We start from the raw sequence: 115,343 nt of genomic DNA on the forward strand, positions 1-115,343 counted from the left end.
TGTTTCCTTATTATATACCAAGCTTTCACCCTCATTCTATATGATATCAAGAAGACTTCACCCAATTTTCGCAAACGGCTGCAAACAGGACTTGCAGGATAATAATCAATATGTATGCTCTGAGCAGTTTCCTGTTTAGGATATTGTAACCGTTATCTTTAATCTATCATTGATTTTCCCTAAATAAATACCCTCATTATTAGAGTAAATTTCCGCGGTATTTTAGTGATAATCATAAAAGAACACCAATTTACCGTTTATTTTACCTTCAGCAGCAAAGGCAGCTGATTTTTCCCCTCCAGGCTGTGTTATAATAAAGAAGCAATCAAGATGAGAACGCTCTCTTCTATCTTTATTTGGAGTTGAACAAGCCTTGAATCAGTTATTTGAAAAAATCAATCCCGTTTTAGAGTGGATCATGAAGCTGGCAATTACAAATCTGGTGTGGGTTGTTTTTAATTTGCCGGTCGCCTATCTGACACTCTCTCTATTTTTTATAAGAGAAGAGCCTCAATTCATTATGACAATGGCAACCCTCGCAATCCTCGCTCCCTTCATCTCCTTTCCTGCCACTACGGCTATGTTCGGGGTTGTCCGGAAGTGGATCATGAAGGAAGATGTCCCTTTGTTCCGCCATTATTGGGCCGCCTATAAGGAAAATTACAAGCGCAGCATGGCTGGCGGGCTTGTCTTTACCTTGGCTGGAGTGATTTTGACTGCGGACTATTATTATCTTAAAAGCACTTTGCCTCTTGCAGGCTATCTATTTTTATTTCTTTTAGTCTGGCTTTTCCTGATCATGCTGTACTTTTTTGCAGATACGGTACATACCGAAACAAAGCTGTTCCAGAGTATGAAAAATAGCTTGATATTAACAATTGCCAATCCCTTTTTCTCTTTTGGCATCGCTTTAATCAGCATAATCATCCTGTATTTCAGCTTTACTTCTGCCACTTTTTTACTGCCCTTTTTCAGTGGTTCCTCAATTGCCGCTCTTTCCTTCTTTGGATACTATAAAGTGTTCAGTAAAGTGGTTGAGCTTCAAAACTCGCAAACTGATCAATAGCGAAAAAGCCCCTTCTCTTATGAAGGGGCTTTTGATTCCAGCAAAATAGTGCTTAAACTTCCAGCCAGTTGTTAGCAATAACTTTTTTGTACCAGTAGTAGCTGTCTTTTTTCGTACGTACCAGTGTCCGATAATCGACATGGATAATCCCAAACCGCTTGCTGTATCCTTCCGCCCACTCAAAGTTGTCCATCAGTGACCAGAGGAAATATCCTTTAATGTTGACACCTGATTCGATCGCCCTGCTTAATGCCGCCAAATGGTGCTGAAGATAGCTGATCCGCCGGTCATCCTTCACCCGTCCATCTGCAGGCTCGTCATTGTAGCAGGCACCATTTTCGGTAATATAAATCGGGATGTCACCATACCTCCCGGCAATATAGGTTAAGACCTTATAAAATCCATCGGGATAGACGGGCCAGCCTATATCTGTGCGTTCTACTCCCGTTTCAATATGCTCTGTATCAAATAAACCACTATCCTCTTTATAGCGTGCAAGATTGCCGGTATAATAGTTAATCCCAAGGAAATCGACAGGCTGCCGGATAGCCTCCAGATCTCCCTCTTCAAGCTGCAGTCCCACACCTTTCTTGTTAAACCAATCCAGCATGAACTGCGGATATTCACCTTTAAAGACAGGATCCATAAACCATTCAATCTGCTGGCCTACTTCCCTCCGGCATGCATCGATGTCCTGCTGTCTGCTGCTGAACGGCTCAAGCCAGGTGGTGTTGGGCGCAAATCCAATTTGCCCTTGCACCTCCAGTTCCCGGAACTTTTGGACGGCTTTCCCGTGTGCCACCAATAAATGATGGGAAATAGTGGTTGCAAGCTGCAAATCCTGATTGCCCGGGGCATGGACTCCCATATGGTTGGACAGAAATGACACACACCATGGCTCGTTAAGAGTAAGCCAATGCTTGATTTTCCCATTAAACTCATTAAACATCGTTTCTGCATAGGTAACGAATGCACCAATTGTGTCCCGATTTGCCCATCCACCTTTATCCTGTAGTGCCTGATGAAGGTCCCAATGGTAGAGCGTACACATAGGCTCAATGCCGTTTTCAAGCAATTTATCGACAAAACGGTGGTAAAAAGCCAATCCCGGCTGGTTGATTTCTCCTGTTCCCTCTGGATAGATCCGCGGCCATGAAACAGAAAAGCGGTACATCGTAATTCCCAATTCTTTCATAAGTTCAATATCTTCTTCATAGCGGTGATAGCTGTCACACGCTATGTCACCGTTATCCCCGTCCTTCACTTTTCCAGGTGTATGCGAAAAGGTATCCCATATTGAAGGGCCGCGCCCATCTTCAAAAGCAGCTCCTTCAACCTGATAGGCAGCAGTCGCACTGCCCCACTTTATTCCATTAGGAAATTGTATAATTGCCATTTCTATCCCTCCGTTTATCCCAGCTAGCACTGGTCCAAGAATACCTATTTTGCAACGAGTCCTCTGCATCTACTGGGGTTTCGGTCGCATTCAAGAATAGGTTCTTGGGTTCGCATATATCCAAGTGATAACCTATAAACCCCACAGCCAGCTTTCATTAGAATGAGATGATGGCCTGCATCACCTCATTCTAGTCACAATTGCAGTCTCATATTTTTTATAAAAGGATGCTGAATGTCTGTGAGCCTCTTTCGGTCGTTACCTTTACTCCAAGCGGAGATAATTCGCTTGTTCCATTATCTACTCCGGAAATTTCGGATATCCCTCGCAGTACCAATGTCCAAGGCTTTTCAGCTGAAGACTGGGCTGACACTTGAATCTTGCCGTCCGTTCGTACAGCTGTGGCTTGTAGCTCAACCTCGGAATTTATATTTCGGATTTTCACCGTAGCCGTTTTTCCTTCCTCAAGCCCGAATAAATGGAGCTCCACACCGTCTCCATAATTATAGTCCGGCTTTGTTTCAACTTCGCCCAGGGCCAGGAGCGTATTTGGCCTTACATAGAGAGGCAGGCTTAAATAATCATGATGTTCCTCTCTCCAGGTGCCGCCTTCTACCTGGTCATTAGACAATAAATGTGTCCATTTGCCCTGCGGCAGGTAAAAGGAGCTCTTTCCTTCCTCATTAAAGATCGGGGCCACAAGCAAGGAGTCTCCTAGCATATACTGTCTGTCCAGCGTTTCTGCAGCTGGGTCATCGGGAAACTCCAGGACCATCGCTCTCATCATCGGCAGCCCTTCTGCAGCCGATTGGTTGGCACTTTCAAATAGATATGGCATCAGCCTGCATTTCAGTCTGGTAAAAAATCTGGTCACATCTACTGCTTCTTCGTCATATGCCCACGGCACCCGGTAGGATTTGCTGCCGTGCAGCCTGCTATGGCTGGATAAAAGTCCGAAGGCGACCCAGCGTTTGAACAGATCGGCAGGTGCCGTGCTTTCAAACCCTCCGATATCGTGGCTCCAGAAACCAAATCCGCTCAAGCCCAGAGATAAACCTCCCCGTATGCTTTCTGCCATGGATTCATAGGTCGCATCACAGTCGCCGCCCCAATGGACTGGGAACTGTTGTCCTCCAGCCGTTGCAGATCGGGCAAACAAGGTTGCTTCCCCTTCCCCCAGCTTTTCTTTTAAGACATCATATACAAGCTTGTTATAAAGGAAAGTGTAATAGTTATGCATTTTATAAGGATCCGATCCGTCATGATAGACCACATCAGTCGGGATCCTTTCGCCAAAGTCAGTCTTGAAGGCATCGACTCCCATATCGACGAGCCGCTCCAAATGCCCTGCATACCATTCGCACGCGGCAGGGTTTGTAAAATCGACTACTCCCATTCCCGGCTGCCATTTATCCCATTGCCAGACATCCCCATTGGCTTTTTTTAGCAGATAACCCTTTTCGGCCGCCTCGTCAAATAATCCTGACTCCTGGGCAATATACGGATTGATCCACACGCAAATTTTCAGTCCGTTTTCCTTCAGCCTTTGCAGCATGCCTGCAGGGTCCGGGAACATTTTTTGATCCCATTCAAAGTCTGTCCATTTTAGGGCGTCCATCCAAAAACAGTCATAATGGAAGACTGATAAAGGAATATCCCGCTCCCGCATCCCTTCCACAAAGCCAGATACCGTCTGTTCATCATAATTGGTTGTAAAGGATGTGGACAGCCATAGCCCGAAAGACCAGGCGGGCGGCAGGGCAGGCTTTCCAGTAAGATCTGTATAGGTGCCCACCACTTCTTTTAAGGACGCCCCGCCAATGATTACGTATTCCAGAGATTCTCCCTTTACACTGAACTGTACCTTTGATACCTTTTCAGATGCCACCTCAAAGGATACATTCTCCGGATGATTGACAAAAACTCCATACCCCTTGTTCGATAAATAAAAGGGGATATTTTTATAAGCCTGCTCAGAACTGGTTCCGCCATCCCGATTCCATATGTCGACAGTCTGCCCGTTTTTTATAAAGGAGGTAAAACGCTCGCCAAGACCATAAACGTACTCGCCCACTCCTAGATTAAGCTCCTCCCGCATATATGTATTTTTATCTGCATCGGTTATGTGGGAGATTGCTTTGGTGTTGCTGCCCGTTATTTTCTTTCCATCATAGAAATATTCAATTCCCCAAGGGCCCTTTTTACTGATCTTGGCGGAGGTCTTTCCGCTAGTAAAGATAATCTCCTCGTCCGTTTCCGTTACATCTGCTGAAATTTTTTCTTCATTTAACTGAAATTCAGGTCCTCGTTTCTTTGTCCCTTTATGATGATAAGCTTTGACTCTGATGGCATCTTCACGAGGAGAAGTAAATTCAATCGTCAGCAATGCCGTATCCAGCTGGAAGGCCCTGTCGGAAAGATCCTTTGGAGCCACCAAGATCTTCAACCCTTCACCTGTTTTATATGCTCTAAAAAATTGGACACATGAAATAAAGTCAAACCCTTCTCGAACCAGCCAGTTTCCATCTGTAAATTTCATTCTTAGTCCACCTCTCCTTTTTTAAATCCTGATAAAAGAGACCCGAAAACACTGGGTCTCTTTATGGAAATTTCTATTTTTCCCAAAGCTTGACTCTCTCCTGAATTAGCTTCGTGCGTTCTTTCTCTGCTTTTTCAACACCTGCTTTATCGAGCTCTTTCAAGAAGGTATCATAGATTTTGTCAAACTCACCCGGGTCCGCCAATATCGCATCCGGAATTCTCTTTTTAACGATATCCATAGCCTTTTGCTCAATCAGTGCAAGCTCCGAATCATTCGGAACCTGGATATTAAAAGCAACTCCCCACGGTTTTACAGGGAATTCATCCTTCGTTGGATAAAGATCCTTCCACATCTCGACACCGTAATTCTTCAAGACTTCTTTCTCTACATCCGTATATGCTTCCTTAATTTGATCTTCGGACGCGATGGTGTATGTTTGGCCCGTTGCATCCTTGACACCATCTCCATACGATGGGGCAAATCCTTTCAATACACCAATTCCTGTTTTCTTCACATAATTTGCATCTGTGTTCCGAACCTTCATTTCTTCCTCTGGAATGACGCGTTTGCCATCAACAAGGTCGTAATGCTCGCCCTCAATTCCCCAGTTTTGGAGGATTTGTCCCTCCTCGGATGCCAGGTAGTCAAGGAATTTAATTGCCGCGACCGGGTCTTCAGCATCCTTTGTAATTCCGATTCCCCATCCGGCGAGGTAGCCTGCATCCTGGAAGTTAGCATGCTTCATTCCCTTTTCAAGAGTTGCAGGATACAAGCCATACATTCTTTCATGCATGCCCTGCTCCTTCATGGAACGCTGTGCCTCGGCAAATTGCCACTCATCATCAATAATTCCAAGTACCCGGCCAGAGGAAAGCTTTGCAAGATATTGATCGTACTTTTGGACAAAGCTCTCTGGGTCGAGCAAGCCGATATCATTCATATGATTCAGCCAGCGGAAATACTCTTTTTCTTCCGGACGCTTATAATGCATGATGGCTTCATGGGTTTCAGGGTCAACATAATATTCCCCGTCATCAGAAGCACCTGTTGACCAGAAGGCTGGATTGGTTGTCGAAATCATGATCCGCCAGTCATCCGCCAGCAGAGATAATCCAAGGGTCGGCTGACCATTAATGGTTGGATTCTTTTCTTTATATTCCTTTATCGCATTTTCAAAATCCTTGAGTGTTTCGATTTTTGGGTAGCCAAGGGCCTTTACGACATCATTCTGAAGCCCTACTCCGTGGCTTGGAGTCAAATACTGGGTATCAACGGGACTTGTAGGCAAAATATAAATCGACTCGTCGTCCTTGCTCCATTTCAGGCGGCTCATATATTCGCCATAAATTTTCTTAAGGTTTGGTGCATGTTCTTCAATCAAATCGGTGAGGTCAATGAGTGCCCCTGCTTCGACCAGGGTCCCTGCCCCACCCTTTGGCCAAATTAAATCCGGATACTCGCCGCTTGCCACCATTAAAGCAATTTTTTGAGTTCCGCCGTTCACATCGAACTCAGGATTCACCGTAACCCCGGTCTTTTCCTTTACCACTTTTCCCACAGGGCTGTTCATATCATCCCATTGCGGATGCGGGTCGGCACTGAACAAGGTGAGCTCAGTGAGTCCCTCTTTATTTTTCTTTCCTCCCTCTTCATTGGAAGTTTTGCTGCTGCAGCCCGCGAGGACCAGCATAAGGCTTAAGACCATCAAAAAAGTGACTTTCCCAATGCGTTTTTTCATACTTACCCCCTGATTAAAGTTCTTTTTAATCTATAAAACATGCCTCAGGCAAATTGCCGTCAGCTTTTTACAGCTCCAATGGTCATCCCTTGAACAAAATACTTTTGGACAAAAGGGTAGACAGCCAGGATAGGGACTACCGTCACTACGGTAATCGCCATCTTGATAGATTCTGGTGACACAAATTGCGAAGCCTGATCCTGGGTCATTCCCCTCATGTCATTTGCATTGACACTTCCCATTGACGTGTTTTGAAGAATCTTCATCAGCTCGTACTGCAAAGTGGTTAGTGCAGGATTCTGGCTATTGTATAAATACGTATCAAACCAGGAATTCCAATGGCCGACTGCCACAAACAAGGCAACTGTCGCAAGGACCGGCTTACAAAGGGGCAGGATGATTCTCCAGAAGATGGTAAAATCATTTGCTCCATCGATTTTCGCTGATTCCTGCAGGGAATAAGGCAGCCCGTCCATGAACGACCGGACAATGATGATATTAAAGGCATTCACCATCCCAGGAATCAAGTAAACCCAAAACGTGTTAATCATGCCCAAGTCTCTAATTAGCATATAGCCAGGAATCAGTCCTCCAGAGAAATACATGGTCAGGACGATAATCGTGGATATTGCCTTTCTTCCCTGAAAGTCCGCCCGGCTCAAGGTGAACGCAACCATTGCTGAGGAAAGTACCCCAAGGATGGTTCCAATAACGGTCCGCGATGCCGAGTTCACGAAACCTGTAATCAAATCATCGTACTTAAAAATTTCAAGATAGTTTTCGAACGTAAATTGCCTTGGCCAAATATAAATTCCGCCCCGCACTGTATCCAGGGACTGGTTCAGCGAAATGGCCAGCACATTTAAAAATGGATAGAGAGTAACAATCATAATAATTGTCAGAAAAAGGTAGTTTCCGATATCAAACATCGTGTCATATTGCTTTTGTCTGCTAAACGTTTTGAACAATCCTGCTCCCCCCTTTACATAACACTTTGATTTCCAAACCGTTTGAAAATGCCGTTTGCCAGAAATAATAGAATGATGCTGACAACCGAGTTAAAGATGCCAATGGCTGTTCCGTAAGAGAACCGGCCAAGGCCAATCCCATAATTTAATGCATACAGATCAAGGACCTCCGAATAATCTACTACGAGTGAGTTTCCAAGCAAGAACTGCTTTTCGAACCCTATGCTTGTCAGATGACCAATGGAGAGGATCAGCAGAACCAGTATGGTTGGACGGATTCCCGGCAATGTAACATGCCAGATCCTCCTCCATCTTCCTGCACCATCAACCTTCGCAGCTTCATAGAGCTGCGGGTCAATTCCCGCTATGGCTGCCAGAAAGATAATGGCGTTCCAGCCCATTTCCTTCCATAGGTCAGACACGACAACGATTGACCAAAAATATTCTCCCTTTGCCATAAACTGAACAGGCTTGTCGACAATCCCCAAGCCGATTAGCAGCTCATTGATGATTCCGCCGTCAATGGACAGCATTTTCGTAACGATTCCAGCAACCACCACCCAGGATACAAAGTGGGGAAGATATGTAATCGTTTGCACCGTTCTTTTAAAAATAGACAGCCGAACCTCATTTAATAAGACCGCAAACAAAATCGGAAAAACAAATCCAATCGCCAGGCTCATCAGGCTCATCGCTAGAGTATTGCGAAGCACTAAATAGAAACGTTCGTCCGAGAATAGTTGGATAAAGTGCTGGAATCCAACCCATTCCTGCTCCCAAAATGGAATGCCCGGCTTATAACTCTGAAACGCCATGCTCCAGCCCCATAAGGGCAAATAATTAAAAATAATAACCAAAAGAACAAAAGGAATCGACATCATGTATAAATACTTTTGCTGCTTAAAAACCTTCCAAAACCCAGCCTTTTTCCTCTTCGGCTCTACGGCCAATGAATCTGAAAGCTCTCCTTCTAAGCCTGACTGGCCCGACATCCTGGTAACCGTTTTCATTTGGACCTCCTCCTTACTTCGTAATTTGATAATAACGAAATTATCAGTTTAATAACACCTGAATAATTAACACAAAAATCATATAAAAATTTCACTACTAATCTTCTAAACCAAAAGCCGTAAGGAAACACGTGCTTTTACCATAAAAGCTGACGGTGTTTATCTTATTTCTAATAGGAGTTCCTCAATTAAATGTAGAATAAGTATAGCAACGTAAATTGGAGGGTTATTGTTTTGAAGATTTTAATTGTGGAAGATGAATATATTCTCAGTGACTTAATACGAATGTTTTTAGAGCGGGAAACGTATCATGTGGATGTCGCCGATACGGGAAATGGAGGTGTTGAAAAAGCGTTAAGCAACAACTATGATTTGATTATTTTAGATGTGTTCCTTCCTGGCATGGATGGTTACAGGGTACTCGAGGAAATTAGAAAAGCAAAAAATACTCCAGTCATCATGCTGTCGGCACAATGCAGCCCGGAAGACATAGAGCGGGGCATAAAACTGGGGGCAAATGAGTATCTTCCCAAACCCTTCAGTCCTAAGTCCCTGGTTCTGAAAGTCAAAGAATATTGTTCTATATCATAGATCAACCCTTTCCACCTAAGGACAGAATAATCAACTAAAAAATAGTTTACGGGGATTCCCCTAACTTGTGCAACAAAACGCCTATCGTTTATGCAGGAAGTCCCTGTTCGGCCGTAAAGTAAGAAAGCTGCCTTTGATGGCAGCCTGATTTTTGTTCTAATCATTAAAAGAACTGAAAATTATTTTTCCCCCGTTCTTTCGCTTTGTACATGGCGGTATCGGCATATTTCAACAGGGTTCTTATCTGCTTGCTGTCATCAGGATAAATAGTGATGCCTATGCTCGCGGACAGCGTTAGTTTGTGTTTGAAGATTGTCCAGTTGGACATTGCATGCAGTATTTCATTTGCTTTTTGTTCCATCTCAATCACATCAGCCATTTCTGGAAAAAGGAGAATAAATTCATCTCCTCCTAATCTCACTCCAATGTCTTTCTCGGTGAGGCATTTGTTAATACGGTTCGCCACTTCTTTTAGAACAATATCACCCATCTCGTGGCCATATTTATCATTTACTCCCTTAAACCCGTCTAAATCAAGAAACATGATCGTCCCTTTGCTTGAGTTGTCGGGAGTAAGCACCTCCTCAAAAAGGCTGTATAAGTAATGACGGTTGTATAATCCTGTTAGGGAGTCTAGGTTTACTTGCTTTTCAAGTTCTAACACATAGGTAAAAAATTTTGATAAGCGGGACAATGTTTTAATATTATCCTGATGGAAATTTGATGTTCGGGAATCAACAGCGCACAGTGTGCCGAAGAACACGCCACTGCTGTAGAAAATAGGCACGCCCAAATAAGAACCAATGTTAGCTTCATATGTAATGGGTAAATCACAAGTAATTGGATTCTTTCTTGCATCTTCAATAAGAAGTGGTTCACGACCACTTAAAAAAAGATGTTGTCAGTAGGAGTTTTCAGCAGAATAAATGGCGCCTTCCTTAATTCTAACTCCTGTATCATTATCCAGTACCTTTTCAATGGAGTAAGCATCATTTATTTTTTTGGCTAAGTAAACGGTCTTGCCGGGAAGAGCGATATTAACAATTTCCAGCAAATCTTGAGCTGCTTCCGCGAAATTTCTAAAAAAAACATTTCCCATTATATTCACCTCGCTAATTTTCAAATCATAAGTATCCCCCTTCAACTTAAGTGCCTCTCTCATATTGAGCACACAATCCGATCCCAGGGAGAGTTCGTTTAATGAGTAAATATATCAAAATAGCGCACATTTAAGGAAAGAAGTCCTGTCCTTCCGTAACTACTTTCAATTGTATCATTTCTAATTCCGTAATCTAGTGCCTGGCACGCGAACAGCTATATTATTCTTATAAAAGAATCTTTTGAGGGAATCGTCCTGCTATTGTTTTTTCCTATCTCCTAAAAATGCTTGTATTTATTTGTGTTAATGGCACTTTCCCTATTCTTGGTGGTTCAACTTCTTCCATTCCACCCATTTTCCTAAAATAGTGCATACAGGCCCTTTACATAATAAAAAACCTGCATAGTAGTTACTATACAGGCCTTGATTCGTTCTAATTGTTAGTATCAGCCCTTTACCAGGCAGATTTTCTATTAAAATTTAGACTGGTAGTTTTCTATTTCCCAAGAGTGAACAGCCGTTCTATAACTATCCCATTCTGCTTTCTTCATGGAAACATATTCATTATAAACATGGTCACCCAATGCCTTGTAAGCAAATTCACTCAATTCTAATTCCCTGATTGCCTCTTTTAAGCTGCCTGGCAGGTTTTCAATTCCAAGTTCAGCTCTTCTTTCATCAGTCATATGGAAGATATCTTCATTAATTGGAGCTGGTGCTTCAAGTCCTTTTTCAATTCCGTCCAAGCCGGCTTCAGCAATTACGGCAAATGTTAAGTAAGGGTTGGATGATGGATCCGGACAACGTAATTCTACACGTGTTGCAAGACCTTTTTTAGCCGGTATGCGAATAAGGGCCGAACGGTTTGAAGCAGACCACGCAAGATAGCATGGCGCCTCGTAGCCAGGAACTAAACGTTTGTAGGAGTTTACCAGCGGGTTTGTTACAGCCGCAAAACTCTGCACGTTTTTCAGTACACCTGCAATAAATTGATACGCCTTTTCAGATAACTGCAGCTCGTCTGAAGGATCAAAGAATGCATTTTCACTTCCTTCAAAAAAGGACATATTCACGTGCATGCCCGAACCATTGATTCCAAATACAGGCTTTGGCATAAATGTAGCATGCAATCCAAATTTTTGCGCAACAGTCTTCACGACCCATTTATATGTGGTGGACAGGTCCGCTGCTGTCAGTGCATCTGCATACTTAAAGTTAATTTCATGCTGTCCTTCCGCTACTTCATGATGTGATGCTTCAATCGTAAAGCCCATTGCTTTTAAGGCACGGTAGATTTCGAGGCGGACGCGTTCCCCAAGATCATGTGGGGATGGCTCAAAATAACCTGCCCGGTCACTGATTTCCTGAGTAGCATATCCTTTCTCATCCGTTTTAAACAGGAAGAACTCCAGCTCAGGTCCTACTGATATCGTAAAACCTTTATCCGCTGCACGGTCCATTGTTTTCTTTAGTACATTCCGTGTATCTCCTTCAAAAAGAGTTCCGTCAGGATTTTTTACTGAGCAAAGGAATCTTGCCTCCGCATACCCTTCTTCTTGTGTCCAAGGTAAAACTGCAAATGTGGAGAGATCCGGCTGGAGATAGAGGTCGGACTTGTTAATAGGCGAAAACCCTTTAATGGAAGAACCATCAAACATCATTTTCCCTTCGACTACATCCTCTAATTGTTCAGTCGTAACTGTAACATGCTTTAAAATTCCTTCAAGATCTACAAATTGCAAATGTAATAGCTCAACACTTTTTGCTTTGATGGTCTCCTTGATTTGTTCCAGAGTAATGGTTTCAGTGCCATTTAAAATAAGAGTTTCGGTCATGTTATATTACCCCTCACGTGTATGTAAGTTTTTATTACATTAGATAATTTGATTATAGTCCGCTCGACATAGTTTGACAACTATTTTTTTGAATATTTATTCTAGTTAAATTATTTGTATGCGCTTTCTTTTATCTCGATCTACTCTGACTAATTCAAAGTGATGGTTTATTACACAACACTGCTAATCCAGGTCAAAAAAATAGATTGATATTTTTAGGGTTGTTCTCTCTCTTAAGAATAAAAAGTAACTGATATCTCACATTAACTGGAAATATTAACTAAATTATAAAATCCAATTATATGGAGCTACCCCCTACTAATCCTATTAAAAAGATTCATTTACCAAAGGATTCTAAGAAAGAAATGTTCGTTTGGAAGATAGAAGAAATCTGATGAAGAACAAAACGATACTAGAGCGAGAGAGAAAAGGTCTTCATGAACCCAATGAAGACCAAAACTACACTAAAGTAAGAGGAAAAAGGTCTTCATTAGCCCGATGAAGACCAAAACGAAACTAGAGCAAGAGAGAAAAGGTCTTCATTAGCCCCGATGAAGACCAAAACTACACTAGAGAAAGTGAGAAAAGGTCTTCATGAACCCGATGAAGACCAAAACTACACTAAAGCAAGAGGAAAAAGGTCTTCATGAACCCGATGAAGACCAAAACGAAACTAGAGCAAGAGGAAAAAGGTCTTCATTAGCTCGATGAAGACCAAAACGAAACTAGAGCAAGAGAGAAAAGGTCTTCATTAGCCCGATGAAGACCAAAACAAAACTAGAGTAAGAGAGAAAAGGTCTTCATGAACCCGATAGAGGAGTATTTAAGGATAGCGACTAAGGTGCGTCTTTATCCTGCTTTTCAAATAGAGTTATTACAGGAATGCGACGGGGAGAGATTTTAGGGTCACGCTGGAAGGATGTAGATCTTGATAAGGGAGTTTTACTTATCAGGCAAACGCTCAGCAAAGACGGAAAAAGTTTTCTAAGTGGTGCTAAAACCGAGTCGAGTGTACGTAGCACAAAGCTTTCTAATGAAACGATTCTGGTCCTTAAAAAACAAAAAACCCAAGTTATAAAAGAGAAGTTGAGTTATGGTCCTGAATATGTAGATCATGATCTTGTAATATGTACCTCAAAAGGAACACCTGTTAATCCTGAGAACCTGAAGCGTACTTTTCAAAGGTTAACCAAAGAAGCGGGCGTTCAACCGACCAGGTTCCATGATTTACGTCATACACACACCACTATGCTCTAGCAAGTGGCATACAAGCGAAAGTGATCTCTGAACACCCAAGACATAGTAATATCAAAACAACGTTAGATATTTACTCGCACGTTCTCCCTAATATGCAAGAAGAGGCTGCTCATCAAATTGACGCTCTTTTAACAAAATCAAACTAAAAGAGGCTATGGCACCAAAATGGCACCAACAATGTTTTTAGGGACAATTTGGTTGCCTTGTCAAAAAATAAAAAAAGCCCGAAAACCTTATCATGTAAGGTTTCCAAGGCTTTTTTAAATGATGATTCCGACTGGGCTCGAACCAGCGACCTCTACCCTGTCAAGGTAGCGCTCTCCCAGCTGAGCTACGGAATCGTTATAACTGGGATGTCCTTTCTGTTGAGGACATATATAAATATATAATGTTTTGTTTTAAATGTCAACACTTTATCAAATCTTTTTTTAATATCCTTTCATTTACCTAGTTTCTAAAAATTACTACATCAAAAAGCCGAACATTCGTTCCAATTTTATTGAATAAAGAACACACGTTTGGATATAATATAAATAATAAGCGAACATAACAAAGGAGTGAAACCCATGCATGGAGTGTTAATGAGAGCCATGGAGAAGAAAGAGCCTGTCCTGCTGATCTATCTTGACGCCAAAAATCAAATCACCCAGCGAAAAGTCCATCCATTTGAATTGCATGGCCGAAAGCTAAAGGCTTACTGCACTCTTCGCAGACAAACTCGCCTCTTTAATCTGGATAATATTCTGTCCGTATTCCCGGATAAGCTTTCGATGCGCAAATCAGGGTAAAAAAAGAAGCCCTTTTCAGGACTTCCCTTTTATACCCTAGTTTGCAGGCTGGGCTTTGGATGTTCCTTTTCCTCTTCCTGCAAGCTGGAGAACGATTAACAATATGAAAATAACTAAGCCAACAATATCAGTTACACCTTCTGGATAGATTAGCAGCAGACCACCAACTATTCCGAGGATTCTTTCATACCAGGCCAGCTTCCTTAACCAGTAGCCAATAATGCCTGCCCCAATTGCCATCATGCCGGAAATAGCTGTAAAGATGACCCAGATCAGATAGTACCAAGTTGTATCAATCATCAGCAATTCAGGTGAAAGTACAAACATGTAAGGGATGATAAAGGCTGCGATTGCAAGCTTAGCTGCATTTACCCCTGTTCCTATTGGTTCTCCGCCAGATACACCCGCCGCTGCGAATGCTGCCAGGGCCACTGGAGGTGTGATGTCCGCAATAATTCCGAAATAGAACACGAACAAATGCGCAGGCAGATCAGGAACTCCCAGCAGGATGATAGCAGGAGCAGCAATCGTTGATGTAATAACATAGTTTGCTGTTGTCGGTGAGCCCATTCCCAGAATTAATGCTGCGACCATTGTTAGCATCAATGTAGGAATGAGATAGCCTCCGGAAAGATCCAAAAGACCATTTGCCAGTTTCAGGCCAAGACCGGTTTTCGTTACAACACCGACAATGATACCGGCTGCTGCCGTTGCGGCTGCAACACCCAGTGCTGTCCGGGCACCATCTACCAGCGCGTCCACCATATCCCTGAACCCAATTCTAGTTTCTTTCTTAAGAGCACTTACAACTACAGTTGCCAGGATGGACCATAACGCCGCACGCATAACACTCATCCCGGTGGTCATGAGAATAATAACAATCAGGATAGGTAAAAGGAGATAGATTTTGCTTAGGACTTCTCTTCTATCCGGCATCTCTTCGTCTTTTAACCCTCGCAAACCAACCCTTTTCGCTTCAAAATGGGTCATGATCCAAATCCCTGCAAAATAAAGCAAGGCAGGAATGGCGGCCGCTTTGGCAATATCCCAATAAGTGATACCGCCTCCAATGAATTCGACCATCAGGAAAGCTGCAGCCCCCATAATCGGCGGCATTAGCTGTCCGCCGGTAGAAGCGGCTGCTTCGACTGCTCCGGCAAACTCTTTGCGGTATCCAAGCTTCTTCATCATTGGGATCGTGAACGACCCGGATGTTACAACGTTGGCAACCGAGCTACCGCTGATTGTTCCTTGGAGCGCACTGGAAAAAATCGCAACTTTCGCCGGACCGCCTGTACGCTTCCCGGCAATCGAAACAGCGAGGTCATTGAAGTATTGCCCTACCCCCGTCTTGACAAGGAAAGCTCCAAAAAGCAGGAACAAGAAGATAAAGGTGGAGGAAACACCCAGCGGCGTTCCTAGAATCCCCTCTGTTGTAAAGAACATTGTCTGAACAAGTGTCTCTAAATCAAGTCCTCTATGCGCGAGGAAACCTGGCATATATGGGCCATATAGAGCATAAATCATAAAAATCGTTGCAATGATCGTAATTGGCAATCCTACTGTCCTTCTCGTTGCCTCAAGAACGAGCAGGATTGCTGCAAGGCCGATATAAAAATCTATGCTTGTTAAGCGGCCGACCCTGTTTACAAGCTCGTCAACCAGCAACGGCCAGTAAGCTCCCACAGCTACTGCAATTAAAGCAAGCAGAATATCATACCATGCCACTTTATTGCGACGTAAATTCTTTTTCCTTGCAGGGAACAACAGAAAGATCAGAGCAAGCGCAAACCCAAGGTGGATTGAACGCTGAAGCTGTGCTGTGAGCACTCCAAATATTGCCGTATAAAGCTGGAACAAGGAGAAGGCAAGAAGTCCAAAGAAAACAATCCAGCCCATTATCCCTTTCAGTTTTCTCGTTGCGGCCTCGGGATCAAATTTTTCCAGCAATTCCTGCTGCTGTTCCTGAGATAATACACCATCATTTTGCGTCAAGAATGTTCACTCCTCTCAATTCCTGAATCATATTTATTTTCCTCACTTGGACTCTGACCCGGGTACCTGGCTCAATCGCATGTGCAAGCGGGAATGAAGTATTTTTATAAATGAGGGTGTGATTTGCCCTTACCTTCCCCACTCTCAGATCAAAGTATGGGAAATCCCGCCTCATATTTTTAATATAATATTTTCCGTTTTCATTCACAAAAGATTCCCCCTCGGCAGCCTCGGAGGGCATGCCTATGGCAAAATCCTCATACTCCAATTCGTATTGCCTAATCCCCTGCTGCTTCGTTACCTCATAGCTCTCAATAACATCCGACAGATGGATGGAATGCAGATATTTAATCTTAAATCTGTCCCCCGGTGCCACCGGAAGATAACAGAGTACTTCATTTTGTTCCGTTTGAAGGAAAACAAGACTTTGCTTGTAGGGAATAAACATAGAAATGATTGCAATAAAAACGATGAGGAGTAAAGAAATGCAGACTTTCTTTCTTTTATTTGCCAAAATGCCTTAAGCCTCGCTCTTTCCGACTTCCATGAGAAGAAGGCTTTTTACATAATAAAAATGGAATAGTATTCTTTTCCTTCACCAAAAGTCTTGTCTTAAGATGAATTGACCGGGCACAGTCTCTCAAAAGAGGACTATGTCCGGTCAGGGAAAAACTTTTTATTGTGCTGCTTTAATTCCTTTTTCATCAAAATACTTCTGTGCACCAGGGTGAACATCGATTCCCACACCATTCAAGGCGTTTTCTGGCTTAATCTGTTCAGCCTTTGCGTGTGTTACCTGGTCAAGGTTTTCAAAAATGGCTTTTGTCACATCATATACGACATCTTCAGAAAGATCCGATTTTACGACAAGCATTGCCTGTACAGCTACAGTTGGAACAGCAGATCCCAATTTATATGTTCCGGATGGCACTTCATCCTTCGTGTAGTATGGATACTTTTCAATCAAAGCGTCTGCTTTGTCTGCATCGACAGGGACAATCACTACTTTTTCTGTTGCAGAGAGTTCTTCTACAGCAGCTGTAGGTGTTCCAGCTGTTACAAATGCTGCATCAATGTTGCCATCTTTAATTCCATTTACAGACTCATCGAAGCTTAAGTCCTGCTTCTGGATATCTTCCAGTTTCATGCCATAGACTTCAAGGATCTGTTCTGCATTGGCAGCAGTACCGGATCCGGGAGCACCAATGGAAACTTTCTTTCCTTTTAAATCTTCAACTGTTTTAATTCCTGACTTTTCAGTAGTAACAATTTGGATTGTTTCAGGATAAAGTGTTCCGATCGCCTGGATATTATCAATTGCATTCCCTTCAAACATTAGCTTTCCTTCTGTGGCATATGAAGCAATATCTGTTTGAGTAAAGGCAATTTCACCCTTGTTGTCTTTAATGCTTTGCATGTTTTCTGCAGAAGCACCTGTTGTTTCGGCGTTTGTATCAATTCCAGTAGCATCGGATACAATGTTTGCAAAAGATCCGCCCAGCGGGAAGTATGTACCGCCAGTACCGCCTGTCAGGATACTCATAAACTTGGGTTTTTCACCTGATGATTTTTCGTTGTCGTTTTCAGAGCTGCCCTCTTCATTGCCTCCGCCGCATGCAGCCAGGAGCATCGAGAGTACTAACATCAAGATTGTTGTCATTAGAAACTTTCTTTTTTTCATGCATAATTCCCCCTTTTAAAGATTCTCAGACTCCATTTTATTCTAACTACCAGTCCATAATCTTGTCAATTAAACTGTTCAATAACAGCCCTCCCTTTCTGCCTTTGTAAAATAGCAGGAAAAGCATTTTACCAATGCTTATGCTAAAATCAACTTAATTAGAGAAGATTTTTAAAAATTCAGCAGGGCGGAGGTTACATTATGAGCTTTCCCAGGGGGACACTTAACGAACTAAAATTACACAGCAACGCACTAGAAGAGGAGATGACACTCCTTGTTTACCAGCCGGCAGCGTTTTCTCCTTTAAATAAGTACACGATAATGATTGCTCAGGACGGAAGAGATTATTTTCAGTTGGGGAGAATTGGCCGAGTGGCTGACGAGCTTCTGGCCGCAAAGAAAATTGAAAATTTGATGATCATTGGGATACCCTATCATTCTGTTGAAGATCGTTGGAAGAAATATCACCCTGACGGAGAGCAGAACGAAGCATATATTCGGTTTCTTGCCCACGAGCTGGTACCGTTTATTGACAGGAACTTTCCAACTTTGCAGGTGGGCATGGGTCGTGCATTGATCGGGGACTCTCTTGGGGCAACTGTTTCTCTCAGAACAGCCTTGAGATATCCACATACATTCAGCAAAGTGATCCTTCAATCTCCATATGTAAATGAAAAGGTCCTTCAGGAAACCCTGGATTTTCCTGAAGGACCGCAATTGGATATTTACCATACAGTCGGAAGCAAAGAAACCGAGGTGAAAACGACAAAAGAAGGCATTCAGGACTTTTTAACTCCAAACCGGGAGCTTTCAAGAATCCTTGAAACCAAAACTCTATCCTATCATTACGGGGAATTTGAAGGTGGCCATTTTTGGACGCACTGGCAGCCAGATATAAAGGAAGCATTGCAGAAGATATTATAAAACCTTTTCCCGCGAGGACATAAGGTTTATCATATTATATATTTCGAAAATTTGTTATAATGGTATGCACTCCTATAAATGGCCAATTTATGGATAGGATAAAAAAGAAATTGGAGGTAGTGATATGAAATTTGGCGTTGTGATTTTCCCCTCGAAAAAGATTCAGGATTTTGCTAATTCGTTCAGGAAACGGTATGACTCGAACTATGCTCTGATTCCTCCCCATATAACCCTGAGATCCGCTTTTACTGCAACGGAAGAAGAGATTAGAGACATTGCCCAAAAGATCGGTGAGATTGCAAGGAGTTTTGAACCTGTCACAATAAACATCACCAAATTCAGTTCATTTACTCCCGTGAACAATGTCATCTACTTGAAAGTGGAACCTTCAGAAAAGCTAGAAAAGCTTCATACCGAGTTAAAACTTAATTTTGAAAGTGATCAGGAATATAACTTTGTCCCTCATATCACAATTGGCCAAAAGCTTTCGGATGATGAGCATTCTGATGTATTTGGATCACTGCGCATGGACAAAGTCAGCTTTACAGAGTCTGTGGACCGTATTCATTTGCTTTATCAGCTTGAAAACGGATCCTGGACAGTTTATGAAACATTTCGACTTGGAAAGGAATAAACTATCGTGGAAGTAAGAAAAGTCAGCAATGAAAAAGAATTATCCGATGCCTTCTCGGTTCGGAAAACAGTATTCATCGGCGAACAAAATGTTCCCGAAGAAGAAGAAATAGATCAATTTGAAGATGAGGCAGCCCATTTTGTTTTGTATCAGGATGAAGTACCGGCTGGCGCCGGGCGCTTCAGAGTCCTGGATGGAGTTGGCAAGGTGGAACGAATTTGCGTGTTGAAATCCCAGCGCGGAACAGGAGCTGGAAACGCCATTATGTCCAAAATCGAGGATTACGCCAAATCCCAAGGGATATCCGCTCTTAAGCTGAACGCACAGGTACATGCCATTCCTTTTTACAGCAAGCTTGGCTACACCGTCACTTCCGAGGAGTTCCTGGATGCGGGCATTCCACATAAAACAATGAAAAAGAACATTTAAAAAATAAAAGGGCCATCACGGCCCTTTTTACATGTCATGACTAGATGGTTTCGGAAAAGAACCAGCCTTTTCCTGTTACTTCGGAATACACTCTTTCAACCGACTCATCGTTCATTTTTACTTTTGAATTTCGGTAATGTTGAGGATCCTGCTTTCTTTTAGGAACCTCATATTCTTGCTCACGGGTGCTTTCAACGGCTTTGATCCTGGGAATTCTTGCTACATGGGTGAGGGGAACTGAATTCGAATCAACCATTGTTTCCCGTTCAGCATATTGCATATATTGGTAGTTTGTCACCGGAAGAATATACCCCATCTCTTCTCCCTCCTGTCTTACAAGTCTTTTTATGTAAATTCCAATTTATAGTTTATATATTATATTCTTCTGGTTTATACCCGTTTTTAAGGGGGTATAAACCACTATTTTACCTTTAGAAAAAACAGCCAATCTGATATGATAGAACCTGTCTAATTTTTGGCCGAAAAAGAGGGTATCAGTTATGAAGATTGCTAGATACAAAAATAAAATGATTCATCTTGACAATGTACGACGCGAGGATTTTCAAAAACTTTACGATGACAGCAAAAAAGGGAGTCTTATATGTCCCGGATGCGGCGAGCCGCTGCGAATGCACCTTGGCATTCGGTCACATCCCTATTTCTACCACCATCTGTCTAAGGGGTCCAACTGTAATGATACCACCAATTCCGAGCCACCCAGATATGAGCCCAGCGACAGCAATGAATATATAGAAACGAACGGATTCCGGCTGCCCAAATCCCGTGCTGTACTGGCAGAGGAACCCCAGACTTCCTACAAGGCATCCCAGCCTCTTAAAATTACGAGACCTTTCAGCAGGGGAAATGCTTCTCCTAATTCGGTGCAAAGTGACTATCTCCGAAAGCTTGAGGCAATTGGCATCCGCTTTGACGGCAACCAGGAAAAGGCGGTCGTCAATACCGACGGCCCGCTGCTGATCCTTGCTGGAGCCGGGAGCGGCAAAACAAGGGTTCTTACAGCCAGGACCGCCTATATGCTTCAAGAACAGAAAGCCAATCCTCAGTCGCTGATGCTTGTAACCTTTACAGCAAAAGCGGCCTCTGAAATGAAAAGAAGACTGATCAGTTATCCCGGTATGGACCAGGAGCGAATTCATCAGATTGTCTCAGGAACCTTCCACAGCATCTTTTATAAAATCCTGCTCTATCACTCGAAGGAAAAGTGGTCCAGCAGCAACTTACTAAAAAAAGAATGGCAGAAGGAACAAATCGTTAAAGAAGCTGGCAGAGCTCTCGGGTTGGACGAAAAAGAATTCGCATATGATCTTGCGCTCCAGCAAATTGGTTTATGGAAAAACACTATGGTTCTCCCTAGGCAAGTGAAACCAGATAGTCCCTGGGAAGAGAAAACTTCTCTCTTATATGAACGCTATGAATCTTCGAAAGAAAAGAACGGCTACTTTGATTTTGATGATATGCTGATTGGCTGCCACCGTCTGTTTTCAGACCGTCCGCAGTTGTTGGAACAGTATCAGGCCAGGTTCGAGCATTTCCTTATCGATGAATTTCAGGATATCAACAAAGTACAGTACGAATTAATCAAAATGCTATCGGCCAGAACGAAAAATGTTTGTGCGGTCGGAGATGATGACCAGTCGATCTATGCATTCCGTGGGAGTGATCCTTCCTATCTGCTGGAATTTGAAAAGGATTTTCCGGGTGCCGAGATTGTCCTGCTGAACCAAAATTACCGGTCTCCGCATGAAATCGTTGAAACGGCCAATACAATCATATCCGCTAATCAGCAAAGACATAAAAAAGAAATGAAGGCCCAGTACGCCCGCGAAGTTCAGCCAGTCCTCTTCTACCCATACGACGAAGAAGAGGAAGCTACCATGATTCTGACGGATATCCAGGAACGCATTGAAATGGGAGCAAGCCCTGAGGATTTTGCCATCCTGTTTCGGACAAACACCGCCAGCCGGGCCGTGTTTGAACGTCTCGCTGCTTCAAGCCTCCCCTTCAGGATGGACCAAAATATGGAATCCTTTTATGAGCGGTTTATGATAAAGGGGATGCTTGCCTTCTTCCGATTGAGCCTTAATGAAGATCACACGGATGCTATTCGCAACATCCTCCCTTCTCTTTTTCTTAAGCAATCCATATTCCGGGATCTGCAGGCGGAAAGCATCCTGAAGGACTGTTCCATGCTCGAAGCCCTGGCTCACGTCAGAACAGGTTTCGCTTTCCAGGAGCAAAAGTTGAAAAAACTGGCTGATGTGGTAAGATCCCTTTCCCGCCTTTCTCCATTGGCTGCAATTGAGTGTGTCGAGAAAGACCTGGGCTATCAGGATTTTATAAAGAAACGAGGGAGTGAAGGGAATAAGTGGGACAAAGGCTCCGATGATATCCGCGACTTAAAGGTGGCAGCAAAAAACTTTGAGAATATCGCTGACTTCGTTGAGCATGCCGACCATATGATCGGGATGAACAGGGAGGTAAAACAGGCCGGAAAGAATCTAGTAAAAGCCATCACCTTAAGCACGATCCATCGATCGAAAGGACTTGAGTACAATACGGTCTATGTGCTCGGTGCAGTGGATGGAAGTCTCCCGCATGACTTCGCTTTGGATTCATACCGGAATGGAGACCCGCAGCCATTAGAAGAAGAACGGCGTCTCCTCTATGTAGCAGTAACTCGGGCAATGGAAAAGCTCTATATCTCCGTGCCTCATTACCGGAGGGGACGTAAAGCAAACCCTTCCCGTTTTTTAAATGGTTTGAACAAAAATCTTTAGCCATCCCTATGAAGGGATTGCCAGGAAGAGCTTCATTTGGAAGAGCCACAATCGAACATGTTTAAGGCGTGAATTCAGCTGGAATTCACGCCTTTTTTAGTGATTCGGTTTTGCATTCCATTTCTCAGGCAATAAGAGTGGGATCTCTTAATATAACTCACTCGTGAAGGTCACATATTGTCTGTATAAAATTCTCCTTCACCATTGCCTTGGAAACGTATAAACTGTTTAATCCCACTTTAATCGTCAAAAGCAGGGCTTTTTTGGCACACCTCTGGTAACTTAAGGAGGGCCTGCTCTGACGAGAAAGGCCCTTGCCTTTCTTCTTTCCTACTTTTTATTAATCATTTTGGAAATTTGATTGAAGTCGAGCTGCTTTCCGTCCTTGACTATGGATTCAACAATCTTGTCTTCCATTTCTTTTGGGACATTTTTATTGGCGATTTGCGATACTCTCCGGATGACGCCGCGTACGGTCTTCTCATCTTTAAAGTTTGCATTTTGCAGGGAATTTGCCAGATCAAAAATATCTTTCATGTTCACGCCTGTTTTCTTTTCAATATTTTTAAAGAAATGATTATCCATTTTAAAACATCACGCCCCTTCTTAAACTACTCTATAGTATGAATGGGGCAAAAAATGGTGAAAGAAAACCTGGGGAGCTGGCAGGCTCTTCCGGCTTTTCATGAATTCCATTAGGCTTCTTTTCCGGCCAGTTTGCTTCGTATGCCGTTAAAGAGGGCTACCGCATTATCCTCCCATCGTCCTTCGAATCATCCAGCCTATCCTTCTATCCTTTTTTCGGTTCAAGAATCAACTTGCCTGATGTCTTTCTTCCCTGCAGCAATGAATGCACCTCACCTGCTTCTTCGAGGGGAAATACTCCGCCTATCGTAAGCCTCAGTCTCCCGTCTGCAGCGTATTGAAATAGTTCACTTACACTTGGAAGGAGCAGCTCAGGCCTTCTCATAACCTGTGGCAAAAAAAAGCCAATGACCGCCTGGTTTCTCGCCATTAACGAAGATGGATAAAACCTGCTCTGCTCTCCACTGGCAACTCCAAAGATAACAAGTCTGCCAAAATCCGCCAGGCACTTCAATGTTTTATTGAAAACATCCCCTCCTGCCATTTCCAGTGCCACATCCACACCCTTTCCTTGTGTTGCTTCAAGTACCTCTTGGTCCCAGTGAGGTTCTCGGTAATTGACGAGCACATCAGCCCCCATTTCTTTTGCCAGCGCCAGCTTTTCAGGGGTGCTTGCAGTGGCAACCACCTTGCCGGCTCCAAAAATTTTCGCCAATTGGACAGCAAGTGTGCCAACACCTCCCGCTGCAGCGTGAACAAGAACACTTTCGCCTTTTTCTAGCCGGCCCATCGTTTTTAATACATGATAAGCACTAAGCCCCTGTAAAGGCAGGGCGGCAGCTGTCACGAAATCCAGCTGATCAGGAAGCGGAATCAAGCTTCGCTCATCTGCAAGGACATATTCTGCATAACCGCCTGATTCAATCAATGTAACAACCCTCGTCCCAGGAGCTACACTTGTAACTTTATCCCCCACTTCGATGACGATGCCCGCAACCTCTGCCCCAGGAATGAATGGGAGCGGTGTCGGGACTACATATTGCCCTTCCCGCCGGGCTGTATCCGCATAATTCACACCAACGGCAAATACTTCTATGACTACCTGGCGACCGGAAACAATGGGACGTCGTGCCTGAATGACCTCCAAAACCTCGGGGCCGCCGAACTTTTTGAATTGTATCGCTTTCATTTTTGCTCTCTCCCTGTTTTTGCCTTGAAACCAGGCTTTATTTCTTTAAATACAGCTGCACCTTCTTGTAAATAAATCATTGTCCATTAATTAGCTCCTGTTCCACATTCCTTCTTACCTCTCAAAAGCCATGCCGGGGAGAGAGGGGTCATCTTGCTGCAAGCTAGGATGCTTCTTCCTATAAATGATCGAGAGAAGACGAAGACCAGAGCATGAATAACTCCAAGCTGAGGCAGAATAGGTTCTGCACTGAATAAAACTTCCTAGAAGGATGGAGGTCGACCAAGCAAGGCAGGATTTTACCTTCCTCCATCAGCAAACAACCGCTAACTGTGAGAAACATGGTGCTGACGTGCTAATTCCCCTCTCCAGAGCGCAAGGATTCATATTGCCCTCACAAGCCCAGGCTTTTACAAGTTCCGGCTTGGACAATCCAGTCACGACCGTATCATTCTGCAAATCTCATATTCTTCCTCATTTATTCCTACCGGTTTCAAAAAGGCATGTAACGCACCAGCCTTCTAGCTGATAGCAATATGCGCTGCATAGCTCATCAGATTCCGCACAGTATAATTAAACCTCGCGAACCGGAAGTCTTTTGTTTGGCCCATTTTATAACGATAGTAGATCTGCTGGAGGATGACTGCCAGTTTAAAATAAGCAAATGTTAAATAAAAATTCATCCCTGAAACGTCACGGCCGCTTCTCCTTGCATACTCTTCTATAAATTCCTGCCTTGACATAAACCCCGGCTGAACCGTAACCGAAGTTTTTCCAAAACCTTTCTTTAACAAGTCCGGATCATCTTCCTGGAGCCAGTATCCAAGTGCTACCCCAAGATCTGCAAGCGGATCTCCGACAGTGCTCATTTCCCAGTCGAATAAACCGTTCATTTTTGTAAAGTCTTCGTTGAACATGGCATTATTGAGTTTATAATCATAGTGAATGACAGATGTTTCATGCTTTTTAGGGATATGTTTTACAAGCCAGGAGATCAAGAAATCTGCTTCCTTTAAATCGTCCGTCTTTGCTTGTTCATAGCGCCTAATCCAGCCATGGATTTGTCTCTCCATGAATCCCTCAGGCTTTGAGAGTTCTCCAAGTTTTGTCTTCCGATAATCAATGGAATGCAATTCAACCAGTTTATCAATCATAATGCTGGATATTCTTTTTCCAAGCTCTTCAGCAGGCTGGATCCATTCGGGGTATGAAGTGTCGAGCACTGTTCCATGCTTGCGTTCCATCAGCTGGAAAGGACTGCCGATCACGGAGAGATCATCTGTAAATAAGATGGGTTTGGGAACAGGTGAAAAAAGAGGCTGAATTTCCGATATAATTCTTTGCTCTCTTTCCATATCATGTGCTTTTGGAGCAACAGGGCCAAGCGGAGGCCGGCGAAGAACGGCTTCCCATTCTGCTATTCTTAATTGGTAGGTGAGGTTGGAGTGTCCTGCCGAAAACTGTCTGATTTCCAGGCGGTCATAAGGCAGACCATCAATATTTTTCCTTAAAAACCATTCGAGAGAAACAATATCCAATTCTTCTCCCTGCCTGACCGGGATTGTATCGAGATCAATTTGTTTATGCATGTGCATTCCCCTTTCCTGTTTCATATTAATTTTCATAAGAACCTATGCACCAAAAAAACTCCTGCAGCACCCCTAAGTGTATATAATAGTATAACTATTCTGTCTTTTTGAATCAAAATAGAAGGCCTTGAAAACTTTTTGCGATTTACAGGCCTATTTCCGTACATACATTTTAATACCGTAGATTTTTTATTCATGAAATCTTTAATTTACTCTAAAAAGAGATGGTTATACCATCAGTATTTAATGTGAGCCAGGATGCTATCGAGTGCTTCTAACAAAACTCATCGTTCATTTTTCTAAATGATAAAATAAAGAGCATGATTGATATGAGCCCTGCAACAGTTTCTCCAAGCCTTACTGTTCGTTCTCCCCTCATCTTACTAACTAGTTAGTATGTGGAGCCCTCAAGATGGCGGAAGAACTCCCTTCCGCCACCCTAGTTAATCCAATGCAATGCCATTCAGAATCATATCGACGAATATTCCCGAAACTTCATGAGCCGACATGCTTCCTGTCGGTTTGAACCATTGATAGCTCCAGTTGGTGATTCCCAGAATTCCAAGAGCAACAATACTTGCATTCAAATCGCTCTTAAATTCCCCGCCGGATATTCCCTCCCTGATCAGCTGCTCTATATTCAATCTGAATTGATCCCGTTTAGGAATGATGGCAGCAAGGTGATCTTCACTCAGGTTTTCAATTTCGCGAAAAAATACCTTAGCGCTTGCTCCCTGCTCCCCGATATGGCCGATCAGCATAAAAACAATTTCGGTAAGCTTTGTTTTACAGTCCTTCTCCTGATTGTCAAGGATCTTTTGCTGGTTCTCCACAAGATCATTAATATACTTATGATGGATATCCATCAGCAATTCTTCTTTGCTGGAAAAGTAATAGTAGAATGTCCCCTTCGTCACCCCCAGGGAATCCACTATATCCTGAACCGATGTTTCACTGAATCCATGCTTTTCGAATAAGCGAATGCTTTGCTCCGTTATTTTACCCTTCACTACAAGCAGCCCCACAATCTTCTGTTTCTTTCAAAGAATTATAACACAAGAGGTTCCGCGGATTCCTGTATTCTTTTTATTAAGGCTCTGTTAGAAAGTCATTAGTATTTTTCAGAACCCCGTGGATTGAAACATTTTTGCACGGAACTATCGTGTTAATGAGATTCTTTGACCACGGACAGCCAAGAGCTGAAATCAAGCAACAGGCAAGTTTTTTTCAGAGCCTTAACAAAGGTGTATCGTGTGCCTGGTTATTATAGCAGGCTCCTGGCTTCATCCCTTAGTGCCCTGCGAAGGATCTTTCCTACTGCCGTCTTTGGAAGTTCTCCGCGAAACTCTACTACAGTGGGGACTTTATAGGCTGCCATGTGATCCCGGCAGTATTGTCCGACTTCTTCTTCAGAAGCGGTTTTCCCTTCCTTTAAGACAATCACTGCCTTGACTGTTTCACCGCGGTAGGGGTCAGGAACCCCAATAACAACCGCTTCCTGAACGGCAGGATGTTCATAAATGACTTCTTCAACCTCTCGGGGGTATATATTATAGCCGCTTGCAATAATCAAATCCTTCTTCCTGTCAACAATACAAAGGTACCCATCTTCGTCCATCCTGCCAATGTCCCCAGTATATAGCCATCCATTACGCAGTGTATGGGCTGTTTCTTCTGGCATGTTCCAATAACCTTTCATCACCTGAGGCCCTTTAATAATGACTTCTCCAAGCTGACCGGCAGGAACTTCCCTGGACCCTTCACCCAAATCAACGATTTTATATTCAGTGGAAGGGAGCCCAATGCCAACACTTCCCGCCTTGCGTTCAGCAAATGGAGGGTTGCAGTGGGTTATTGGGGAAGTTTCGGACAAGCCGTACCCCTCAAGGATTTTGGAACCTGTTTTCCTTTCAAATTCCTTAAGCAGTTCCACTGGCATGGGAGCACTGCCGCTGTTGCATACCCTTATGCTGTTGATTCCATATAGTTCCGCATGTGGATGATTGGTAATGCCGACATACATGGTTGGAACGCCTGGGAAAATAGTTGGCTCCTCTTGCTTGATTGTAGTCAGTACTTCCTCGAGCTCAAACCGGGGAAGCATGATCGATTCCGATGCGGTATAAATAGATAAATTCATGCATGAAGTCATTCCAAACACGTGGAAAAGCGGTATGACCGTTAAGTACTTTTCCTGCCCAATAGCGATGTCTTCTTTAAAGAACTCATAAGACTGCAGGATATTTCCATAGATATTTCTATGGGTGAGCATGGCCCCTTTGGGGCGCCCAGTCGTTCCCCCAGTATATTGGAGGACAGCGACATCATGCTCCGGTTCCATTCTGACAGGTTGAAAGGGGGAAGCCAGCTTTTTCAAGAAACCTTCGAATGTAAAGTCCGCAGCAATCTCCTGGCCGGATGGCTGAAGGCTGACAGCAATGACTGTTTTCACCCCAGTGTTTGGCTGGATGTTTTTCACCTTCGGATAAAGGGCATCAAGCACGACAATCGTTACAGTGCCAGAGTCATTAAGAATGTATTCCAGTTCACGTTCAACCAGCATGGGATTAATTTGTGTCACAATACCCCCAGCTGAGAGAATACCGTAGTAGGAAATGACAAACTGAGGACAATTAGGGAGCATAATAGCCACTCTGTCTCCCTTTTTAATACCATTTTTCTGAAGCGCGCCAGCAAATGCGTCTGCCGCCCCAAGTAATTCCTTATAGGTCATTTTTCTTCCATAAAAGGACAGTGCATATTGGTCTGGATACTGTGCTGCTGTTTCTCGAAGCATATCAGGAAGGGATTTCTCGGGGATTTTAACTTCTTTATTAATGGAATCAGGGTAATGGGAAAGCCAGGCTTTTTTCTCGCTCAATGAACATACCTCCCTAGGTTCAATTTCCTATGTACATGCCTCTTCACAACAATGTACCCTAAAGTACAGCAAACTGACCGGTCAGTATCAGGCCATAATAATAGTATACTGGTTTTCCCCGAATGTACAAGCACTGTTCTAAAAATTGAAAAAACTCATACACAAAAAAATGCCGTCCCTGTGTGGAACGGCATTTCCTTTTAATTTCTGCGTTAATTAGTTGTAGAAGCTAGCGCCTACAATAATTAATAAAATGAACAATACAACGATTAGTACGAAGGTAGAACCACCGTAACCTCCGCCACCGTAGCCGTATCCGCCGCCGCCGAAGCAGCCGCCGCCAAATCCGTAGCCCATTTACTGTCACCTCACTTTTAGTTGACTCAAAATCAATATATGTAAGATGGCAGTTATGTGTATGGGCGAGCTCCTACCTGGGATTAATTTATATCGATTGCCCCTAATAAATTTAGTTTATGGACAAACAGTGCCTCACCCTTTGGGTTTGAAGAGGAGTGCTCCAATGAATCCAAAGATAACAGCTGCGGATATACCCGAGCTTGTTATTTCGAACATGCCGGTCAATACCCCGACAAGTCCATGTTGTTCTGCCTCCTGCAAGGCACCGTGAACAAGGGAATTCCCAAAACTGGTGATTGGTATCGTGGCTCCTGCACCTGCAAAGTCCATCAATGGTTCATAAAGGCCAAGTCCATCCAGTACAGCTCCTGCGACTACTAGGGTACTCATGGTATGGCCGGGTGTCATTTTTACTACATCAAACATGAGCTGGCCGATCACACATATCAAGCCGCCGACAACAAAGGCCCAAAAAAACATCGGGAGCAAATCGACCCCTCCTTTTTAAATTTATTTGACAGTGCTTCCTCCAGGAAGATTGCACTCATGGGTGGACCTCTATCGACACCGCATGCGCTATGCACGGAATTGTTTCCTTTTGCTGAAAACTCAAAGGCGACAATAAAGCCCCAGTCGCAACCATCAATATTCTTTGATACGTTCCCTTCCTCATCTCATTTAACAAATGGCCGTAAAGAACAGAGGCTGAACAGCCTGCACCGCTTCCTCCCGCTTGAACGGGCTGGTCCTCATGATAAATCATTAATCCGCAGTCCTGGAACTTTTCCCTATCGATATGAATGTTTTCCTTTTGCAGCAATTCATAGGTCGTTTCCTGTCCAATACGGGCCAGATCTCCAGTCACGATTAAATCATAATAGGAAGGATCAAGCTCCATATCCTTAAAATGGGCTTTAATCGTATCTGCTGCTGCCGGAGCCATGGCGCCCCCCATATTGAAGGGATCTGAAAGCCCCATATCAATCACCCTTCCAATGGTGGCAGAGGTTGTTACGAGCTTACCTTGTTTGTCAGGATTGTTGGTGACTACCGCTGCTCCTGCCCCGGTAACCGTCCATTGTGCAGTAGGCGGTTTTTGACCCCCATATTCGGTTGGATAGCGAAATTGCTTTTCAACTGCAGAATTATGGCTTGAGGCCCCTGTCACCACTTTCCTGGCGCCGTGATAATTAATGATAAAAGAGGCAAGTGCCAATCCTTCCATGGACGTGGAACAGGCTCCAAAGAGACCAAAGTAAGGGATGCCCAGAGTTCTGGCAGCGAAACTTGAAGGTGTAATTTGATTAATTAAGTCACCAGCAAGCATAAAATGGATTTCCTCTTTGGTGAGGTTCGCTTTTTCAATTGCTGTCGTAATCGCCTCTTCCAGCAAGAGGGTATGAGCTTTTTCATAGGATTCTTTTCCCATCCACAGGTCGTCATGGAGTATATCAAAATCGTCAGACAGCCTCCCTTTCGCTTCAAATGGCCCCCCTGTGGCTGCCGAGGACTCAATCACCGGCCGTTCAGTGAATACCCATGATTGTTTTCCTTTTAGCATAATAAACCTCCCTCACTGTATTCCTTGCTGATCTGGATTCCCGCAATCATTCCTACAGGACCCCCCACATCGTAAGCAATGTTTTGATAAGAGCAACGACGAAAGCAGAAAACACTCCAAATAAAATGACCGATCCAGCCAGCTTGAACATATTGCCTCCAACCCCCAGGACAAAGCCCTCTGTCCGGTGTTCTATGGCTGCAGAGATGACGGAATTACCGAACCCGGTCACTGGCACGGCACTTCCTGCTCCAGCAAATTGGCCGATGTGATCATAAACCCCAAAGCCAGTCAGCAGCATGGAGATAAAAATCATCGTGGCGACTGTAGGATTGCCTGCTGTCTGCTCGGTAAAATGGAAGAAATAGATATAAAAATAGGTAATAGCCTGTCCAATTACACAAATGATTCCCCCAACAAGAAAAGCCTTTAAACAATTTTTTAACACTGGCCTTTTTGTTTCATGTTTTTGTTCAAGCTTTTTATATTGTTCCTGCGCTGGTGTCATTTTTTTATTCCCCATCTGACTTCTCCTTTCTATGTGAGTTCTTTTTTAAGCTTTATAATTTTCTGCAGCTGCTTTTCTGCCCGTTTCTTTGAATAGGTGTTCTCCTTTACTTTTTCCTTTAATTCAATTGCTTCAATAAATATCTTGAAATCACTTGAGACAATAAAAGTTTCTTTTGGGTAATTCTTTTCTAGCTTTTGATTGATTTCCTTTTCAATTTTCTTCATTTGGAAGCGTTGCATATGCTTCACCTTATAAGCTACCAGGATTTCCTTTTCTCCTTTAATTACGGCCACATCAAATATGGCTGGCATGGCCTGAATATCTTTTTTAACCTTCTCAGCTGTCTTCAGACCGTTCCCTTTATTGCCTTCAACAGCTGCTGGCTCCGGATTGACTGACTGAACTAAGGAAACCCTGCTTTCTTCAGAGGTTTTTCCAAAGTTGCAGCCAGATATTGTCAGCCCTGTCACCATTAGTAAAAAGACGCCAGCGAGGATTTTAAATGGTTTCATCATACATACCCTTCCTATGTAATCATTTTAAATTGCGGTCGACTATATTTTCGGCGTAAGTACTGTAAATTATGTTTTAAATTGGATAAAGTCTAAAGTTCCAATTTTTTCATATTAAGTGCCTGCTGAAATTTAAAAAGCCGCTGCGCTTATACTCCAAATAAAAAGACTGCCTCCCTAAAGGAGATCAGCCCATGTTTTACACTCTCAGTGCAAATAATAGTAACGCAACAGTCAGTGCCAGCAGGAAAAAACCTGCGGAACCGAAAAAAAGCACGGTCACCTCTTCCGAAAAAGCGGAAGCTGGCAAACCGCAGATCGAAGGATCTTTTGCGACCCCTCCGGCCATTGTTCCCATCATTCCGCCAATTCCTCCGTTGAACACACCAGCAATCAGGGTTTGGCCATTTACCATTCTGCCAAACAGCCAGCCTGTGCCAATCCCGAGGCTTAGGTTGATAATGCTCATGGCCGGGAAGTTATCCGGGAATATAAAAAAGAACGTAAGTGCGAGTGCAAAGCTGATCATGGCTGTTGAAGTCAGGACCGCATTAAAACCGAAACGATCGTCAAATAAAGTGCGGGCTTTAAATAAACATCGATAACACCAGAATCCCAGCAAAAAATTTATTGCAAGAATTAAAAATAAGAAGATAACCATTATCTATATTGCCCCCTGCCCCTGGTCAGGTTGTGGATTTTGCAAACACCATCAAAATGATAAAAATGATGAAGATAAACAATTGCAGAACAATAATAAAAACCATCGATTCTGATGCTGCCGCCCCTACCATTGGAGCCATGATTCCCATCATCAATCCATTGATATAACCTGTAAGCAAGGTCTGGTAATCAAATAAAGCACCGAAAATGCTGCCAGCAAGGATTCCGGTTAAAACTGACAGTACGGTAACTTCCATAAAATGAAGCGGATAAAGAGTAATCAGAATAACACCTGTAAGAATGGCCAGCCCCCCGCCGACAACCATTGCGATGTTCATCCCGAGATGAAACCCTATGAGCTTGCGCCGCCTGTGAAGATAAAAAAACACAATGATGGCAAGGACAAGGTTTGTATATAAAAGAGAATTCAGCCAAAGAGACAATATAATCCCCCTCTCCATTCCACCTTATGAAGAGATGAATACAGAGATTCTTGAAAAGTTTACCTAAAACAGTTCATTTTCTGCGCCCAAATCATATACTAGTTGGGAATTTTGCCTATGGGAAAGGAGGCCCGCTTTAAGTGAAAACTGGGATGCGGTTGGAAGAATATACGAAAGCCCTCCTTGAAAAAAGGAAAGCAGAAGTTATAGCTGAACAGCAGACCGACGCACTGGATGCAGAATTGACATCGCCGCCAGGTGCCACTTCCACAGAGGAAATTCGGCTTTTTAATGAATATATGGAGCAGGCAAATTTATTTAAAATCGCAGATGCTCTGCCTGAGAAAAAAAAATCCTTGATACTGAAACGTTTTTTCAAGATGAAAAGGAAACAGCAGGTAGTCATCCAAGCAAGGATTGGAGAAGAAAACCAACAAAAAAACGGGAAGGTCAGTACAGTTGGCCGCGATTTTGTCATGCTCACAAATTTAAAAGACAGGTATTGGCTGCCCTATACATCAATCACATCCGCAAATATCCCGTCTGGAATCCCAGTTTTTTCAAACAGCCACCAATATTATCTGTATGACAATGACTTACGAAAAAAATTATTAAGGAATTTTGGGGAAACAGTTTCCAGGAGGGACGTTCTGATTCAGCAATTTTACGAGGAATCTCTTTTAACAAACCTAAGAGCATGGAAAGATACCTGGGTAAAAGTTCAGACCGGAAAAGAAACATTTGTCGGAAAGATAAAGGATACAATCGACCAGCATTTAATCCTTCATCGTTTTAATACTCATCACAAAGTTCTTCTAAAAGATGTTCAGGTTATAACTGCGCTGCGCCTGGTATCTTTACTTGCCATGTTTATGGATGGGTCATTCAGGAAGCAATTTAATCAGAAAAAAACAAAGGAATAATGGGGGGTAAAACATGAAGAGCATAAGAGACAGCCGCAAACGAAGAGAACATAACAAGGAGCGGGAAGACATTGAAATAGAGGACCTGTTGGTCAGACGTTTTCAACGCCTTCAAGGAGAAAACATTTTAATCATTACTGAAACTGCCCAATTAAACTTATTGGGCCAGACCTTCCGGCCAATCTTTTGTGGTCCGATTGTGGATGTTGCCGCGGGTCATATCACGTTATATCCTGCAACGATTAAAATACTGAATGCACCCTTCTTCCAATTTCCAACGCCGTTATCCATCCCACTTGAAAAAATCGCCCAATTCACCACGAACTTTGATTGCAATATGAGATTCCCGCTGGTATAGACAGCAAAAGGAGGGTTTTATATGGCTACTACAAACTCAAACTCACAGTCAGTTGATATAAACAGGCTACACGATACGGCATTGGTTAATCATTTCACTGAAAACATAGGCCGAAGAGCATTTGTCCTTACCCCGTCCTATCCTTTTATGTTTATTGGAGAAATCATTGATGTGATGGAAGATATGGTGGAATTATGTGTGGAAACGACTCACTTCAGCCAATTGGAGAATCGAAACTGGTTTCTTCATATCCATAATATTGAGGTGTTTTATATCGAGACGCCTGATGGACCTTGCATCCCTGAGTTGAGAGATGACTTATAGAATGGAGAGGTCGTCATGATTAGACGCTTTCATGTTGTCGCCATCCCCATTCGGATTGTCGTTAATAATTTTGGCGACCATAATCCGGATGGACGAATGTATGTATTGAAGGAAAATGAAGAGAAAGTAAGAAAACTTGTTCGGGAAAATCCCTTTACCCCCGTGGAGCTAGTTCAGCCGCTTACGATTCGTGCCAATGAAGGGGATGTAGTAGAGATTCTGTTTGAGAATCAGCTGCCATTTGCCACAGGAATGCATTTTCAGGAGTCGGATTATGACCCAAGGACTTCGGATGGCTCAAATGCCGGGTTTAACCCCAGTTCCCTGGCGGAATGCGGAGAAACGGTTCTTTACACTATTCATGCGACTACAGAGGGAATTCATTTCTTTACTGACATGGGAAATGTCTCAAGCACAGAAGAAGGCTCCAGCATCCAGGGGCTGTTTGGCGCTCTGATTGTTGAGCGACGAGGGTCGTGGTGGACCGACCCAGTAACTGGTGGGCCAATTGAAAGCGGGGCTTTTGCTGATATCCATAATCCATTTCTGCCCTCATTCAGGGAGTATGCCTGGTTTTTTAATGATGAAATGGAGGTCAATGATTTAACAGGCAACCGCCCGCTCAATCCAATAACCAATCAGGAAGCGGAATCTTTTCATGGAGTCAATTATCGCTATGAGCCTTTAGGAAATCGAAAAAGATTAATTGAGGAAGGTGTAGTCAGCCCTGAGCTGGACGGGGAAGAAGTCCACCATGATTCATGGGTATTCGGGGATCCGGCAACTCCGATTCTTAGAGGCTATCGCGGTGACCCTGCCGTAATTCGGCTCATTCATGGTGCTTCCAAGGAAACACATGTATTCCACTATCATGTCCACCAGTGGCTGAGAGATCCAAGCAATGAACGTTCTGAAGTAATTGATGCCCAGTCGATCAGCCCGCAAAGCCATTACGACGTTTGGCCGTTATACGGGCTTGGAAGTCTGCAGGGGGCTATTGGGGATGTGATCATCCACTGTCATTTATATCCCCATTTTGCAGCTGGTATGTGGGGAATAAACCGGATCTTTGATACTCTCCAGGATGGGAGCCAATGCTATCCAAACGGGATTCCCATTGCCCCGCTTCAGCCTTTGCCTGATCGACCATGCCCGCCCAAACCAACTGTGGAAAGGCCCGGCTTCCCTAACTTTATTCCAGGAAAGGTCGGCTGCAAAGCACCAAGGCCGCCTCTCGGAATCGTCGGCGGCAGGGAAATGACGGAGCTGGAAAGAAATGCTGCGGTGCCAAATGCACGTCCAGGGGCTGTATTTGTTGACTCCTGCATTGGCAATCCAGTTGTGGTTGAATTTAATGTCTCCCTGATTGAACTCCCAATTATCTATAACCGGCAAGGGTGGAATGATCCAAAGGGAAGAATTTATGTACTCGACGAAGAAATCGATAATGTCCTCTCAGGGAAAATAGAACCTGAACCTCTTACACTCCACATCCCTGCAAGTTCCTGCATTCGGATGAATTTTACCAACAGACTGCCGCATGTTCTTGATGGTGACGCCTTTCAGCTTGTTACAAGAACCTATGAAAATGGATTTCATGTCCACTTTGTTAAATTCGATGTTCTTGTAGCTGACGCAGCGAATGTAGGCTGGAATTATGACAGCTCTGTGCTGCCCGGTGAGACCATCCGTTATGAGTGGTATGCAGATACCGAATTAAAAGCCTTTTTCTATCATGACCATTTATTTGCCGTTTCCCACCAGCAGCATGGCGTATTCGGCTCAGCCGTTATCCAGCCGCGGTTTTCCCGCTTTTTTGACTCAAGGACCGGAGAGGAAGTTTTCCACGGAACCCAGGTAACTGTGCAGCACCTATTAATTCCGGATTATCGTGACTTTTCTTTATTTATTCACGATTTTGCCCTGCTTTTCGATAAAGATGGCTGCCCAATTCAGCCCCCGCCTTTCCCTGGCTCTGAGGAGGATCCTGGTGTTTTTGGAGTCAATTATAAAAATGAACCGTTGCAATTCCGGCTTGGAGAGGACTGTGACCCAGCCTACTCCTTTAGTTCTTATGTCAGTGGCGATCCGGTGACTCCGATGCTGATGGCTTACGAAGGAGATCCAATCCGAATCCGCCTGATTCAGGGAGCCCATGAAGAATCCCATAGCTTTAACCTGCATGGGTTAAGATGGCAGCTAGAACGGCCTGATAATGACTCTATCTTGACCTCACAGCACCATATCGGCATTGCGGAGTCCTTTACACTGGAAATGGTTATCCCAAGAGCCGGAGATTATTTGTGGGCCTTCGAGGATGAAGAGGATGTGTGGCTTGGTACGTGGGGACTGATCAGGGCCTTTGATCAGGAGGTTGAGGATTTGATTCCGCTGTCGGACCGGCCGCTTCCTCCGCCAAGGACTCTGCCGCTTCCGGAAGTGACAGGCAAGCCTCCTGAACTTGCCGATCCGCAATGCAGCCTGCCGCCTCTGGCACCGCTAAACGCACCAATACGGAGATACCGGGTTGTCGCTGTTCAGACTCCCATTGTTTACAACAAGTATGGAGACCATGATCCGTTTGGAATTGTGTTTGCACTGGAGGAAGATGTTGAAGACATCCTGTGCGGAAGAAAAAATCCAGAACCTTTGGTATTGAGGGGAAACCAAGGTGATCTTGTTGAAGTCACTCTGACCAGCATGCTGGAATTTGAAAAGTTTCCATTCCAGGATGGCATTCATCCTTATCCGCCGGTGAAAGAGCAGGCTTTCTATCCACCTTCTTTAAGGATATCGCTGCATCCAAGTTTACTTGACTATGACGTAACGACTTCCAGCGGGAATACAGTAGGCTTCAATCCGGACCAGACAGTCGGGCCCGGAGAAAGCATTACCTACCGCTGGTATGTGTTCGCCAATGTCGGGACCTGTGCAATGTGGGATGTGGCAGATTTGAGGAATCATCGCTCCTTTGGGGCATTTGGAGCATTCATTGCAGAACCCCGATTCACTTCAAACTACCTGGACCCAGAAACGCTTCAGCCAATCAGGACAGGGACGAGTGCCATCATTGAACATCCGCTTTTCGGGCGGTTCAGGGAATTTGTTCTTATCATGCACGATGGTGTCCGGTTAGTCGATAAAAACGGAAAAGTGATTATTGACCCGCTGGCAGGTGTCATTCCGCAAGCAGAACCTGATGAAGAAGTGGATACGTATGATTTTGGTTCCCGCGGGTTCAATTACCGGTCGGAAAGGCTGATTAACCGGTACAGGGAGCATCCCGTATTGGCCGACCTATTCAGCTCAAAGGTTTTCGGTGACCCGGCAACACCAGTATTTGAGGCATATCCAGGTGACCCGGTATTCATACGGCTGGCAATGCCTTCTGAACGGCGAAGGTCCCATACCTTCCATCTTCATGGCCATAACTGGAAGTTTGATCCCAGGGATATCGATTCTAGAGTCATATCTTTTATTGGCCATATGGTACCCGGGGACGCTCAGGACTTGCCGCTGATTGGCGGGGCCGGCGGAACGTTCAACTTTCCTGGGGACTACCTTTACAGGTCTGGAAATATCCGCTGGGATATTGAACAGGGTATGTGGGGAATCTTCCGGGTTCATGATTGCATTCAGCACCATTTGCCTAGATTGGAAGATTCATAATCCAGGAGGAAAGGATGGACCAAGTGAGCAATAAACATCATGATGATGACTGTCGCTGTCCGGAGTTTGTTCCCGCCGGAGCCCCCGACGATTTTTGTATACCGGAGGAATGCTGTCCTCCAAAACTGGAAACGCCAAAATTCCCATCCCCTGCTACTTGCCTGCCGGAAGATGAACAGCGGAAGCTTGAAGCCAGGATTGATGAGGCAAATGAATTGCTGCTTGATCTTGGACTGTCAGGGGATCTGGTATTTGAATCTAGAAGACGGGCATTTGAAGGTCTGATTGGCCAGTACGTAAATGTCCAAATTGACTGTTCGGAGGAGGAGCCAAAAGAAAAAGACAAAATTACGGCCGGCAGAGTCGAGCTGGCAGGACAGAACTTCGTTATGCTAAAAGCAAAAGAGAGAGAAATCGTCATTCCCTTTGAGAGAATCTGCCAGATTAAGCCAAGAGATGGATTTATCGAACCTTCACCTCATGAACCGAGGTTAATCGATATTGATCCATGTCTCAGGAGAGCGATCGCCTTTGATTTTGGAAATACCGTATCCTGCTCCCCTGAATTAATCAATATCTTTTTCCGTTTAAGCCTCCAGGTATTTTTACTGACTAAAGTAGATAAGAAAATCCGTATCCTGATGATGGATAATAAACAGGTGAACGGGAAGCTTGTGGAGGTTTCCGGAGATACAATACAGATTTCCTCCAAGAAGAGAAAAATACGGGAACTACCATTAAATAAAATCTGCCTGCTTCTATTCTAATTACAAATAAGCGGACTACCTAAAAATACTGTTCAACCTTGCAATATAAGATTGAACAGTATTTTTTTAGCTGTGAAGTAAAAATTCACCTATCGTTTATCCTTATTCCAGCTCGATGCTTCCAATTGACTCAAATGGCAGGATCCGAATCTTCCCTTTACCGCCAGAATTGGCTTTATCTTTGTTCTTGAACACTTCAACCTCGACAAAGTCTGTACCAACTGAACAAATATTGGCTAAAACTTTTTCTGCTGCTTCTCCGCATTCCACATCCATTTTTACTAAACAGCCTATTAACTGGCGGAACCTAAACGCCATGCCATGTTCAAGGCCGCCTAAGCGCAGGCGGAAGCGTTCGTCACACAGGCATCGGTGGTGATCAATAAAGCACTTGTCGTCACAAAAGCACCTTTCGTCAACGATAATTCTCCGGTCAAAAATGACAGGGTGCTTGCAAAGATCCTGACAGCGCCGGCAATTGCAATGAGATTGAATATCTTGATGGTGGCCACAGTCATGATGGTGGTCACAGTCATGATGATGAAGGCTGGCACAACTATCGCAAAGATGACCGAATCCATGATGAGGTCTTCTACATTTATTACAATGCTGGGCAAAGTGTTGATGGTGAATGGTATCGAATTTGTTGTGATGATGTGTTCCGCATTTATCACAATGGCCGTTAAGTCCGTGATGGTGTACTCCGCATTGATGACAGTGGCCATCATTCGCTAAATGACGTGAGTAAGGCTCAGCATCAAAATCTTCATCGTCCAGGTCCACTTCCTCCTTAACAGCAAAACGGATAAAATCTTTTTCTTTCATTGTATTAGTCTTCTTTCCAAGCTTTCTTTTTTTCTTGTTAGACTGACCCAATGTATTTTCCTCCTAGTAAGTTCTATATTTAGCAGGTCATATTAAGTTTTAGAAACAACCAGTTTAACAGCAGCAACTTCTGGCCTGGCACAAGCATATTTGATTAACAATCCTTTTGCGCCTGGATGAACTGCATTCGCTGGACTGGAAATGATACATTTCATTGCATTTCTGATGCCCCTTTAAACAGCAATGATCCAGACCATAGTGACTTTTCCAATGGTCTTCGTGGAGCTTAGTGGCCGAAAGAAATGATGATGTTTGTGACCACATTGGCTGTGGCAGCCCTCAAAGCAGCACTGCAAGGAATGATGGGAATGGCTAGCACCACCTTCCAGGATTTTCTTCCTGTTATTTTATGCAAACAAAATGGAACCCATATAAGCAGCTGTCCTATAAAAGAGGATAAAAACCTAAAAAATTGCAATAAAGTGGAACCCTCTGCGATCAATGCAAAAAAGGAGGATAATTGTGAATACAAGGTTAACGTTATTAAAAGCGGGGATCTTTGTTCTGGTGATTTTATGCGGTCTCATCATGGTTACTCTGCAATGGGGTAAAAACAATGATCTCCCCGTCCTGGATAAGGCAGAACCCTTTACGCTGCAGTCTATAACGGAGGATGAATATAGTTCTGATAACGGCAAGATAAAATTGATGGCCTTCTTCTATACCAATTGCCCGGATATTTGTCCACTTACAATGAGTGATTTTAAGAAGCTTCAAGATGAGCTGAAGCTTAAGGAGGTATTCGGAACAAAAGCGGAGCTCGTTGCTATCACCCTTGATCCCGAGGAAGATGACCTTCGAACGATCTCGGAATACGCGCAGAAGTTTGAAGCAGATCCTGGAGGGTGGATTTTCCTGAGGGGAACCCCCGAACAAACCAAAGAGGTCGCCGACTCCTACCACATGAAATTTCAAAAGGTCAGCGGTGATTATATCGCACATAACACGACCATGTTTCTAATTGACAGCAAGAATCAGATCAGAGGTCTCTACGATATGGCCAACACAAAAAAGGCCGTCGAGAAAGAGGAAATTATGGAGGCCATACACTCGCTGATCAACGAATAATTCCTTGCCTTCACTTCTAGGAATTACCATCCCCGGCAAAGAAAAGGAAACTGCCTCATCGAGACAGTTTCCTTCTGGTTGTTCCCAGCTTTCTTCTGGCTGAGCCGCAGCCGCAGCCCTTTCTTTTCGTCTTATCTTCCGTTTGTTCCTGATTCTCCTTTGATGGTTTTTCCCGATTGCTTCTCATAATGAATTGGCTCCTTTTTAACGATCTATAACACCATATGCATGAAATATTCCAGCGTTTGTGCCTTAGCCCATCAATTTGCTTATTACCGTTTCGATGCAGGCTGCAATGGCTGCAATCGACAAAATGAAGGCCAACGGAATCCCGACTATAGGAAAATATACATATAAACCGAATAACAGTGCACTCGACCAGATGCCGGTGCACCAGTAACAATTTAAGAGTTCCCCGATCCACTTTCTAATTCCCTTTTCCTTTGGCACTAGATAAAATTCTCCCTCTTCTGTCACCTCATCAAAAAAAGGAGAACGAATCCATTCCGTAATTTTGTCAAATACAATAAGCCTGGTTAATCGGAAAGAAGCTAAACTTACTATCAATAAATGCTCTAGGCCGATACTAATATCCATCCAACATCTCCCCTTCCCTTCCTAATATATGGCCGGAAGGTAAAATTGCTACTGCATATCCCCTGACCGGCAATAGGCACAGACCCCCTTTAAATGCATACATATAAATAGAAAAAACAATTTTTAGGAGGTATCTAAAAAAATGTCTACAGCACGGGTAAAACAACAGCCGTTACTCTACATCGCCCAGCCCAAAACCGCAAAGCCGATCCTCAATGCCCAAACCACCTATACGATTCCGAGAAACGCCAGGAACGAGGAAAAGGAACCAGCTGAGGCCAAAAACACGATGCTCAATCAACTCCCTTCTGAACTAAAGGAGCTAATCGAACTAAACCAGGCCAAAACCGCTGACCAACCGGTCCCAGAGGCGGTTACAGTTGAGGCAGAGAGGGAAGAAGATAAAACTGATGAAGAGACAATAACACTCGAAATAACGGAGACCGCGATACAGCCGGTTCCCGAAACAGATGCTCCTGCAGCAGCTGAGATCGAGCCTGAAAGCATTCCTCTCGCTGCCAGCGCATCACAGGCTGAGACAGTAAAGGAAGTTCCTGCTTCTCCTGCAACAGAAAAGACCAATCCGCCAATCCAAAGACGTGAGCGTGGACTCCGAAGAGTTAAACCATTTAGATCCATGACGGTAAGCGAAAAAATAGGATATCTGGTCAATTTCCCAAAACAGCTGCCACCAGTTACCTGTTCATTTACTACCAGTGACTATGTATATACAGGTATTTTTATGAACCAGGTGGACGACGAAGTGGAAATAAAGCTGCCAAACGGGGAATTAACCTCTATAAAGACCGACTCAATCAGGAATATTAAAATGCAAGTCCATTAAAAATACTTCACGAATTCAAAGAAGAGAGCATCCGGAAATATTCCGGATGCTCTCTTCTTTGTTGATGGGGGCCTACTTGAATGAATCAAATATCCAGACTTCCAGGTGTAAGTCTCGGCTGTCCCGATACACGCTTAACTCCAGTATCCCATGCAAATTATGCTCACCACATAAGAAAACTGCCAACAAATCCTCCTATCCGGGATTTGTTGGCAGCGGGGTCCGCCCTATTAGTTAGAGCTACTTTTTGATTATCTGCAGAGGTCGAGATCAACATCTTCGATACATTGAATGGCGCAGAAGCAATGAAGGTCTACTGTTACACAGTCGCTAGAAGCCGCGAAGCCTTCAACCTCACAAACTTTCTCCATGTCGATGCAGCATGCAGCATCTCCAACCAGATTAGCAGGTACCATTTTGCCTTCTTCATTACATTTTAGCGGGATCAGTACACGCAATGTCGCACAGCAGTTATCAAATACATCTTCTACCCTGAAGTAGATTGACACGCAATGCTTATGACCCTTAAAGAATGCATGGAATGGAGATCCGTCCGCATTTTTTAACGTAATGACACGAGTATCCGCTTGTTTCTTATGGTGGTGATGATGATGAGGGCTTATAGCACCAAGCGGCTCCATAAAGCAGTTGGAAGAGCAATCACATTTTTTGGCTTCCTCTACAACAGCTTCCTGGATATCCAAAATGGCTCTTACGACTTCACACACGCAGCCGCCGGTTGAGTTTCCGTTAGCGCAACTCATTTTTTTTCCTCCTTTTGTTTCTTTGTTATTTACATTAATAAGATATTGAAAAAAGGCCATTTGGGTGCGGGACAATAGCCCGTTTTCCCCGAAATTAGGCGCTAAATAGGCACTTTATCATTTATAACCGTACAAACCGGCTGTTCGATACAGGGACACTACATTTATATTTTGAAATAGTCAAAAGGTTCTGCCTTGACTGGCATAAATGTTCTAAAGCCTTTGTAAAGCCAGTAATATAGCTGATAATACCTTTAAACCAAACCTCCTTTATAAACCCTGGCAGAGCCCTTCAGCGGTTTAATTAGGTATCCACATTCATGTTGGGAGAAGTTCCTTATTGAATCCAGCTACTGCTGTTGCTTAACACCAGTGCCCGCTGTGAAAATAAAGAATAGTAAACTCAGGTCAAAACCATGCTTCTGGATCCTTAGTTTAATGAGGGGGATGTAGATACCTTAACGCGTATCCCCCCCTCGTGACCCAGAGGTTTCATTTAGGGATTCAAAGAAAGGCTGAGGAGAATTAATCAAACTCGAAAGCATGGAGATTTACAGAGAGTATATATTTGTCCGAAGTTAAATTGGGTGCAGCGAAATTAAAGGATACTAATTAGAGGAAACATACATACCGAAATTGCAGTTATTTTGGTATTGATAATCTTATTTATAAAAAAAATGGTGTCCCCACTCCGAGTGGGACACCATTCTGCACTTATATGCTATTTATTTTCTTAAAGAATTTACAGCAGTCAAGAAGGCCTTTCGAAATTCTTGCTGTTCTTTCATAGCAGCCTTTAACGTTAAAAGAAGTGATTTATTTAAGGAGTTAGTTTCTTCACTTTTTTCAGACCTATCCAAAGAATTGAGGAGAAAGGTGTATACAAGAAGCAAAGTTGAATAATTATCAACATAGGTTATATTAACCGCCTGCCCTTTCCCGCCCTCAGCATGTGAATGAGCGGTCGGCAGGGACCCATCAGTCAGCTTTTGAATGATTTCCTTAGGAACACCCAGCTCCGTAAGTTTATCCAACATTTCGGCTGTCAGGTCATTATTGCTCATCAATCTTTCTCCTTTCCTTAGACATTATTAGAACAGTGATGCCTCATCTTCGTCTTCTAGATCGCCTTTGCCGCTTTCTTTGTTGATGGAACCACCTGTAGATGTGTTAGCAATATTGATATTGAATGGAACTGTAAGGTTGTTGCCACCTAATGCGATCGCTAGCAGTTCAGCCTCAACATCTTCGCTTTTGGATTTTTGGATTGTGATTTGATCATTGCCCATTCCATCTCCGGCTTTTTTCACCTTTTTATCACGGTCGTCATTCTTCTTTTTGTTGAAATGACCTCTTCCACCCCATTTTGAACTCAACATTTATATTCACCTCCTTTCAATGTATGATGAATAAAAATTCTTAGAATTCAATTCAGTCTAATGTTTTTTTAACAAATTCGATAAATTAAATTCAAGAATCGACTGCCCATTCAGCATCATTTTAAACATTCCGTTTTCGTTGGAAGTTTCAATCTTTGGAATTAATTGCTGTACATGACTTCGTATCTCGTCTCCACTTAGCACAGGCGCTTTATTTACTTTTATCGATGCCTTATCAAGAACTGAACTAGCCTCTCCAAAAAGTCCGTTTACCTTATCGCCAACTTTGTTAAGTAAAGCATTGAGCTCTTCTTGGGTCATTTCTTTCCCATTAAAAGTAAAGGAAGTGCCTTCATTGAGTTTCTTTTCTTGTTGACTCATTTGCTTCACCCCCCTTCTCTTTGCTATATCATATAAAAAAGGAGCCTTATCTGTTTGGGCACTTGTACTGATACAAATGCACATTTTCAAAAAATCACCCATTTAGCATCAGGAATGATTTGTTTTAACTTAAGCCGTACCTGGTACTGGAACAGCAAATGTAAATTTTCCCCCTAAACAGAATAATCATTTCCTTAAGCAAGCTGATGTAAATGACATATGTCGTTGATTATTTTTGGGGCATCCTGGAGTTAAATACCCGAATCACAAACGAAAGGGGATAAAATATTATGAATAACTACGTAGTACAAAAAACAACCCCCGTTCTGGACGGAACGTTAAGGTTGTATGGGTAACAATCATTTAATTTATAGTTGACCCTGATTGCTGAGACTCCCAACTGCACTAGATGTATCCCTCCAAAAAAGGAGATTGCTAAGGTTTGTGGTGCTTGTCTAAAAAAATTCAACTTAAAAACTGTAGGTGTGCAGTTGACAGGGAAAATCTAAATTTAACCGGGAAAGCGCACCCTGCAAGCCTATCATAGGGCTAATTTTCCGAATCCCTTGCCGAATACAGGGAACGCATCGTGCTTTTATATGAGCATTCGATGCGTTCTTCCCTAAATCAGCTTTTTTCTTATTCTTTACTTACAGCTGAATCAAAAAAAATCCTGCTTAATATATAGTTAACTCTACATATATCCAGAAGGAAGCCTTATTAAAATAAATCAAATTCTGCTTCATCTTTATCAAATAGGTTTCCGGGACCACTTTCTTTATTAATGTCCCCGCCTGTTCCTTGGTTTGCAATTGGAACATTGATCGGAACATTAATATTTGTATTACCTATAGCTACCGAGATTCCTAACACAGCTACAGCCGTGGTGTCTCGGCCCACAGCTTTCTGGATTGTATTTTGCTGATTTTTAATTCCGTCTCCAGCCTGTTGCACGAAAGATCTTTTTTCTTCTTTCTTTTTTTTCTTGGTGGCGTAACCTCTACTATTCCATTTAGAACTTAACATTACATTCACTCCTTTCAATGTTCGAATGAATTTGTTCCTTGCAATATCATATAGAAATACGGTCATACTTGTATGGGCACTTGTACCAATATAAAGGCACATTTTCACGTGAAAAGCCCTCTTGCTGCTGCAAGAGGGCTTTTCCTGACTAACCTTTATAGAATATGATATCCTGAATCGACATGAATGTTCTCACCGGTGATTCCGCGTGACAGGTTGCTGAACAGGAACAGAGCGGTATCTCCAACTTCTTCAGGAGTTGTGGTCCTGCGAAGAGGGGCTTTTTCTTCAATTTCTTTTAAGATGGAATTGAAGTCGCTGATCCCTTTGGCTGACAGGGTGCGGATTGGACCTGCAGAGATAGAGTTTACACGAATGTTATCTTTACCCAAATCCGATGCAAGGTATCGTACGCTGGCATCAAGTGAAGCCTTGGCAACACCCATGACATTGTAATTCTGGATGGCACGCTCCCCGCCAAGGTATGTCAGGGTCACGATGCTTCCGCCCTCAGGCATAAGATTCCTTGCTTCTTTGGCAACCGCCGTTAAAGAGTATGAGCTGATGTTATGGGCAAGCATGAAGCCGTCACGCGTGACATTCAGGTACTCCCCCTGAAGCTCCTCCTTATTGGCGAAGGCGATACAATGGGCCACACCTTGAATTGTTCCTACTGCTTCCTTAATGTCACGGAAACATTTAGCGATATCTTCATCACTAGTTACATCACAAGGCAACACAAGGTATTTTTCATCCAGTGATTCAGCCAGATCCCGGACACTTTTTTCCAATCTTTCGCCAGCATATGTAAAAATTAAATTTGCGCCTGCTTCGTGAAGCGATTTCGCAATTCCCCAAGCAATGCTCCGCTTATTCGCCACTCCCATGACAACAAATGATTTTCCATTTAAAGAAAGAGTCATTAGTTTACCCCCTGTTAATACAAGTTATTAGTACCTAGTGCTAATATTACTATAGATTGGCATCTTTGAAAAGGGCTGGCTCTATGATAAGCTCAGCCCCCTTCCTAGATTCCCCTATTGGGGCAAGTTTTTTATAAAACGATTAATTTCTGTACATAAAGCCAAAGCTTTAATCCCATCTTCACCTGTAATAGAAGGTTCCGTATCATTCTTTACACAATCCATAAAGTCTATTAGTTCTAACTTAAGCGGTTCGACTTGCGGGATTTGAATGCACTCCGTCACCTTTTGATTCATATGGCCAAACTCTTCCTTCATATAATAGTGCACCGGCCTTATGATTTCAATTTTCTTCTTTAATAAATCTGCTTTATAGAGGGCTTTTTCTGTTATTACACGTACCGTTCTGACTCTTTCTTCTGATTTAAAGCTTGCTGTTACTTGCCCGATGGTTCCGTTTTGAAATCTTAAAAGGACCATCGTATGTTTTTGTGTGCCATCCACTTCTTTTCCTATTGCATATAAGTCACGAATATTTTCATTGAGTAATTCACTAAGAATATACAAATCGTGAATCATTAAATCCTGGACTACGTCTACTTTTGCCACTCTTGTGTCAAATGGATTCATACGCTGCGCTTCGACAGCAATCACCTTCTCATTGCCGAGGGTCTTCTTCAGGATTGAAATAATCGGATTATATAGTTCAATGTGGCCAACCTGAATTTTTACACCTGTTTCATCAGCCTTCTCAATTAGTAATTTTGCTTCTGAAATCGTACTTGCAATAGGTTTTTCCATTAGCATATGCACTTTATGGCGAATACAGGCCAGCCCAACCTCGTAATGAAATTCAGTTGGCACTACAACACTTACAAGATCCACTTCCTCAAGCAACTCGTCCAAGGATGAAAAGGCCTTTATTTGATATTTATCTGCAATCTCCTGTGCTCGTTTTTCATTTTTATCATATATTCCAACAAGCTGACAATGGTCTGCTAAAGAAATATAGGTCCGTACATGGTTCTCCCCCATACTCCCTGTCCCAATAACTCCTGCTTTCACTTGTATTCTCCTTCCCAAAAGAATTGCTACTGTATTGTATTCCTAAGGCATGCAGGGGGTTGGACTTATTTGGAATTATAAAAAAATTGGCATATTTACTAGTTACCTATTGAACATAAGCCAATTTATTAGAGGGAAGGTATAAAATTGTTTAATCTATTATTCATTTCAAATGATACATCCAATACCCTGGATAAAAATTTTTATTTTCTGGAGAAACAGTGTTCAACATTGACAAACTTATCCGTTTATCGAAGTTCCGGCCGGTTAAGCCACATCTCAAAAAAACTCGAACAGCCTCCAGATTTTATTTTATTGGCAAATGATCTGGGGAAAGAAATGTTCCCTATCATTCATGGAATCTCCTCAATAGATATCCCGGTCGGATTATTTGTTAATGATGTACATCGGTTTACAAAAACTCGCAGGCATTTTATTAGAAAAAATGCCATCCAATATCTCTTCTCTGCAACACGAGATAAATTTATTGAGAGTTATCCAGAATTGAAGGATAACTTAATCTGGTTTCCACATTTTATTAACCCTCATGTGTATAAAGACTATGGACTTAAAAAGGATATTGATTTATTGATGATGGGCGCCGTTAATGATACCTATCCATTAAGAAAAAAAATACTGGAATTTTATCAACATCGGCCAAATTTTCTTTACCATTCACATCCTGGATATGAGCTTGAAAACCCGGCTGCCAGGGACGTGTTTTACATCGGAGAAAAATATGCAAGAGAACTTAATAGAGCGAAAATTTTTTTTACATGCCCCTCCGTTTATTACTATCCCGTAATGAAGTATTTTGAAGCACTGGCTTGCAGGACCCTTTTGCTGGCTCCAGCCTTTAAAGAACTTGAAGACCTCGGTTTTATTCCTGGGAAGCATTTCGTTGCGATCGATGAATATAATTTCATGGAGAAAGCACTGTATTATTTAGAAAACGAGAAAGAAAGAAAAAAAATAACTGATGCAGGATTTGAATTTATCCACCGGACACATACGCTTCCTATACGGACCCGGCAGCTTATAAGCCACATCAAGACCATTATTAAAAATGAAGGGGTGTTATAGATGGCAGATTCCAAACTTCCTAAAAGCTTAAAAACAGGCAAAAATGTCGTAATTGAAGAAGGGGTCATTATCGGGGAAAATGTTGAGCTTGGTCATAATTCAGTCATTCTAAAGGGGACTCAGATAGGGGATTCAGTAGTAATTGGGGCCAACTGTGTCTTGGGCATTGAACCTGGCAGCAATAAACGGATGAGGAAGATTAATCAAGCCAGCCGGCCATTAATCATAAAAAAGTATACACGCATTGGCAACACAGTATCCATTTATTCTGGCACAACGATTTCGGAGAATGTTTTTATCGGCGATCATGCAAGCATTAGGGAAAATGTCTCCGTTGGGGGAGGGACTGTCATTGGAAGAGCGGCGATTGTTGAACTAAATAGCACGATTGGCAAGGATTGTACGATCCAGACACTTGCCTATGTCACGGGAGATACAACGATTGAGGATAATGTGTTCATTGGCCCCTGTGTATCCATGTCCAATGATAAATACATGGGTGCTCAGGAATATCAGCTTAAGGGTCCGCATATAAAAAAGGGGGCAAAAATTGGGAACAATGCTTCCCTGTTGCCAGGTGTAACAATAGGTGAACAAACCATTGTCGGAGCAGGATCCGTCGTGACAAAAAACGTGGGCAATAATGAAGTGGTAGCAGGAGTCCCGGCAAAAAGGATCAAGAACCCATGAGATTAAAAAGGTTATTAGTCTAATAGAAGGAGAGATTAGATGGATCGTAAACAATCAAAGGATATCAAGGTGGTTCTGCATAACAGGTTCGAAGGGATTGGCAAAATGGCAGGGGATGAATTTTATATCCCTTATAGTTTAGTTGAAAAAGCCTATATCACTGAAAAAGAATGGCTAATGAAAGAAAACACCCTTAAGGTGCATGTAACTAAAGCTAAAGTCTCCGAGATTACCAATTACGATTATAAGGGGAATTACCTCCATTACAATAAAAACAGTGTCGAGAATTGGAATGTTGAATTTGACAATAGAGGAATTCCCCAAACAAAATATACTTTTGGAACCTTCTATAATCCTTCCACCATTTCACAATATGGCTTACAGCACTACAGCCTGTTTTTAATCAATCATGATGTGCAAAGTAAGGAAAAATTTTTAAAAGTAGCGAAATGGCTGGTTGACAATCAAGATCGCAATGGAGGATGGTCCTACCAATTTGACCTTCACTTTTTTCCTGGCAGGCTCGAAAAAATAAAAGCTCCCTGGTATTCTGCCATCGGAATGGGCATGGCCATGTCCGTGCTAGCCCGGGCCCGTTACCTTACTAAGGATCATAAATTTACTAATTGTGCACTAAAAGGCATTTCTATCTTTAAAACGCCCGTTAACAAAAACGGGATTCTCACCAAATTCGAAAATAAGTACGATTATTATGAAGAATGTCCGACGGAACCATCCAGCTATATTCTAAATGGGTTTATGTTTTCGTTAATTGGATTGTACGATCTCTTCAAGGCAACTAATGACAATGAGACCTATAAGTTATATAAATCAGGCATTATTTCCTTAAAAAGAATGCTCCCGCTCTATGATCTGGGGAACCGGACGGCCTATGATTTAACCCATTATACTACAGATGGCGGGTACCCAAATGTAGCAAAATGGGGATATCATGTTACCCATATTCATTTGCTTGCGGCCATTAACTCGGTTGAAAAGGATAAAAAAATGGGTGAGACACTCGTTCGGTGGAAAGGGTATTTAGCAGGAAAAAGTAAACCAGCCTTTTAGTTTAGAGGTGATTTTATTAGATCACCTCTATTGTTAACCATCTGCTGATCATTATTTTAATTAATTGGTTTCAGTCAAGATTTTCATGATTTGCTTCGATGTCGAACCGTCTCCGAATAATTCGGGCCTATCACTTGGAAGTTTACTATTTTTTTCGGCCTCCATGATGCGATCAGCATCTGCACCGGTTATCTGATTCCACCCTGCTGCCACGGTCTCGACCCATTCGGTTTCTTCTCTTAAGGTTATACAGGGAACTCCTAACATATACGCCTCTTTCTGGACCCCGCCTGAGTCAGTTAATATCACTTTTGCCTGGCTCTCAACCGTAATCATGTCGAAATAATTCAGAGGTTCTACCAGTTTAATATTCTCTGAAAGGAGAAGATCATTTAACTTCCACTGCTGAATTTTATGCTTCGTCCTTGGATGCATCGGAAAGACGACAGGGTGCTTCATCTGATGAAAAGCTTCAAGCAGAGCTCTTAGTTTTTCAGGGTCATCCGTGTTTTCTGCCCGATGGACGGTCGCCAGATAGTAGTTTTTAGAAGCAAGGTTTAAATCGGGTATGATTGTAGAGTACTGCAGAGCATACGGTTTGTAGAATTGAATAGCATCATACATAATATCACCAGTTTCAAAAACTCCTTTTTCTATCCCCTCCCGCTTTAAGTTTTCCAATGCTGTTCGAGAAGGACAAAACAGCCATTCTGATAAATGGTCGGTTAAAATCCGATTAATTTCCTCAGGCATTTTTTTGTTAAAGCTGCGAAGACCGGCTTCTACATGTGCCACGGGAATATGAAGCTTGGCAGCTGCCAGAGCGCCAGCAAGGGTAGAATTCGTATCTCCGTAAACTAATACAATATCCGGTTTTTCCACTAACATTACCCTTTCCAGCTCTGTCAGCATCTTGGCAGTCTGGATGCCATGTGTGTCTGACCCCACCCCTAAATAGTAATCCGGCTTCGGAAGCTTAAGCTGTTCGAAAAAAACTTTAGACATATTGTCATCATAATGCTGTCCAGTATGGACCATCACTTCTTTTACAGCTGGCAGAGATTCAAAGGCTTTAGAAAGCATGCATGCCTTTATAAATTGAGGCCTTGCACCTATTACAGTTAAAACTTTCATTATCTTAACTCCATTTCTATTATGTTTTCATACAACTGCGCATCCTTATTGCTTTTTTCCTAAAGACAAGATTCAAGAACCCATTACAATTGAGCTAAATTTGTTTTTCTTGCTGTCAAAGGGATATTTTCCCCCCTCAAAAAATATGAATGAATGAAGACTGTTTTAAATAGGAAAGGACTATTTCTTATTAACCAACAGTTCCTTACAAGAGAGGTGGAACACAATGTCAAAAAAAATTTGTATGCTGGTAGCAGACCATCCGTTCATGGATTCGCGCATTTATAAAAAAGAGGCGAAAAGCCTGCAGAAGATGGGCTATAAAGTAACTCTGATTGTGCCCAGGAAGAAAGGGTATTTATTTGACATAGATGGCAAGCCCTTCACCAGCCAGTTTTTAAACAAAACCTTTAAACATGAAGGCATAAAAATTGTGACCTATAATTGGGAAGACAGCAGAACCCCGTTAAGCAAGGTAACAGGAAGTGTTAAAGCCTGGGAAAAAGAAGGCTTTGATAACCCGCTGACACAGCTTGCAATCCAGGAAGATGCGGATATTTATCATGTTCACGAGTATCTCTCTCTTTTCGCCGGAATTGGCGTCAAGCGCATGATGAAAAAGGTAAAGGGCAAAGATGTAAAGCTAGTTTACGATAGCCACGAGCTGACACCCGACCCAATAGACACAAGGTACTCAGAGACAGCAAGAAAAAACCTTCTTGAGAAACTTTTTATCATGCTTAAGGAAGTGGACTGTATTATTACAATATCCGATTCCATCAAATCCTGGTATTTAACCCAAGATCCAGGGCTCTTGGTCGAGGTTATCTATAATTCTCCTCCACTCACGTCCGATTACAGCTCAAAGGAGTATAACACTGATTCCCTCATTGCCTGTTACGAAGGGAATATTGACAATAAACGAGGCAGCCAGGAAAAAATCTTTGAAATTTCCGAAATCTGCTCCAAACAAATTGGTTTTCAGTTCAAGGTGATCGGCGGAATCCGTTTTGGAGAATCGATTGAAATACCGGACCATCTAAGCAGCGTCATTACCATGACCGGCTGGGTAGATTACTATTCGATTTCAAAGCATATGGCCGATGTCGATATTGGGTGGATCGATTATGCTGATATAGGTCAGTCTTTAAATCGCACGTATGCATTACCAAATAAGTTTTTTAGCTTCTTAAATAATGGCGTACCTGTTGTAGTTAACAAATGCCATGAAATGGAAAGCTTTATCAGAAACCATCAATGCGGGCTGGTTGTAGATCATCCTGAAGCGACTGCCCAGGATTATGCCGAGGCTTTTCTGTATCTGCATAAAAATAAAGAGAAGCTTAAAGAAATGAGCAGAAACGCCCGAAAAGCCATGGAGGAGACCTATTCATGGGAAAAGATGGAGAAAAGATTGTATCGCCTGTACGATGGACTGATGAAGAATGATCTGGAATATTTGAAATAGCCTCCTATTGATCTGCTCCTTGAAGGAAGATGATATTACACTATTTTTGCTGGTTTTCAACCCATTTAATCGTTGCTTTTATTCCCTCATCGAATTCTGTTTTTTTATATTGCCCGACTAACCCTCTGAGTTTCTTGTCGGACCCTCTATGGCTGATTACATCAGCCTTTCTGCTTGCCTTTTTCAAAATTGTTCCCTTATATCCCATCAGTTTGGCTATCGTCTCGATGATGGTCTCAATCGACAATTGCTGATCAGTCGTAATATTTATACATTCACCAGCAGGAACCAGAGGAAAAATCTCGGTAACTAGTCCAACGGTATCTTTTACGTAAATCATGTCTCGTTTTTGTTTCCCGGACCCGTGGATTTCCGGCGCCTCCCCGCTAAGGATTTTTTTTATTGTAACGGGAATGACACCAGCTAATGGCCCTTCAAAATTCTGTCTAGGACCATAGTTATTAAACGGCCTTACAATAAAAGCATCCAAGTCGAACATTTTCACATAGGATTGAAGCATTAAATCAGCTGAGGCTTTTCCTGCAGCGTATGTGGTTGTAGGTACAAGAGGATGTTCTTCGTCCATTGGTTCATAAACTGCTGAACCATATGCTTCGGACGACGAAAAGTGGCATAGCGTCTGAAAAGCTCGCTTACGCTGAAGCTCTAACAGATTTTTTAAAACTAATACATTCGTTATAAAAGCATTTGAAGGATTAATAAAAGAGTAATTTAAAGCTTTGGTTGCACAGTTGAAAACGATGTTAATGTTATAGGTGTCAATGATATACTCAACAGCTTCAAAATTTTCGGCATCGTCAACATGAAAAACGGCGCCCTTTAACATAGCATCATTTAGATTGTCTTTATTCCCGATAAACAGATTATCAAGGATAACAACCTTGCCGGCACCCTGTTCAATTAATCTGTCTGCCAGATGGCTGCCGATAAATCCCGCTCCTCCAACGATCAATATATTGCTATTGCGAATTTCAGGTCGCATCAAAATCACTCAAATCCTTTCTGTCATAATTCAAAAATTCAAATGGGATTGGCCGCCATCAACATTAATGGTCGAGCCGACAATCCACGATGACTTTTCCGAAGCCAGAAAAACAGCCACATTTGCAATCTCTTCCGGACTTCCCAGGCGTCCTGCCGGTATCCTGCTTTTGCTGTAGTTTTTTATAAAATCAGGGTCCTTTTGCAGCCGTTCCAACCAGATTTTATTTGGATGAAACACAGCCCCAGGCGCAATTCCATTAACACGAATATTGTCTTTTATTATTTCTGTGCTGAACGATTTGGTAAAACTGATCAAGGCAGCTTTTGAAGCGTTGTAAGTGGGATGCCCCCCTGCTTCTCTGCCATAAATAGAGGCAATATTAATAATGGAGCCGGCTCCATTTAATTTCATGTAGTAGGCGGCCAGCTGGCTTAAATGGACAGCAGAAATGAAATTTAATTGCATGGCTGCTTCAAACTCCTGCAAGGAAGTATTCATTACCGTATCACCATGGCTGGCACCTGCATTGTTAATGAGGATATCAATTCCGTTGTAACGGTTTATGAAGCTTGCTATTAAATCTTCTCTTTCGGACTCACTGGTAAGGTCAGTTTGAAATATGTCTGCTCCTAATTCTTTTTTGGCTTTTAAAAGTTCGTCCATATTTCGAGCAGCAATACCAACTATTGATTGTTCTTTTATAAAGGCTGAAGCAATCGCTTTGCCTATCCCCCTTGATCCTCCCGTCACCAAAACCCTTTTGCCTCTTAGGTTCAAGTCCAAATACCATCCCTCCCTCAGTTTTAGTTTCCCATCGTTATAACCATATGAGCAGCATTCAGACGTTGCTACATATTAGAAGAGAAATAACAAAAAAGCGGAGGGAATATATGTAAAATACCGAAGTTGTTAACCTCTTTATTTGAATTACTTTCAAGGAACAGATTTTTCTATCCCCTCATAAAGTAGTAGGAATGAACAACATCAGGATTGAATCTATGATGCCCGATGCAGCCTAATTGGAGCGAAATGAATTGGACACAAAGGATGCATATAATATGCGGTCCCTCTCCCCTGGCAGGAAAATTTCCAAATAAGAAGCCAAAAGGCTTTTACATGAAGGGTAAGTCACTAGGACATGGAGAAAGGTTTCGAGGAGGGAAAATGAAAAAGAAAGTATGTTTTTTAGTTGCTGAGCACCCTTTTTTAGATGCAAGGATCTTTAAAAAGGAAGCCAAAACACTTTTAAACAACGGATATGAAGTAACGATGATTGTGCCCAGGATTAATGGAAATTTATTCGATATCGATGGGACACCATTTACCAATGAGTTTCCGTCAAAGACCTTCATCCATGAAGGAGTTAACATTATTACCTATGACAGGGTTTATTTGGAGGATAAGATTAAGTATCTTTACTATAATATTCAATCATATTGCCCTGACCGTTTTTCAGATTCTTTGACCCAGCTCGGCATTGCCCTTGAAGCAGACATCTACCATGCACATGAATATTTTTCCCTGTATTCAGGGTTCGGCATTAAACGGGCCCTGAGATCAAAAGGAAAAAAGGCAAAGTTAATTTATGACAGTCATGAATTAGTCCCTGACCCTTTGGAGCATAACAGCACAAAATCAAGGAACTACATGGAAAAAATGCTTCACTTAATGCTTAAGGAAGTAGATTTTATCATTACTGTTTCAGACTCGATAAAGTCATGGTATCTTACCCTCAATCCTTCTGTCCCTGTAGAAGTTATTTATAACTCCCCTCCCCTATCCAATGATATCCTCCTAAATGACGTTTATAAAAACCAATTCTTGGCTGTACATGAAGGGTTTATTGGCGGGACAAGGGGCAATTGGGATAAACTGCTGAAAATCACTGAAATTTGCAGCAAGACAATGGACTTTAAATTTAAAGTTATTGGAGGAAAAAGAATAACGGATCAAAACCAGTTAACCCTCCCTGACCATCTATCAAAACGGATTGAAATAATCGGCTGGATGGATTATAGCTCTATCTCCAACGAAATAAAAAATGCGGATGTTGGCTGGATTGATTTAAATGTCACTCGTTCCCTGAATAACAAATATGCAATGCCCAATAAGTTTTTCAGTTATTTGAACAACGGAGTGCCTGTTTTAGTTAATAAATGTACAGATATGGAACAATTTATTAACACTCATCAATGCGGTCATGTCATTGATAAGCTGGAGGCATCTGCGGAGGATTATGCAGAGGCCATCAACTGCCTCTTCCTAAATAGAAACAAACTGAAGGAAATGAGCATTAACGCCAGAAGAATAATGAAGGAAAACTACAGCTGGGACCACATGCAAAAGCGCCTCTGTTCTGTCTATGAGAATCTGAAGGCTGAAGAGTAAGTTCCCTTTATTAAAATAAGAAAGGACTGCAGGAAATTGAATGTATTGCATATTCCTTATGGATCACCAATGATTGATTTGTGCAATGCCCTCCGCTTAGAGGGGATCCATGCAACCTCTTGTCATTTTTACAGTAACAGGTATAATTTCAAGCCTGACCTGAACCTTCATTTAGATTCATTTGCCAGCAATCTGCGTGAAGAGAAGATAAAGGAATTTATCAATCAAGCATTGGATAAGTATGATATCTTTCACTTTCATTTTGGGGCAACTTTCTTGCCTGATAAAAGCGACCTCGAAATTCTAAAAAGGGCCGGAAAGAAAATGGTTGTACATCATCATGGATCGGATGTCCGCATGCTTTCCAAGGCGGCACAGCTCAACCCTTATGTCCGTGTAAAACCAGGATGGCCTGAAGAAAAAATCTTAACGGACCTTTCCGTTTTGTCCAGCTATATTGATCATGCTTTTGTTCAGGATTTTGAGCTGGAAGGCTATATTAAAGACTTTTATAAAGAAGTTCATGTTGTACCTCACGCAATTAACCCCGATCAATTTCAGCCCAGCTATCCCGAAGCAAAAAGTTCTCCTCTAATCGTACATGCACCTACCCTGCGTGACTTAAAAGGAACGGAATTCATCCTGGATGCTGTTAAGGAATTAGAACAATCTGGCCTTTCATTTGATTTCAAACTAATAGAAGGCCTGACGTATCAGGAAACACAAAACCTGTTATCCAAAGCGGACATCGTGATTGATCAGCTTAGAATTGGGGCAAGCGGTTATATAAGTACAGAGGCAATGGCATATGGAAAACCGGTCATTTGTTACATTCGCCCTGATTTGGTTGACAAATACCCTTCAGGATTCCCTATTGTCAATGCCAATCCAGATACAATAACGGCAGTTCTAAGAAACCTTATAAGCCAGCCTGACAGTTGGAAGGAACTCGGCAAACATGGCCGCTCTTATGTTGAACGCAATCATAGTACGGCTAAAGTAGGAGCGTCCTATATCGAAGTGTATAAAAAGTTGTAAAGAACTTTAATCGAGGCACTCCCTAAAAAAAATAAAAGGGATATATTCGTCCAAGCAACCTCAATAAACCAACATATTTTAACAAGAGTATTAAAAGGTTAAAAGAAAAGAGGTTTTGCTAATGACAAATATGAATCAGCCATTGGAGAATGTAGCAGTGGTTGGTCTTGGGAAGATCGGACTGCCTTTAGCCGCCACTTTTGCAAATAATGGCTATAACGTTTTCGGTGCAGATGTCAATGAAAAGGTAGTCTCTTCTGTCAATCAAGGGAAGTCACATGTCAAAAATGAGCCTGGTTTGGAGGAATTAGTAGAGAGTGCATACAGGATACGCACCTTAACTGCGACCCAGAACACAGCAGAAGCAGTCAGGAAATCCAACATTGTTATCGTCATTGTTCCCGTTCTCGTCGATGACCAGAATCACGTGGATTACACCTATATTGATTCCGCTGTTGAGAGCATTGCAAAAGGGATCACAAAAGGAACCCTGGTTGTTTTTGAAACCACTATTCCTACTGGGGACACAAGAAACCGCTTTGGGAAGCGGATTGAAGAAGTCTCAGGATTATCAATGGGGGAAGACTTTTATCTTGCATACAGCCCGGAAAGGGTTTATTCCAACCGGATTATTGAAGATTTGAAAAAATATCCAAAGGTTGTGGGCGGTTTAGATAAAAAAAGCCTTGAACTTGCTTCTTCATTTTACAGAAAAGCTTTGAAATGTGAGTTAATCGAGGTCAGTTCTCTTGAAACAGCTGAATTTTCCAAGGTTGCGGAATGTGTTTACCGGGATGTAAATATCGCATTGGCCAACGAATTGGCCAAGTTCGCCGACCAAAAAGGTGTCAAAATGTCTGAAGTAATTCAAGCGAGCAATAGCCAGCCCTATTCAAACATTCACTATCCCGGAATTGGAGTTGGAGGACATTGCATTCCGATCTACCCATATTTTTTCATTAACCGGGGGTTAACAAACGGTGTGACGGAGCTGTCAAGAACCATCAATGACACGATGTCTGATTATGCTATTGCCAAGATTGAAAAAGAAATGGGCTCTCTTCAAGGGAAAAATGTTCTTATTTTAGGCTTGGCATTCAGGGAAAATGTGAAAGAAACAACAAAGTCTTCCACACTTCTATTGATAAAGCAGCTTAAAGAAAAACAAACAAAGATTTACGTAAATGATCCATTATATACAGACAGCGAAATTGCAGGCTTCGGTGTTACTCCTCTTTCCTTGGAGGATGAAACGGCCGCTGAGATGGATGTTGTCATCCTTCAAGCGTTTCATAAGCAATACGAAACACTTGCTTTTAGTAAATTTGCTAGCTGCAAGGTCCTCCTCGATGGCCGTAATGCTTTAAATTCAGCTGATATCAGCCAGGCAGGAATTAAATATATTGGTATTGGAAATTAAATGACAAACCTCAGAAAGGATGAATAATAGTGCTATGATTCCGATGGTAGATTTAAAAGAAGAGCTGGAATTTTTAAGAGAACCTATCTTAAAGGCAATCACAGAGGTATTGGACAGCGGTGAATATATTTTAGGGCCAAAAGGAAGACTTCTTGAAAAACAAGTAGCTGAATATGTAGGGGCTTCCTATGGAATTGGGGTTGCAAACGGAACAGATGCCCTGTACCTTGCCCTTAAAGCACTGAACATAGGACCCGGTGATGAGGTCATTACTACACCTTTCACTTTTTTTGCTACAGCAGAGGCCATAGCTGAAGCAGGTGCGACCCCCGTCTTTGCCGATATTGAAGGAGACACGTACAATATAAATCCGCTGGAAATCAGAAAAAAAATCACGCCTAAAACGAAAGCGATTATTGTTGTTCACTTATATGGCCGAGCAGCCAAAATGGATGAAATCATGGAAATAGCCAATCAGTTTAACCTAAAAGTAATCGAAGATGCCTGCCAGGCCATTGGAACGGAATATAACGGAAAAAGAGCAGGAGCAATAGGGGATATCGGCTGTTTTTCCTTTTTCCCATCCAAGAATTTAGGGGCATATGGAGACGCAGGGATGATCGTAACAAGTGATACGGACCTTTATGAAAAAATCATTGCACTTAGAAACCATGGAAGCCAAGTTCGATATGTACACTCGACCATAGGAGTAAACAGCAGGCTTGACGAATTTCAGGCTGCCATTCTGCTAATTAAACTAAAATATTTGGATATTTTTCTGCACAAAAGAAAAGAAATAGCAAAGAGATATACGATGGAACTAAGTACTCTTGCAGATAAAACTCCTCCTGTCCTGGAGACGAGGGAGCACACCTTCCATCAATATTGCATCGAATTGGAGAATCGCGATCAGGCCGCAGCTTACTTGAGTCAAAACGGAATCGCATCCGCCATCTATTATCCCATTCCGCTTCATCTTCAGGAGGCATTTAAGGATTTAAACTACCAGGAAGGGGATTTTCCCGTGTCAGAGAAGGCTGCCAAGAGAGTGCTGGCACTTCCTATTTATCCAGCTATGACCTTTGATATACAGAATAAGATTATCTCTGCACTAAAAGACTATTTAAATACAAATTAAAAAAATAGACTGGTTGTTTGCGGATTTCCTGCCAAAATAAGCCATTCGCCGGGGTATTTTAGAAAACAAGCCATATAATACAGCATGGTAGAAATACCAAATACTATTCTAGAAAGGATGATTCTTTTGTCAATCAATTCAGGATTAGGGAGTCTCATGGGTATCGGTCCTGCGATTACGGGTGGAGTTTTCTCACTATTAAATTCTGCTATGGACGATCTACTAGCTATCAATACTCAGCAACATTGTCATAACCATAACCATCACCATAACCATCAGCATAAGCCGCATAAACCACACAAACATCCGCGTAGACGTCATAGGAGAAACCCAAGCTCTCCAGCAAATCCACCAACAATTCCGGCTCCAATTATTCCAGCTACAATCAGAGGTCTCTTATCAGATCTTCTAAATGAGCAAATACAAATCACAACACCATTTACGACACTCACTGGTACTGTCATCTCTGTTGAAATGGATTATGTTGCCATGGTAGAGCCTGGGGGAGAACTATACTTTGTAAGGCTGGATAAAATCAACACTGTTACCAGGGTTACAAGGGGGGTTTAATCAATGTTACCATTTTTAGTACAAGAATTGGCAAGACGTATCGGAGAACGCGTTGAGATTGCCCTGGATGAAACCTACATTGAAGGTGTTCTTTCGGCAGTTTCAGGAGACTTGATCACGGTGGTTTCAACTTCCGGCTATGCAGCTGGCCCTGTAACCAATATTGCAGTTGATGCTATTAACTATATCAGCTTTCCCCAAGACTAATCGTTAATCAAGAAACTTTAAGAAATCGTTCCAATTGGAACGGTTTCTTTTTGTGATGCTTGATGGATGCTCCCTTACGTTGTAAACGGTAAAATCATTGTATACTAACCGTCCTCTTTTTAATAAATTATTCAATACAGACACATCCTCGTACATCCTGCCATCTTCAAATTCTATCACTGGGAACCCATTAGTTTTTAAAGCCGTGGACCGATAGATTCGCGGCCCTAAAGGAAATTGATAAGAGGTTAGTTCCCTCTTGCTGCTTACAGGGTGGCCCTTGCGGATACCCTTATACTGCAGGCTGCCTGGTCCTCTCTGTTTCCATGTCCTCAGGTTTCCATAAAGGACAATGACATCTTCAGAAAGATTTAAAAGATGTTTCCGAATTATTGACAAGGCATCCGGATCAAGCCAGTCATCCGCGTCCAATTCTAGAACAAAATCGGTTTGAATATGAGGCAGCAGCTCATTCAATGCCCTGGCTTTCCCTCCGTTTTCTTTCCTGAAAATTTCCACTCCTGAATGAGCACTCCATTTTTCTAGTTCCTTGTATGAATGGTTGGTTGAACCATCATCGATAATAAGGACTTGATCAGCCTGAAAGATCTGCAGCAAACAAGAGCTGATGGCTGTTCCTACATATTGTTCCATATTAAAATGAGCAAGAATTACCGAGATGGACGGTGTCTTTTCAACGAATGGGAATTTCTTCTGGTATTTCTCGATAAACTCTATTATTGGAAGGGCACTTCCGGTTCCCTGTATTTTTTTTGAAGAAACAAAGTCTCCTTTATGGATCACCATCCCGGTGTGTTGAATTGAAGCAACCCATGCGGGCATTAGGGCCTCGCTGAATGGGAATGAATAACTTGACAGGAACTTGTGTTTTTTAATATAAGAAGTTCTTATTAAAAAAGGATGGAGGAGGGTTTTATCTTTGATCGAATGGGAGAAGGTTATTATATTTTGGTTCTCTTCCAAACCAAGCTTAAGCCTGGAAATCTTTGAATTAATGCACATTCCATCTTGTAGTATCAGAATGTATTCGCTGGAAATGGTATGTATGAAGGAATCCAGCCTCTTGCCCAGATTATTTTCGGTTACTTTTATATATTTTATTTGGTATGAAGGGTGAAATCCTCCAAAGGCGGCATCCTCCTTCTCCCCCAAAACTGTTATACCTTCCAAACGATGACTAATGAATTGCAGGGAAGCAATGGTTTGATTTAAACAAGAAGAATGCGGATAACAAATAAGAATAACATGGATATTCTTCATTGGTCTCCTCCCGTGTACACCATTTTAGGTATATGTATATGCCGCCCAATCTATAATATCTCCTGCGTCGTCCCGCCAGTTTGCTACCCCACCATAATAAAAGGACCCGCCATATCAATGGCGAGGCCCCAATAGCAATATATCATTTAAATCAATACCATCTGCCTGATTCCAGCTCGGTCCGAAGTTCATCTACATATTCATTGGACCCAGTTACAATCAGCCTGTCATGAAGCCGCAGCTCTGTATCTCCATGAGGGACGATGGAGTCTTTTCCTCTGAGGATCCGAACAAAAATGACATCTCCCGTAAATGGGAATCTTCTAAGTGTCATGCCGTCAAAATGGTCATTCAGCATCCTGATTTCATGCAGGGAAGATTCCTGGTTGGTCAGGATGTTGATGATACCAGGAGATTCAATCAAAGCACGCAGCAGGGTGGTTGTTGACATCAGGACGGAGAATACTTCAATTCCCTGTTCCCTCAGTGGAGGTTCAAGCTCAGGATTTTCTATCCTGGCAATGACACGTTCGGCCCCTTTTTCTTTAGCTGCCATTGCAATATCAGCATTCGTATTCTCATCGCCGGTAGAAATGACAATGATGTCTGCTGTGAAAATAGCAACTTCTTCAAGTGATACAATGGAATAGTCTTCTACCTCTACAATGTCAAAGACCGAACTGGCAATTTGCTTATCTGCTTTATCCTGTTTCGTGTGATACAGAACTGGTTCATAGTGGGAAGAATTCAGTTCCCTCGTTACTGGCAGTGTCATTTGATTAGCGCCAATCAACGCGACCTTTAGCTTCTTATCCTCTGCCGCACTGCGAGGGAACATTTTCTTGAACACAATTGGTGTCAGAACACACGATATGACAGCAACCAGAATAAGTGTACCGCTCATTTCCGGGGTAATGACACCCATCCGTTCCCCAATTGTAGCAGCAGCAATCACCAGCGACAAGGTGGAAGTAAGCAAAAAGCCGGATGCAATGACCGTATTTTTGTCATACCACTTCTTTAACAGGAAAATTGGAATTAATTTTGACAGCAGGAGTGCAATCAGCAGCAGCGGGATGAGCAGCAGCATCTTTTTCTCACTCAGTAATGACCATAAATCCAATTCCACACCAATCATGACGAAAAAGATCGGGATGACAAAACCATATCCAAACGAATCAAGCTTATGGATCATTTCCTGGTCAGGTGACAGCAAGGAAACTAGTACCCCTGCAAGAAAAGCTCCAAGGATGTTCTCGGCCCCTACAGTTTCAGAGATGGCGACCAATACAATTAAGAGTGTAAATACAGCCCTTGTGCCGATCTGCGTTGTTCCTGATGCCAGAACGGAGACAAAATTTCTGCCTTGGAACCGCTTGGCAATAAAATACAGCCCAACTCCTGCAGCAAACAAAATGAGGAGAAGCCAGGTATTCCCGCCTTCTTTATCATATAAAGAAACAAACACGGCCAGGAGAATCATAGTGACAAGATCTGCAATGACTGCAATAAGAAGGATGATCTGGCCAATGTTGGTTTTCATTAGATGGGCTTCTTTTAAGGTCGGTACGACAACACCCAATGAGATAGTCGAAATAATTAAAGTCATCAAAAAAGCATTGTCAATAAAGCCGGCAAGTACGAATAAATAGGATAACCCCAGGGAAGCAATAAATATCCCGGCAAATATGATCGTTGAAATCATAAAGGTATTGGGTTCAGCCTTGCCGTTGGGCAATTTCTTCCCTTTCTGATTTTTCATGGAAAAGGCACTAAAATCAATTTCCAGACCACTTAAGAACATTAGAAACAAGAATCCCAGAGTTGACAGGATCTCCAGCCATGCATCTTCATGTACGAGGTCTAATCCGCTTTTCCCTATGATCAACCCCATGATAATTTCTGCTACTACTACAGGAACGAAGCGCAGTTTGAAACGATGGAGCAGAATTGGTGTTAAAAACGCGACAATAATTACAATTAAAAGTGACATAATGGAACCATGCTGTTCCATCCCATCCCCCCTTTACTCAATAAGATAACTCATAAATGCAGTCGCAATTCCAAAATAAATCAGGATTGAAATAATATCATTTATTGTTGTAATAAACGGCCCCGAAGCCACAGCCGGGTCAATATTTAAACGGTGCATGATGAGAGGCACGAGCGATCCCGCCAATGTTGCCACTATCAGCGTTATAAAAATGGAAATGCCAACAAGACAACCAAGAAAGAGGTCCCCTTTCCAAAAGTAAACAACTAGTGTAATTAGGACTCCACAGGTTAGACCGGTTATGAAGCCGGTGCCTGCTTCCCTGAGAATAATCTTCCACTTATTTTCTTTTTCCAAATCACCTGTCGCAATCCCTCGGACAGCCACAGCTAATGCCTGTGTGCCTGTGTTCCCTGCCATCCCGGCAATCAAGGGAATAAATACAGCAAGGATGGCCACTTTATTCAGTGTTTCCTCGAAACGCCCTATCAGGCTTGCGGTAAACATCCCAAGGAAAAGAAGAATGACCAGCCATGGCAATCGCTTCTTTGCTGCTGTGAATGGGTTCCTGTCGATTGAATCCAGATCAGCGATACCTGCAAGCTTTGAATAATCATCCGAAGCTTCTTCTTCCATGACATCCATAATGTCATCGACCGTAATGATTCCTAACAGATGGTCCTGAAAATCCACAACTGGAAGGGCAAGAAAGTTGTAGTCTCTCATCATCCTTGCTACTTCTTCCTGATCTTCTCCGACTGATACGGAAACAACACGATCATACATGATTTCTGAGATCATGGCGTCGTCCTCACTGACAATCAAATCACGGAGGGAGAGTACCCCCACCAGGTGCCGATCCTCATCAATCACGTAAACATAATAGATGGTTTCAGCCCGAGGTGCTTCATTTTTGAGGATATGCATGGCAGAACGGACTGTCTGATTAGCGACAATCGCTATATACTCAGTAGTCATAATGCTCCCAGCTGTATATTCCTCATAGTGGAGCAATTCCTTGATTTCGTCTGCTGCTTCTTTGTCCATAATCGTTAAATAACTGACAACCTGGTCCTTTTCGAGCTCGTTCAAAACATCTACGGCATCATCTGCGTACATATTTGAGAGCATATCGGCAGCATAAGATGGGGACATCTCCGCAAGAACTTCGCGATATTCATGTTCTTCCCCATCCAGATTTTCAAACAAACCAGCCATTTCTTCAGGAGACAGATAATGATAAATATTCAATCGGTCTTCTTCATCAAGCTCTTTGAAGAATTCAGCCTGATTGTATGGATGCATATCAAGGAACTCGTTGCGGAACTGAACAATGTTCCCTGTTCTTAGAGCCTCTGTTAAAAGTTCTATATTAATATATTGCCTGGGCGTTGTCTCTTGATTTGCTTCAGCCATTTCCACCATTCCCCCTTTCAATGAGCGGCCATTATGAGTGAAGATTGGAGCTTCTTTTATTTTTCCACAATGACTCTTTTTATTATCCTTTATACGTCAGTCTGAAACCTCATCCCGACATTCAGGGAGTTTTTTTCATCCCAGAAAAAGCAAGCCATCATTATACTGGCTTGCTTTGATCCAGGATGCTGTTCATATCAGCAGGAAGCGGTGCAGTGAACGTCATTTCTTTTTGTGAGAAAGGGTGGATAAAGCGAATGTTTTTGCAGTGCAATGCCTGCCTGTTCAGCTGCTCTATTCCCCCTCCATAGAGATCGTCTCCAAGCAGCGGATGATTCACATACGACATGTGCACCCGGATTTGGTGAGTCCGGCCTGTTTTCAGCCGGAGTTCCACGTAGCTAAAGCCTTTCAGTTCCGCAATCACCTGATAGTATGTACAGGCATACTGTCCATCCGGACGAACTTCCCGTTCAATGATGCTTGTGGCTTTCCTTCCAATCGGTTCTTCAATTACGCCCTTTTTTTCTGTAAAGATTCCCTCTGCGAAGGCTTCATAAATCCTTTTCAAATGACCAGCCTTTTGCTGTTTGCTCATCAAGTGATGTACATGCCGGTGCTTGGCGACCAGGACAACCCCGGATGTATCCCGGTCCAGACGTGTAACGATATGGCATGTTGCCTCATTTCCAATGTCCCGGTAGTACCCAACCAGCCCATTTGCCAGACTGCCAGTGGGATGCTCCCTTGATGGAATGGTGCTCATGCCGGCTGGCTTGTCAATGACCAGCAGGTATTCGTCTTCGTACAGGATGGATAGCGGGATGTGTTCTCCCTTTAACCCGGGGGATGCTTCTTCCGGCGGGAAATATACCTCTACCTGGTCGCCGGCTTCCAGAATACGCCTGACCGTAACAGGGGACCCATTAACAAGAAGACGGCCGCCCTTGAATTTAATATCCGTTAAAGCAGCTTTCGAAATTTCCCGGGAAGATAAAAACTCTCTAAGCATTTCCCCTTGATCTTCCGGTTCCGCGGCCCATGCTAATTTAAACTGATTTCCCATAAGGCACCCTTTACATTCAATCTGAGATAAATGAATCATGGACTCTCTTCCAGAATGGAAAAGGCCTGAACCTCGCAAACCGCATTTTTTCATCTGCCACTCTGAACTGGATTGATTTTACATCTTTATGAAGCAAATTAAGATGATCGACTGTCACTTCAAAATCTGGCCTGTTCACGGGCTTCAGGTTGCAAGTATGGTGTGAAGGCAAAATTAATGGTGAACCCACAGTCCGGAACACCCTGTTATTAATCGACGCCATCTCCGCAATTTGAATCGCTGATAACGAAGGATGCAAAATTGCCCCTCCCAGTGCCTTATTATAGGCTGTACTGCCTGATGGAGTCGAGATGCAAAGTCCATCTCCCCTGAAACGCTCAAAATGCTGTCCCCGTATCTCAACGTCCATTACAAGAGTTCCTTCTACCGACTTGACCGTTGACTCATTCAGTGCAAGGTACCGGGTTTCCCTCCCGCCATGCTGATAGCGGATAATGACCTCCAGCAGCGGGTATTCAACAATCTGATACGGGGTTTTCGCAATGGCAATCACAAGTTTCTCAATTTCTTCCGGAACCCAGTCCGCATAAAATCCAAGGTGACCGGTATGGACGCCTACAAAAGCTGTTTTATCCAGCCGGCTGCTATAGCGGTGGAATGCATATAATAATGTTCCATCGCCCCCAACCGAAATACAGATATCCGGCTGGTCCTCATCATACTTAAGGTCAAAATCCTGCAGATAGGTCCGCATCTTATGCATAAGAGTATTCGATCTGGCATCCCCTTTTGACGTTATTGCAAACTTCATCTATAAAAGCACCTCGCTTCGGGATCCGATATCATAGTCGGGTACCCTGTTAATTCTCTTCTTGCTGCAGGTCTTTTTTTCGTGAAAAGAATGCCTGAGCCTCCTGGATTTCCCCTCTGATAATCGACATTTCTTCATCAAGCCTAAAAGCCGCCTCTGCAGCTCGCTGCAGACGCACCCTTATATCCTTGGGAAACTGTCCCTTATACTTATAATTCAAAGAATGCTCAATCGTGGCCCAAAAATTCATTGCGAGTGTCCTGATCTGAATTTCAGCCAAAATATTCTTTTCCCCATTGATCGTTTGGACTGGGTAGCGGATGACAACATGGTAAGATCGGTATCCGCTCGCCTTTTTATGGGAAATATAATCTCTTTCTTCCACGATTTCAAAATCGTTACGGCTGCGGAGCAGATCAACTACAGGCTTGATGTCATCAACAAATTGACACATCATTCGAAGTCCTGCAATATCCTGCATCTCTGTCTCAAGCTTGTCAAGAGAGATCCCCTTCTGATTCGCTTTGTCAAGGATGCTTGCTATTGGCTTTACCCTGCCTGTAACGAATTCAATCGGTGAATGGTCGGTATTTTGTTCATACTGGCTCCGCATTCCCCTTAGTTTCACCTTAAGCTCCTCCACCGCCTGCTTATATGGTTCTAAAAAATGTTCCCAATGCTTCAATAGCAGCTCACCTCATCAGGTCTATAATTAAGCCCGTTTCTTTATCTAGAAAATAAGTTCGACCTTGCCAACCATTTCATCTCCATAATTGCTATTACCCTTAATATTTTCAATTAAGTACTCCATTTCTTCTTTAAAGCTCACTAATTCGACCTGGCTGCTGCCGTTTGAAAGAGATACCATCGCGCCCGCAGCCAAACCCTCTTTAAGAACGGACCAAGTCTTTTCAGGTATCGTAATATATGTATAATCTCCATCTTGTTCAGCAAGGTATATAAATGAAAGCTGATCGGAATCGACCAGCATCTGACCCGCAGGAGAAAGCTCTGTTAAATTTGTTGATTCTTCAGTCATGAGCAAAAGCTCTTGGTCTTTCATCATCGCTTCTGTGATATTCAGTCTTTTTTTCATAAAAATCCACCCTCCAATAATCCATTATATTTTAACACACAGCAATAAATTTTTCCTAAAGATTGAAGCTTAGCCAGGATAGCGGGATAATAAGAAAAAATAGGAAAAGGGTGGGTAAGGATGTCACAGGAAATTGAAATCGAATTTAAAAACCTTCTAACCAAAGAGGAGTTCCTTCAAATACAGCATTTCTTTGATTTTAAACCAGAGGATTTTCATGTACAGATTAACCATTACTTTGATACTGCTGATTTTTATCTAAAAGACAACGGCTGTGCCCTAAGAATCCGGGAGAAGAACGGAAGGTTTGAACTTACCCTCAAGCAGCCTGCCCCGACTGGACTTCTAGAAACAAGCCAGACGCTTTCCGCTAGTGAGTCCAAAGAGGTTATGGAGACAAACCTTTTGCCAAAAGGACCCGTCAAGGGAGCAGTCAATCAACTATCTGAAGATGTCGAAGGCTTTTTATATTTCGGTTCCCTGACAACAGAACGGGCTGAAAAAAATTACCAGGGCGGATTAGTGGTTTTGGACCACAGTTCCTATTTAAATACGGAGGATTATGAGATAGAATTCGAAGTAGCAGAAGAAAAAAAAGGGCAGGAAGTTTTTGAGAGTCTTCTTCAACAGCTTAAAATCCCTATTAGAAAGACCGATAATAAAATTATGAGATTCTATAAAAGGAAGTACGATATTGGAACTTAATAAACACTTTCAACAGAAATCCACCCGGGAGATCAGAAATTCATATGAATATTGAACAATTAAGAGTGATGCTGGAATTGCAGGCATTGAAGAATTTTAGTACCCCTGCTCTAAATTCACAAACGATTAATGCCTTTCAGACCCTGTTGGAGACCTTTATCAGCGGACAAGGGATTGAAGCAAAAACAGAGACAGTGGGCAGACCGGCGGCTCAGCCTTCTTTTGTTCCCGCCGTTCCTGCACAGGCGCTGCCGCCAATCAGCCTGACAAAGCTTGCTGCCAACAAATCGGAATTTGACGGCCTGATTGACCATGCTTCAAGGACCTATAATGTCCCCGCCCAGCTGATCAAGTCCGTTATAAAAACAGAGTCCAACTTCAATCCCAACGCTGTAAGCCATGCTGGGGCCTCAGGCCTGATGCAGCTTATGCCTGGCACAGCCAAAGGTCTTGGAGTCAAAAACCCTTTTGACCCGGCAGACAATATTAATGGAGGAAGCAAATATTTACGCCAGCTTCTGGACCGTTATGGTGACAATGTAGAACTGGCTTTGGCAGCGTATAATGCAGGCCCCGGGAATGTAGATAAATACGGGGGCATCCCTCCTTTTCAGGAAACCCAAAATTACGTAAAAAAAGTCAGCCAGTCCTATTATGGATAATTTTCCATTGTTTTTCCCCCGCCTGTCAGTGGTAACAGGCGGCTTTTTTGTGTATCTTAAAATGTAGAAAAGGTCCGGCAAGATGCTTGAAGTACAGGCAGTCCATCTCCATCCGCTTCAACCGGTTATGGATAATGAACCGGTTAAAGCCCTGTTCTAAGCTGTTTGTTTGAGATATGAAATGACCATTGCTAAAATATAAATCATACTAAACCAAAAAGGAGTTATTAAAATGGTCGAGAATACGCCTGTACCGTTCGAAGCCATCGGCGAAGGTTTGCTGCACCGGCTAGTAGATGCCTTTTACCACCGTGTGGGACAGCATCCTGATCTTGCTCCTATTTTTCCTGATGATCTTACGGAAACTGCACGTAAACAAAAGCAATTTATGACTCAATATTTGGGCGGACCGCCTTTATATACACAAGAACATGGCCATCCGATGATGAGGGCCAGGCACCTGCCATTCGAAATCACTCCCAAAAGGGCAAAGGCCTGGCTGGCATGCATGAGCGAAGCAATGGATGAAGTTGGCCTGGAAGGCCCTTTGAGGCAGGAATTTTATGCCCGGCTTGTCTTGACAGCCCAGCATATGATCAACACACCTGAAGAGGGTGAGCACCCGTGATTTGGAGAAAAGAAGATTTATTGAATCCCGAACTGTCCAATATGTATCAGGCAACCGAGAAAAAGCCGCTGGAAATTTATATGTTTGTTGATCCCCTCTGTCCTGAATGCTGGGCACTGGAACCGCTGATCAAAAAACTGCAGATAGAATATGGAAAATATTTTTCCATTCGCCATATCCTGAGCGGAAGGCTTGCCACGCTTAATATGGGAAGAAAGAAAAAATACGATAGCATTGCCGAGCTGTGGGAAAAAACGGCGAGCCGGACTGGCATGTCATGTGACGGAAATCTCTGGTTTGAAAATCCGGTTTCCTCTCCCTACCTGGCATCCATTGCGGTAAAGTCTGCAGAACTTCAAGGCAGGAGAAAGGGCATTCAGTTTCTTCGCAAGCTTCAGGAAGTCCTGTTTTTGGAAAAGCAGAATGTCTCAAACTTTGACGTCTTAAAATCCTGCGCAAGGAGCATTGGGCTGGACATTGAAGAGTTTATAACGGATATACACTCGGAAACAGCTGCAAAAGCATTTCAATGTGATTTAAAAATCACTGCGGAAATGGACGTCCAGGAAATTCCCACACTTGTTTTTTTTAATTCAAACGTGGAGGATGAAGGCATTAAAATCACTGGCTATTACCCTTATGAAGTATACGTCCAGATTCTTGAGGAAATGCTTGCAGTGAAGCCGGAAGCCTGCACCCCGCCCCCTCTGGAAGCTTTTTTAAAGCATTATAAGACGGTTGCCTCCAAGGAGGTTGCAGTGGTTTACAATATGACCATTCAGCAAGCTGAAAAGGAATTAAAAAAGCTTTTATTAAAACAAAAAGTTGAACTTCTCCCTGCTAAATACGGAATGTTTTGGAGATATAATGAAGTATAGGACGATAAGTAAAAAACCTGCAGCTGCGGCTGCAGGTTTTTTACTTATATAATAACGAACAAAGGGGATGGGAGAAATTTTTCACGGTCAAACAAAGGGGTATGTGTTTGTTTGTGATTAACTTCACGTATAAAATATATCATGTTCAAGATTCATCTACAATACGCTTGTGTGTTATTTCACAATATTGTCATATTCTAATCATTGTTTCAGAGAAACGTCATAGATATAATAATAAGCTTGTTCGGAAATACCTCTGAAAGGGTTTCTCAGCATTATAGTCTAGTGTAATTGGAGAGTGAGTCAATGAAGAAAAATTTCACGATGGGCATAATGGTCATATCGATCATTTTATCTTTTGGGCTTCATATATTTGGCCTGATGCAGATCATTCCCATCATCATAACCGGTCCGGTCCTCTTCCTCACATTATTTGTATTTGCCGTATACCTAAATGAGCGGCACAAATTTAAGGGTTTTTAGAAATAAATACGGGATAGGGATTGAGCCCCTATCCCGTACTTTTTTATGAGAGAAGTGATTCCATTTCGTTGAGCTTCTCTTCAAACACCTTGCAGGCATCTTCAATTGGCTTGGGACTTGTCATATCCACTCCAGCTTTCTTCAGCACTTCAATAGGGTAGTCGGAACTTCCGGCTTTCAGGTAGTCTATATACCGTTTGACAGCCGGCTCCCCTTCTTCAAGAATTTGTTTGCTTAGCGCTGTAGCCGCACTGAAGCCCGTAGCATACTGATACACATAGTAATTATAATAGAAATGAGGAATCCTCGACCATTCAAGGCCGATTTCCTTATCTATTTCAATATCTTCCTGGCCAAAGTACTTTTTATTTAGGTCGTAATAAGCCTCTGTCAGAGAATCCGCCGTCAATGCTTCATTATTCTGGGCCTTTTGATGAATCAGGTGCTCATATTCCGCAAACATCGTTTGCCGGAAGACAGTTCCGCGGAAGCCTTCAAGATAATGATTTAATAAATATAGACGATTTTGTTCGTCGTCAATGGATTTTAGCAGATAATCATTCAGAAGTGCCTCGTTACAGGTCGAAGCCACTTCCGCTACAAAAATGGAGTAGCTTCCATACGCATAAGGCTGCGTGTTTCTGGTGTAGTAGCTGTGAAGGGAATGCCCCAGTTCATGTGCAAGGGTAAATAAGTTATTAACATTGTCCTGCCAGTTCATCAGAATATATGGATTCGTTCCATAGGAACCTGAAGAATAGGCCCCGCTGCGCTTCCCTTTGTTCTCCTGGACATCAATCCAGCGGTTCTCAAAACCTTCCTTCAATAAGCCTGCATATTCTTCGCCCATTGGAGCCAGCCCTTTTAAAATAATATCTTTGGCTTCTGGATAGGTTATTTCCATTTTCACATTTTTCACCAATGGTGTGTAAAGATCATACATATGAAGTTTATCCACCCCAAGAACTTTGCGGCGAAGCTTTACATATCGGTGGAGCAAGTGCAGATTATTATTAATGGTGCTGACCAGATTCTCATAGACACTTTCTGGTATATTATTAGCTGATAATGCTGCGTGTCTCGCGGAATCGTATTTGCGCACTCTTGCATTGAAATTATCTTTCTTGATATTTCCGCTCAGCGTGCTTGCAAAGGTGTTCCGGAACTTTCCGTAAGTCTCATATACTCCTTTAAATGCATCCTCCCGCACTCTTCGATCTTCACTTTCAAGAAAGCGAATATAGCGGCCGTGGGTAATTTCTACTTCTTCCCCATTCTCATCCTTAATTGCCGGAAATTCCAGATCGGCGTTATTCAGCATCCCAAAGGTCGTTGATGGGGAATTCATCACTTCAGATGCTTCTGCTAATAAAGCTTCCTGCTCTGCTGTCAATACATGGGGCCGCTGCAGGTTAATTTCTTTGAGTGCATGTTCATATAGCTTTAATTCTTCCTTTTCTTCCAGGAAGGATTTGATTTTCTCCTCATCAATCGATAGTATCTCTGGAACGATATACGCGAGCGAGCTGCCTGCCTGCGAATATAAATTTTTGATTCGGTCATCAAGCCCCTGATAAAAAGAGTTGGCAGTGTCCTGGTCATACCTCATATGGGCATATGTATACAGCTTGCCAAGCCGCTCCAGAAGTTTATCCTGATATTGCAAAACGCTGTACAGCTGTTCGGAACTTTGCCCTAATTTCCCTTGGTATTCCTGAACTGCCGGCAAAAGCTCTTTTACCTGCTGGAATTCGTTTTCCCATTCCTCATCACTGGCAAATATGTCTTCCAGCTTCCACGTATATTCAACTGGCACTTCGCTTCTGGCTGGAAGCTTCTTAACCTTTGTTTCGTTGGTCATAATCATCCTCCGTTCAGTTTATGGGCTTTCTAAAAATTCTATCATGTTTTTGTTTTCTCTCATAGTCAGAAAACTCCTCCAGCATGGAGAACATTATTTAGTGCGACTCTTACATTGATATAAACGAAATCATGTTTATTTTACGCTTCCACTCCTTAAATCATTAATAAATTTTCCAATTATAAAAGGTCTATCAAGATTCTTCTGTAGGTATCATAAAAGTTTTTCTCCTTTAGCACTTGGTCATCAATGGATGAAGGGACTTCCAGGACACGGAGGATTTTAAAATAATTCAATCCCGCATTTTCAATAAAAGAAACCTTCTCCAGGAGTCTGAGATAGTCGCTCAAAGCATCGGTGCAGTTTCCTTGTCCAGACTGGGGAAGGTCCCTCGTCATGATCTGCCGCCTTTTTAAACGATTAGTAAATGATTGATAAATGCCAGAATATGAGAGGGTCTCCCCTGGCACAGCGTGGCGGAACACATCGATATACAAAAAGGTTTGCCATACCAATGCGGGCGTTTCGATATAGGGACCTGAGGCCAGGGGCAGTCCTATTTCCGGGGGAAGGGTCAGTAGGTTCAAGCGATTGGTATAAAGCTCATTTAGGAGTTGTTTTTGAAGTGTTCCCGGATACACAAAACAGGTCCTTTTTAACTTATTCAGCTCAAGTATCCATGAAGCCAAGGAATCAATCTTTTTTGGGAGTGGGGTTATTAAATCAGAAAGGAACGTGCTGTGTCTCACCTTTAATGATAGAGAGGCTAATATTTTCCTTGATGAAACGGGGAGTATATCGTTCAGGATGATGAACTGGCGGGTTTCGGGACAGTAAATTGGCAATTGCCATCTGCCTTGCTGCTTCCTAAGGAATAGGTATTGAAAATGATTAAAGGATATAAGTTCAGGGCCCATCCGGTTCAACTGGTTTCCGCCAAGGATCCAAATAGGAATATATCCGTTTTCTATATATCCAGTTGTCCGCTTTTTAAAAAGCTCCGCTGAAATGGCAGAGCACTGGTATTCGATTGCATACCTCTCTTGATTCCATTCGAGTGCAATGTCAGCCCTCTGTCTGCAGCCGGGAATATATTTTTCCAGTTCTGCACTGATTCCTTGTTCCTTTAGCCAGTGATAAAGCTGCAATTTCCCTGACATATGATAGGCAGATTCCCGTTCATTCTCGACGGCACAACTTTTCCCCGATTGATGAGAAAAGTGCCAAATTCTTTTAGTTCCCAGCTTTAAAATAACCTGAGTCCCGCATTCAGGGCAAAGAAAAGTTCCCCTGGACCGCCATTGCAGCAATTCCTGCAAATCCCGGCAGTCCCCGAGAGAAATTTTCATCCCGTCTTCTCTGTTGGCAACCAGCAAATTAAATCTCCTCCTTCTCCCTGTAAATTTTCGCCGCGTTTTAAACTATTTCCTGTATGAAGCTAAATAGTTCAATATTTAGACATAAAAAAAGCCGACTTCAATGTATGAAATCGGCTGATTATTAAGAGAAATGTTTTCGCAAAGTAGAGAAGACATCAGCTTCAATGATTTTTTTTCCGTATTCATCCAGACGATGGACAGTGAAGCCTGATTCCATCCCATATTCAAGGAGAATGCTGAGCATGTCATCAATCACTTCTTCATCCTCGAATTCCTCCTCTGGGAATTCCAGATACAAATAGTATTTTCCTTCATAGCTGTATAAGCTGGTATGGATTGTGTCCAAACCCGGTCTTTTTGATAACGCAATCAAATCCTCGAAATCATTAAAAACAAGGAGGAACTCTAAGTCACCTTCATAAATTGATTCAGCGTCCTGAGAATCTTTTGGCTGGAAGTGCTGGTCAAGGAGTTCTTCAATACGGTCATCCACAGGGAAGTCCTTTAATTTATCCTCGGGGATTGGAAGTTCGAACTTCTGGCCATCCTTGGACATCTGCGTTTTGGTAACCAAAATCTCCAGCCCTTTTTCAAGAGCCTGAACCTGGATCCAAAGTGGGCCTTCTACTGTAAATTCCGCTTCATTATGGACTTCATCCATCATTTCCCAGAACAGTTCTTCACTTCGCTCGCGATTATACCAGATTTCATCCCGGTCAAATCCTCTTTCTTCTATATCAATATACGAAATATAAAACTTTACGGTGTTTTCGTTAATGCGTTCAATTTCCATTCGTTATCTCTCCCTTCCTGGCAAAGAATTGAAGGGACTAAATACCCCCATCAGATAGTTCACTATTTATCTCTTTTACCCCAATCGGCAGTAACGAATCGTCTAACAAATAAGATAGGGAAGTTGTATTAAATATGTTCTTGTACCACTATTCTATGACAAAATAATGAATTTTGGAAACAAAAAATATACCCATTTTTAAAAGCAGCGAATACCTAGATCAATCGATATATCTTTGGATTATATGCTTTGTTATGCCCTTTTAAGAAAAATAGTGATTCTTATTAATTTACCACAATTTATCCTTGAATTCAAATAGAACAAAGCCTCCGGTTCCTGTCTGGTCGGAGGCTTTCAAAATTAATTTACAAGACGCTGTGCTTCCCTCAATTGGTAGGTGCGTACTTTCCTAGGGAGGAATCGGCGGATCTCATCCTCGTTATATCCAACCTGAAGCCGCTTTTCATCAATGATGATTGGACGGCGCAGCAATCCTGGATTATCTTTAATCAGTTCATATAATTCTTGAAGCGGCATCGTTTCCAGGTTCACATCAAGCTTTTGAAAAGTTTTGGAACGGGTGGAGATAATCTCATCGGTACCATCTTCTGTCATACGTAAAATTTCTTTAATTTCATCAATGGAAAGAGGTTCAGAGAAAATATTGCGTTCTTGGTATGGAATCTCATGCTCTTCCAGCCATGATTTTGCTTTCCTGCACGAAGTACAACTTGGTGAAGTGTATAAAGTGACCATCGGCTAATTCACACTCCTTAATAAAATATACATGTATATAAAATTTCGTATTGTCATTCAAGCACCATTCTTATATTAAAATTACTTTAATCTTGTAATTTCTACAGTTAATTATACACCACCAGGCGGACAAAGGGTATCCCTTTTCAAAAAAATAAATGAGATTTATGTATATATCCGTTCACATCATATATGACGGATGAAATGCTAAAAGGTTTCAAAATTTCATTTAATTTTTTCCTTTTTCTTCCCTCAGAGGCAAAACCCAGCTACCATGTGGCCATTTCAATTCACCCTAGAAATTTAAGTCTTTGCAAACACAATTACCCTATATATAAGAATATCAAACCAAAACCCGATTTTTTTGTTAAATTCTCAATTAACTGAAACGAATTGAAAAAGGCAATCACTCTCAGGAATGATTGCTCAAGGATTAAAGGTTCTCAAGTAAGTTTTCTCTGTTCCCTCCACGTGTCAGTACTTCCTCAACAGGCTGGTAGGACTCCCCATAAAACTTTTTATCTTTATACGTATGAATTTCTTGATAGGTTTGTTTCATGGCTTCATACACCAGCCCCTCAGATTCATTGGAAGGAGACCAATAAAGAATTTCCATTTCGTTGATTTCTTTCGTTGCTAACGACCGCCTTCTGTATCCAATGGAGGTGGCATGTTCAAACCCTTCGCACTTATAAAATTTCAGCCGTTTTTCAGAATCACTATCCTCATAGTTGACTGGTTCTACTTCCAGGATAATAGGCTTCCCTTTCGTTTTTAGCTTTTCAATCAATTTATGCCCCAATCCCTGGCCTCTGGCATCTTTAGACACAAACAGGTAATCAATAAAGACGAACTTCTCCAGTTCGGTATACATTAATACATGATTAGGTCCTTCATCTTTATGATAAATATCCTCACGTTCTTTCAACAGAGTTTCCATATGTTCTTTTGATTTCATTTCTTCAACAGGAAAGTACTGGCTTAATTTTTCATACCAATGCATGTAATGATCTCCTTCTAAATAGATTTAATTAACAGCCTGTTTTATACCTGCATTTTTGGACCCGCTGTCATTTGTTCCTTTCATTACCGGCCGATTTCTTTTAAAATAAAAGAGAATAAGATATCCTTTACTGTCCAGCCTGCTGTTGATTGCGGACAGGGAGATGGAGGTTTGTCATGGGTGGATACATACTTGATTTAACCATTATCGCTTTATTAGTTATCGGAATCACTGCTGTAATGGGTGTTGTTACAAACGGGATAGGGGTAAAGCTTTTCGGTGGTAAAAAGAAAAACGTGTTCGTTGACAAATCCGGCAGAATACAGACAGGCTGGAAGAGTGTCGGCGGTTCAAAAAAATAAACCGGACTTCGGCATTTATATTACCCTATAGGCACCTATTTAAAACAAACAGCCTGGAATGAACGATCCTGCATTCCAGGCTGTTCGTTTTTAACTCAGCTCAAGGGAAACTTCCCCCCACAAGGCAGGCTTTGCTGCTAAGGGGTATAGTCTACATTTTCTGTATAACGATTGCTGGCGTTCCAAAGCAGAAATTCGTTGATTCCCTGGTCGTTCAAAGCTTTGATTTGAGCTTCGACCTCAGACTTTCCGTATTGTATATAATTGCCTTCCCCAAGCCACGAGGCGGTAAAGTCCTGTATCCACGGCCTTGAAACTGGCGGAGTACCTAATTCTGAAAGCTTCTTCTTTTCTAATTTGGCATATTCTTCGACTAAACGGTAAGGCTCTTTATCTGGGGCCTTAATGCCAAAATAGGAAGACCAGTGGCTCGGATAAATCATGGAGGATATGACATCAACATTTTCCGATATTTTTGAGAAATTTTGACCGATTCCTGGAGCTTCTTTTAAAGTTGCAGAATAGCCAAATATGTCCACAGACACCTTGACTCCATAGGGCTTTAGTTTTCCCCTTGCATATTTGACAAAGTCAGTAACAGCGGCAACCCTGTTTTGGACATTATCCTGATTGCCTTCGTAATGACCCCTCGAGTACTTTAGTTCGCTATCCCTTTTTTCAAACCCTTCCGGAAAACGGACATAGTCAAACTGGATCTCCTGGAACCCCATTTTTGCAGCCTCAATAGCAATTCCGATATTATAATCCCATACTTGTTTCACGAATGGATTGACAAATGATTCTCCCCTTCCATTTGCCCATACTTTTTCACCATCCATAAAGGACCATTCCGGTTTATTCTTGGCAAGAACCGAATCTTTGAATACCACTACTCTTGCTATAGGATAGATTTGTTTCTTTTCCAATTCTTTCAACAAATTTTTCGGATCCTGAATATACGGCTTTCCAATTTCGTGATAAGGAGATTGTTTATCAGGTATGTACGTAAGATTTCCATGATCATCCTTCACATCAATTACCATGGCATTCAAATCGGTATTCGTAACGGTTTCTACCAGGCTATTAAACTTTTCCCCTCCTGCAGAGTGGCCTGTTACATATAATCCTCGGACAGCATCAGGGTATTCAAAGGTAAATCCTGAATCAAACTTAAACCTTGAAGAGTCCTCAGGCACATTTTTCCCCTGGGAGGAATGTTCCCGATGCGGCTGCGAACTTACCTCAAATATTTCTTTTCCCTGCACGATCGTAAAACCAGAAAAAATGAGAGCAGCCAGGATAGCCACAACCAATAATTTTTGCGTTTTCAAATTTTCTCCCCCTTCCCCAATCTTTCTAATAGACTTCTTTCCCCAATTTTAAACCTATTAAAGTTAATAATTTGCTTTTAGCAGAATATATGGAAGAATTGAAAGCGAGGTTGCCTCCGATTCGGAGTCTGTGCCGTGTCTCAGTCCCAGTGGGCCGATGACAGATGTTCCCCACTATCAAAAAAAAAACGATCTCATTCTTGAGATCGTTTTTTCAACTTTTATTTTTTGCTTTGTACTGTTGAAATTCTTGTTCAGAACAGTAAACAAAGTGGCCGGGTTTCACTTCTCGCATCGTCACTTCCTCATTGTCTGCATAGTTGTGGACAGCCGGGTCATATGTGATACGGCGTCTAGTACGTTCAAATTCTGGATCTGGAAGCGGAATGGCCGAAAGCAGGGATTTAGTATATGGATGCAACGGATTATTATACAGTTCATCTGCCGGTGCCAACTCTACCAATTTACCAAAATACATAACCCCGATACGGTCACTGATATACTTGACCATTGACAGGTCATGGGCAATAAAAAGATAGGTCAGGCCTTTTTCCCTCTGAAGCTTCTTCATCAGATTGACTACCTGGGCCTGGATTGACACATCGAGGGCTGAAATTGGTTCATCCGCAATGATGAATTCTGGCTGGACTGCGAGGGCACGTGCAATTCCGATCCTCTGTCTTTGCCCGCCGGAAAACTCATGAGGATAGCGGTTCGCATGCTCTTTTGTTAACCCGACGGTTTCCAAAAGCTCATGAACCCTTTCCATTCGTTCTGATTTGCTCTTGGCAAGGCCGTGTATATCAATGCCTTCCGCAATGACATCGGCAACTTTCATTCTGGGATTTAAAGAAGCATATGGATCCTGAAAAATCATCTGCATGCTTCTATTGAATTTCATCAGTTCTTTTTTCGACTTCCTGCCATGTACATTCTCACCCTTAAAAATCACTTCGCCGTCTGTGGCGTCGTAAAGCCTGATGATTGTCCGTCCGGTTGTTGATTTCCCGCAGCCTGATTCCCCAACAAGGCCGAGCGTCTCCCCTTTATAGATATCAAAAGAGACACCGTCAATCGCTTTAACCTGATTAGGCTTCCCCAGGTTAAAGTATTGTTTCAAATTCTTGATTTCAAGCAGCTTCTCTCTATTTTCCATTCCGGCTAACCCCCTTTTTTTACTTATTTGATCCCGGAAGCTTTTTCATTCTTTTTTTAACAGCAGCTGGCGGTTCTACCTTTGGAGCATCCGGATGCAGGAGCCAGGTGGCCGCATAATGAGAGTCAGATACCTTAAACATAGGCGGCTGTTGCTCCAGGTCAATTTTCATTGCATATTCGTTCCTTGGTGCGAACGCATCACCTTTAGGAGGGTACAATAGGTTTGGCGGAGTACCTGGGATAGCATACAGGTCCTCATCTTTTGCATCAAGGCTTGGCATCGAACTGATCAGCCCCCATGTGTATGGATGCTGAGGATTATAGAAGACTTCATCCACAGTCCCGATCTCGACAATCTTCCCGCCATACATAACAGCAACACGGTCTGCAACATTTGCAACTACCCCTAAATCATGGGTAATAAAAATGATTGAGGTATCTATTTTCTCTTGTAGATCCTTCATTAATTCCAGAATTTGAGCCTGAATGGTAACATCCAACGCTGTTGTTGGCTCATCGGCAATCAATACTTTAGGGTTGCAAGCCAATGCAATAGCAATAACCACCCTCTGTCTCATACCGCCTGAGAACTGGTGAGGATATTGTTTAAAACGCGCTTCTGGATTTGCAATCCCGACGAGTTTTAATAATTCGATTACACGCTCTTGAGCTTCTGCTTTACTGAGCTTCTGGTGTTTAATGAGCGGTTCCATAATTTGTTTCCCAACTGTCATCGTTGGATTCAACGAGGTCATCGGATCCTGAAAAATCATTGAAATATCTTTACCGCGGATTTTTTGCATTTGCCTATCATTTAACTTTGTCAGGTCTTTTCCGTCAAATAAAATTTCTCCACTTTTAATTTCTGAATTTCCAGGAGGCAGCAACCTCATAATTGCTTTAGTTGTTACAGATTTTCCTGAGCCGGATTCTCCTACAATTGCAAGAGTTTCCCCTTTTTTCAAGTCAAAATTTACTCCTCTAATCGCCTGAACCTCTCCCGCAAAAGTATGGAAGGATATGTTCAAGTCTTTTACCTCTAAAATATTACTCATCCTATTCACCTGCCTTATTAATCACGCATTTTTGGATCTAAAGCATCTCTTAGTCCGTCAGCTAACAAATTAAATGTGATCATGATTGTACTGATTACAATTGCCGGTATGATCATTTGATAAGGGTGAAGACGTAAAACTTTAAATCCTTCATCAATTAAAGTCCCCAGGGAAGCCAATGGATCCTGCAGTCCTAAACCAATGAAACTCAGGAATGCTTCATTGAAGATTGCACTGGGAATTGTAAACATTGTGTTAATGATAATGACACCCGCCAGGTTTGGCAATAAGTGCTTACCTATGATCTTCAAATGAGAATTACCTAAAGTTCTCGAAGCGAGGACATATTCCTGCTCCTTCAATTTTAAAACCTGGGCACGAACCACACGTGACATACCCACCCAACCAGTGATGGTCATTGCGATTACAATGGATGCAATCCCCGGCTTTAGCAGCAGGATCATTAAGATAACAACAATTAAATATGGAATCCCAATAAGAATTTCGGTTATCCGCTGCATGATATTATCAATTCTGCCGCCGAAGTAACCGGAAACAGCACCATAAATAACACCGATTACCATGTCAATTAGGGCCGCGAGTAATGCAATTAGTAATGAAATTTGTGTCCCCTTCCATACACGCGTGAAAATATCGCGTCCCAGGGCATCTGTCCCAAACCAATAGTATTCCTCAACTTTTCTCTGTTCATACGGACTGAATTCTTTGCCGGCTTTATTGACCTTCACTCCGTCAAATGGCAGCCAGCTGATATTCTCCAAGCCCTGAATTCGGGGAGGAAGGTTATTATGCGATACCTTTTGCGTATCAAACTCCTTGCCGCTGATCACTGGCCCGACAAAAGCCATAATAATGACGAGCGCCGCAATGATTAAACTGACAATTGCCCCTTTGTTTTTCCGGACCCTAAGCCAGGCGTCCTGCCAAAAGTTTAAGCTGGGCTTATTAATTTCTTCACTTTTGGAGGAATCAATAATGGCTTGCCCGAACAGTTCCTTTGGAATTTTTCTTTCCATTATTTTTTACCTCCTGAAACCCTGATACGTGGATCGATAATTCCATATAAAATATCCACAATCAAAATAATTACGACAAACAGAGCTGCATATAAAATCGTTGTTCCCATTATTACTGGATAATCGTTAAGAGTAATAGAAGTAACAAACTGCTCTCCAATACCGGGGATAGCAAATATTTTTTCTATAACTAGTGAACCCGTCATTAATGAAACAAACAGGGGACCAAGTACAGTAATAACTGGAATTAATGCGTTTCGGAGAGCGTGTTTGAAAGCAATCTCGAAATAGCTTGCTCCTTTTGCCTTTGCAAGAGTTATATAATCCGAACTTAATACATCAATCATTTCAGTTCTCATAAAACGAGCGGTAATCGCAATTGGAAAGATAGCCAAAGCAATGGTTGGCAGAATAGTATATTCAAACCCTTTCCAGAACAAGACAGGGAGCAACCCTAATTTTACGCCAACAAAATATTGAAGCAAGCCTGCAAATACGAAGCTTGGAACCGCTTTTCCAAGAACAGCCAAAAATGTGGCCCCATAATCAACCCATGTATTCTGGCGAAGCGCGGCAATAACACCCAGGAATATTCCAATAATCGTTCCAATAAACATTGCCTGGAAGCCGAGTTGAGCAGATGGCCCCATTCTCTTAACAATGAGTTCGCTAACTGGGCGATTGCTAAATTGGAATGAGATACCAAAGTCTCCTGTTACTACATTTCCTATATATTTTGCATACTGGACTGGAACTGGTTCATCCAAGCCATATTTGGCTTTCATAATTTCCATTTGTGCTGGTGAGAGCTTGTTCGCGCTTGCAAATGGCGTCCCAGGGATTATTTTCATTAGGAAAAAGGTCAATGAGGTTATCAGGAATAACGTTATCACCATATAAAAAACCCTTTGTACCAAGTACCTTCCCATAAGTGCACCTCCTGTATTATCATAAAATTCCCTATAATTCGACAAAGCCGTCACAGGTAAAAAGAGAGTATATCGGTTAATATACTCTCTTCCTATCTTCAGAATTATTAAATAACCTGAAACAAGAAACTATTATTCGCCTTGCATAGTCATCCACTTGAAGGAATAGTCCGGACCATATTGATACTCTACTAGACCTTTAAGATTAGGATTGATTAGGATATTAGAAGCACGCTGGTAAACTGGTGCAATACCCGCATCTTCTTCTAAGAGAATTCTTTCAGCCTCTTGAAGTGCTTCAAAGTTTTCTTTTGGTTTTGTAGCAAGTTCGCCTTGTGCCTTTTTAATGAGCTCATCATACTTCTCGTTGGTGTAACCCATTCTGTTGCTTCCCCCATTTGTAACCCATAGGTCAGCGAAAGAAATGGCATTACCATAGTCAGGACCCCAACCAGCCATCTGAAGATCGTAATCCATTGCATTGTCACGCTCTAAGCGGACTGCAAAAGGTACACTTTCAAGCTCAACTGTTAAACCTTCAAGATTTGTTTCTAACTGGTTCTTCATGTATGCATCAATCTTCTTGGATGCTTCAGTATCTCCACCCAGGTATCTGATTGTAAGCTCAGTTTTGCCAAGCTCCTTCAGACCAGCTTCCCAGTGCTTTTTAGCTTCTTCAACATTGTAAACAAGCATGTCGCCGTTTGCTTCACGGAAATCTTTGCCATCAAGGTTTACGAATTCTTTTGGTACCATGTAATTCGCTGGTACAGAGCCATTGCTCAGGATGCTTGTTGCAAGGTCTTCTTTATTAAAGGCCATTGCAATTGCCTTACGGATGTTCACATTAGCCAAAGCTTCGTTTTTCTGATTCATTTTCAGCCAGAATACAGATGCATCAAGCCAGCTCATCATGCGCTCGTCGCCTTCATATTGAGGTACGAGGTCAGAAGAAAGCAGACCAGTCATATCCGTTTCACCAGCTTCAAAAGCGTTTACAGCAGAGCCGGAGTCTTTAACCACGTTAACTGTAATTTTTTCCATCTTTACATTCTCAGCATCCCAGTAATCAGGGTTCTTTTCAAGCACCCATTCCTGTGCGTCTGTTCCTTCCCATTTAGTCATCTTGAAAGGACCGTTATAAAGAAGGTTTTCTGCATTGCTTGCGAATGCTTCGCCTTTTTCTTCAACAAACTTTTGGTTTTGTGGATAGAATGTTGGGAAAGCAAAAAGGTCTTCCCAATAAACAACAGGCTTTTCCAAAGTTACTTCAAGAGTCTTATCATCAATTGCTTTTACGCCAAGAGTATTAAGGTCATACTCTTTCTTGTCTGCACCAGCTTGGGTGATTTCTGCAGCACCCTTAATTTTCCCGCCCATCATGTATGGACCGTATGGAGATGCAGTCTTAGGATCAATTGCACGCTGCCATGCAAAAACAAAGTCTTGTGCCGTTACAGGGTCGCCATTTGACCACTTAGCGTCACGCAATGTAAATGTAAATACTGTTTTGTCGTCATTAACTTTCGGTTCTCCATCAGACATTGCAGGAACTGGCTTGCCATCCTTATCAAGACGGTATAGACCTTCCCCAACGTTTCCGATATAAGTAAAGCTTGTAGAACCTTCAGCAAGAACAGTGTCCATCGTCGGAATTTCAGAAGAATCCAACATTTTGAATTCCTGAGGCACATCTGATGCTGCATTATTTTCTTCCTCTTTGCTATTGTCTGCTCCCTCATTGCCGCCGCTGCAAGCTGCGAGAATCAAAGAGAATACTAGAGTCAGAACTAAGAGCAGTGAATATTTAGACTTCTTCAAGAGCAAGTCTCCCCCTTTAATTTATTTTTCTGAAAACTTTTAACAAGATTTATTATAACTCGTCAAAAAAAAAAGTACAATCATTTTTCTAAAAAAATTTAGACGTTTGCAATATTTGAAATAAATTTCTAAAACAAAATATGCTATAATATTGATTTATAAGCTTTCTTACAACAAAATTTTCAAAATAATCCCTTAATAATTTTATACATTAACGGGTTAAAGTTATAAAGGAATAATAAAAAAGGTGATAAACGGATAATGAAAAAGATCGTATTTTCTGTAATTTGTACCCAAATTCTGATAGCTGCCATCTCGTTATTCAAATACAGCGAATTGGGACTGTTGAATTATATCAATATCTCCTTTTACGCTGCTAGTGTTTTACTTCTGGCATCATTGGTAATTCACACCATAAACAGCGGCTTTTTTGATGTCATGTCTAAATCCTTCCGAAAAATGTTTTACATGGAGAGAAGAGACGGAACTGATTCCCCGGAGGAAATTGTTCCATTATCGGAACTCATTTCCTTCAATTACTACCCGATCGCAGTAACAGGCTTTATCAATCTTGTACTGATGCTTATTTCATTGTTATTTTATTACGGCTAAAAAGAGGTACCGCCTCTTGATTCCGGTTTCAGAAATGATTATAATTTCTTTTATAAGATGTATTTAATAAAGGCTTTGATAAAGAGTAGTACATTCGCTGAAGGTTTTTTAGAGAGTTTGTGGCTGGTGGAAACAGACAACCGGGTGAATGGAATGGACTTTTGAGCCTCTGCTGTGAACCTTCTGGCATGTAGCGGCAGACGTATCCTGCGTTAAAGGGTCATGTTTAACATGAAAAGAGACTCATTTGTTGAGTAATTAGGGTGGCACCGCGGACCATTCGTCCCTATCATTAGGGGGATGAATGGTCTTTTTTATATGTTTTTTTCTATAGGGAGGTCTTTTAATGAAAACAATTTTTTCTGGTATTCAGCCAAGCGGGACGATTACCCTTGGCAACTATATTGGTGCAATGAAGCAATTTGTCGAGCTGCAGGATGAATACAGCTGCTATTTTTGCATTGTTGACCAGCATGCAATCACGGTTCCCCAGGATCGCCTGCAGCTCCGCAAAAATATCCGTAGCCTTGCAGCCCTTTACCTCGCGTCAGGCATTGATCCGGAGAAAGCTACACTCTTCATTCAATCCGAGGTTCCCGCTCATGCTCAGGCAGGATGGATGATGCAGTGTGTCGCCTATATTGGCGAGCTGGAAAGGATGACCCAGTTCAAGGATAAATCCGCAGGAAAAGAAGCTGTTTCGGCCGGACTTTTAACCTATCCGCCCCTCATGGCTGCCGATATTCTTTTATATAAGGCCGATCTGGTACCGGTCGGAGAAGATCAAAAACAGCACCTGGAGCTTACAAGGGATCTTGCTGAAAGGTTTAATAAAAAGTACAACGATATCTTCACCATTCCAGAGGTCCGAATTCCAAAGGTTGGAGCAAGGGTCATGTCCCTTCAGGACCCAGCTAAAAAAATGAGCAAGTCAGATCCAAACCAGAAAGCATTCATTTCCATGCTCGATGATCCAAAACAGATTGAAAAGAAAATCAAAAGTGCGGTCACCGACTCGGAAGGGATTGTAAAATACGATAAGGAAAATAAGCCGGGCATTTCGAATCTTCTGTCGATCTACTCCATTCTTACCGAGCGCCCAGTGAGTGAGATTGAAAAGGATTATGAAGGCAAGGGATACGGTGACTTTAAAGCTGATGTCGCACAAGTCGTGGTGAAAGCAATCGAACCGATTCAAAGCAAATATTACAGCCTGATGGAATCCTCTGAACTGGATGACATTCTTGACCACGGAGCTGAGAAGGCCAACAGGGCTGCCAATAAAATGCTGGCCAAAATGGAAAATGCGATGGGCCTCGGAAGGAAGAGAAGATAAAATTAAAAGGAGCCGATAAACGGCTCCTTTTAATTTACCTTTGGCCCATGCTCCATTTCCCATAGCTTTTCAAAGAAGGTTTGGCCCTTTATTAGATTTTCACAAAAAGAATAATGCTTCAATGACCAGCCATATTTCGTTTCTTCATAAAGCTGTTCCCACACCTCTTCAAAAGAAAACTGCTGGATCTCCTCGTATTTTTCCGGTCTCCATTCAGTGAACCAGTACCTGACTTCTGCCACATTCTGAGATGAGTGCAGTTGATCCATCGCCATAAAAAGCAGCTGTTTAAGCTGGCGTTCTTTTCTGGTCAGCCCCCTCATAAGGTCAGGAGCCGGGGACAGGATATGAAAATCTTTTAAAGCAGAATGGTCGTTAAAGTTATATGTAAGTGTTTCCTGGTTTTCAAGCATCTCGTAGACTAGTTGTTCCTGCCTCGGAATCAGCCTGCTTTTTCGAATGGGGATATTGTACCCAATCGTATCCACTGCCAGGATTCCCACTCCATCCGAGACAACAAAACAGTATTCCAATTGCGTCCGTTCATGGTTCTTTCGCAGATATGCTTTTTGATAGATATCATCCAAAAGCTGCTGCGGCAGCTCGGACAGATCATTTTCAATATAATTGAACAGAACAGATTCAATTTTCAATAATGGCACCTGGTCTAAAAGCTCTACTCCATCATCTTTTCTCCACTCATGAAAATGACAAACATTGTATCCGTTCTCTTCCCCTTCAAACCAGTTCACCCATACATCATGAAGATATAACATGATCACTACCCCCGCTTCAAGATACTGTTTGGAATAAGTATGGGCAGACATTAGTAAAATTATTCCTTCGCTGAAATGTTTAGGAAATTTATCCTGCCTTTTACCGGGCATGTCCTTCTGTCTATTCAGATAAGAGTATTTTTAGTATATGTACGGAGTGGTCTATCCTAGAACGATAATAAGCAAAAAAGGGAAATGAACTGTCTCATTATGATTTTATAACGTGGAATTAGAGTAAAAGCGGGATTCAATAGGTTAACTTCTCCTGAACATGAAAGGGAAACTATAAAGCCCAAAAAGCGGACAGTAAAAAATCCGCCTTGATTGGCAGATTTTTCAGCGTCGGGACCTTGGATTCAAAGCGTCCTTCAATCCTTCTCCTACAAAGTTAATCGCCAGTATGGTAAAAGTGATTGCCAATGCCGGCGGAATCCAAATCCACGGCTTGCTCTGGAGCACATCAGGCTCATTCGCCGAACTCAGCATGTTCCCCCAGCTGGGTATTTCTGCAGGTACTCCAAACCCAAGGTAGCTAAGACCGGATTCCACAACTATCATCGTTGCAAAGAGGATTGTGCCCTGGACAATAATGGTGGAAAGAACATTCGGCAATAAATGCTTGACAATGACTTTAAAGGGGGAGCAGCCAATGGAGATGGCAGCCATAATGTATTCATTTTCCTTTTCAGCCAGGATTTTGCTCCGGACAATGCGGGCAACTGAACCCCAGGACAGAAAGCTGATTACGAGGATAAGAACCAGCAGCCCGTTAAGCTTCCCAAAAAATACAGCGTTCAGTACTATCACAAATACTGTAAAGGGAAAGGTCAATACAAAATCAGTAAAACGCATCAGCATGGAATCAATGATTCCTCCAAAATAACCTGCCATTGCCCCTATTACAGTACCCATAAGAATGACGAGTAATGTACAACTGATCCCAACAATCAGCGATATCCTTCCCCCATACAGTAATCGCGTAAAAACATCTCGTCCGCTTTTGTCTGTACCCAGCCAATGTTCCCCGGAAGGAGCAAGGGACATTTCCCCGATGTTAATCCTGGCAATATCCTGGGTGGTTAGATAAGGGGCCAAAAATGAAAGGATGGCAACAATGATTAAAAATAACAGGCTTGCCATCGCAAGTTTGTTCCTGAGGAATTTTCTACGTGCTAAGGCCCATGGCGAGGTACTTTTAACAGGTTTTAGTTTTAACTGTGATTCTTTTACCGTGGTAACTTGCATGATCAGCCCCCCTAATCAAGCCTGATCCTTGGATCGACAATTCCATAAAGGATATCGGCAATTAAATTACCAAAAAGCGTTAGGAATGATAGCAGCATGGTAATGGCCATTAAGACGGGATAATCCCTTTGGGTAACTGAGCTGAGGAACAGCTGCCCGATCCCTGGATAAGTAAAAATGGTTTCCGTTATGATTGCACCGCTTACCAGTAAGCCTATATCAATGCCCAAAAACGTGACAACTGGGATAATCGAATTCCTCATGATGTGCGAACGGTAAATTTTGTGTTCTGGTGTCCCCTTTGCTCTCGCTGTCCTTACATAGTCCTTCCTGGTATTCTCAATAATGTCATTTCGCAGGAATTGAGTATAGCTCGCGGTACTTAGTGCGCCAAGAACAATGGCTGGAAGCAGGACGTGATGGAACCTGCTTATCCAATAAGAAAGTGTCCCCTGTTCAAGTGATATATCAACTGAACCGTTTGATGGAAACCACCCCAGGTTAAAGGCAAAGATATAAATGGCAAAAACCCCGGCAATAAAGGAAGGCAATGCAAGTCCAATATAGTTGAATGCAGAGATAAAGTTATCACCTAATGTATATGGTTTCCTCCCGGCATAGGAGCCCATGAGAAAAGCAAATACATAGGTAATGAGCAATGACATTAAACCGAGGAAAATGGTATTCGGCATCCTTTCAGCAATAATTTCGCTTGCAGGAATTTTGTATCTGGTGGATTTACCAAAGTCCCCTTGCATGAAATTTGATATCCAGCGAAGATATTGTTCATGAACCGGATCATTGTAGCCAAGCTTATCCCGCATTTCCGCTATATACTGCGGGTCAGTATTGGCCGGGTCTATTTCCCCACTGAGGGAATCCCCTGGCATAAGCTTTGCCAGGGAAAACACTACAATGGAGATAAGGAAAAGCATAGGAATCATACCCAGAATCCGGCGAATCGTGTATTTCAGCATATGCATTCTCCTTATCGACTGATGTTATTGCTTCACCCACCATTCATGAGCTGAGTTGGGACCTGAAACATCAAATATCACGCCCTCGACACGCTCATTGACTGCCATTACTTCATCGAGCTCAAGGATAGGAAGTGCTGGGACCTCTTCGTTGAAAATCTTTTGCCAGTCAGCATAAAGCTGCTTGCGCTTCTCCGTGTCTGTTCCCACCACACTAATATCTACAGCATCTTCCAAAAGTTTCTGCGCTTCTTCATTTACCCAGCGAGGATAGTTCCATACCGTATCATCGCCCCAAAGCGGGAGTGGGTCAGGGTCAGTACCAGTTCCCCATCCGCCAAAGAATACTTCAAGGGATGGATCATCCTTTTCAAGCTGATCATAGTATAGGTTTACATCTACCATCTGCAGTTTCGTCTTTAATCCGATTTCCTCCCAGTACTGGGTCAATGCTTTTGCGCGAGCTTCAAATGTAGGATTCCCCGTTGCGTAATGGGAGAATTTAACAACGAACTCTTTGCCGTTTGGATCCTCGCGAAAACCATCAGCATCTGTATCCTTATAGCCCGCCTCATCCAGCAACGCTTTCGCTTTTTCCACATCAAATTCATACTGGACTGGCATATCCCCATTATCTGCCGCAATCCAGTGGGCTGTAGGAAGAGGCCGGTTCACCGGCTTCCCAAGTCCGCTAAAGAAAGCAGCGACCCATTCCTCACGGTTAATGGCATACAGCATAGCCTGGCGAAGCTTGATGTTTTGATATTTTTTGATATTCATATTTACCTTTTTACCGTCATAGGTACCAAGCTTAAATCCAACATAGTAGTACGACAACCCCGGGTACCGGATGACCTCTACATTATTCAGGGCTTCCACTTCCGGAAGAACGGTGGGATGGAATGGAGTCATATCGACCGTTCCATTTTTCAATTCACCTGTCGTCAATGAACTGTCAATGACTTTGACAATGATTTTTTCGAGATGAGGCTTTCCTTTCCAGTATTCTTCATTGCGTACCAGCTCAACTGATTCACCAGGGATAACCTTAGACACTTTAAAAGGACCCGTCCCTACAGGCTTGGACCGGACCTGCTCGGAAGCTGCCATGTCCTTGGGGGCTACGCTTTCAAATTCTTTTCGTGAAAGAGGATAGGCCCATACATTTTCAAGATTGTTGACCCTTGCCTTATCAAATTTGATTTTTATAGTGTAGTCATCGACTGCTTCCAGTCCGGAAATCGCATCTGCTTTACCTTCGTTAAACTCTTTCGCTCCCTCAATGGTATTCACGTTAGACCAGCGCTGATGCTCACCGCCAATTGATGCAATGGTTTCCAGGGCAAAAACCCAGTCATGAACTGTCAATTCCTCCCCGTTATGCCACTTGACTCCTTTTTTAAACGTAAAAGTATAGTTTTGATTGTCCTCGGTTTCCCAGCTGGCTATATTGGGAACCGCCTTTAAGTTTTCATCATAATCAATTAACGGATCATCAAATAACTGGATGATATCATCATCCCCATCGGTATCATAAAAGTTCCAGTTCAATAAGCCTTTAAACTCTGTATCCAAGGCATAAGTCATTGTACCGCCATCCTGCGGCTTCGAGTCATTGGCAGCATTGTCTTTTTTATCATCTGTATTTGACTTTTCCCCGCCACTGCAGGCTGCGAGAAAAGCAGACATTGACATTACAAGCACGGCGAACCAAAGTAAAGGTTTCTTCATGATCTTCCCCCCTGATTAGCATCATTAACCCTCAAGTCAGATTTGCTCAATATAGATGGCAGGCAACTTTATGTCCTGGCTTCACCTCCTTTAATGCAGGTTTTAGTTGGGAACACTCAGGTCTGGCTTCTGGACAGCGGGGATGGAATGGACAGCCGGCAGGCGGGTTGAAGGGGCTTGGCACATCACCCTTTAGAATGATTCTTTCCTTTTTCCATCGCGGATCAGGAATGGGGATAGCGGAAATCAGTGCTTTCGTATAAGGATGGAGCGGCTGGCTGTAGAGGTTGTTCCTATCTGCTATTTCAGCCATACTGCCTAGGTACATGACACCGATCCGGTCACTCATGTGCTTGACAACACTTAAATCATGCGCAATAAACAAAAATGTCAGGTTAAATTCTTTTTGGAGTTCTTTTAGGAGGTTCAGTACTTGAGATTGTACGGAAACATCGAGGGCTGAGACTGGTTCATCTGCGATAATCAGTTTAGGCTTAAGGGCCAAAGCCCGGGCAATTCCAATTCTTTGCCTTTGGCCGCCGGAGAATTCATGAGCATACTTAAAATAGGCATCATCCGGAAGTCCTACTTTATTTAATAGGTCAAGCACTTCATTCTTTATCGAGGGTCCGGATGCCTTGCGGTAGTTTTTGATGGGTTCTCCAATGATGCTGCCAACCATTTGCATGGGATTCAATGAAGCGTAAGGGTCCTGGAAAATCATCTGGATATCCTGCCTGACTGCCTGCAATGACTTCCCATTTAGCTTTGTAATATCTCTGCCTTCAAACAGAACTTGCCCATCCGTCGCATTCATCAAGCGGATAATGCTCCTTCCAGCTGTCGATTTACCACACCCCGATTCCCCCACAAGACCAAGGGTCTCTCCTTTTTCAATCTCAAAGGACAAATCGTCAACTGCCTTGACATTCCCTATCGTCCTTCGAAAAAAACCGCCTTTGACAGGATAATACGTTTTAAGATGCTTTACTTGGAGCAAAGGGTACTGGGGTACTGTGCCAGTATTGAGCATCATGGTTTAACCCCTTTCCTCGGCATACTGGTTTCGTAAAGAATACATGATACCGAATGCCCCTCTTCCACTTCCTCCAATAGAGGTGTAACTGCAGAACATTCAGGTTTCACTTTCGGACAGCGCAGGGCAAATCGGCAGCCAGTTTCAGGCATATTCTTTAACGATGGGACCATTCCCTCTATGGAACTCAGCATCCCGGCTTCCTCGTCCATTTTAGGAATAGCCCCCAATAACAATTCAGTATAGGGATGCATTGGTTTATAGAAGAGCGATTCTGCGTCACTGCGTTCAATTATTCTGCCGGCATACATGACCAAGACTTCATCACACATTTCAGCTATAACACCCAGATCGTGAGTAATAAGAATAATAGACATATCATTTACTTCCTGGATGGTTTTCAGGAGCTCCAGGATTTGTGCCTGCACGGTTACATCAAGTGCGGTTGTTGGCTCATCGGCTATTAACAGCTTCGGCTGGCACGCAATCGCCATTGCAATCATCACCCGCTGCCTCATTCCTCCGGACAGCTGATGGGGATACTCGTCAACAAGCTTCTCCGGCCTTGATATCCCGACACTTTTTAACAGTGCAATGCTTTTTTGACGAGCGTCGCCTTTCGAAATTTTCATATGGTTAAAAAGTACTTCCTGCAGCTGATAGCCAATTGTAAACACTGGATTCAACGAAGTCATTGGTTCCTGAAAAATCATTGAAATATCCCGGCCGCGTATTCGATTCATCTCTGTGTCGGATAATTGATTCAGCTGGACACCTTCGAAAGTGATTTCTCCCGAACGAATTTCCCCATTCCCTTTTGGGAGGAGCTGCATGATGGAAAGGCTCAAAACAGACTTGCCGCAGCCTGATTCTCCCACTACCCCCACAATCTGTCCTGGTTTGATGCTGAAAGACACTTTGTCAACTGCGTTATAGTACGCTCCATCAATAGAGAAGGCTGTTTCCAAGTTTTTCACTTCAAGCAATGAAGCTTCCTTATGAACTAAATTGCTCATCCACACACCTTCCTTGTATTAATTTTAAAAATTCTGTAAATTCTAATAAAATACTATTATATTTTTAATGTAAATGCAATACTAAATTGACCATTCATGTTGCCTGCCTTCTCACCTGACCTGCCTAAACCTTAAATTCTGATGTTTATGAGCACCTCCCCGTTTAAAATACGATGTACTCCCTAATGCTCTCGGCTGGAATGCTAAAGGATGCCTTATCAGTAAAATTTCTTTGCTCCTTGTACTGCCTTACCATCTCGAAACCGGCAGCATAACCTAGCAGTTTTGGATAATTGCCCAAGCCAAATAAAAGCTGGTCATGCAGCTTTTCCGTTTTCTTTATTCCTAAATGAGGCGATAGATGCCTTTCCCAGTAGCGCTTCAGTTCATCTTTAGAATATTTCGAGCACCATTTCCCTATATAGCGGGCTCCACACATTGCTTCTACCATATGTTCCGCCAAACCTTCAAGGACCATGGAATCGAGCAGCGTATACTCCGTTAGCTGTTTTCCCTGGGAATTGATCCTGCAGACATGATGGTACTCATGAACAAATAGAGCCTCGATTTCATTTTCATCAGTTAAAGGAGTCAGGAATAAAAATAATCCATCCTTAAAAGAAACCCCGGATTTTCCTTTTCCATCATGCATCAGGCTAAAATTAGCTTTATCCATAGGAAATATATAGACAGGAATATCAGGCCCCTTCCACTTTTGTCTATATTTAATAAACAGCTTTTCTGTCTTTTCCCAGACTTTTGCGTCAACTAATTCTTTTAAGGTCATCCAGCTTTGCCTGTTCGGCTTGTACATTCCAAAGTTCAGCAAATATCGATAAAGTCGCATAGGATTTTCTTCGTTAAATTTGTCTGCGAACTTCTTACAAAGGAGAACAGGCTCTTTAAAACCCTTTTCCAGCCATCGATCTGTCCTGATTACCCCAATTCTTCCACTCCCTTATAAATGGTTTCGGAAGTAACTATATGCATAAAGCCAAAAAAAAGAACGGGCTTAGCCCATTCTCTTCTCTTATGCTTCATATTTTCTGAATGCAATTGTAGCATTATGCCCGCCAAATCCGAGGGAGTTACTGATGGCAGCCTGGATTTCCCGGTGCCGTGCTTCATTTGGAATATAATCAAGGTCGCATTCAGGATCCGGGGTTTCATAATTGATTGTTGGAGGCAAAATTCCATGTTTCAGGGAAAGGACAGTGAAAATCGCTTCTATTCCGCCTGCCGCTCCAAGTAAATGGCCTGTCATCGATTTCGTCGAGGAGACTGCGACTTTGTAAGCCTGGTCTCCAAACACTTTTTTAATGGCCATGGTTTCAAACTTATCATTGTAATCCGTGCTTGTACCGTGAGCATTGATATATCCAATATCCTCCGGTTTAAGGCCGCCGTCCTCAAGTGCCATGGACATTGCTCTGGCCCCGCCTTCGCCTTCAGGTGCAGGGGCTGTAATGTGATAGGCATCCCCTGTCGCTCCATAGCCGACAATTTCTGCATAGATCTTTGCTCCCCTTGCAAGGGCATGCTCTAATTCTTCAAGGACAACAATTCCGGCACCTTCACCCATTACAAATCCGTCGCGATTCTTGTCAAACGGCCTGCTGGCTGTCTTGGGATCTGGATTAGTTGACAGGGCAGTGTTGGCACAAAAGCCTGCGAACGCCATTCTTGTAATCGGTGCTTCCGCTCCGCCGCTGATCATGACGTCTGCGTCACCGCGCTGAATCACTTTAAAAGCATCTCCTATGGAGTTGGTTCCAGTGGCACACGCTGTAACCGTGCAAGAATTAAATCCACGTGCTCCGAGAATAATGGAAACCTGGCCTGTAGCCATATCAGGAATCATCATTGGAACGAAGAAAGGACTTACTCTCCGGTACCCTCTGTTCAGGAAGGTTTCGTGCTGTTTCTCGAACGTCTCCATGCCGCCTATCCCTGAACCAATCCATACACCTACACGGGGAGCATTGTCATCGTTAATTTCAATGTCAGCATCCTTGACCGCCATCAATGAAGCCGCTACTGCATAGTGTGTAAAGCGGTCCATCTTTCTGGCTTCTTTTTTATCTATGAAGGTCTCAATATCGAAATCCTTCAGTTCCGCTGCAACCTTGGCAGGATAATCCTCTGCATTCACACGAGTAACCGGGCCAATGCCGGATACACCCTTAACCGCATTATTCCAGCTGGTTTCCGCGTCATTTCCCAGGGGACTTACTGCCCCTATCCCTGTAACTACAACTCTTCGCTTTCCCATTTCCTTCGCACTCCTTTTAGAGGATATGTTTAACGGCCCCAGCGCATCGCAATGGCGCCCCATGTCAGGCCGCCGCCGAAACCGACCATGACAATTAGATCTCCGTCCTTAATTTTCCCTGCCTCAACTTCTTCAACAATCGAAATTGGAATAGAAGCCGCAGAGGTGTTTCCATATTTATGAACAGTCTTTGACATTTTTTCAACTGGAAGCTCAAGCCTTTGCCTTGCAGCTTCCATGATTCGAATATTGGCTTGATGAGGAATAAGAAAATCAACATCTTCTTTCGATAAGCCTGCTTTTTCAAGAACATTGACGCTGCTCTCTCCCATTTGTCTTACAGCAAACTTGAATACCTCACGGCCATTCATGACTATATTTTTTTCCTGGTAGAGATATTTGCCCCCTGAACCGTCTGCCCCCAATTCGAAAGATAATACGCCTTTTCCATCGCTGACAGGCCCCATAACAACAGCTCCAGCCCCATCGCCAAACAATACGGCTGTATTTCTGTCTTCCCAGTCGGTTATTTTTGAAAGCTTCTCCACTCCCACAATCAAAACATATTTATAGCTTCCGGTTTCAATAAATTGCTTTGCCGTCACCATCCCGTACATAAAGCCTGCACAAGCCGCACTGACATCCATTGCAGCAGCCTTTCTCGCGCCCAGCTTTTCCTGGATCATGCAAGCCACGCTTGGGAACGGCTGATCTGGTGTGACGGTTGCCACGAGGATCAAATCAATGTCCTCGGGAGCGACCTTGGCATCCTCCATCGCTTTGACGGCTGCTTTGTAGGCTAAATCTGATGTATCCACATCATCTCCAGCTATTCTTCGTTCCTCGATGCCGGTTCTGGTTCGAATCCATTCATCAGATGTATCCATCACTTTTTCCAGATCAAGGTTTGTTACCACCTTTTCTGGAACAAACCGTCCAATCCCTATTATCCCTGCGTTCATGGGAGCCATCTCCTTTTAATTATATAAAGACTCTATAATATAACTTACTTATTAACAATTATTATGACTTGGTACTAATTTTATCAGAAACCCTTCAAACCCCGCAACAGTAAATTCTCCATTTCCGCACTTGTCTATTCAAGGAGTAGCAGTGTGTCATAAACTGCATCAACAGATAAAAAAGGAAAGGTGTGACATTCCATGCAAAGCAAGGATAACAGCAGCCCTATGGATATCGAAAATCAGGAGGAAGGCCATGAACATGCCAGAAGCCATCCCCTCGACCGCCTGATGTTTGGTGACGCCAGACCCCCAAAACGAAGGAAACAGAAAGAGGAAGCGACCATCTTATCTCAGGTGAACCTGGAAAGCCTTATGGAAAATATCGATACATTGATGTATACCGCCCAAGAGCTCAAGCCTATCTATAATAAAATACGCCCTTACATTAACCAGTTTTTCAAGAAGTAAATAAAAGCTGCGGAAACCGCCCGCAGCTTTTAGAAAATTATTCTCCCTGTTTTTGGGCTTCCGCCCTGCCCAATTCATAAGCTTCTTCCATTACTTTTGTAAAGAGGGACATAAAAGGCTGAATGAGTTCAGCTTTTAATTCCACCCCTGCTTCATCAAGCTGCTGCTTTGCTTCTGGCAGATACTTCATCGCTATCTGCATAAACTCCATGGTCTTGTCCGAATTTTGCATGAATGAACGCTCCTTTATCAATCTATTCGTTTGGCAGTTTGCCAGTTTTCTTATAAGTGCTGATATGCTTATTTAGCTCTTCCTTGAATTCATCATCCACATTCGGGCTGTATTTGCCCATCGAAATGACTTCATCCTTAAAATCAAAAGATAAATTCCCTGAGTTTAATTCCCCATCATTGAATTTTTGTGCAGCAAGCACATAGAGCTGGTCAACATGCTGAACCGTACTTGTAAGCACTGTCGACTCGCCTAGATCCGATTGATCGGAAATATACCCAACAACATATAATCCTTTTTCCTTTACTTTTTCAATAACAGGGATATTATACCCATCTCCCGCAGGATAAACCACATCTGCTCCCTGAGTGATTAAGCCATCAAGTATATCCAGCGCCTTTTGGTCATTGTCCCAATGGCCTACATATCGGATATCAACATCTATTTCAATGTCATAAAAGGTTGATCCCTCATAAAAACCTTCAATTTCGGGTTGCCATTCATAGGCTGCGACAACGGCAATGTGTTTAGTTTTAGACATATGAGCTGCCACCATCCCTCCAAAAAAGCCCATCGCATAGGCTTCAAAATTGAGACTGGTTGTATTTATGTTTTTTGCATCCCCATTAAAACTGATAAAGTGAATTTCAGGATACTCTTTGGACAAACCATTAAAATATTGGGCATATTCATTTCCATGCCCAAAAATCAGGTTGACGCCCTTCTGTGAGAATTCCTCAACAGCTTGTTCGACCAGCGGCTCGGAATCCATGCCCTCTTTATAATAAACGTCCACCTCAAAACGGGATTGAATTTTAAGGAGACCGCGATAGCCTTTTGTCCCCCATACCTGATCATTTATTGTTTCAGGCACAAGCATGCCGACTTTCTCAACCTTTCCAGTTGCAAGGGGTTGTCCGCAACCACCCAGCAATAATAGGCTTAGTAAAATAAGCCCCAAACGTTTTAACATCTGCTGCAGCTCCTTTATGCTCTCATGCTGGAATTGCATGACTGCGAGGCCTCTCTATGCTCTGATAGGTTAATTATACAAAAAAAACCTTCATATGGAACCATCGTTTCTTTAAAAAATAGAGGATTCTTGCACTCTTCCCAGATCCGCCGCGACATTCCTCTATAAGGTTTCAAGCCACCTTTCATACCAGTGCCGCTGTTTCTCAATCCCGGCGGTATAATGAGTGAGCTTATCAATATATACAGTCCCCGCTTCACCAAGCTGGCGTTTTCCTGGAATGAGGGGGGATTCAGGAAGATCTTTCAAATTTACAATTGCTCCATCCAGCCTCCCTTTCAGGCAGCCGCTGGGTACTGTATTTTCACTAAACCACTGTATACATTCCTTCCACTGGTTTGATTTGCCGCTTCTAACAAGATGTTTTCCCCGATTCCTGCCTATTAGGTCGAGTACAGTCAGAACGGCATCGTCTATATAAATGGCATCCGTCGTTGATTCTCGCTTGTTTATGACCGGCAGGCTGCCATCCTGTTTTTTTGGGAACAAGATTTGCTGAAACAGGCATTCCTCCGGTTGCCAAGGGCCAAACAAACAAGGCAGAAAAATCTCTTGATACGGAATCCCGCTATCCTTTAAATCCTTACTGAACTGAATATATTTTGGACTGAGTGTTGAATCTTCGCAGTAAACCAATTGCTCTGGCAGCAGGATTGCAACAAAAATTTCTTCAGCGGGGGTTTGATTGAAGAGGAGTTTTGGGGTTTCCTTCAACAGGTTTTCCTCCGTGCCTTTAAGGAAGAAATCATAGAATGGGATAATAATAGTGGCCGGGCCTTCCTGAGCATTTCCTAGGGCTGGCCAATCATTCATGCTGCTGGCTGTGAAATTAGCATTTCTGCCAATCTCCATTTGTTTTTCTTCTGCAAACAAATCCTCTTCTTCAAATTCAAAGGTAATTGCCTTTATTGGAATTCCTTTTTCAAGCAAGTGTTTACAAAGACTGTACCCTAGAAATCCGTAAGCGCCCATTATGATTGCTTCGTTCATTTGCGCACCTCCTGACAGGATTATCATTGTATCCTATGATAAACTCTTGTCATTATTGCCCGTAAGTTCAGAGGACAGCTTCTTGTTTCTTAAAAAACCGTACCGCTTTATCGCCCATCTGCGGTTTTTTCTCTGGCACCATATATAAAAGCGAAACGGGGAGCCCCTCCTCCTTCCACTTTAGACAGTACTGATTGATTAGTGCAGACTGCCTGTACGCCCTGCTTCCGGCAAGAACGTGAATAATTTCAACAGGGATTCCGTTATCTAATTCAGGGATTTCATAACCATTGTTATGCTCAACCAAGGCTTCAATATCTTCAGGATGCATGTTAAAAGAAAAGGACATTTCCTTAAGCAGCTTCTTGTAAAAGAATTTATGTTCTCTTTCCTGCTGAAGATGAGATTTAAGCGAAAGAATTGGATTAATCAGCAGCAATGACCTGATTTTCGTGTCTGTCCGGATTAGCTTTAATGCTACCAGCGCCCCCATTCCTTCAGCCAGCACATGAATCTTTTCATTCAGGATTTCGTTTCTTTTAATATAGGCACATAGGCTTTGTGCCAGCTCCACAGCTTTTTGGCTTCCCCAATGCAACCCGTATAAATTGGAGTAAAAGATCGTATAGCCGGCCTTTTTTAGATCATTTAAAAGAGCACGTTTCCCTTCATTTTGTGTCCAAAAACTGGTTTCCTTGTCAACAAAATGCCTTTCATCCCCTAGAATTAAGATACCGAAACCATTTGGCCTGTCGGGATAGTGTATCATATTCCATTGGGTATCCAATCTAAAGTTCCGGTTCTCCATTATTACATCTCCTTTTACAGTTTGTTCATATTAATGTATGAGGTTTCACATAAAATGAATGGGAGTTTGCCTAACGCAAAGGAGGTTATCACGAAAGATTGGATACACTGAATAAAAACCACTGCCTTTGTATATTATCTTACTATTTTGTTCCCGCTTACATTCTAGTTTAATTTGATATAAGACGGCTGTCGCTATTTTTTTAATTTTATTTATTATTTTATTTTCTTATGATAAGATTAAATCGGAATCTATATAGGTTGAGGTGAAGATTATGAAATATTTCTGGACTTTCTTCTGGACATTCCTTCTTGTTCAAATGCTTACATATGTAGCCGGTTCCATGATGGGAGTAGCGTACGATTTCCAAACAGGAGCGATTCTTGCAGTAGGTGCAACCATCTTTATTTTCATTTTACCGCTGTTGCTTCCTAACGAGCCCGCAGATTCTCATGGATCCCATTAATTCTTCAGAAAAAGTCATCCTTAACAGAGGATGACTTTTTCTTTGTTTTGGCAGCGTCTATTCTTGGAGGGCTATTTTACCCTTACGGTTATTTCCTTCCCCTCCACCGATATTTCAGCTGTACTTTTTTCACGTATGGTGCCGGCAATAATTTCCCTTGCCAGCTTTGTTTCAACCTGCCTCTGGATGAATCTCTTTAAAGGCCTTGCCCCATAGACAGGATCAAAGCCATTGACAGCAATAAATTCCTTCGCTTCATCGCTGATTGAAATCTGGATTTGCTGAGGTGACAATCTTTTCTGAAGATCTTCTGCCAGCTTGGAAACAATTGCCTTTATTTCCCTTAGGCGCAGCGGCTTAAACAAGATCATTTCATCGACACGATTAAGAAATTCCGGCCGGAAGTGGCTGCGAAGCTGTGACATAGCCATTTCTCTAACCTCTTCAGAAATTCCCTCTTCTTTGGCAGACTGGTCCAGCAAGAAATGAGAACCAATATTAGAGGTCATAATAATGACGGTGTTTTTAAAATCTACGGTTCTTCCCTGAGAATCTGTAATCCTTCCATCATCAAGCATTTGGAGCAGGATATTGAACACTTCCGGATGGGCCTTCTCAATTTCGTCGAGAAGAATGACAGAATAAGGCTTCCTCCTTACAGCTTCTGTCAGCTGGCCGCCTTCTTCATATCCAACATACCCTGGCGGAGCGCCAATCAATCTGGATACAGCATGTTTTTCCATGTATTCTGACATGTCCATTCGAATCATCTGTTCTTCACTATCGAACAATGCCTCGGCTAGTGTCTTGGCCAGCTCTGTTTTCCCAACCCCTGTCGGTCCCAGAAAAATGAAAGATCCTATAGGCCTGTTCGGATCCTTGATCCCGGCCCTTGCGCGAAGGACAGCATCCGACACAAGTGATACCGCTTCTTCTTGTCCTATTACACGGTCATGCAGGATGCTTTCAAGCCGGAGCAGCTTTTCCCTCTCTCCCTCAACAAGCCTTGTTACCGGAACACCTGTCCACCTGGCAACAATGGAAGCAATTTCTTCTTCCGTTACTTCTTCGCGAAGCAGGCGCCCTTCCTTTTCTCCCCCAATTTCAGACTCAAGCTCTTTTAATTCTTTTTCTAGAGCGGGTATCCTGCCGTGCCTTAGCTCGGCCGCTTTATTCAGATCATATTCATTTTCAGCCTTTTCCAGCTGATGCCTAAGGGCCTCCAGAGTCTCCCTTTTTTCCTGGACACTTTGGATTCCTTCCTTTTCTTTTTGCCATTTCCCTTTCATCGTCCCCGCGATATCCCGCAAATCAGCCAGCTCTTTCTGCAATGCCTGAAGCCTGTCCTCACTCGCCTCGTCCTTTTCTTTCTGAAGGGCCGCTTCTTCTATTTCAAGCTGCATAATCCTTCGGGTGACCTCATCCAGCTCTGTTGGCATCGAGTCGATTTCTGTACGGATCATGGCACAGGCTTCATCCACCAAATCAATGGCTTTATCCGGAAGGAAACGGTCTGTAATATACCGATCGGACAAAGTAGCCGCGGCAACAATGGCCCTGTCATGGATGTTAACACCATGGTGGATTTCAAATCTTTCTTTTAATCCTCTTAGTATTGATATTGTGTCTTCAACATTAGGTTCCTGGACTAATACCTGCTGGAACCTTCGCTCAAGAGCTGGATCCTTTTCAATATATTTCCTGTGCTCATCCAGCGTCGTGGCACCAATGCAATGCAGTTCTCCCCTTGCCAGCATGGGTTTCAGCATATTGCCTGCATCCATAGCCCCTTCCGTTTTGCCCGCGCCAACAATCGTATGGAGCTCATCAATAAATAGCAGGATTTTTCCTTCACTCTTTTTCACTTCGTTCAAGACTGCTTTCAGCCTCTCCTCAAATTCTCCCCGAAACTTTGCACCTGCTATGAGTGAACTCATATCAAGGGCAAAAATGGTCTTATCCTTCAGGCCTTCCGGAACATCTTTACGGATAATTCTCTGGGCCAGCCCTTCAACAATAGCTGTTTTCCCAACCCCTGGTTCACCTATTAGAACGGGATTATTCTTGGTCTTCCTCGAAAGAATCCTGATTACATTGCGAATTTCACCGTCACGCCCAATTACAGGATCCATCCTGTTTTTCCTTGCTTCTTCAACAAGGTCTCTTCCATATTTCTTTAATGCATCGTAGCCTGCTTCAGGATTTTGAGAAGTCACCCTTGTATTCCCCCTTATCTCTTTTATAGCACTCATCAGCTTTTCCCTGCTGAGCCTCTTTTGTTCCAGCAGCTCCCCAACTTCTGTTTTAGCCTTCTGCATGGCAAGGAGGAGATGTTCTGCCGATAAATATTCATCATGAAAATGCTTCATTTCTTCCCCGGCTGCTAACATGAGTCTTTGCAGAGAAGCAGTGATATATAATTTACCTGCTTCTCCGCCGGTAATTGTAACTTCTGGTTTCTTGTTAAGCAGCTCCTGCAATGCTTGAATGTAATCCTGTGTTCTTTCACCTGCACGTTCCAGGATTGTTGCTGCCAGGCTCTCGTCCAGCTCAAGCATGGCGAGAAGGAGATGTGCTTCATCTACTTCCTGGTGACTCCTTTTGGCAGCCAGAGCCTGAGCTTCGGTAAAAGCCTGCTGTGTCCGTTCAGTCATCATATTGAAATCCATTTATCCATCCCCTTTGACCAATACTGACCTTTTAATTCATTATACTCTTTTCTATACCCAAAAAGAAAGCCACCCCAATTGGATGGCTTTGATTTGTCCGTTTATTTATGGCTTTCTCTGATATGTCCAAAGCCTGTTGTGATTGGAGTTCTCAGGAAAAGAGTCTCCGGCTCTCAGTTTAATTTTTTGCGGGTTATTTACATTGCTGCCGGTCTCCCCAATTTCAATGTATACACCATTATTGGGAGCCTTCTGACCTGCGCGAAACTGACGGTTTTGGCCCATGCATCTGCCTCCTTGCTTCGATGATTTGCCCTTTCATAGTATGCCCGCATGCAAATCGCCCATTAAGGCAAATTTCACCAAGCAAAAAGCATGGGTTTTCACCTGTACAGTTAAGTCCCCTTAGGGTTGTCCCACGCGGAAATGGAAATCAACAACCCCATGTGTAATCCAACCAAAAAAAGACTGTAGACAAGCCCGATTTTCATCGAGTTTGTCTACAGTCTGAGGCATGGGTTTTCACCCATGCTAATCTTTCAGGAGTTCTACCAACAAAGCTTTTTGAGCATGCAGGCGGTTCCCTGCCTGGTCAAACACGACCGAGTTTGGACCATCGATAACTTCTGCTGTCACTTCCTCGCCTCTGTGAGCTGGAAGACAATGCATAAAGATGTAATCTGGCTTTGCAAATGCCGTAAGCTTTTCATTCACCTGATAATCGTGAAAGTCCTTTAGCCTTTGTTCGTTTTCAGCTTCCTGCCCCATGCTGGTCCAGACATCAGTATAGATTGCATCCGCATCTTTAACAGCTTCAGCGGCACTTTCCGTTATTGTGATCCGGGTCCCATTTTGATCGGCAATTTCCTGGCATTTTAAAATGACTTGTTCGTCAGGCCAATAGGCCTTTGGAGCACCCAGGGCAAAATCAATTCCTAATTTGGCACAGATCGCCATTAATGAATTGGCGACATTATTGCCATCCCCTACGTAAGCCATCTTCAGTCCTTTTAACGTTCCTTTTTGTTCAAAAAGTGTCAATACGTCTGCAAGTGCCTGGCAAGGGTGGGCCAGATCCGTGAGACCATTAATTACTGGCACATCTGAATGAACGGCCAGCTCCTCGACTCTCTGATGAGAGAAAGTACGGATCATAATGGCATCTACATAATGAGAAAGAACCTTTGCTGTGTCTGAAATTGGCTCCCCGCGGCCAAGCTGGGAATCCGTGCTGTTCATGTAGATTGCCTGGCCTCCAAGCTGAAGCATTCCAGCTTCAAAGGAAACGCGGGTCCTTGTTGAGTTTTTTTCAAAAATCATTCCTAGGATTTTTCCTGCTAATGGCTTTTCACCTTCGCCTTTAGTTTTAAGGTTATAAGCATTTTCAACCAAAAGAGCGATTTCTTCATTTGTATATTCTGAAATGGTCAAAAAATGTTTGCCTTTTAATGTAGATGATACGTTTTCAACTGCCGTCATTTTACACTCACACCTTTTTTTATTTGAGTTAGCCATTCTCCCATTGGTTTAACATTCCATTCTTCTGCCCTATTTCCTCTTAGAAACGCTTTAATGGTTTCCTCATTTGAAAAAACAAGCTTCCGCTGACGAATGGCCCATTGGCGGAGAGCAACATCATCTTGACCAATCCCGTTACAAAATACGCCCGCAATTTTTTCTGGTTCTGGGAAGGAACCATCAAAATGTACCAAATCAATATTGCTCAGGCCAGCTTTATTAATGAGCTGGACGTCCAGGGAGGTTGAAGAGCTGAATAGAACTCTGTTTCCCTTCTTAGGAGCTATGGAAGAAAAATACTTCTTCAGCGCCTCTTCGATCGTTGCTCCAACACTGATACCTTCGCCTGTTGACATCATTTGGGGACCTGTCTTCAAATCAAGTCCTCTGAGAGCAAAGTTTGAAAACACAGGATACTTAAGACATACATAATCACTTTTTTCATTATCTAGTACAGGCAGCTCATTTTTCGACATTTTATATTTCCCGAGCAATATTTTTGTCGCCTTATTAACTAGAGAGGTCCCGGTGACTTTACTCACAATCGGCATAGTTCGGCTTGAACGAGGGTTTACCTCAAGAATATAGACATTGTTTCCTTCAATGATATACTGAATATTCATTAAGCCCTTATATCCAGTTTCTTTAACGATTCTCGATGCATAATCAACGATTTTCCCTTTAACTTCCTCACTTAAAGTCTGTGCAGGAATCATCGAAAGGCTGTCACCTGAATGGACACCTGTTTTTTCAATATGCTCCATTATTGCTGGGACAATGATATATTCCCCGTCAGCCGCGAGATCAATTTCCGCCTCATTCGCCGGCAAAAATTGGTCAACAAGGACAGGATACTGAATTACTTGCCCTTCCAGATAGCTTTTCAGGCCATGATCTTCATGTATGACCACCATATCCTGGCCTCCTATGACATAGGAAGGACGAATAAGGACCGGATAGCCGATTGTCTGGACAGCTTTTATTAACTCTTGTTCCTCACAAGCTGTAACCCCCTTGACCCTAGGGATTTGAAGGCGGTCGAGCAGTTCATAAAACTTATCCCTGTCTTCAAACGTATCAATCATATCAGAGCTAGTTCCGAGCAGCTTGATGCCATGCTCTTCAAGGGCGCTGGCCAAATTTAAGGCAGTCTGTCCGCCAAGCTGGACAATGGCTTCCTCAATTCCTTCAGCTTCGACTACATTCAAGATTTCCTCCAGGCACAGCGGTTCAAAATATAAGCGGTCTGATAGTGCAAAGTCTGTACTTACTGTCTCGGGATTATTATTAATCATAATTGTTTCAATGTTTTCTTCCTTAAGTGCCAGCACCCCATGCACAGAACAGTAGTCAAACTCGATTCCCTGGCCAATGCGGATAGGCCCGCTGCCGAGAATTAAAATTTTGCGTTTTTCTGTTTTAGGGGCTTCATTTTCGCCAAAATAGGCAGAATAGAAATAGTTAGAGCCTGATTCAAATTCAGCTGCACAAGTATCAACCATTTTATAGCTTGGCTTAACCCCGAGCTTGCTCCTTAAGCTTCTCAGCCCGGATTCACTCATGCCCCACGCTTTACCAAGGTACTCATCACTGAACCCTTTCTCTTTCAAAAAGGATAGCTTTTGGGCTGTCACGTCAGAAGCCGTTAGAGATGCAATTTCTTTCTCAAGCTGTACAAGATTTTCTAATTTCGATAAGAAAAATAAATCAACCTTCGTCTTTTGGTGGATGACTTCCTTTTTTACCCCTTTGCGGAGTAATTCCATGATAACAAAGAGTCGCTCATCGGACTGGTCAGAAAGGATTTCATCAAGCTGCTCAATTGTCTTTTCCTTCAGTCGGGCCAGATTCAAATCTGAAACATTCATATCCAGCGAACGGACCGCCTTCAATAAGGCGCGCTCAAAGTTTCGGTCAATCCCCATTGCCTCTCCCGTTGCTTTCATTTGTGTGCCAAGCCGGCGTTCAATGCCCGGGAATTTATCGAATGGCCATTTTGGGATTTTTACGACTACATAGTCAAGAGCTGGTTCATAGCTGGCATAGGTATTCCCCGTTACAGGATTTTTTAATTCAGATAGAAGATACCCTACAGCAAGTTTCGCGGCCATTCTGGCAATCGGGTAGCCTGTGGCCTTTGAAGCAAGGGCTGAAGACCTGCTGACACGAGGGTTCACTTCAATCAGGTAATAATTCTTGCTCTCTGGATCCAGGGCAAACTGGATATTGCAGCCGCCGACAATCCCAAGGGCAGAGATAATTTTTACTGCCGCAGAGCGGAGCATTTGATACTCACGGTCTGTTAATGTCTGCGACGGAGCAACGACAATGGAATCACCTGTGTGAATTCCGACAGGGTCAAAGTTTTCCATGTTGCATATAGCGATACAGGTCCCATTGCAATCACGCATCATTTCATATTCAACTTCTTTAAACCCGGCGATGCTCTTTTCAATTAAGCATTGATGAATCGGGCTCTCGTTCAATCCTCCGCTTACCAGGGTGACAAGCTCTTCTTTAGAATCCGCAATGCCTCCTCCGGTTCCTCCAAGTGTATAGGCAGGTCTGACAATTAACGGAAACCCTGTCTCATCAGCGAACTTAACTGCTTCCGCGACACTGTGAACGACTTCACTTTCGGGTACAGGTTCATTAAGTTCATGCATCAGGCTTCGGAAAGCATCTCTGTCCTCTCCTTGTTTAATTGACGCTATGGAGGTACCGAGAACTTTAAGGCCATACTTGTTGATTATTCCCTGCTCGCTCAGCTGAAAGGCCAGGTTCAGTCCCGCCTGGCCTCCAAGCGTAGCAAGAAGCCCGTCCGGTTGTTCCTTTATGATGATTTTTTCAACACTTTCGACCGTCATCGGTTCAAAATAAACAGCGTCAGCAAATACAGGGTCTGTCATCACCGTAGCCGGATTGTTATTAAGCAGGATCACTCGATACCCTTCTTCTTTAAGCGCGATACATGCTTGGGTTCCTGCATAATCGAATTCGGCTGCCTGGCCGATGATAATCGGCCCAGAACCAATAACTAAGATAGATTTAATGCTTGTATCTTTAGGCATAATTCACAACTCTCCGCTTCGTTGTCGTCACTAGTTCGATAAATTCGTCAAAAATAAATTCACTGTCCGCTGGCCCAGGATGGGCTTCAGGATGAAATTGCACTGTAACCAGAGGCAAAAACTGGTGGGAAAGCCCTTCAACAGACCCATCATTGCAGTTAATGAATCTTGCCGACAGTCCGGCTTGCTGGATGCTTTCTTCATCTACAACATAACTATGGTTCTGGGAAGACATGAACACCTGACCCGTTTCACGGTCACATACAGGCTGATTGGCCCCTCTGTGCCCAAATAACATTTTCTTTGTGTTGCCGCCCAAAGCGAGTGCTGCCAGCTGATGTCCAAGACAAATCCCTAAAGTTGGGTAGCTTTCAATCACTTTTTTTATTTCAGGAAGATATTTATGCAAATCTTTTGGATCCCCAGGTCCATTTGACAGCAGTACACCGTCCGGATTAAGGGCCTTTATAGATTCAAATGTACTATCGTAAGGCACAACGGTAACCTGGCACTGCTTTTTAAGCAGACTGTCGAGGATGGACTTCTTGTACCCGAAGTCGAACAGCACAATATGCTTTTCGCCGTTCCCATAAACCATTTCTTTTTGCGTGGACACCTTGCTCACTTTTAATCCTTCGCTTAAATCAAAGGCCCCGTCAAAACTTGCATCCTTAGCCAGTGCTGCTGGCATTGAGCCATGCTGGCGAATCCTTTTGACGACAGACCTTGTATCAATATGGGACAGCACAGGGATATTCCATTTCTTCAGGTATTCACTCATGCTCATCTCGGATTCATAGTGAAAACAATCAGTCTCTGCTTCATAAACAATGACTGCCGCAGGCTGTGGCTGGATGCTTTCTGCGTCTTCCTTATTAATTCCGTAGTTCCCTATCAGGGGATAGGTAAATACTACAATTTGATCTCTATATGAAGGGTCCGTCAATACTTCCTGGTACCCCGTCATTCCTGTAAAAAAGACTATTTCTCCCTTAACATTGGCCTCAGGTGCCGGTCCTGACCAAATTCCTTTGTAGGACTCGCCATCAGCAAGATGTAAATATCCGTCCATTGCACACCTCACACTTGAATATTTATATACTCTAATCAATATTTATTCATTTTTGGTGAAAAAGATACAGCTAAATAGCTGTACGGGTCAATTTTTTTAATGAGTCAGCGAGAAATGCCAGAGCCTGGTCAATCTCGGACTGTTTTATATTTAATGGCGGAAGCAAACGTATAACACTTTCCCCGGCTGGCAAGGCAATAAATCCGTTGGAACGAAGATCAGAAAGGATATCTGGGACATTGCCGTCTACCTCAATCCCGATCATCAGGCCCAGGCCTCTTATTTCAACAACGGTTTCAAGCGCCCCCAGTGTCTTTTCTGCTTGAGCAGTTAGATATTCACCCAGCGCGGATACTTCTTGTAAAAAGGCGTCATTAAAAATTGTCTCCATGGTTGCTTCGGCAGCCGCGACAGCGATTGGATTACCGCCAAATGTCGATCCATGGCTTCCTGGCCCGAAAGCTTCGCCCAGCTCTGCTTTCCCAATGACGGCACCTATTGGAAATCCATTCCCAATTCCTTTCGCCACCGTAATGATGTCTGGCTGAAGATTAAAATGCTGGAAGGCAAAAGGCTTTCCTGTTCTCCCTGCCCCTGTCTGTATTTCATCTATAATCAGCAAGGCTCCTTTTTCTTGACAGGCTTTTTGCACAGTTTCCAGGAATTCAGGCTCGGCAATATTAATCCCGCCTTCCCCTTGAATGACCTCTAGAATGACAGCTGCTGTATCGTCTCCGATTTCATTCAGAAGGGCCTTGGAGTCATTGAACGGAAGATGAATGAACGTTTCAAGCATCTGTCCAAATCCTTTTTTGATCTTATCCTGCCCTGTTGCTGCCATAGAACCAAAAGTCCGCCCATGAAAGGATTTTGTAAAGGAAATGATTTTAGGCCTTCCTGTAGCTTTCCTGGCAAGCTTCAGGGCCGCTTCATTAGCTTCAGCTCCGCTGTTTGCAAAAAACACTAAATCCAGGCCTGCTGCTTCGGCCAGCAATTTCGCCGCCCGCTGCTGGATGCCTTGAGGAAAAAGATTGGAAACATGCCAGAATTTCTTCATCTGGCTGATGACTGCTTCTTCCACCTGACTTGGGCAATGCCCTAAATTGCAGACCCCGATTCCCGAAGTAAAATCGAGATATTCCTTTCCATCCGTTCCAGTTATATAGGCACCTTTTGCGCTGACAGGCTCTACCTCCCAGCGCTGATAGGTAGGAAATAAATAATTCATTTAGAAGACCCTCTCTTTACTTGTTATGGCCGTTCCAGTCCAAATCCCTGATTGATAAAAAGCCTTTTTGCCTGAAACAATCATGACTTTCTCGATCCCGTTCCCCAGGACAGACAGTGCAGATTCCACTTTAGGAATCATCCCGCCGTAAATATGTCCATCTGCAATAAATGATTGAATGTCACTCTCGGTTGCTTCCTCAACCAATTGACCTTCAACTAATATTCCATCGACATTCGTAACGAATAAACAGCGTTCAGCATTCAAGGCTTTCGCGACAGCAGCAGCAGCATAGTCCGCATTGACATTCATTCTTGCCCCTGTTTCTTCCATTGATGCTGCAATTGGTGTAATGACAGGGATGATCCGGTCTACAAGAAGCTTCTCAATCATCTTTTTGTTTACAGCAGTAATCTGGCCTACAAATCCAAGCTCCTCTTTATTGATGTATTCCGCCTGCAGACATTTCCCGTCACTGCCGTTTAATCCGACTGCAATCAGGTCATGGTGTTCAAGCAGCCTTACCAGCTGTCGGTTTGTTTGGCCTGACAGTACCATTTCCACGACTTCCATGGTCTTTTCACAAGTGACCCTTAAGCCATTTTGGAACTTTGAAGGAATTTGATATAAGCTCAGCATAGAATTGATAGCTGGACCCCCGCCATGGACCAGGACTGGAATATAGCCATCTTCCAGCAGGGACCGCAGACCATCAAAAAAGGCAGGTGATAGTTCATCCAGGACACTTCCGCCACATTTTAAAACGATTGTTTTCATGGAAGCACCCCCTATGTCCGATAGCTTGCATTGATTTTGACATAATCATAGGAAAGGTCACAGCCCCAGGCAGTTCCGCTTCCATCACCCATGTTTAAATCGACCATGATATGAATTGTATCTTTTTCTAGATAAGCCTTGGCTTCTTCTTCTGAGAAGGCAACCGGATTGCTCCCTTTCAGCATGACGATTGGGCCAAGCTCAATATCGACCGTTTCAGGGTTAACTGATGCATTTGCCTGGCCAACAGCTCCAATGATACGTCCCCAGTTTGCATCTGCACCATAAACTGCTGTTTTAACAAGGTTTGATCCAACTATCTGCTTTGCGATGGTTCTGGCCTCATCGTTTGAAACAGCTCCCTTAACAGCAACCTCGATTAGTTTTGTAGCCCCTTCACCATCCCTGGCAATCTGCTTTGCAAGACTCTCGCAATTTTCCTTAAGCAGCTTAACAAAAACCGGCCAATCAGAATGATCTGGAGTAAGAGGCTTGTTACCGGCCTGCCCATTCGCCATTACAATCACCATGTCATTCGTCGAAGTATCACCGTCAACTGTTATCTGGTTAAAGGTTATATCCGTTACTTCCTTCAAAGCGGCGCTGAGATGTTCGGGGGAAATGGCGGCATCTGTCGTCAGAAACCCAAGCATCGTAGCCATATTAGGATGGATCATTCCCGAACCCTTGGCTGCCCCTCCAACATGCACGCTTTTTCCGCCGATCTCTGCCTGGTAGCAGCTGCTTTTCATCACCGTATCGGTAGTCAGGATTGCCTTCTGGAAATCTTCGGCATTTTCTCCGCCTTTTCCTGGTTCCAGGGAATTGATACCCGATTCTATTTTATCCATTGGCAGGTATTCACCAATTACGCCGGTTGAAGCAACAGCTATATAATCCTCACTGACATTGAACTTTTCTGATGTCAATGTGCGCATCTTATAGGCATCCTTCAGACCTTGCTCTCCCGTACAGGCATTGGCGCAGGCACTGTTCACAATGACTGCCTGGATCTTCCCTTCATTCGCAATGCTTTCCTGTGTTACTTTTAAAGGAGCCGCCTGGAAATGGCTTGTTGTATACACTGCGGCACAGCTCGCAGGGGTTTCACTTATAAGCACTCCGATATCAAGCCGATTGTATCTGAGCCCTGCATGAACAGCACCTGCCTTATATCCTTTCGGGCTTAAAACTCCCCCGTTTTCTACTAAACTTACAATCTCTTTATTAGATACTGATAATGCCTGCTTCATGTGGTCCTCCTTATGGATACATCGGTATAAAGTCCAGTCCTGCCTTTTCATTAATTCCGTTCATTAAATTAGCATTTTGTACCGCCTGGCCGGCAGCACCTTTCATTAAATTATCAATCACTGATACAATCGTAAGCCTTCCTGTCCTTTGGTCGGCGTGAACTCCAATATCACAGTAATTAGAGCCGCATACTTCCTTGACTCCAGGAAATTGGCCCTCTTTACGGACCCTTACAAATGGGTGATTCTTGTAAGTCTCCCTGTACAGCTCAATAACCTCGCTAGTCCTTGCCTCTTTTTTCAGTTTTACATAGATCGTAGCCATGATTCCTCGGGTAATTGGAAGCAAGTGGGTGCTAAAGGTAACAGGTGAAAGTCCGCCATCCCATTTAAAGAGCTGTTGTTCAATCTCGGGTATATGCTGATGTTCGTTCACTTTATATATTTTAAAATTATCATTCATTTCCGAAAAAGCAGTGGTTCTTGAAAGGGATTTACCAGCCCCCGAAACACCCGACTTGGCGTCGATAATAATATTTGCAGGATCGAGGAAGCCTTCTGCCGCAACAGGACCAAGTCCCAGTAAAGTTGCTGTCGGATAACAGCCTGGGTTTGCAATCACTTTGGCCTGCTTGATTTCTTCCCGGTTCCATTCGCTCAGTCCGTATACTGCTTGTGATAATGTTTCTGATTTAACAGGAGTATGTTTATACCAGTTTTGATAGTCGTCCGGATTTGTAAGCCTCAGGTCTCCAGAAAGGTCGACTACCTGTATGTCTTTCACGCTAAACTCCTCGGCAAGTTTGCCGGATACGCCCGATGGGGTAGCGAGGAAAACCAGATCTGCTTCTTCAGCGATGGCATCAGTATCAATTTTTTTCAATGAATCTTCAAATATATTGCCCAGATGTGGAAATTCATCAGTGATCGGCATTTCATCCCTTGAAGAATGAATGGAATGGATGTTAAAAACAGGATGGTTGTGTAAAATCCTTATCAACTCGCCCCCACCGTATCCTGTTGTACCAATTACTGCAACCTTCATCCTGTTCCTCCTTCCAATGATTGATTGTATAAATAATCATTTAGATTTATATTTATTAGTTTTATGTTCTTTTTATTATAAGAACTCATTTTCTGAAACGCAACTGATTTTGAACAATTCACACTAATTTTTTTTCTTTTCAGCATTTATGCCTTGTAAATCATAGCGGCATTTTATTTTTATGTACTCAGCCAGCAGTACCTCCAAACTTGAATATGTAAATGAATCACTTTATGTCCATTAATTTCCACAACCCACCAATACCCTTCTTTATAGAAGGATAAACCAGCTGTATCTTTGTTGTTCAGCCTGTGCTAGCTCCATATAGCTAAAAATGCATAAAAAAAACGGCCTTAGCTGGCCGTTTTCGGACTGTAGACAATTTTGACTAAAAAGCGAGATTGCCTGCTGTCTTTTTTGCATCTAGTATGAAGGATGTTGATTTCCGTTCCAAGCGCTCCGCTACCGCTACAATCAACAGGATTTACAAAGTTAATGTAAACGCATAACCAAGTATTTTAAAATATAACGTTTGAGGTGATGTTATGCTTTGGAATGGAAAGCATTCCGAACCTCTTTTGTCTACAAACTAAAACGGCCTTAGCTGCCCGTTTCAATAATTTCTTATAAGATGACAACTAGCGAAATTAGAAAGAAACAGACCGCATTAACTATCTCATATATTCCAAGTTTCATGATGCCAAGTGATTTTCCATAAAAGTAGAGAGCCCTGAATAAGCTTGGCAGGAATGCAATCATCATCATCCAGTGTCCGGCGACAATCCATAATAGCGGGATGGATATATGGTAACTCCAGGAAATGATTTTAAAATGAGCGTTATTCTTCTCCCGAATCATGGATTTAACATACAGGGTACTGCCTGCAAAGAATAATAGCGAGATTAAAAAGACAAAAACTCCTTCCGGCCTGATGGACTCGACAGAAAGATAGCTGCTTGCCAGCCCTGCCAGGGAAAAGACAATAATGGCTGAGAGATCGTTCAGGATTGCT

Annotated in this window: 115 protein-coding genes, 1 tRNA gene, 1 pseudogene and 1 other annotated feature (2 of these 118 only partly in view); of the genes and pseudogenes, 36 read left to right on the forward strand and 81 right to left on the reverse strand. The window is 42.8% G+C overall.

The genetic code is table 11. The features are described from left to right. Window positions 1-21 carry the 5' end (the start) of a glycoside hydrolase family 3 protein gene (locus EV146_RS00530; protein WP_241993763.1) on the reverse strand. Its footprint begins 2,844 nt before the window's first position, so only the first 21 of its 2,865 coding nucleotides appear in the window; it begins with the start codon at window positions 19-21; its stop codon lies off the left edge, out of view. Window positions 22-373: 352 nt separating this feature from the next. On the opposite strand from EV146_RS00530, the gene EV146_RS00535 reads away from it, so the two are divergent. Further along, window positions 374-1,066, forward strand: coding sequence for a YesL family protein (locus tag EV146_RS00535; RefSeq protein WP_132000747.1), 693 nt, complete (start codon window positions 374-376; stop codon window positions 1,064-1,066). Window positions 1,067-1,118: 52 nt separating this feature from the next. Here EV146_RS00535 and EV146_RS00540 read toward each other — a convergent pair whose 3' ends face one another. The 5 genes from EV146_RS00540 to EV146_RS00560 form a co-directional block, all read right to left on the reverse strand. After that, window positions 1,119-2,462, reverse strand: coding sequence for a GH1 family beta-glucosidase (locus tag EV146_RS00540; RefSeq protein WP_132000749.1), 1,344 nt, complete (start codon window positions 2,460-2,462; stop codon window positions 1,119-1,121). A gap of 217 nt (window positions 2,463-2,679) precedes the next feature. Then, window positions 2,680-5,001: an alpha-xylosidase gene (yicI, locus tag EV146_RS00545; RefSeq protein WP_132000751.1), complete on the reverse strand. Its 2,322-nt coding sequence runs from the start codon at window positions 4,999-5,001 to the stop codon at window positions 2,680-2,682. A gap of 73 nt (window positions 5,002-5,074) precedes the next feature. Next, entirely contained in the window at window positions 5,075-6,742 is a 1,668-nt protein-coding gene (locus EV146_RS00550) for an ABC transporter substrate-binding protein (protein WP_132000753.1), read from the reverse strand. A 59-nt stretch (window positions 6,743-6,801) separates the two neighbouring features. Further along, window positions 6,802-7,671, reverse strand: coding sequence for a carbohydrate ABC transporter permease (locus tag EV146_RS00555; protein WP_132001437.1), 870 nt, complete (start codon window positions 7,669-7,671; stop codon window positions 6,802-6,804). A 53-nt stretch (window positions 7,672-7,724) separates the two neighbouring features. Then, a complete protein-coding gene (locus EV146_RS00560; protein ID WP_132000755.1) occupies window positions 7,725-8,720 on the reverse strand; it encodes an ABC transporter permease in 996 nt (331 codons plus the stop codon). A gap of 234 nt (window positions 8,721-8,954) precedes the next feature. Between EV146_RS00560 and EV146_RS00565 the strand changes: the two genes are divergently transcribed. Further along, window positions 8,955-9,311, forward strand: a complete 357-nt coding sequence (locus EV146_RS00565) for a response regulator transcription factor (RefSeq protein WP_132000757.1) — start codon at window positions 8,955-8,957, stop codon at window positions 9,309-9,311. Window positions 9,312-9,474: 163 nt separating this feature from the next. Here EV146_RS00565 and EV146_RS00570 read toward each other — a convergent pair whose 3' ends face one another. The 4 genes and pseudogenes from EV146_RS00570 to glnA all read right to left on the reverse strand — a co-directional run bounded on the left by EV146_RS00570 (window position 9,475) and on the right by glnA (window position 12,245). Next, the gene (locus tag EV146_RS00570; protein WP_158286956.1) at window positions 9,475-9,975 is read right to left on the reverse strand and encodes a GGDEF domain-containing protein; all 501 of its coding nucleotides are present in this window, start codon (window positions 9,973-9,975) and stop codon (window positions 9,475-9,477) included. Between the two features lie 21 nt (window positions 9,976-9,996). Further along, window positions 9,997-10,179: pseudogene (locus EV146_RS28350) on the reverse strand (GAF domain-containing protein); the annotation flags it as partial. Between the two features lie 33 nt (window positions 10,180-10,212). Beyond that, a complete protein-coding gene (locus EV146_RS00575; protein WP_132000761.1) occupies window positions 10,213-10,410 on the reverse strand; it encodes a hypothetical protein in 198 nt (65 codons plus the stop codon). 473 nt (window positions 10,411-10,883) lie between these two features. Next, window positions 10,884-12,245 carry a type I glutamate--ammonia ligase gene (gene glnA, locus EV146_RS00580; protein WP_132000763.1) on the reverse strand — a complete coding sequence of 454 codons (1,362 nt, stop codon included), beginning with the start codon at window positions 12,243-12,245 and terminating at the stop codon, window positions 10,884-10,886. An 882-nt stretch (window positions 12,246-13,127) separates the two neighbouring features. Here glnA and EV146_RS00585 point away from each other — a divergent pair. Next, a complete protein-coding gene (locus tag EV146_RS00585; RefSeq protein WP_241993764.1) occupies window positions 13,128-13,502 on the forward strand; it encodes a tyrosine-type recombinase/integrase in 375 nt (124 codons plus the stop codon). Between the two features lie 268 nt (window positions 13,503-13,770). On the opposite strand, the gene EV146_RS00590 is transcribed toward EV146_RS00585, so the two are convergent. Next, a tRNA-Val gene (locus tag EV146_RS00590) sits at window positions 13,771-13,843 on the reverse strand. A 225-nt stretch (window positions 13,844-14,068) separates the two neighbouring features. On the opposite strand from EV146_RS00590, the gene EV146_RS00595 reads away from it, so the two are divergent. Beyond that, on the forward strand, window positions 14,069-14,290 hold the full coding sequence (locus tag EV146_RS00595) for a WYL domain-containing protein (RefSeq protein ID WP_132000765.1): 222 nt from the start codon (window positions 14,069-14,071) through the stop codon (window positions 14,288-14,290). A 36-nt stretch (window positions 14,291-14,326) separates the two neighbouring features. On the opposite strand, the gene EV146_RS00600 is transcribed toward EV146_RS00595, so the two are convergent. From EV146_RS00600 to EV146_RS00610, 3 genes are all read right to left on the reverse strand, one after another. After that, entirely contained in the window at window positions 14,327-16,285 is a 1,959-nt protein-coding gene (locus EV146_RS00600) for a TRAP transporter permease (RefSeq protein WP_132000767.1), read from the reverse strand. After that, window positions 16,272-16,799: a DUF1850 domain-containing protein gene (locus EV146_RS00605; protein WP_241993765.1), complete on the reverse strand. Its 528-nt coding sequence runs from the start codon at window positions 16,797-16,799 to the stop codon at window positions 16,272-16,274. The genes EV146_RS00600 and EV146_RS00605 overlap by 14 nt, the downstream gene beginning before the upstream one ends. Before the next feature lie 162 nt (window positions 16,800-16,961). Further along, window positions 16,962-17,966 (reverse strand): TAXI family TRAP transporter solute-binding subunit, encoded by a 1,005-nt coding sequence (locus tag EV146_RS00610; RefSeq protein WP_132000769.1) that lies wholly within the window; start codon window positions 17,964-17,966, stop codon window positions 16,962-16,964. 201 nt (window positions 17,967-18,167) lie between these two features. Between EV146_RS00610 and EV146_RS00615 the strand changes: the two genes are divergently transcribed. The 3 genes from EV146_RS00615 to EV146_RS00625 all read left to right on the forward strand — a co-directional run bounded on the left by EV146_RS00615 (window position 18,168) and on the right by EV146_RS00625 (window position 19,953). After that, window positions 18,168-18,890, forward strand: a complete 723-nt coding sequence (locus tag EV146_RS00615; protein ID WP_181215897.1) for an alpha/beta hydrolase — start codon at window positions 18,168-18,170, stop codon at window positions 18,888-18,890. 124 nt (window positions 18,891-19,014) lie between these two features. Further along, on the forward strand, window positions 19,015-19,524 hold the full coding sequence (locus tag EV146_RS00620) for a YjcG family protein (protein WP_132000773.1): 510 nt from the start codon (window positions 19,015-19,017) through the stop codon (window positions 19,522-19,524). Window positions 19,525-19,530: 6 nt separating this feature from the next. After that, window positions 19,531-19,953: a GNAT family N-acetyltransferase gene (locus EV146_RS00625; RefSeq protein ID WP_132000775.1), complete on the forward strand. Its 423-nt coding sequence runs from the start codon at window positions 19,531-19,533 to the stop codon at window positions 19,951-19,953. A gap of 40 nt (window positions 19,954-19,993) precedes the next feature. On the opposite strand, the gene EV146_RS00630 is transcribed toward EV146_RS00625, so the two are convergent. Further along, a complete protein-coding gene (locus EV146_RS00630; protein ID WP_132000777.1) occupies window positions 19,994-20,269 on the reverse strand; it encodes a hypothetical protein in 276 nt (91 codons plus the stop codon). A 184-nt stretch (window positions 20,270-20,453) separates the two neighbouring features. On the opposite strand from EV146_RS00630, the gene EV146_RS00635 reads away from it, so the two are divergent. Beyond that, window positions 20,454-22,751, forward strand: a complete 2,298-nt coding sequence (locus EV146_RS00635; RefSeq protein WP_132000779.1) for a UvrD-helicase domain-containing protein — start codon at window positions 20,454-20,456, stop codon at window positions 22,749-22,751. Between the two features lie 330 nt (window positions 22,752-23,081). On the opposite strand, the gene spoVIF is transcribed toward EV146_RS00635, so the two are convergent. The 12 genes from spoVIF to EV146_RS00695 form a co-directional block, all read right to left on the reverse strand. Beyond that, window positions 23,082-23,336, reverse strand: a complete 255-nt coding sequence (gene spoVIF / locus EV146_RS00640; protein ID WP_132000782.1) for a sporulation-specific transcription regulator SpoVIF — start codon at window positions 23,334-23,336, stop codon at window positions 23,082-23,084. A gap of 205 nt (window positions 23,337-23,541) precedes the next feature. Then, window positions 23,542-24,525 (reverse strand): quinone oxidoreductase family protein, encoded by a 984-nt coding sequence (locus EV146_RS00645; RefSeq protein ID WP_132000784.1) that lies wholly within the window; start codon window positions 24,523-24,525, stop codon window positions 23,542-23,544. A 521-nt stretch (window positions 24,526-25,046) separates the two neighbouring features. Next, window positions 25,047-26,114 carry a phosphotransferase family protein gene (locus EV146_RS00650; protein WP_132000786.1) on the reverse strand — a complete coding sequence of 356 codons (1,068 nt, stop codon included), beginning with the start codon at window positions 26,112-26,114 and terminating at the stop codon, window positions 25,047-25,049. A gap of 443 nt (window positions 26,115-26,557) precedes the next feature. Continuing rightward, window positions 26,558-27,124: a TetR/AcrR family transcriptional regulator gene (locus EV146_RS00655; protein WP_132000788.1), complete on the reverse strand. Its 567-nt coding sequence runs from the start codon at window positions 27,122-27,124 to the stop codon at window positions 26,558-26,560. 254 nt (window positions 27,125-27,378) lie between these two features. Beyond that, window positions 27,379-28,995, reverse strand: a complete 1,617-nt coding sequence (locus EV146_RS00660; RefSeq protein ID WP_132000790.1) for a long-chain-fatty-acid--CoA ligase — start codon at window positions 28,993-28,995, stop codon at window positions 27,379-27,381. Window positions 28,996-29,211: 216 nt separating this feature from the next. Next, window positions 29,212-29,352 (reverse strand): YjcZ family sporulation protein, encoded by a 141-nt coding sequence (locus tag EV146_RS00665; RefSeq protein ID WP_132000792.1) that lies wholly within the window; start codon window positions 29,350-29,352, stop codon window positions 29,212-29,214. 135 nt (window positions 29,353-29,487) lie between these two features. Continuing rightward, the gene (spoVAE, locus tag EV146_RS00670) at window positions 29,488-29,844 is read right to left on the reverse strand and encodes a stage V sporulation protein AE (RefSeq protein ID WP_121609534.1); all 357 of its coding nucleotides are present in this window, start codon (window positions 29,842-29,844) and stop codon (window positions 29,488-29,490) included. 55 nt (window positions 29,845-29,899) lie between these two features. Further along, window positions 29,900-30,916, reverse strand: a complete 1,017-nt coding sequence (gene spoVAD / locus EV146_RS00675) for a stage V sporulation protein AD (protein WP_132000794.1) — start codon at window positions 30,914-30,916, stop codon at window positions 29,900-29,902. 52 nt (window positions 30,917-30,968) lie between these two features. Continuing rightward, window positions 30,969-31,439 (reverse strand): stage V sporulation protein AC, encoded by a 471-nt coding sequence (spoVAC, locus tag EV146_RS00680; RefSeq protein WP_132000796.1) that lies wholly within the window; start codon window positions 31,437-31,439, stop codon window positions 30,969-30,971. Window positions 31,440-31,453: 14 nt separating this feature from the next. Continuing rightward, window positions 31,454-31,942 (reverse strand): YhcN/YlaJ family sporulation lipoprotein, encoded by a 489-nt coding sequence (locus tag EV146_RS00685; RefSeq protein WP_241993766.1) that lies wholly within the window; start codon window positions 31,940-31,942, stop codon window positions 31,454-31,456. 196 nt (window positions 31,943-32,138) lie between these two features. Continuing rightward, the gene (locus EV146_RS00690; RefSeq protein ID WP_132000798.1) at window positions 32,139-32,600 is read right to left on the reverse strand and encodes a hypothetical protein; all 462 of its coding nucleotides are present in this window, start codon (window positions 32,598-32,600) and stop codon (window positions 32,139-32,141) included. 25 nt (window positions 32,601-32,625) lie between these two features. Further along, a complete protein-coding gene (locus EV146_RS00695; protein WP_241993767.1) occupies window positions 32,626-33,045 on the reverse strand; it encodes a hypothetical protein in 420 nt (139 codons plus the stop codon). Between the two features lie 140 nt (window positions 33,046-33,185). On the opposite strand from EV146_RS00695, the gene EV146_RS00700 reads away from it, so the two are divergent. From EV146_RS00700 to EV146_RS00720, 5 genes are read left to right on the forward strand one after another with little or no spacing between them, the layout of a single operon-like run. Next, entirely contained in the window at window positions 33,186-33,968 is a 783-nt protein-coding gene (locus tag EV146_RS00700; RefSeq protein ID WP_241993768.1) for a hypothetical protein, read from the forward strand. Between the two features lie 13 nt (window positions 33,969-33,981). Next, complete coding sequence (locus EV146_RS00705; RefSeq protein ID WP_241993769.1) at window positions 33,982-34,326, forward strand: hypothetical protein; 345 nt, start codon at window positions 33,982-33,984, stop codon at window positions 34,324-34,326. 21 nt (window positions 34,327-34,347) lie between these two features. After that, the gene (locus EV146_RS00710; protein ID WP_132000802.1) at window positions 34,348-34,650 is read left to right on the forward strand and encodes a hypothetical protein; all 303 of its coding nucleotides are present in this window, start codon (window positions 34,348-34,350) and stop codon (window positions 34,648-34,650) included. 15 nt (window positions 34,651-34,665) lie between these two features. Continuing rightward, window positions 34,666-38,319: a multicopper oxidase domain-containing protein gene (locus tag EV146_RS00715; RefSeq protein WP_132000804.1), complete on the forward strand. Its 3,654-nt coding sequence runs from the start codon at window positions 34,666-34,668 to the stop codon at window positions 38,317-38,319. Between the two features lie 14 nt (window positions 38,320-38,333). Then, window positions 38,334-39,086 carry a hypothetical protein gene (locus EV146_RS00720; RefSeq protein ID WP_132000806.1) on the forward strand — a complete coding sequence of 251 codons (753 nt, stop codon included), beginning with the start codon at window positions 38,334-38,336 and terminating at the stop codon, window positions 39,084-39,086. Window positions 39,087-39,188: 102 nt separating this feature from the next. Here the strand turns inward: EV146_RS00720 and EV146_RS26705 are convergent, their stop codons facing one another. Then, on the reverse strand, window positions 39,189-39,404 hold the full coding sequence (locus EV146_RS26705; protein WP_158286957.1) for a hypothetical protein: 216 nt from the start codon (window positions 39,402-39,404) through the stop codon (window positions 39,189-39,191). A gap of 57 nt (window positions 39,405-39,461) precedes the next feature. Here EV146_RS26705 and EV146_RS26710 point away from each other — a divergent pair, with 57 nt between their 5' ends. After that, window positions 39,462-39,821, forward strand: coding sequence for a hypothetical protein (locus tag EV146_RS26710; RefSeq protein WP_199232647.1), 360 nt, complete (start codon window positions 39,462-39,464; stop codon window positions 39,819-39,821). Window positions 39,822-40,433: 612 nt separating this feature from the next. Beyond that, window positions 40,434-41,039: an SCO family protein gene (locus tag EV146_RS00730; RefSeq protein WP_158286959.1), complete on the forward strand. Its 606-nt coding sequence runs from the start codon at window positions 40,434-40,436 to the stop codon at window positions 41,037-41,039. Between the two features lie 55 nt (window positions 41,040-41,094). Here EV146_RS00730 and EV146_RS28075 read toward each other — a convergent pair whose 3' ends face one another. After that, the gene (locus EV146_RS28075; protein ID WP_258235956.1) at window positions 41,095-41,226 is read right to left on the reverse strand and encodes a hypothetical protein; all 132 of its coding nucleotides are present in this window, start codon (window positions 41,224-41,226) and stop codon (window positions 41,095-41,097) included. 65 nt (window positions 41,227-41,291) lie between these two features. After that, a complete protein-coding gene (locus EV146_RS00735) occupies window positions 41,292-41,636 on the reverse strand; it encodes a DUF1360 domain-containing protein (RefSeq protein ID WP_132000812.1) in 345 nt (114 codons plus the stop codon). Between the two features lie 142 nt (window positions 41,637-41,778). Here EV146_RS00735 and EV146_RS00740 point away from each other — a divergent pair, with 142 nt between their 5' ends. Then, window positions 41,779-42,480 (forward strand): CotO family spore coat protein, encoded by a 702-nt coding sequence (locus EV146_RS00740; RefSeq protein ID WP_132000814.1) that lies wholly within the window; start codon window positions 41,779-41,781, stop codon window positions 42,478-42,480. A 251-nt stretch (window positions 42,481-42,731) separates the two neighbouring features. Here EV146_RS00740 and EV146_RS00745 read toward each other — a convergent pair whose 3' ends face one another. The 7 genes from EV146_RS00745 to EV146_RS00775 form a co-directional block, all read right to left on the reverse strand. Continuing rightward, a complete protein-coding gene (locus EV146_RS00745) occupies window positions 42,732-43,244 on the reverse strand; it encodes a CotY/CotZ family spore coat protein (protein ID WP_132000816.1) in 513 nt (170 codons plus the stop codon). A gap of 725 nt (window positions 43,245-43,969) precedes the next feature. After that, window positions 43,970-44,308 carry a hypothetical protein gene (locus EV146_RS00750; RefSeq protein WP_132000818.1) on the reverse strand — a complete coding sequence of 113 codons (339 nt, stop codon included), beginning with the start codon at window positions 44,306-44,308 and terminating at the stop codon, window positions 43,970-43,972. A 27-nt stretch (window positions 44,309-44,335) separates the two neighbouring features. After that, window positions 44,336-44,623: a hypothetical protein gene (locus EV146_RS00755; protein WP_132000820.1), complete on the reverse strand. Its 288-nt coding sequence runs from the start codon at window positions 44,621-44,623 to the stop codon at window positions 44,336-44,338. A gap of 57 nt (window positions 44,624-44,680) precedes the next feature. Continuing rightward, window positions 44,681-45,004, reverse strand: coding sequence for a hypothetical protein (locus tag EV146_RS00760; RefSeq protein ID WP_132000822.1), 324 nt, complete (start codon window positions 45,002-45,004; stop codon window positions 44,681-44,683). 720 nt (window positions 45,005-45,724) lie between these two features. Then, window positions 45,725-46,030 carry a hypothetical protein gene (locus tag EV146_RS00765; protein ID WP_132000824.1) on the reverse strand — a complete coding sequence of 102 codons (306 nt, stop codon included), beginning with the start codon at window positions 46,028-46,030 and terminating at the stop codon, window positions 45,725-45,727. Between the two features lie 155 nt (window positions 46,031-46,185). Next, window positions 46,186-46,953, reverse strand: coding sequence for an enoyl-ACP reductase FabI (gene fabI / locus EV146_RS00770; protein ID WP_132000826.1), 768 nt, complete (start codon window positions 46,951-46,953; stop codon window positions 46,186-46,188). A gap of 114 nt (window positions 46,954-47,067) precedes the next feature. Continuing rightward, complete coding sequence (locus tag EV146_RS00775; RefSeq protein WP_132000828.1) at window positions 47,068-48,018, reverse strand: Gfo/Idh/MocA family protein; 951 nt, start codon at window positions 48,016-48,018, stop codon at window positions 47,068-47,070. A 147-nt stretch (window positions 48,019-48,165) separates the two neighbouring features. On the opposite strand from EV146_RS00775, the gene EV146_RS00780 reads away from it, so the two are divergent. Genes EV146_RS00780 through EV146_RS00790 form a run of 3 tightly spaced genes read left to right on the forward strand, consistent with a single transcriptional unit; the run spans window position 48,166 to window position 50,862 of the window. Further along, window positions 48,166-49,101: a glycosyltransferase family protein gene (locus EV146_RS00780; protein ID WP_132000830.1), complete on the forward strand. Its 936-nt coding sequence runs from the start codon at window positions 48,166-48,168 to the stop codon at window positions 49,099-49,101. Next, window positions 49,102-49,791, forward strand: coding sequence for a DapH/DapD/GlmU-related protein (locus tag EV146_RS00785; RefSeq protein ID WP_132000832.1), 690 nt, complete (start codon window positions 49,102-49,104; stop codon window positions 49,789-49,791). Between the two features lie 39 nt (window positions 49,792-49,830). Continuing rightward, complete coding sequence (locus EV146_RS00790) at window positions 49,831-50,862, forward strand: D-glucuronyl C5-epimerase family protein (RefSeq protein WP_132000834.1); 1,032 nt, start codon at window positions 49,831-49,833, stop codon at window positions 50,860-50,862. A gap of 60 nt (window positions 50,863-50,922) precedes the next feature. Here the strand turns inward: EV146_RS00790 and wecB are convergent, their stop codons facing one another. Further along, window positions 50,923-51,996 carry a non-hydrolyzing UDP-N-acetylglucosamine 2-epimerase gene (gene wecB, locus EV146_RS00795; RefSeq protein ID WP_132000836.1) on the reverse strand — a complete coding sequence of 358 codons (1,074 nt, stop codon included), beginning with the start codon at window positions 51,994-51,996 and terminating at the stop codon, window positions 50,923-50,925. 226 nt (window positions 51,997-52,222) lie between these two features. On the opposite strand from wecB, the gene EV146_RS00800 reads away from it, so the two are divergent. After that, window positions 52,223-53,464 (forward strand): glycosyltransferase, encoded by a 1,242-nt coding sequence (locus EV146_RS00800; protein ID WP_132000838.1) that lies wholly within the window; start codon window positions 52,223-52,225, stop codon window positions 53,462-53,464. A 40-nt stretch (window positions 53,465-53,504) separates the two neighbouring features. Here EV146_RS00800 and EV146_RS00805 read toward each other — a convergent pair whose 3' ends face one another. Next, a complete protein-coding gene (locus tag EV146_RS00805) occupies window positions 53,505-54,467 on the reverse strand; it encodes a dTDP-glucose 4,6-dehydratase (RefSeq protein WP_132001452.1) in 963 nt (320 codons plus the stop codon). Window positions 54,468-54,497: 30 nt separating this feature from the next. Continuing rightward, window positions 54,498-55,253, reverse strand: a complete 756-nt coding sequence (locus tag EV146_RS00810) for an SDR family NAD(P)-dependent oxidoreductase (RefSeq protein WP_132000840.1) — start codon at window positions 55,251-55,253, stop codon at window positions 54,498-54,500. Between the two features lie 381 nt (window positions 55,254-55,634). Between EV146_RS00810 and EV146_RS00815 the strand changes: the two genes are divergently transcribed. From EV146_RS00815 to EV146_RS00840, 6 genes are all read left to right on the forward strand, one after another. Next, window positions 55,635-56,858 carry a glycosyltransferase gene (locus EV146_RS00815; RefSeq protein ID WP_132000842.1) on the forward strand — a complete coding sequence of 408 codons (1,224 nt, stop codon included), beginning with the start codon at window positions 55,635-55,637 and terminating at the stop codon, window positions 56,856-56,858. Window positions 56,859-56,894: 36 nt separating this feature from the next. After that, a complete protein-coding gene (locus tag EV146_RS00820) occupies window positions 56,895-57,896 on the forward strand; it encodes a glycosyltransferase family 4 protein (RefSeq protein WP_132000844.1) in 1,002 nt (333 codons plus the stop codon). A 121-nt stretch (window positions 57,897-58,017) separates the two neighbouring features. Continuing rightward, window positions 58,018-59,316, forward strand: coding sequence for a nucleotide sugar dehydrogenase (locus EV146_RS00825; RefSeq protein ID WP_241993770.1), 1,299 nt, complete (start codon window positions 58,018-58,020; stop codon window positions 59,314-59,316). 34 nt (window positions 59,317-59,350) lie between these two features. After that, the gene (locus EV146_RS00830) at window positions 59,351-60,454 is read left to right on the forward strand and encodes a DegT/DnrJ/EryC1/StrS family aminotransferase (RefSeq protein WP_132000846.1); all 1,104 of its coding nucleotides are present in this window, start codon (window positions 59,351-59,353) and stop codon (window positions 60,452-60,454) included. Window positions 60,455-60,664: 210 nt separating this feature from the next. Further along, window positions 60,665-61,024, forward strand: a complete 360-nt coding sequence (locus EV146_RS00835) for a DUF2642 domain-containing protein (RefSeq protein ID WP_158286960.1) — start codon at window positions 60,665-60,667, stop codon at window positions 61,022-61,024. A gap of 3 nt (window positions 61,025-61,027) precedes the next feature. Further along, on the forward strand, window positions 61,028-61,231 hold the full coding sequence (locus EV146_RS00840; protein WP_132000850.1) for a hypothetical protein: 204 nt from the start codon (window positions 61,028-61,030) through the stop codon (window positions 61,229-61,231). 3 nt (window positions 61,232-61,234) lie between these two features. Here the strand turns inward: EV146_RS00840 and EV146_RS00845 are convergent, their stop codons facing one another. The 7 genes from EV146_RS00845 to EV146_RS00875 form a co-directional block, all read right to left on the reverse strand. Next, window positions 61,235-62,512: a glycosyltransferase family 2 protein gene (locus EV146_RS00845; protein WP_132000852.1), complete on the reverse strand. Its 1,278-nt coding sequence runs from the start codon at window positions 62,510-62,512 to the stop codon at window positions 61,235-61,237. Window positions 62,513-62,663: 151 nt separating this feature from the next. Beyond that, a complete protein-coding gene (locus EV146_RS00850) occupies window positions 62,664-64,526 on the reverse strand; it encodes a monovalent cation:proton antiporter family protein (RefSeq protein ID WP_132000854.1) in 1,863 nt (620 codons plus the stop codon). A 12-nt stretch (window positions 64,527-64,538) separates the two neighbouring features. Continuing rightward, window positions 64,539-65,921, reverse strand: a complete 1,383-nt coding sequence (gene mgtE, locus EV146_RS00855; protein WP_121609567.1) for a magnesium transporter — start codon at window positions 65,919-65,921, stop codon at window positions 64,539-64,541. A gap of 160 nt (window positions 65,922-66,081) precedes the next feature. Then, a complete protein-coding gene (locus EV146_RS00860; protein WP_132000856.1) occupies window positions 66,082-66,987 on the reverse strand; it encodes an RluA family pseudouridine synthase in 906 nt (301 codons plus the stop codon). 16 nt (window positions 66,988-67,003) lie between these two features. Then, the gene (locus EV146_RS00865) at window positions 67,004-67,798 is read right to left on the reverse strand and encodes an NAD kinase (protein ID WP_121609568.1); all 795 of its coding nucleotides are present in this window, start codon (window positions 67,796-67,798) and stop codon (window positions 67,004-67,006) included. 49 nt (window positions 67,799-67,847) lie between these two features. Then, the gene (gene yjbM / locus EV146_RS00870; protein ID WP_121609569.1) at window positions 67,848-68,483 is read right to left on the reverse strand and encodes a GTP diphosphokinase; all 636 of its coding nucleotides are present in this window, start codon (window positions 68,481-68,483) and stop codon (window positions 67,848-67,850) included. Between the two features lie 45 nt (window positions 68,484-68,528). Continuing rightward, window positions 68,529-68,894, reverse strand: a complete 366-nt coding sequence (locus EV146_RS00875) for a UPF0738 family protein (RefSeq protein ID WP_132000858.1) — start codon at window positions 68,892-68,894, stop codon at window positions 68,529-68,531. Window positions 68,895-69,014: 120 nt separating this feature from the next. Here EV146_RS00875 and EV146_RS00880 point away from each other — a divergent pair, with 120 nt between their 5' ends. From EV146_RS00880 to EV146_RS26715, 5 genes are all read left to right on the forward strand, one after another. After that, window positions 69,015-69,599 carry a CYTH domain-containing protein gene (locus EV146_RS00880; protein ID WP_132000860.1) on the forward strand — a complete coding sequence of 195 codons (585 nt, stop codon included), beginning with the start codon at window positions 69,015-69,017 and terminating at the stop codon, window positions 69,597-69,599. A 44-nt stretch (window positions 69,600-69,643) separates the two neighbouring features. Next, on the forward strand, window positions 69,644-70,261 hold the full coding sequence (locus EV146_RS00885; RefSeq protein WP_132000862.1) for a lytic transglycosylase domain-containing protein: 618 nt from the start codon (window positions 69,644-69,646) through the stop codon (window positions 70,259-70,261). 232 nt (window positions 70,262-70,493) lie between these two features. Next, window positions 70,494-70,889: a globin domain-containing protein gene (locus EV146_RS00890; RefSeq protein ID WP_132000865.1), complete on the forward strand. Its 396-nt coding sequence runs from the start codon at window positions 70,494-70,496 to the stop codon at window positions 70,887-70,889. 41 nt (window positions 70,890-70,930) lie between these two features. After that, window positions 70,931-71,767, forward strand: a complete 837-nt coding sequence (locus tag EV146_RS00895) for a ClpXP adapter SpxH family protein (RefSeq protein WP_121613746.1) — start codon at window positions 70,931-70,933, stop codon at window positions 71,765-71,767. Window positions 71,768-72,073: 306 nt separating this feature from the next. Further along, a complete protein-coding gene (locus EV146_RS26715; RefSeq protein WP_158286961.1) occupies window positions 72,074-72,250 on the forward strand; it encodes a hypothetical protein in 177 nt (58 codons plus the stop codon). 43 nt (window positions 72,251-72,293) lie between these two features. Here EV146_RS26715 and pepF read toward each other — a convergent pair whose 3' ends face one another. From pepF to EV146_RS00920, 5 genes are all read right to left on the reverse strand, one after another. Beyond that, window positions 72,294-74,111 (reverse strand): oligoendopeptidase F, encoded by a 1,818-nt coding sequence (gene pepF / locus EV146_RS00900; protein ID WP_132000867.1) that lies wholly within the window; start codon window positions 74,109-74,111, stop codon window positions 72,294-72,296. Window positions 74,112-74,290: 179 nt separating this feature from the next. Beyond that, window positions 74,291-75,487 carry a competence protein CoiA gene (locus EV146_RS00905; RefSeq protein ID WP_132000869.1) on the reverse strand — a complete coding sequence of 399 codons (1,197 nt, stop codon included), beginning with the start codon at window positions 75,485-75,487 and terminating at the stop codon, window positions 74,291-74,293. Between the two features lie 124 nt (window positions 75,488-75,611). Beyond that, a complete protein-coding gene (gene mecA, locus EV146_RS00910; protein ID WP_132000871.1) occupies window positions 75,612-76,283 on the reverse strand; it encodes an adaptor protein MecA in 672 nt (223 codons plus the stop codon). A gap of 360 nt (window positions 76,284-76,643) precedes the next feature. Then, window positions 76,644-77,039 carry a transcriptional regulator SpxA gene (gene spxA, locus EV146_RS00915; RefSeq protein WP_121609577.1) on the reverse strand — a complete coding sequence of 132 codons (396 nt, stop codon included), beginning with the start codon at window positions 77,037-77,039 and terminating at the stop codon, window positions 76,644-76,646. 433 nt (window positions 77,040-77,472) lie between these two features. Then, window positions 77,473-78,042 carry a GNAT family N-acetyltransferase gene (locus EV146_RS00920; protein WP_132000873.1) on the reverse strand — a complete coding sequence of 190 codons (570 nt, stop codon included), beginning with the start codon at window positions 78,040-78,042 and terminating at the stop codon, window positions 77,473-77,475. Between the two features lie 176 nt (window positions 78,043-78,218). On the opposite strand from EV146_RS00920, the gene EV146_RS00925 reads away from it, so the two are divergent. Next, on the forward strand, window positions 78,219-78,404 hold the full coding sequence (locus tag EV146_RS00925; protein WP_121609579.1) for a hypothetical protein: 186 nt from the start codon (window positions 78,219-78,221) through the stop codon (window positions 78,402-78,404). A gap of 137 nt (window positions 78,405-78,541) precedes the next feature. On the opposite strand, the gene EV146_RS00930 is transcribed toward EV146_RS00925, so the two are convergent. The 6 genes from EV146_RS00930 to EV146_RS00955 all read right to left on the reverse strand — a co-directional run bounded on the left by EV146_RS00930 (window position 78,542) and on the right by EV146_RS00955 (window position 85,735). Next, window positions 78,542-79,690: a putative glycoside hydrolase gene (locus EV146_RS00930; protein WP_373566076.1), complete on the reverse strand. Its 1,149-nt coding sequence runs from the start codon at window positions 79,688-79,690 to the stop codon at window positions 78,542-78,544. Window positions 79,691-79,949: 259 nt separating this feature from the next. Beyond that, window positions 79,950-80,891, reverse strand: coding sequence for an ABC transporter ATP-binding protein (locus EV146_RS00935; RefSeq protein WP_121609581.1), 942 nt, complete (start codon window positions 80,889-80,891; stop codon window positions 79,950-79,952). 19 nt (window positions 80,892-80,910) lie between these two features. Continuing rightward, window positions 80,911-81,948, reverse strand: a complete 1,038-nt coding sequence (locus EV146_RS00940) for an ABC transporter ATP-binding protein (RefSeq protein WP_132000875.1) — start codon at window positions 81,946-81,948, stop codon at window positions 80,911-80,913. Window positions 81,949-81,965: 17 nt separating this feature from the next. Then, complete coding sequence (gene opp3C, locus EV146_RS00945; protein ID WP_121609583.1) at window positions 81,966-82,985, reverse strand: oligopeptide ABC transporter permease; 1,020 nt, start codon at window positions 82,983-82,985, stop codon at window positions 81,966-81,968. After that, the gene (gene opp3b / locus EV146_RS00950) at window positions 82,985-83,914 is read right to left on the reverse strand and encodes an oligopeptide ABC transporter permease (RefSeq protein WP_121609584.1); all 930 of its coding nucleotides are present in this window, start codon (window positions 83,912-83,914) and stop codon (window positions 82,985-82,987) included. The genes opp3C and opp3b overlap by 1 nt, the downstream gene beginning before the upstream one ends. A 132-nt stretch (window positions 83,915-84,046) precedes the next feature. Then, window positions 84,047-85,735 (reverse strand): peptide ABC transporter substrate-binding protein, encoded by a 1,689-nt coding sequence (locus tag EV146_RS00955; RefSeq protein ID WP_132000877.1) that lies wholly within the window; start codon window positions 85,733-85,735, stop codon window positions 84,047-84,049. Window positions 85,736-85,996: 261 nt separating this feature from the next. Between EV146_RS00955 and EV146_RS00960 the strand changes: the two genes are divergently transcribed. Together EV146_RS00960 and trpS are read left to right on the forward strand one after the other, a co-directional pair. Further along, a complete protein-coding gene (locus EV146_RS00960; protein WP_132000879.1) occupies window positions 85,997-86,347 on the forward strand; it encodes a DUF3899 domain-containing protein in 351 nt (116 codons plus the stop codon). A gap of 66 nt (window positions 86,348-86,413) precedes the next feature. Continuing rightward, window positions 86,414-86,638 (forward strand) — a binding site (T-box leader). A gap of 55 nt (window positions 86,639-86,693) precedes the next feature. Further along, window positions 86,694-87,683, forward strand: a complete 990-nt coding sequence (gene trpS / locus EV146_RS00965) for a tryptophan--tRNA ligase (protein WP_121609587.1) — start codon at window positions 86,694-86,696, stop codon at window positions 87,681-87,683. Between the two features lie 29 nt (window positions 87,684-87,712). On the opposite strand, the gene EV146_RS00970 is transcribed toward trpS, so the two are convergent. From EV146_RS00970 to EV146_RS01010, 9 genes are all read right to left on the reverse strand, one after another. Beyond that, entirely contained in the window at window positions 87,713-88,459 is a 747-nt protein-coding gene (locus tag EV146_RS00970; protein WP_132000881.1) for a YjbA family protein, read from the reverse strand. Window positions 88,460-88,795: 336 nt separating this feature from the next. After that, window positions 88,796-89,704 (reverse strand): oligopeptide ABC transporter permease, encoded by a 909-nt coding sequence (opp4C, locus tag EV146_RS00975; protein WP_132000883.1) that lies wholly within the window; start codon window positions 89,702-89,704, stop codon window positions 88,796-88,798. Window positions 89,705-89,715: 11 nt separating this feature from the next. Continuing rightward, complete coding sequence (gene opp4B, locus EV146_RS00980; protein ID WP_132000885.1) at window positions 89,716-90,681, reverse strand: oligopeptide ABC transporter permease; 966 nt, start codon at window positions 90,679-90,681, stop codon at window positions 89,716-89,718. Window positions 90,682-90,705: 24 nt separating this feature from the next. Then, the gene (gene opp4A / locus EV146_RS00985; RefSeq protein ID WP_219916340.1) at window positions 90,706-92,412 is read right to left on the reverse strand and encodes an oligopeptide ABC transporter substrate-binding protein; all 1,707 of its coding nucleotides are present in this window, start codon (window positions 92,410-92,412) and stop codon (window positions 90,706-90,708) included. A 46-nt stretch (window positions 92,413-92,458) separates the two neighbouring features. After that, a complete protein-coding gene (locus EV146_RS00990) occupies window positions 92,459-93,448 on the reverse strand; it encodes an ABC transporter ATP-binding protein (protein ID WP_277873198.1) in 990 nt (329 codons plus the stop codon). Beyond that, window positions 93,445-94,464 (reverse strand): ABC transporter ATP-binding protein, encoded by a 1,020-nt coding sequence (locus tag EV146_RS00995; RefSeq protein WP_132000889.1) that lies wholly within the window; start codon window positions 94,462-94,464, stop codon window positions 93,445-93,447. The genes EV146_RS00990 and EV146_RS00995 overlap by 4 nt, the downstream gene beginning before the upstream one ends. Before the next feature lie 163 nt (window positions 94,465-94,627). Next, a complete protein-coding gene (locus tag EV146_RS01000; protein ID WP_241993771.1) occupies window positions 94,628-95,311 on the reverse strand; it encodes a DUF2268 domain-containing putative Zn-dependent protease in 684 nt (227 codons plus the stop codon). 183 nt (window positions 95,312-95,494) lie between these two features. After that, window positions 95,495-96,736, reverse strand: a complete 1,242-nt coding sequence (gene fabF, locus EV146_RS01005; protein WP_132000891.1) for a beta-ketoacyl-ACP synthase II — start codon at window positions 96,734-96,736, stop codon at window positions 95,495-95,497. 29 nt (window positions 96,737-96,765) lie between these two features. Further along, window positions 96,766-97,698, reverse strand: coding sequence for a beta-ketoacyl-ACP synthase III (locus tag EV146_RS01010; protein WP_132000893.1), 933 nt, complete (start codon window positions 97,696-97,698; stop codon window positions 96,766-96,768). A gap of 201 nt (window positions 97,699-97,899) precedes the next feature. Between EV146_RS01010 and EV146_RS01015 the strand changes: the two genes are divergently transcribed. Then, the gene (locus tag EV146_RS01015; RefSeq protein ID WP_132000895.1) at window positions 97,900-98,169 is read left to right on the forward strand and encodes a hypothetical protein; all 270 of its coding nucleotides are present in this window, start codon (window positions 97,900-97,902) and stop codon (window positions 98,167-98,169) included. Between the two features lie 37 nt (window positions 98,170-98,206). Here EV146_RS01015 and EV146_RS01020 read toward each other — a convergent pair whose 3' ends face one another. From EV146_RS01020 to EV146_RS01035, 4 genes are all read right to left on the reverse strand, one after another. Beyond that, window positions 98,207-98,401 (reverse strand): ComZ family protein, encoded by a 195-nt coding sequence (locus tag EV146_RS01020; RefSeq protein WP_132000897.1) that lies wholly within the window; start codon window positions 98,399-98,401, stop codon window positions 98,207-98,209. Between the two features lie 22 nt (window positions 98,402-98,423). Beyond that, complete coding sequence (locus EV146_RS01025; RefSeq protein WP_132000899.1) at window positions 98,424-99,374, reverse strand: BMP family ABC transporter substrate-binding protein; 951 nt, start codon at window positions 99,372-99,374, stop codon at window positions 98,424-98,426. 162 nt (window positions 99,375-99,536) lie between these two features. After that, a complete protein-coding gene (locus tag EV146_RS01030; RefSeq protein ID WP_132000901.1) occupies window positions 99,537-100,424 on the reverse strand; it encodes a hypothetical protein in 888 nt (295 codons plus the stop codon). A gap of 67 nt (window positions 100,425-100,491) precedes the next feature. Continuing rightward, entirely contained in the window at window positions 100,492-101,232 is a 741-nt protein-coding gene (locus EV146_RS01035; protein ID WP_132000903.1) for a hydrolase, read from the reverse strand. 274 nt (window positions 101,233-101,506) lie between these two features. Between EV146_RS01035 and EV146_RS01040 the strand changes: the two genes are divergently transcribed. Continuing rightward, a complete protein-coding gene (locus tag EV146_RS01040; RefSeq protein WP_121609598.1) occupies window positions 101,507-101,698 on the forward strand; it encodes a YjzD family protein in 192 nt (63 codons plus the stop codon). 71 nt (window positions 101,699-101,769) lie between these two features. Here EV146_RS01040 and clpB read toward each other — a convergent pair whose 3' ends face one another. From clpB to EV146_RS01090, 10 genes are all read right to left on the reverse strand, one after another. Beyond that, entirely contained in the window at window positions 101,770-104,367 is a 2,598-nt protein-coding gene (clpB, locus tag EV146_RS01045; RefSeq protein ID WP_132000905.1) for an ATP-dependent chaperone ClpB, read from the reverse strand. Between the two features lie 105 nt (window positions 104,368-104,472). Next, on the reverse strand, window positions 104,473-104,652 hold the full coding sequence (locus EV146_RS01050; RefSeq protein WP_121609600.1) for a YjzC family protein: 180 nt from the start codon (window positions 104,650-104,652) through the stop codon (window positions 104,473-104,475). A gap of 246 nt (window positions 104,653-104,898) precedes the next feature. Then, complete coding sequence (gene argF / locus EV146_RS01055) at window positions 104,899-105,846, reverse strand: ornithine carbamoyltransferase (RefSeq protein ID WP_132000907.1); 948 nt, start codon at window positions 105,844-105,846, stop codon at window positions 104,899-104,901. Next, complete coding sequence (locus EV146_RS01060) at window positions 105,843-108,956, reverse strand: carbamoyl phosphate synthase large subunit (protein WP_132000909.1); 3,114 nt, start codon at window positions 108,954-108,956, stop codon at window positions 105,843-105,845. Before EV146_RS01060 ends, argF begins: the two co-directional genes overlap by 4 nt. Then, a complete protein-coding gene (locus tag EV146_RS01065) occupies window positions 108,949-110,028 on the reverse strand; it encodes a carbamoyl phosphate synthase small subunit (protein WP_132000911.1) in 1,080 nt (359 codons plus the stop codon). Before EV146_RS01065 ends, EV146_RS01060 begins: the two co-directional genes overlap by 8 nt. A 70-nt stretch (window positions 110,029-110,098) precedes the next feature. Then, complete coding sequence (locus tag EV146_RS01070; RefSeq protein WP_132000913.1) at window positions 110,099-111,256, reverse strand: acetylornithine transaminase; 1,158 nt, start codon at window positions 111,254-111,256, stop codon at window positions 110,099-110,101. Next, on the reverse strand, window positions 111,257-112,033 hold the full coding sequence (gene argB / locus EV146_RS01075; RefSeq protein WP_132000915.1) for an acetylglutamate kinase: 777 nt from the start codon (window positions 112,031-112,033) through the stop codon (window positions 111,257-111,259). It abuts the gene before it with no gap. 11 nt (window positions 112,034-112,044) lie between these two features. Beyond that, window positions 112,045-113,286, reverse strand: coding sequence for a bifunctional ornithine acetyltransferase/N-acetylglutamate synthase (gene argJ / locus EV146_RS01080; RefSeq protein WP_132000917.1), 1,242 nt, complete (start codon window positions 113,284-113,286; stop codon window positions 112,045-112,047). Between the two features lie 10 nt (window positions 113,287-113,296). Next, on the reverse strand, window positions 113,297-114,331 hold the full coding sequence (gene argC, locus EV146_RS01085; RefSeq protein WP_132000919.1) for an N-acetyl-gamma-glutamyl-phosphate reductase: 1,035 nt from the start codon (window positions 114,329-114,331) through the stop codon (window positions 113,297-113,299). A gap of 624 nt (window positions 114,332-114,955) precedes the next feature. Then, on the reverse strand, window positions 114,956-115,343 hold the 3' portion of the coding sequence (locus EV146_RS01090) for a YwiC-like family protein (RefSeq protein WP_132000921.1). The gene runs 329 nt beyond the window's last position; the window shows 388 of its 717 coding nt (coding positions 330-717); the start codon falls outside the window, past its right edge; its stop codon occupies window positions 114,956-114,958.

Source organism: Mesobacillus foraminis, from assembly GCF_004340465.1.
In the GTDB taxonomy this organism is placed as follows: Bacteria; Bacillota; Bacilli; order Bacillales; family Cytobacillaceae; genus Mesobacillus_B; species Mesobacillus_B foraminis.

Excerpts from the sequence above, each read along its gene's own strand:
- EV146_RS00875 (WP_132000858.1), bottom strand. The coding sequence starts at position 68,894 with ATGAAAAAAAGACTGAATATCACAGAAGCGATGATGAAAGACCAAGAG.
- EV146_RS00745 (WP_132000816.1), bottom strand. The coding sequence starts at position 43,244 with ATGAGTTGCGCTAACGGAAACTCAACCGGCGGCTGCGTGTGTGAAGTC.
- EV146_RS00815 (WP_132000842.1), top strand. The coding sequence starts at position 55,635 with ATGAAAAAGAAAGTATGTTTTTTAGTTGCTGAGCACCCTTTTTTAGAT.
- EV146_RS26705 (WP_158286957.1), bottom strand. The coding sequence starts at position 39,404 with ATGGCGTTTAGGTTCCGCCAGTTAATAGGCTGTTTAGTAAAAATGGAT.
- EV146_RS00740 (WP_132000814.1), top strand. The coding sequence starts at position 41,779 with ATGTCTACAGCACGGGTAAAACAACAGCCGTTACTCTACATCGCCCAG.
- EV146_RS00790 (WP_132000834.1), top strand. The coding sequence starts at position 49,831 with ATGGATCGTAAACAATCAAAGGATATCAAGGTGGTTCTGCATAACAGG.
- EV146_RS00880 (WP_132000860.1), top strand. The coding sequence starts at position 69,015 with ATGTCACAGGAAATTGAAATCGAATTTAAAAACCTTCTAACCAAAGAG.
- EV146_RS00765 (WP_132000824.1), bottom strand. The coding sequence starts at position 46,030 with ATGTTAAGTTCTAAATGGAATAGTAGAGGTTACGCCACCAAGAAAAAA.
- EV146_RS00860 (WP_132000856.1), bottom strand. The coding sequence starts at position 66,987 with ATGGGAAATCAGTTTAAATTAGCATGGGCCGCGGAACCGGAAGATCAA.
- EV146_RS00805 (WP_132001452.1), bottom strand. The coding sequence starts at position 54,467 with ATGCGACCTGAAATTCGCAATAGCAATATATTGATCGTTGGAGGAGCG.
- EV146_RS00555 (WP_132001437.1), bottom strand. The coding sequence starts at position 7,671 with ATGTTTGATATCGGAAACTACCTTTTTCTGACAATTATTATGATTGTT.
- opp4C (WP_132000883.1), bottom strand. The coding sequence starts at position 89,704 with ATGCAAGTTACCACGGTAAAAGAATCACAGTTAAAACTAAAACCTGTT.
- EV146_RS00710 (WP_132000802.1), top strand. The coding sequence starts at position 34,348 with ATGGCTACTACAAACTCAAACTCACAGTCAGTTGATATAAACAGGCTA.
- EV146_RS00645 (WP_132000784.1), bottom strand. The coding sequence starts at position 24,525 with ATGAAAGCGATACAATTCAAAAAGTTCGGCGGCCCCGAGGTTTTGGAG.
- opp4A (WP_219916340.1), bottom strand. The coding sequence starts at position 92,412 with ATGAAGAAACCTTTACTTTGGTTCGCCGTGCTTGTAATGTCAATGTCT.
- EV146_RS01035 (WP_132000903.1), bottom strand. The coding sequence starts at position 101,232 with ATGGAGAACCGGAACTTTAGATTGGATACCCAATGGAATATGATACAC.
- EV146_RS00970 (WP_132000881.1), bottom strand. The coding sequence starts at position 88,459 with ATGTTATATCTTCATGATGTATGGGTGAACTGGTTTGAAGGGGAAGAG.
- EV146_RS00850 (WP_132000854.1), bottom strand. The coding sequence starts at position 64,526 with ATGGAACAGCATGGTTCCATTATGTCACTTTTAATTGTAATTATTGTC.
- EV146_RS01020 (WP_132000897.1), bottom strand. The coding sequence starts at position 98,401 with ATGCAAAATTCGGACAAGACCATGGAGTTTATGCAGATAGCGATGAAG.
- EV146_RS01040 (WP_121609598.1), top strand. The coding sequence starts at position 101,507 with ATGAAATATTTCTGGACTTTCTTCTGGACATTCCTTCTTGTTCAAATG.
- argF (WP_132000907.1), bottom strand. The coding sequence starts at position 105,846 with ATGACGGCAGTTGAAAACGTATCATCTACATTAAAAGGCAAACATTTT.
- EV146_RS01060 (WP_132000909.1), bottom strand. The coding sequence starts at position 108,956 with ATGCCTAAAGATACAAGCATTAAATCTATCTTAGTTATTGGTTCTGGG.
- EV146_RS00720 (WP_132000806.1), top strand. The coding sequence starts at position 38,334 with ATGGACCAAGTGAGCAATAAACATCATGATGATGACTGTCGCTGTCCG.
- EV146_RS00865 (WP_121609568.1), bottom strand. The coding sequence starts at position 67,798 with ATGAAGTTTGCAATAACGTCAAAAGGGGATGCCAGATCGAATACTCTT.
- glnA (WP_132000763.1), bottom strand. The coding sequence starts at position 12,245 with ATGACCGAAACTCTTATTTTAAATGGCACTGAAACCATTACTCTGGAA.
- EV146_RS00630 (WP_132000777.1), bottom strand. The coding sequence starts at position 20,269 with ATGGGGTATATTCTTCCGGTGACAAACTACCAATATATGCAATATGCT.
- EV146_RS01065 (WP_132000911.1), bottom strand. The coding sequence starts at position 110,028 with ATGGACGGATATTTACATCTTGCTGATGGCGAGTCCTACAAAGGAATT.
- spoVAC (WP_132000796.1), bottom strand. The coding sequence starts at position 31,439 with ATGGGGAATAAAAAAATGACACCAGCGCAGGAACAATATAAAAAGCTT.
- EV146_RS01025 (WP_132000899.1), bottom strand. The coding sequence starts at position 99,374 with ATGTTAAAACGTTTGGGGCTTATTTTACTAAGCCTATTATTGCTGGGT.
- EV146_RS00760 (WP_132000822.1), bottom strand. The coding sequence starts at position 45,004 with ATGAGTCAACAAGAAAAGAAACTCAATGAAGGCACTTCCTTTACTTTT.
- EV146_RS00750 (WP_132000818.1), bottom strand. The coding sequence starts at position 44,308 with ATGAGCAATAATGACCTGACAGCCGAAATGTTGGATAAACTTACGGAG.
- yicI (WP_132000751.1), bottom strand. The coding sequence starts at position 5,001 with ATGAAATTTACAGATGGAAACTGGCTGGTTCGAGAAGGGTTTGACTTT.
- EV146_RS01010 (WP_132000893.1), bottom strand. The coding sequence starts at position 97,698 with ATGAACGCAGGGATAATAGGGATTGGACGGTTTGTTCCAGAAAAGGTG.
- EV146_RS00620 (WP_132000773.1), top strand. The coding sequence starts at position 19,015 with ATGAAATTTGGCGTTGTGATTTTCCCCTCGAAAAAGATTCAGGATTTT.
- EV146_RS00995 (WP_132000889.1), bottom strand. The coding sequence starts at position 94,464 with ATGAGCAATTTAGTTCATAAGGAAGCTTCATTGCTTGAAGTGAAAAAC.
- EV146_RS00800 (WP_132000838.1), top strand. The coding sequence starts at position 52,223 with ATGTCAAAAAAAATTTGTATGCTGGTAGCAGACCATCCGTTCATGGAT.
- wecB (WP_132000836.1), bottom strand. The coding sequence starts at position 51,996 with ATGAAAGTTTTAACTGTAATAGGTGCAAGGCCTCAATTTATAAAGGCA.
- EV146_RS00990 (WP_277873198.1), bottom strand. The coding sequence starts at position 93,448 with ATGATGCTCAATACTGGCACAGTACCCCAGTACCCTTTGCTCCAAGTA.
- EV146_RS00835 (WP_158286960.1), top strand. The coding sequence starts at position 60,665 with ATGGACGATCTACTAGCTATCAATACTCAGCAACATTGTCATAACCAT.
- EV146_RS00920 (WP_132000873.1), bottom strand. The coding sequence starts at position 78,042 with ATGCATTGGTATGAAAAATTAAGCCAGTACTTTCCTGTTGAAGAAATG.
- spoVIF (WP_132000782.1), bottom strand. The coding sequence starts at position 23,336 with ATGGATAATCATTTCTTTAAAAATATTGAAAAGAAAACAGGCGTGAAC.
- EV146_RS00825 (WP_241993770.1), top strand. The coding sequence starts at position 58,018 with ATGACAAATATGAATCAGCCATTGGAGAATGTAGCAGTGGTTGGTCTT.
- EV146_RS00615 (WP_181215897.1), top strand. The coding sequence starts at position 18,168 with ATGAGCTTTCCCAGGGGGACACTTAACGAACTAAAATTACACAGCAAC.
- opp3C (WP_121609583.1), bottom strand. The coding sequence starts at position 82,985 with ATGGAAAGAAAAATTCCAAAGGAACTGTTCGGGCAAGCCATTATTGAT.
- EV146_RS00785 (WP_132000832.1), top strand. The coding sequence starts at position 49,102 with ATGGCAGATTCCAAACTTCCTAAAAGCTTAAAAACAGGCAAAAATGTC.
- EV146_RS00940 (WP_132000875.1), bottom strand. The coding sequence starts at position 81,948 with ATGAGTAATATTTTAGAGGTAAAAGACTTGAACATATCCTTCCATACT.
- EV146_RS00575 (WP_132000761.1), bottom strand. The coding sequence starts at position 10,410 with ATGGGAAATGTTTTTTTTAGAAATTTCGCGGAAGCAGCTCAAGATTTG.
- EV146_RS00690 (WP_132000798.1), bottom strand. The coding sequence starts at position 32,600 with ATGGTTATCTTCTTATTTTTAATTCTTGCAATAAATTTTTTGCTGGGA.
- EV146_RS00550 (WP_132000753.1), bottom strand. The coding sequence starts at position 6,742 with ATGAAAAAACGCATTGGGAAAGTCACTTTTTTGATGGTCTTAAGCCTT.
- pepF (WP_132000867.1), bottom strand. The coding sequence starts at position 74,111 with ATGACCAACGAAACAAAGGTTAAGAAGCTTCCAGCCAGAAGCGAAGTG.
- argJ (WP_132000917.1), bottom strand. The coding sequence starts at position 113,286 with ATGAAGCAGGCATTATCAGTATCTAATAAAGAGATTGTAAGTTTAGTA.
- spoVAD (WP_132000794.1), bottom strand. The coding sequence starts at position 30,916 with ATGCTAAAAGGAAAACAATCATGGGTATTCACTGAACGGCCGGTGATT.
- EV146_RS00895 (WP_121613746.1), top strand. The coding sequence starts at position 70,931 with ATGTATCAGGCAACCGAGAAAAAGCCGCTGGAAATTTATATGTTTGTT.
- EV146_RS00830 (WP_132000846.1), top strand. The coding sequence starts at position 59,351 with ATGATTCCGATGGTAGATTTAAAAGAAGAGCTGGAATTTTTAAGAGAA.
- EV146_RS00960 (WP_132000879.1), top strand. The coding sequence starts at position 85,997 with ATGAAAAAGATCGTATTTTCTGTAATTTGTACCCAAATTCTGATAGCT.
- EV146_RS00705 (WP_241993769.1), top strand. The coding sequence starts at position 33,982 with ATGAAGAGCATAAGAGACAGCCGCAAACGAAGAGAACATAACAAGGAG.
- EV146_RS00925 (WP_121609579.1), top strand. The coding sequence starts at position 78,219 with ATGGGTGGATACATACTTGATTTAACCATTATCGCTTTATTAGTTATC.
- EV146_RS00845 (WP_132000852.1), bottom strand. The coding sequence starts at position 62,512 with ATGAAGAATATCCATGTTATTCTTATTTGTTATCCGCATTCTTCTTGT.
- opp3b (WP_121609584.1), bottom strand. The coding sequence starts at position 83,914 with ATGGGAAGGTACTTGGTACAAAGGGTTTTTTATATGGTGATAACGTTA.
- EV146_RS00560 (WP_132000755.1), bottom strand. The coding sequence starts at position 8,720 with ATGAAAACGGTTACCAGGATGTCGGGCCAGTCAGGCTTAGAAGGAGAG.
- EV146_RS00885 (WP_132000862.1), top strand. The coding sequence starts at position 69,644 with ATGAATATTGAACAATTAAGAGTGATGCTGGAATTGCAGGCATTGAAG.
- argB (WP_132000915.1), bottom strand. The coding sequence starts at position 112,033 with ATGAAAACAATCGTTTTAAAATGTGGCGGAAGTGTCCTGGATGAACTA.
- EV146_RS00540 (WP_132000749.1), bottom strand. The coding sequence starts at position 2,462 with ATGGCAATTATACAATTTCCTAATGGAATAAAGTGGGGCAGTGCGACT.
- EV146_RS00650 (WP_132000786.1), bottom strand. The coding sequence starts at position 26,114 with ATGCATAAACAAATTGATCTCGATACAATCCCGGTCAGGCAGGGAGAA.
- fabF (WP_132000891.1), bottom strand. The coding sequence starts at position 96,736 with ATGGGAAAGCGAAGAGTTGTAGTTACAGGGATAGGGGCAGTAAGTCCC.
- EV146_RS00685 (WP_241993766.1), bottom strand. The coding sequence starts at position 31,942 with ATGATGAAACCATTTAAAATCCTCGCTGGCGTCTTTTTACTAATGGTG.
- mgtE (WP_121609567.1), bottom strand. The coding sequence starts at position 65,921 with ATGGCTGAAGCAAATCAAGAGACAACGCCCAGGCAATATATTAATATA.
- EV146_RS00715 (WP_132000804.1), top strand. The coding sequence starts at position 34,666 with ATGATTAGACGCTTTCATGTTGTCGCCATCCCCATTCGGATTGTCGTT.
- EV146_RS00665 (WP_132000792.1), bottom strand. The coding sequence starts at position 29,352 with ATGGGCTACGGATTTGGCGGCGGCTGCTTCGGCGGCGGCGGATACGGC.
- EV146_RS00840 (WP_132000850.1), top strand. The coding sequence starts at position 61,028 with ATGTTACCATTTTTAGTACAAGAATTGGCAAGACGTATCGGAGAACGC.
- EV146_RS26715 (WP_158286961.1), top strand. The coding sequence starts at position 72,074 with ATGAAGAAAAATTTCACGATGGGCATAATGGTCATATCGATCATTTTA.
- EV146_RS00585 (WP_241993764.1), top strand. The coding sequence starts at position 13,128 with ATGCGACGGGGAGAGATTTTAGGGTCACGCTGGAAGGATGTAGATCTT.
- trpS (WP_121609587.1), top strand. The coding sequence starts at position 86,694 with ATGAAAACAATTTTTTCTGGTATTCAGCCAAGCGGGACGATTACCCTT.
- spxA (WP_121609577.1), bottom strand. The coding sequence starts at position 77,039 with ATGGTCACTTTATACACTTCACCAAGTTGTACTTCGTGCAGGAAAGCA.
- opp4B (WP_132000885.1), bottom strand. The coding sequence starts at position 90,681 with ATGCTGAAATACACGATTCGCCGGATTCTGGGTATGATTCCTATGCTT.
- EV146_RS01070 (WP_132000913.1), bottom strand. The coding sequence starts at position 111,256 with ATGAATTATTTATTTCCTACCTATCAGCGCTGGGAGGTAGAGCCTGTC.
- EV146_RS01030 (WP_132000901.1), bottom strand. The coding sequence starts at position 100,424 with ATGAACGAAGCAATCATAATGGGCGCTTACGGATTTCTAGGGTACAGT.
- EV146_RS00755 (WP_132000820.1), bottom strand. The coding sequence starts at position 44,623 with ATGTTGAGTTCAAAATGGGGTGGAAGAGGTCATTTCAACAAAAAGAAG.
- EV146_RS01050 (WP_121609600.1), bottom strand. The coding sequence starts at position 104,652 with ATGGGCCAAAACCGTCAGTTTCGCGCAGGTCAGAAGGCTCCCAATAAT.
- EV146_RS00595 (WP_132000765.1), top strand. The coding sequence starts at position 14,069 with ATGCATGGAGTGTTAATGAGAGCCATGGAGAAGAAAGAGCCTGTCCTG.
- fabI (WP_132000826.1), bottom strand. The coding sequence starts at position 46,953 with ATGACTCTTTCTTTAAATGGAAAATCATTTGTTGTCATGGGAGTGGCG.
- EV146_RS01000 (WP_241993771.1), bottom strand. The coding sequence starts at position 95,311 with ATGCGACTTTATCGATATTTGCTGAACTTTGGAATGTACAAGCCGAAC.
- EV146_RS00735 (WP_132000812.1), bottom strand. The coding sequence starts at position 41,636 with ATGGATATTAGTATCGGCCTAGAGCATTTATTGATAGTAAGTTTAGCT.
- EV146_RS00635 (WP_132000779.1), top strand. The coding sequence starts at position 20,454 with ATGAAGATTGCTAGATACAAAAATAAAATGATTCATCTTGACAATGTA.
- argC (WP_132000919.1), bottom strand. The coding sequence starts at position 114,331 with ATGAAGGTTGCAGTAATTGGTACAACAGGATACGGTGGGGGCGAGTTG.
- EV146_RS28075 (WP_258235956.1), bottom strand. The coding sequence starts at position 41,226 with ATGAGAAGCAATCGGGAAAAACCATCAAAGGAGAATCAGGAACAAACG.
- mecA (WP_132000871.1), bottom strand. The coding sequence starts at position 76,283 with ATGGAAATTGAACGCATTAACGAAAACACCGTAAAGTTTTATATTTCG.
- clpB (WP_132000905.1), bottom strand. The coding sequence starts at position 104,367 with ATGGATTTCAATATGATGACTGAACGGACACAGCAGGCTTTTACCGAA.
- EV146_RS01015 (WP_132000895.1), top strand. The coding sequence starts at position 97,900 with ATGCAAAGCAAGGATAACAGCAGCCCTATGGATATCGAAAATCAGGAG.
- EV146_RS00935 (WP_121609581.1), bottom strand. The coding sequence starts at position 80,891 with ATGGAAAATAGAGAGAAGCTGCTTGAAATCAAGAATTTGAAACAATAC.
- EV146_RS00890 (WP_132000865.1), top strand. The coding sequence starts at position 70,494 with ATGGTCGAGAATACGCCTGTACCGTTCGAAGCCATCGGCGAAGGTTTG.
- EV146_RS00610 (WP_132000769.1), bottom strand. The coding sequence starts at position 17,966 with ATGAAAAAAAGAAAGTTTCTAATGACAACAATCTTGATGTTAGTACTC.